The following is a 115,343-nucleotide window of genomic DNA, read 5'->3' as shown; positions in this document are numbered from 1 at the left end:
ATTATTCGTCACGATTCATGTAAACCCTTTCATTTTCTACATTTGTAATAAAACTGAAACGTTTTTTACGAAATTCGACGGGAGTTGTCGAAGTGAGGCGAAGATTCCTGTGAGCAAGTATAAATCTCCGAGAACGAGCATAAATCCCCGCGAACGAGCATAAATTCCTGCCAACGAGCATAAATCCCCACCAACGAGCATTAATCTCCGCATGCCAATCTCTACACCTTCATTCTGCACCCTACACAACAAAAAAAAGACTCTTTCTAGACATAAATGTCCAAAAAGAATCCTACTTCATCATCTACTTATCTATCTTTTCAATGTCTGGAAGCGCATCTGCTTGCGGAACACTTCTTTTATCATGTACGGAACGCCCAGCTGGTCGTTTGTACGCGTGATCCACTTTGCTTTTCTCTTCACTTCTTCAGGTGCGTTTGCCATTGCTACACCTAGACCTGCAAATTCAATCATATCCAAATCGTTATACGAATCCCCGATTGCTACCATCTCATTTGGAGCGATCCCTAGTTTCTCACCAAGGTACCTTAAGGCATTTCCTTTTGTTACTTTTTTAGCTGTGATCTCCAACTGACATTTGGCCGATGAAGAATACTCAAAGTCTGGCATATGTTCTTTTAGGTACTTCATTGCAGAGTCGCATTCTTTCTCATCAAAGAACTGTACATCCATCTTTGGTGGTGCCACTTCTTGTGAGAGAACGTAGTCTCCTAGATTTTCTGTAAAAGATACAGGGTAGAACAGCGGATCACCTGTGCTTAATGTTAATTTCGCAACGAGCTGACTTTTTTGCTTGAGTTGATTTCCTACGGAGAAGCGCTCATGGACGACGCGCATGTGGCATTCGTAATTTCCAAGCACTTCTACCAATCTATAAGTATCTTCTACCGATAACCTTTTCTCTTGAAGAGGTTCATCAAGAGATGAAGCAATAAATCCACCATTATGACTGATCAAATAACTGTCGATCTTTAACGCTTTTGCGATCTTTTGTGTAGATGGAAAACTCCTGCCCGAAGCGAGTGTGACATAGACCCCTTTTTTCTGCACATAATCAATGGCTTCTTTCGTTTCTTTATCGATACGGAAATTGCTTCGCAGTAGGGTTCCGTCGATGTCAATCGCTAGTAAACGGTATACCATGATGCGCTCCCCCATTTCGCGAAAATATAGTATAAGAACTCGTGTTAAGTTTATGACCTTGAAACATGCTTTAGAACGCGGACAGACCTAAGAAATATGAGGCAAAAGAAAAACCCCCTGCTACAAAAGTAACAGGGGGTTAGATCAGCACATTATTATTGCTGTTGTCCGTCTTCTTCAACCATTGGTCCGTAAAGCTCTTCCAGTGGCTTTGTGATCACTTTATTTAGATCATTGATGATCATGCTCATGCGTTGCTCCGCTGCCATAAGCTTTGAAATCGTTTCGTTCTGCTGTACATCAGCAAAAAGCTTTTGAGCTTCTTCAATCTCTTCAGGAGTCACTTCTTGGCCGTTCATTTGTTTTTGTTGAAGATTTACTTGAATATCACGGAATTTACCGAAAAGTTCTTTCGTTTCCGGATTGTTATTTACTTCATCATAGCTTTGTTTTAAAGCTGTAAAGTCCTCACTATTGCGCAATGCTTTTTCTAAGTCGTAAGCAACATCGTATACGTTTGACATTGGTAAAATACCTCCTATTGATTAACTACGGTACCCACTATAACAGACTCTACAAAAATAGTACAAGAATACCTTGAAATACCCCGATAATTCCACCTAACAAGGCTCCAAGCCATGTTATCATCTTAAGTTCGCTTTTTGCGATTGATATGATGATTTCCTCTAGAAGCTCTAGAGAAAAGGCCTCAACCTGTTCTTCCACAATTTTCGCAAGATGCATCTTTTCAAGCAGCATTTCTAATCGATCAACAAATAGATCTAGACCTGCAGATACTGCTTTTGGTGTAAGGTCATCCATTATCCAGCTCTCAACCGAACTCGCTAATGAAGAAACAGGTGTGTTTAAATACTCTTCGATAGGAAGTCTAGCTGTAATTTCTTTTGCTAAACCTGTCGTAAACTCAGGCAGTTTCAGCAGCCCTAGTGCCTCTTCCATTCTTTTTTCCATAAAGCTTCGGTATTCTTGCTGAAGAAGATTCAGTAAGGTATCACGTGTATTTTCATGTTTCATGAATTTGATCAGTTCTGGTTGTACTTTGTCTGCGATACTAACATTACCAAAAAACATAGATACCATATTAACGAGCATCCCTTTATCCATTAGAAAAGCATCAATGCCACTCGCAAGTGATTGCCGGCCTTCTTCACTTTCTAAATAAGTAACCCCTTTGTTCAAGAGCCAATCTACGACTTCTGGTAACTTTTCTTCCCCTGCAGCAACAAATTTTTCTGGCAGAACATCTTTCATTTCCTTACCATTTGATTCCTGAAGCATTCTATTCATTCGAGAACTCAGCCATGCTTCGGTTGTTGTTTGGATTCGGTTCTGAACATCATCCACACCGAAATCTTGTTTAAGCAGGTCACTGATTGTCATTTCACTCTTTAAGAATCGTTTCACTTCTACTTGAACGAGTTCAGTCATCTCTTTGCGAAATCCGTTATCGTTAATTTTCGCTTGTACACCTTCTGCGGTCAGAAGATGCTTGGTTACGGTCTCACCCAGCTGCACGGCAAGTTGTTTTCTACGCTTCGGTATGAGTCCCGGTGTAAATGGAACTCGATATTTACCAATGTATAATGTAGTAAACGGTCTAAATAACATTCGGATTGCAATGGAGTTTGTTAGACCACCAATAAACGCACCGACGATCGCCATGATAGAAATTGAAATCCATATATCCATATTTTTGTCTCCATTACTCTAGATTCTCTTTTCCTAGTAAATGTGAATTGCTAGCTATTTGGGCTTCCCTTTTGGAAGGATATCCACATAATAAAAACGATCTTCATTACTAAACATATCTTTTACCATTCGCGTCTCACCTAACGTATACGTAACAGGAAAGGAAAAGTTCGGTCCATCAAAAACAAACGTATGAAATTCTCCGTTCTCACCACATATATCATGTTTCTTCGGATAGTCTGCTATAAATTGCTCGTCTATAACACGGCCAGTAAAAGAGGAATCGATTTTTAATGTATCTGAGCAGCACACAACAGTCTTAAACCCTTCACTCAAAAACTCCTCAATAATTTGCTCAGAACTCTCACCCCATATTGGAAAAATTGGTGTGATTCCTGTACCTTCTAACATGTTTTCGCGATATTTTTTTACATCTTCTAAAAAAATATCCCCAAACATGATGTGCTGTATACCATCAGCTTTAATGCCGTCAACAGCTTGTTCCATTCTTTGTTGGTACATATCGTTCGAACAATCTTTAGGGATCCAAACCGCTCGTAGAGGTAAGCCAAGTGATTTTGCCTGCATTTCTAAAAGTTCATTTCGAACGCCATGCATGGTTGTCCGATTGTAGTCTTCTGTTAACGTTGTTAATAAGGAATCGATCTCCCATTCTGCCGACTTCTGCAGTCGATACAGAGCTAATATAGAATCTTTCCCTCCGCTAAATGAAACGACAATTTTCTTCTTCATCTAGGACCCTCCCTATATAACGATTTAGGAGGCAATACAAATTCATAGCCTTCTAGTTTTAATTCAGAAATCAGTTCATCTAAAATTTCTACGGTTTGCTTTAATTCATGAAGAAGAATCACAGAGCCATCCTCAGCATGATTCAAGATGTTATGAACAATGTGTAAGGGATTTTTTTTGTGTTCCCAATCCAGACCCGCCACTTCCCATAATAAAGGAATCACATTGAGCTTCTTTAGAACATCCAACGTATCTTCATTAAATTGTCCATAAGGCGGACGAAAATATTTCACTTCTTGACCTGTGAGAGATTCTAGCTGTTTCAAATTCGTAGAAATATCATGAAGCTGGTCATGATAAGATAGTCTCGTTAAAACACGATGGCGCAATGAATGCCCACCGATTATATGTCCTTCTTCAATCACACGTTTCCAAGGACGTTTTACATGCAACAACTTTGACTGCCAAAAGAACAGTGCTTTTACTCCATGTTTCTTTAGGATATCTAGCAGTTCAACCAAAACAGAAGATGGCCCATCATCAAATGTAAGAATCAATGATTTTAATTCTTTAGATGAACCCTGCTTGTCCCAATTTTTTTTATTCGTCCAAATCTCTTTATTTTCCCAGTCGTACACGACCGTTGCAGAAGTTACTCAAGGACACGTTTTCATGGTGTCTCCTCCTTCTTGGGAATCTGTTAGTTTAGTTAACCACTTAACATTGCTATAATAATAGCAAGCTTTTTCTTGAAAGGATATGAAAAAGGATGCTCGATAAGCTAAAGAAGCACTATAAGAATTCTATGACAACAGACCTCTCACAGCAGTCTGGCTATTACTGGTTCCTTTCAGATGACAGCGAACCGTTCGGTATCTCAAAACCTGCTATTTCAGAATCAGAACTAACATTACTTCGATCCATGTTTAACACATATGAAAATGATAATTCATCAAATGTTTTTTCAGCACAGCAGTTAAAATGGAGAGCACTTCTTTTTGACGAAAAAGCTACAACAGAAGAAGGCTTCTATCGATTTGTACACTTTTTTAGCAAGCAGCCGATCACGGATCATGCTTCATTTTCAGAAGCAGTAAATGGACTTTTTCCTGAGGATGCAGTTCTCCTTCTTAACAAAGATCTTAAGAGTGGCGTGATTATTGAAACATCAAAACAGGAATTTAGCGAGACACCTTATGAATCGTTAAAAGACATGCTCTCTACAGATTTTTATTTAGATATTTCTATCTATATCGGGTGCTATAACAATCAGCTTCGTCGCGCAAAAGAAACGTATACAAGAGAACAGCAACAATTTTTAGAGGTTCGAAATCGACTTATGCCTAAATCTGTTTATACAGTAGCTGATATCGTTCCTTATATCCTTCTTCAGTCCGCCAGTCCAATGGCCGATCAAACATTAACATCACTAGTAGAAGAATGGCGAGAAGAAGACGAGGAAACGCTAAAAAGCATCAAAGTATTTGTTGAATGCAACCTTAACGTTTCGTTAGCAGCGAAGCAATTATATATTCACCGAAACAGCCTTCAATATCGTGTGGAAAAGTTTTATGATAAAACCGGCATTGATGTTAAGCAATTGAAGAATGCACTCACCGTGTACTTGGCCATTCTTCTTATTGAACAAAAACTTCCTCGTTAACTTCAACCATCCTCTTTGTGCACATTGCATAAAGAGGCTTTTTTATTTTAGGCATGTCGTCCATTTACGATATAGGATATGAAAGCGTAAACTTAAAACATTAAGAAAACGTTTACATCGGAAGGGGATTATTAAAATGGCAGAAATTAAGTTAAATAACATCGTTAAACGATATGATAACAAAGTAACAGCGGTACATGACTTCAACCTTGATATCTCTGATAAGGAATTCATCGTATTCGTAGGTCCGTCCGGGTGTGGTAAATCAACAACTCTTCGTATGATCGCTGGTCTAGAAGAAATTTCTGAAGGTGATCTAATCATCGATGAGCGCGTTGTAAACGATGTAGCTCCAAAAGATCGTGACATCGCGATGGTTTTCCAAAACTATGCCCTGTATCCTCACATGAACGTTTATGACAACATGGCATTCGGTCTTAAACTAAGAAAGTTCAGCAAAGAAGAAATTGAAAAGCGTGTTAAAGAAGCAGCACGTATTCTTGGGCTTGAGCAATACTTGGATCGTAAACCAAAAGCACTTTCAGGTGGTCAGCGTCAGCGTGTTGCACTAGGACGTGCGATCGTTCGTGATGCAAAAGTATTCTTGATGGATGAGCCTTTATCCAACCTTGATGCAAAACTTCGTGTTCAGATGCGTGCTGAGATCACAAAGCTTCACCAACGTCTGCAAACGACTACAATCTACGTAACGCATGACCAAACAGAAGCGATGACGATGGCAACTCGTATCGTTGTTATGAAAGACGGACGCATCCAGCAAGTTGGTTCTCCGAAAGAAGTATACGATACGCCTGAGAACATCTTCGTTGGTGGGTTTATCGGAAGCCCAGCAATGAACTTCTTGAACGGTACGCTTGAAGACGGATTCTTCAAAGTCGGTGACACGAAGATTGCCGTTCCTGGTGGAAAGATGAAGATTCTTCAAGAAAAAGGCTACAACAACAAAGATGTTGTTCTAGGTATCCGTCCTGAAGATATTCATGACGAGCCTGTATTCTTAGAGTCTTCTTCAAACACGAAGATTGAAGCGAAGATCGACGTTGCTGAACTGATGGGTGCTGAAACGTTCTTATACTCTACAGTTAGCGGACAAGATTTTATCGCACGCGTAGATTCTCGTACAGACATTCGCAACGGTCAGGACATCTCCTTAGCGTTTGACATGAACAAAGCACATTTCTTTGATAAAGAAACGGAACTGCGTATTCGTTAATTCATATGTTTACAAAAGCTCTGCTTGATTAAGCAGAGCTTTTTGTTGTCCATTATACGACCATTAAGTACCAAAATTTGTATTATTATGTGATACATTAATATTTTTATATGATAACTCTTAATTTTTATATGATAAGACTCTAAAATTATGTGATCATGCCTCCTTTTTATGTGATACTGTGTACCCACAAAAAAATCCGCTGTTATTTTTTTCTTTATCGGGGAAAATGTTAAATGATTGACGAATTCGTCATTCGTTTATACAATAAATTCTATAAAAATTGTCGGGATTATCCTGACGAGGAGGACTTCATTTGAAAAACACACTTAAATTCCTGTCAGCTCTCGCTCTTTCTGTCATTCTGTTGTCAGCATGCGGAAATTCTGACGAGTCAAAATCAGGTTCTAACACTGATAAAAAAGTACTTACAATTGGTACTGAAGCTACATATCCACCTTTCTCATACCGTGATAAAAAGACAAATGAAATCACAGGCTATGATGTAGAAGTAGCTAAGGAAGTAGCTAAACGCCTTGAGATGGAGCCGAAATTTGTTGCAACAGAATGGAAGAACATGTTTACTTCTCTAGACTCCAAACGATTTGATCTTGTAGCGAATCAAGTAACGATTACAGATGAAAGAAAAGCTAAATATGATTTCTCTACTCCTTATACCGTTTCTGGCGGACAAGTTATCGTCAACAAAGACAACAAAGATATTAAAGGGATTGAAGATCTAAAAGGCAAAGTCGTAGGTACGACACAAGGAAGTAATTACGCTGCTGAAGCTGAAAAAGCTGGCGCAAAAACAAAGTTCTATAAAGGTGCTGCTCAAGTATTAACAGATCTTGATGTTAATCGCGTAGATGCAGCGATGAATGATCAGCTTTTTATCCTGACAGAATTAAAGAAAACAGATTATAACGTTAAAGCTGTTGGTGAGACTTTTAACGAAAACGAAATGGCATTCGCATTCCGAAAAGATGACAAAGATTTAATCAAAGACGTAAACAAAGCGCTTGAAGAAATGAAGAATGACGGTACACTGAAAAAGCTCTCCGAAAAATATTTTGGAGAAAATGTAAGTGAATAATTTATCAGAAATTCTGATCAACTCCCTCCCCTATTTATTGGAGGGAGCTGTTTTTACTATCGTTATAAGCCTTGTATCGATTTTCGGAGCGCTTATTTTCGGGTTGGTTGTTGCTTTATGCAGGATGTCATCGAATAAATTCTTGTCAGGGATCGCCAAGGGGTATATTTCTTTCTTTAGAGGGACGCCATTATTAATTCAATTATTGATTCTCTATAACGGTTTCACGTTTATTTATGTACCAGAAGGATGGCAGGCTGCGCTCGCTGGACTCATACTTCATTTTAGTGCCTACATTGCCGAATCCTATCGGGGAGCTATTCAGTCGATCGAAAAAGGACAATGGGAAGCCGCTTTTTCACTTGGGATGAACAGATATCTTACGTATAAAGAAGTAATTCTCCCGCAAGCATGGAGAATTTCGATTCCATCCGTTTGGAATTCATTGATCGATATCGTTAAAGCTTCTTCACTAGCATCAGTAATTACAGTACCAGAGCTTACTTTGATGGCAGATCAGATCAGCGCATCACAACTGATCGTATTACCTGTTCTATTAGAAGCTGCAGTCCTTTATTGGATTTTAACTTCTCTATTGGACGGTCTTCGAGTACTGCTTGAAAGAAGAATCAGAATCAGCCAATAATCCCTTCATGTCTCTTTTAGATATGAAGGTTTTTTCTATTCCCACTCACCTATAAAAAAAAGCACTTCTTGATGACAAGCATCACAATAAAATACATGTGGGCATTGGCTTTCTGCAAAATTACTCGGATAGCCATCCTCTAGCTTCAGTTCATCCACTTCCATGTAGGGACTGTAATCATCGAAAAAATCACTTACTCTTCCTTGATCTTGAACCGCTCTTCCGCATTCTGGACAGCGAACGTTTATCGTTTGAAAGTTATTACAGATCGGACACATCGCCATCATTATCAACTCCTATGATTTAAAAAGGGAGTGGATTCCTCCACCCCCGTTTTGTATCAGTTACGAGCTAAGTTAGCGATTACCGCCACTTAACTGTTGCTGACCCATTGCGACTAAACGTTTTGTCATTTCCCCACCAACCGAGCCATTCGCACGAGCAGTTGTATCTGGGCCAAGTGTAACACCGAACTCAGATGCGATCTCATATTTCATTTGATCAATTGCTTGCTGTGCTCCTGGGACAACCAATTTGTTTCTTCTTGCCATGTGTTTCACCCCCTTGTCCTTATTGTGTATCTCACCAGTTTCTCTATTCGCTCCTAACACTGGCAATATATAGCGTTCTTCCCACTACAAATCGGATGATGTATTCAAAAAAGTTGTCTAGTTGGTTTATACTGAATTATAGTAAGAAAAAAATCATGTGATGATTATGAAAAAGTTGGTGAAAGAAAATGTCAAATGAATATGCAGTAGAGATGTTCAGAAAAACCATACCTCTGTTTCAAGCATTAGGTGATCCAGTCAGACAAGACCTCGTTCTGCTTTTAGCGGAGACAGATAAAATGAATGTAACGGATATTGCCAGTCAATCTCCAATGTCACGGCCAACAGTCTCCCATCACTTAAAAATTTTACGAGAAGCTGGTATTGTGGGTACTGAGAAAAAAGGGAAAGAGATTTTTTATTTCTTAACGCTTGACCAAACCGTAGTTCAGCTTAAACAGCTCATTCACATTATTGAAGAGGAATGTATTCTGTGATTTTTTAGTATTCGCATGCAATGTTGCTCTTGTAAATAGTTGTTTTCCGTTCCAGGTTGCTCGCTTTCCGGGGGGTGTGCGGTGAGCCACCTTGCCGCTTTGCGCCATAAGATGTCTCACCTGTCACACTGATCCCCCAGGAGTCTCCCACCTCACACTACAATCAACCTTTCAAAGATGCCTTTTTGAAAACTAATAGCAACAAATTTTTAAGAACTTAACTGTGAATTTCTATTAAAAAAGACTTCTGAAAAAAACGATTCAGCCATGGTTGGCTGAATCGCTTTTTATTTTGGCTAACTTTTCTTTTTGTTATGACTTCATTGACAAGTTGATTGAAGTGGAAGTTGCGAGACTCCTGCGGGACGAGCGGTCAGCCTGAAAAGTGGAAGTGGCTCGTTCAGCCCCGACCAGCAAAAGATGAATGGGCTATGAAGGCGCACTTTGCCTTATTGACCGTTCAACTTTTGACCTCGAGGGGCTAGCCACTGCAACTAGACTGGTGGAGACTCCTAAGGGCGCAAAGCGCCAGGAGGCTCACCGTTCGCCCCGTGGAAAGCGAGCAACTGTAACGTAAATCAACTACTTCAAAAAACAACTCTGCAAAACGAAAACAGTTCTATTTTTTCCTAAGTTGTTTAATCCCTGAACGAATTAATTCCGCTCTTTGTTTGCTGTTTGAGAAATAGGCTCTGATCAATGTTCTTATTTTTGAGTACTTATTTTCGTACGGGTACCAATTTATTTCTCGTTGTTTGATTCCCGCATCCTTCATTACCGACATCTGACGGGTAAAAGTGAACAAGCCTTCGTCTCCATGATACCTGCCTACACCGCTGCTTTTTACTCCGCCAAATGGAAGATGAGGATTTGCTACTGAAACGAGTACATCATTAATCACCGCACTACCTGTTACAAGCTTTGATGTCACACGATTCGCTTTTTTAGCATCCCTTGTCCACACACTTGCGTTCAAGCCAAACTCAGTGCTGTTCGCTTTTCCGATCGCTTCTTCCTCTGTTGAGAAGGATATCACAGGAAGTACTGGTCCAAACGTTTCTTCTTTAACGATTTTCATATCTTCAGTAACATTCGTTAAGATCATTGGTTCCAAATACATGCTTTCTCCCCACTGATCTGGCTCTTTGCCAGTAAGCAGAAGAGCTCCTTTCTCTAATGCATCCACCACTTGATTTCTGATAATCTCTTTTTGGTGAGGAAAAGTTAAGGAACCTATATCTTCTCCTAATTTCAGTTTCTTCGTTTCTTCTACAAGCCTGTCGATGAATTCTCCATGAATGGCATGCTGCACATACACCCTTTCAATCGACATACAAACTTGTCCTGCATTCGTGAATGCCCCCCAAACTGCACCATTCACTGCTCTTATCATGTGAGCATCTTCAAATACAATCATTGGATCTTTTCCACCAAGCTCCAGGGTATAAGGAATAAATCGCTTGCTTGCTTCAACTCCTATCTTACGTCCTGTCTCAACAGATCCAGTGAAGAAAATGCCATCTGGCGTTCCAGAAACCAAAGCTTGTCCCAGCTCTTTTCCACCATGCGCAACTTGAAGAACATTTTTCGGGAGATTCACTTCCCTTGCAATTTTTTCAATCAACAGACCGATCGTAGGGGTGACTTCAGATGGTTTTAAAATAACAGAATTCCCCGCGATCAACGCCGATATTACCGGTGTCATCGATAGCTGAAAAGGATAGTTCCATGGTGAGATGACTACTACGGTTCCTAGAGGAAAATAATCTACATATGAAGATTTACCTATAAAAAGAATCGGTGTGGACACTTTTTTCCGCTTTAAAATTTTTGGTGCGCGCTTTTCAAAATGCGCGATGATATCAATTACAGGCATGAGATCTGCTGTTAGAGCTTCTGTCTTCACTTTTCCAGTCGCAGCACAAATTTCATCTACGATCTCATCCATGTTATCTAATAGGTGCTGCTTTATCTTTTTGATAAACGTTAATCGAGTTTCTAATGTACGTGTGGACCAATATTGAAAAGCTGCAGAAGCCTTTTCATACATTTCAGGAACGTGATTTTCTCCCGTTTCTAGCCACTGGTCGATGGTTTCACCTGTTGCAGGATGTTTTGCAATCATTACGTTTTTCATTCAAGCGTACCTCCTTTGTCAAAATTTTCATATTTCTTCCATCATACCTTTTATAATGAGTTAATGTTTATTTATTTTTATGGATATGGTATCATGTTGATGTTCTTAAACATATAAACATAATGGTAGAAAGGATGTTTTTTATGATAAATAATAAAATTGCACTCATTACAGGAGCATCAAGCGGAATTGGACTTGAATTTGCCAATCTCTTTGCGAAAGACGGCTATCATTTAGTGCTTACAGCTAGAAATGAGTCAAAGCTAAATGAGATTGCTGAACAGATGTCTAAAAAATACGGTATTTCAGTTACGGTAATTGCAAAAGACTTAAGCCGAACCGACGCTGCAGAAGAACTGACAGCAGAGATCATCGCAAAAGGTATTGAGATTGACGTTCTGATCAACAATGCAGGATTTGCGGCTTACGGACCTTTTAATGAGACATCATGGAAAGATGAAAAAGATATGATACAAGTAAACATAACGGCTCTTACAACACTGACAAAACAGCTTCTTCCCGGAATGATTAAGCGTAATAGAGGGAAAATCTTAAACGTGGCCTCAACTGCAGCTTTCCAACCTGGACCATTAATGGCTGTCTATTACGCAACAAAAGCATATGTACTTTCCTTCTCAGAAGCCATCAACTATGAATTACGCCATACCGATGTAAGTGTTACTGCTCTTTGTCCTGGTGCTACAGCTACAAACTTCGAAAAGCGTGCAAACCTTGAATCATCTCGCTTGTTTCAATCTGGTGCCATGAATGCGAGCGACGTTGCGCGGTCAGGCTACAACGCCCTGATGTCTAAAAATTCATTGTCGATTCCAGGATTTAAAAACAAGGCATTAGCTAACATCGTACGATTCTTACCTCGAAAAACGATTTTAAAAATCGTGCATTATGTACAAGACAAAAAATAAATGTAATAATTCTGAGAACAGCATTAAATGGCTGTTCTTTTTTTTATGAACCTTATCTAACATAAGACTTCGAATGTTCTTTTCAATTTATTGCTTGATAACACGATTTTCTTTGTGTAATATTACACTAAAAGAGAGTATTTGTGTTTCGTCCTGTTTTTATCTAAATATACATATACATGAATTGAGGTGGTAAAACATGAACAAAAAATGGATGAGAAAAGAAGGTCAAAAGTGGATCGCTGACAACATCATTTCCGAAGATCAGTTAGATTTAATTCTTGCAAGATACCCTGATTCTGAAGACAAGGGCAAAGTTACTGGTGTATTACCCATTCTAGCTAGTGTTTTAATCGGCATCGGAATTCTATCTTTCATAGCATCAAATTGGGGAGAAATCTCACCAATCGCTAGACTTTCCTTACTTATCGTGTTTATGCTCGGTTTTTACTATTCTGGTGAACGGTATTTGAAAGCCGGCCAGCGTTCATTAGGTACTTCTCTTAATCTTCTTGGAATCATTACATTTGGAGCAAGTATCATTCTTTTAGGTCAAACTTTCAACCTTAATGCCGTCGATGCCCGTTTATTCGTTTTCTGGAGCCTTCCTGCCATCTTTTATTTATTCAGAGATCGTCACAAGCTATATTTTTTCCTTATTGGGCTTTTAACAGTCGGAGGGCAACTTTACAGCATAAGTGAATTTCAAAGCTTTAGTTACCTTTTATGTATACTTTTTATCATAGCTGTAGGAGGCTTTGTTTTCTTGTATCCATCCACTCTAAAATCTTGGATTTTCACGATTGGACTCAGTACACAAGTTCTCATGTTTATTACGGTTAAAGATATAAATTTACTTTGGTTCTTCTTATTTGGATTCGCTTTATTTACAAGCAGTTTATGGGTTGAAAAGAGAGTATTTAAACAACCGTTTAATCGCCTAGGAACACTCATTGGATTTGGTTTTGCTTACGGATTATATTTCTTGCTTACAAATGAATTTTCTTCTGATTTTGAGCTGCCGAACCCTTATCTGTTCATCCCCGTACTGGTCGTTCTATTCGCTCTATCAGTCGTCCGAAAGCGTCAGGAGAATTTATACATGCATGCATGGGAACTCTTGATTTTCATGCCGTTCTTTTACCTTGTCAAAGTGACTGAGCCGTTAATAGTAGGCATTGTTTATTTAATCATCATGTTCGTTTATTCTGGCTTCAAACTTGCGGAAGGCTATCGTAACGAAAGTCGGTCGCAGATCAATTTTGGAATTGTACTCTTTCTGCTCGTTTGCTTAATGGGTTACTTTAATCTGGCATGGTCCTTTATGCCAAAGTCCATTTTCTTCTTATTAGGTGGAGTTCTTTTATTCATACTTAATGTGTTTCTCCAACGTAAGAAAAAGCAGATCTTAAAGAACGGAGGTCCGCATCATGATTAAAAAAAGAGGTTGGATGATCGCTGCCCTTCTGCAAGTATTATTTTTGATCTTTATTGCAGGAAGTTATTACAGCATCGATTATTTCGGAAAAGAGATCAAGATTAAGACCGTTCCCGTCGATCCAAGAGATCTTTTGTATGGTGATTATGTAACACTTCGTTATGATATCAGTACAGCTCCTCTCAAAAGCTATAAGGGTGATGCAGCTGAACTAGATCGCGGTAATCATAAGACCTATGTTGTTCTGCAGCCTAACAAAGAAGGGTACTATGTGGTTAAGAATGTTTATTCAGAAAAACCAGATGTAACGAAGAACCAGGTCGTGTTAACTGCTAAAGCTGAAAAAGTCTGGGGTCAAAACTCGTTCGATCAAATTCAGCTTACGTATGGATTTGAGAGATATTATGTTCAGGAGAACACAGGAAAAGAACTTGAACAGCAAGCGAAAGACATGGATGTGATCATCAGTGTTGCACCTTGGGGAGCTCATAAGATAGTAGAGCTGAACCCTTAAATGCTGAAAGACTCATAAAGAGCTGAAAATGCCCTTTATGAGTTTTTTTACGTTTATTGCTGGAAGGTGTTTGTCGAAAATCGGATAAATAGTTTTATCTGCGGAATTATAGAGGATTACCTCGTATAAAAATCCGTTTACCTCGTAATAAAATGAGATTACCTCGTAATGTGCGCCTCTGTCCTCCTCTTATGGACATATCATTCGAAAATGTCCTGTAGACACGCACTACAGCATTTCAACTAAAGCTTTCGTCAGCTAAAAAAACTCTTACATCCATTTTTTTATATCAAATTACTCATTATTCTCCGGTTTAAGTTTAAGGATTACGGGAAAATTGATAATGAGGTGAAAACAATGTCAGATACTAAAATTATCGAACTAAAAGATGTACTAAATGGGTGGGCTGGTAACCAGATTTCTATTCGTAAAGAAGAAGCAGGAGATCTAGATCAAATCAGAATCTCATTGGATAAAGCAACCTTTGAACAAAGAGACGTACATGATGACTATTTAGGTGATCACATATTGTTTTTACACGGTACAGCATATGCAGCAGAAGAAGGTTCACAAGTAGAGCTACCAACCATTACGTACGAGATACCGATCGATGGAATCAATGATATACGAACAGACGATAACATCGTTTCATTCGAAACCAATAGAGCACAATATGTAATCAATAAATAAAGAAGAGATCCCGCGGGATCTCTTCTTTATTCTTGTTGCATGCCTTTCGTAACATCTGTTAACGAATCGGCTGATACCGCGATCTGACCTACAGCATGACTCAGTTCTTCTATTACTTCAGCCATCACTTCTACTTCTTTTTCAAGCTTTCCGCTTCGATCCGTACTCTCATCCATCTTAGAAAGAATAGCTACAAAGAAATCTGATATTTCCGTAGCTTCACTGACACTATCGTTTATATAATGATGAATACTTTCGACAGATTGAGTGACAGCTTCTATTCTTTTGTGTGTATTTTTCACAAGTTCAGAAACACCTGAAACAGACGTCTTTGTTTGATCAGCTAATTTTCGAACTTCATGAGCGACAACAGAGAATCCTTTTCCAGCCTCTCCAGCTCGAGCAGCTTCTATCGCTGCGTTCAGGGATAGTAGGTTCGTCTGTTCCGCGATCGCTGTAACAATATCAACAACATCGTTTATCTTAACAGTTGCTTGTTCCAAGCTGATTAGTTCAGTTGTAATCTGTTCTGATTGGTCTTTTACTTTTAAGATCATTTGCTGATGATCATCTAGTTTGTTCTTACCTGCTAACGAATTATTAGATACTTGTATAGCAGATTCTGCTGTGCTCTTTGCAAAAACAACCACTTCATCAGCCTTTGATGTTAACTCTTCTAGGGCTGCACTCGTCTCTTCTGAGATACTCGCTAGTTCTTCCACAGAATCCCCGACTGATAATGCGATCTGTCTTTTTTGCTCTTCATGTTGTTCTCTTTGTTTGATTTGCTCTAATTCAAAAGCTTCTAAAACAATCTGTTGCTCAAAATTCAAAATCTTCGTCACTGCTTTAACAGCAAGCAGATACTCATTTTTATCCTCAATATGTTTGTCCAAAATAGATAAAAAAGACAGCAGCATATCCTGAAAAGAACAGATGTACCATTTCGGCTGCAGTCCGATCTTAAAGTGGATGTGGGCGATGACTTTTCTTTGTTCGATATACGCTGTATCAATAACACCGTCAAACATTTCTTGTATGTGCTTAATAAGGGTTACTTGAAGTTTATTTATAGAGCTGTGTTTTCGAATAATTTCCATCAAGCCAGGCACATGTTCAATATTTTTATAAAATTGGTTCACGATCTCTTCTATATTCTCAGAGATCAACGGTTTGATCGAGCGAATGATCGCTAAATCATCCACTGTTAATGAAATCATGTTCAATTGCTTCTGCCATTCACTGTTTGGAGATACTAAGATCTTCACATCTTCTTTTACGTTTTTAGTAGGATCAAGTAATGCTGTCGTACTCTTCTTTTTTGTTAGTATGCTTAAAATAGATGCCAATTTGATTTCCTTCTTCCTTTATAATCACTAACATTTCATCCAATATGATGCAATTACATGCGACTATACGCTCATTTTATAGATTCATATGTTTTATCGACTTCTTTAGGGGAATCTTTTACTAAACAAAAATATTTTTAAAAAATGAAAAGAGGAGTGATTCACATGTGGAAAAAGAGATGGGCCGCTGGAACATTGGCAGCAATGTTAACATTAGGTGGATTAACTGCTTGTGGAGACGGCGTTGATCAAGACAACGGTGTAGACGATGGAGAACAAAATGATGAGATGGATGAAAAAAATAAAGAAGAAGGTTAATAATGAACCTTCTAAAAATAACGAAAAAAAGGAGCCCCTAAGCGAGGCTCCTTTTTTCGTTTAACTTACGGCGCGTGTTTCTGTTTTTCCTTGTTGAAGCTGATACATCTGGAAGTAACGTCCCTTTTCTTTCATCAGTTCTTCATGACTGCCTCGTTCTACGATAACACCACGATCGAGAACTAGGATCTGATCGGCACTCTTAATCGTAGAAAGTCTGTGGGCAATAATGAAAGTCGTTCTTCCTCTTTTTAACACGTCTAATGCTTCTTGAATCACAGCTTCTGTTTCAGTATCAATACTTGCCGTTGCTTCATCAAGAATTAAAATAGCTGGATTGTACGCTAACGCTCTAGCAAATGAAATTAATTGTCTCTGACCGGATGATAGGGTGCTTCCTTTTTCAATAACCGGTTCATCCAATCCTTTAGGCAAGTTGTTGATAAACGGCATTGCCCCTACATCCGTCAGCGCTTTTTCAACTTGTTCGCGTGTGATCTCTGGATTATCTAAGCTCACGTTGGATGCAATCGTTCCGGTAAACAAGAATGGATCTTGCAACACGATCCCCATATGCTGTCGAAGCTCCTGCTTAGAAAGCTTCATGATGTCTTGACCATCAATCATGATTTTTCCTTGTTTAATGTCATAGAAACGGAACAGCAGATTCATGATTGAACTTTTCCCAGAACCCGTATGACCGACAAGCGCCACTGTCTCACCTTGATTTGCTTCGAAAGCGATATTCTTAAGAACAGGTTCACCTTCTACATAACTGAACGTAACATCTTGAAACTCAACATTTCCATTGTAACGTTCGATCTCTGTCTCCGTCACTTTCTGTCCTGGCTCATCCATCAGCACGAATACTCGCTCTGCAGATACAAGTGCCTGCTCAAGCTGTGCAAGCTGGTTGACCATACCTGTTACAGGGTGGAACATTCGGTTTAAATAATCTACAAACGCATACAGAACACCGATTGAAATGACAGATCCTACCCCAAGCGCCTGCCCTCCAAAGTGCCAGATGAATGCCATAAATGCAAGGTTCTTTAATAACAATACAAGGTTATGTCCGGTCATCGCGTTAAGACTTAAGAGTTTATTTTGAAAGGTGAAGTATTCTTTATTCATCGTTTCAAATTCTTCAGAAGTCTTATTTTGCCGCTTAAATGCTTGAATGATTGTCATACCGTTGATTGATTCGTTTATCATTCCGTTAATGTCGCTAAGCGTAGAACGAATCTTATGATTGTATTTTGACGCAAACTTTCGGTAAACAATGATCCAAACCACAAGGATAGGTACCAGGATCAAACAGATGGTTGCAAGCTTAGAATCAAGCAAGAACAACGCGATGAATATCCCTGTCAGATAGATGATCCCTGTAAAGAAGTTTGCTAATACGTTAATAAATAATTCTTTGATCGCTTCCGTATCATTCGTAATACGAGAAACGATTTTTCCAGCAGGCTGATTATCAAAATACGTAATCGCTACACGCTGAACGTGGGCGAATACATCTTGACGAATCTTCTTGATAACCAAATTAGAAGAGCGCTGCAGCATATAGCGCTGACCATATTGAAAGAATGATGCAAAAACGAGAAGGCCCAAGTAAATCATGGTCAGTTTCATGATTCCTCTGATCTCTGGCTTATAAAAAGCAAATGTTTCACTCGTACTTAGTTTATCTGCTGAATAGGTTTCTGATTTTCCTTTAAAAGAAATCGTCACCTCTCCGTTACTCGCTTTTCGTCCCCCATCAAAAGATATTTTGTTTGGTACAACGAAATAGTCTCGTTTCACTTGGATGACTCGTATCTCTTTTCCTTTATCTTCTCCAGGATCAAAATGATCGCTTCGCTTATACCAGTTTCCATCGTATTTCACTGCTTCTTTTTCTTTACTATCCACTTGATGCCATGGCCGCTCGATACCAAGAATATGATCATCGATCATCGTCTTTGCGATGAACGGTCCAGTTAGCTCCGCTCCAATGGCAACAGTAAGCATCAGAAGCCCGAGAATAAAATTCTTTTTATAGTGAAGTGCGTATTGAAACAGGCGTTTTCCAACGTTCATGGCTACACCGCCTTATTATCGTTTAAGTTTTGTTCGATCTGTTGACGTTCGTGCTGTTCTTTATACCATCCGTCTCTTGCTATTAAATCCTCATGTCTGCCCTCATCCACGATGGCCCCGTCATCAATTACGATAATCCAATCTGCATGTTCAACTGCCGACAGTCGGTGAGTTGTAATAAAAGTTGTTTTTCCAGCGCGTTCTTTTCGGATATTACCGATGATCGCTGTCTCCGTCTTCGCATCAACAGCTGAAAGAGCATCGTCTAGAATTAAAATCTCCGGATCTACACACAATGCTCGTGCAATAGACACACGCTGTTTCTGTCCTCCTGATAACGCGACACCTTTTTCACCAACAAGCGTATTCAATCCTTCAGGAAGGAACTGAACATCTTTTCTGAATGATGCCATCTCCATAACATGATTCAATTTATCTACACCCGCTGTGCTATTTCCGAACAGGATATTTTCCTCTACTGTTTTGGAGAAAAGAATAGCATCCTGCGGTACGTATCCAATCCATCCTTGCAGATCTTCAAGAGCGATATCCTCAATACCCACACCTGAGAACGAAATATTCCCTTTTCCAGCTGGATATTCTCTTAAAAGCTGTTTAAGAAGTGTTGTTTTCCCGCTGCCTGTTCGGCCAACAATACCAAGGGTCGCACCTTTTTCCACTTTAACGTTGATGTTCTTTAAGTTATCTGTCTCAGAAGAAGGATAACGGAATGTCACATCTTCAAATGCAATCGTCCCTGGATCTTCTAATGAAATAAGGTCTTCTCTATCCTTAACATCCGGCTCGTAGCTAAGCGTCTCATTCACACGATCAAGTGATGCACTTCCACGTTCCATAATATTAATAAGCTCACCGATCGCGATCATCGGCCAGATCAGCATACCTAAGTAAACGTTGAACGTAACAAGCTCTCCAAGTGTGATCGTCTTATGAAAGACCATGTATGCTCCGTAACCTAAACCGATCAAATAACTGATTCCCACTAAAACCTTGATCGTCGGTTCGAATAAGGCATCGATTCTTGATACAGCTAAGTTCTTTTCGAATACATCCTCCGTAACTTTATTGAAGCGCTCTACATCCTCTTCTTCTTGAACATAAGCACGAATAACACGTACTCCTTGAATGCTTTCTAGAACAGAATCGTTCATTTCTCCAAAAGCGTCTTGTGCAACGGTAAAACGCTGATGTACTTTTTTCCCGTATTTTTTAATAATAAAAGCGATAATCGGTAGTGGAATGAGTGCTGCAAACGTTAATTTCCAACTAATCATGAATCCCATCACGAACAGGATCGTCAGCATGAACAAACTAGAATCTACAAGAGTTAAGATTCCAAATCCTGCAGTCATCGAGATGGCTTTTAAGTCATTTGTCGCACGTGCCATCAGATCTCCTGTTCTATTTTTCTCAAAAAACGTAGGCGTCATCTTTAATAGGTGACGCATAAAACTTGAACGCATCGAGCGTTCGATGATAAAAGCGCCTCCAAAAAGCTGATACATCCAGATGTACATCGTAATGTACATAGAAACGAGAACAGCTACAAAGATTCCAAGAGTCCGCATCATGTCTTCTTTTGTGATCGTGCCCATATGAATGGAGTCAATAATGTTACCGATGAGTTTCGGTGGGATGATCTCGATGATCCCAACGCCAGTCAGCAACACTACTGCAATTGTGTATCGTATCCAATGTTTCTTAAAGAACCAAGCTAATTTTCCTAAAACTGAAAACATAATGTCTCTCCTCTCGATCTACCATTCTTTTAAACAGTTGTTTAACGAAGCTACCCAAAAAGTGTATGATCCTTGCGTTCTAGCCACACATTCAACAATTTACTCTTCATTTGTTTTCCTCCTCATAATTAGTGGATCTATTGCATCAAGAAGAGGGTTCTCTTCTATGCAAACAAAAATAAAAAAGCATACCATTCGAACTCGGTATGCTTTGAAATCATAAAAAAACACACGTCACGACTGGGGTGACCTGCGTACAAACTTGTATATAGAAAAGGCAGGTATGTAGAATAATAATTCTAATACATCTCTTCCGGCAGGCCATGGTATGAAATTGTAGAGTCTTCGTTGATTACAACTGTGACCGCAATTTGAGTAACAATCATTTCTTTCACCATGACACAACCATCCTTTCCATAATTTTGTAGTTTGTAACTTTGATAATATTATCACTATTCTAATAACTATGTCAATTGCTTTTAGATATGCTTAAAATTATTTAAATTGCTGTTAATTTGTGCTTTAGAAGGGTGTTAGACTTGATGTTTTAGCCCTCATTCCAGAAGTTGTAGCATTTAATCCACGAGTTTTTACCTTCAATCCACAAATTTGCGCACTCAATCCACGAGATTTTACTCTCAATCCATAAGTTACCCTCGAATCGACACCCTTCGACAAACTCCAAAAAAACCCGCCACTAAAAGTGACGGGCTTTCACACACATACAACTTATCCTAATTGACGCGTTAAGTTGGCCATTTCAATCGCAGACACAGCTGCTTCCCAGCCCTTGTTGCCTGCTTTCGTTCCAGCGCGTTCGATCGCTTGTTCGATCGAATCAACGGTTAACACGCCAAAGATTACAGGAACACCGCTCGTCATAGATGCTTGAGCGACTCCTTTTGCTGCTTCATTACATACGTAATCAAAGTGAGGCGTTGATCCGCGAATTACAGCTCCTAGCGTTATTACTGCATCATAATTACCGCTATCTGCCATCTTTTTCGCGATCAACGGAATTTCAAACGCTCCAGGAACCCAAGCGATGTCTACGTCGTCTTCAGAAATACCGTGTCTCTTGAAAGCGTCCTGTGCACCAGACACCAATTTATCAGAAATAAAATCATTAAAACGTCCTGCTACGATACCTACTTTTAATCCTGTACCAACTAAATGTCCTTCAAATAATTTTGCCATGACTATTCCTCCTGATTTTAGAAATGAAGCATATGCCCCAATTTGCTCTTTTTTGTTTTCAAATAATCTTCGTTGTTCTTGTTATGAGGCATCTGAAGCGCCAGACGGTCTGTCACTTCTAAGTCATAACCTTTTAATCCAGCAATCTTTCTTGGATTGTTCGTCAACAGTTTCATCTTACTGATGCCAAGGTCCTTTAAAATCTGAGCACCGATGCCATAGTCACGCAGATCGGGTGCGAACCCAAGCTGCTCATTGGCCTCAACCGTATCTAGACCTTCTTCTTGAAGTTTGTAAGCTTTCATCTTATTGATGAGTCCGATTCCTCGCCCTTCTTGTCTCATGTACAGCAGAACGCCACGACCTTCTTTTTCAATCTGGGAAAGTGCCGCGTGAAGCTGTAAGCCACAATCGCAGCGAGCAGAGCCGAACACATCGCCTGTTAAACATTCGGAATGAACACGGACTAAAACAGGCTCCCCGCTTGCAATATCACCTTTTACAAGTGCCACGTGTTCTTTCTCATCCAATACATTTGAAAAACCGATCGCTTTAAAATCACCGAACTCTGTAGGCAGATTAATCTCTACTTCACGCTTAACCATTTGCTCTGTTTTGTTTCGGTACGTAATGAGGTCTTTGATCGTGATCAGCTTCATATTGTGCTGTTTCGCAAGCTCAACAAGTTCAGGAACACGAGCCATCGTTCCATCTTCTTTCATGATTTCACAGATAACCCCTGCAGATTTGCTTCCTGCCATTTGGGCAAGATCGATGGCAGCTTCTGTATGTCCTGCTCTTCGCAACACACCTCCGTTTTTTCCGATCAACGGAAAAATATGACCAGGGCGCTTAAAATCTGTAGGCAAGGATTCTATATTTACTAGCTCACGTACTGTTGCCGCTCTTTCTTGAGCCGAAATCCCTGTTGTTGTGGAAATATGATCAACACTTATCGTAAAAGCTGTCCCATGTGAATCCGTGTTGGTAGTTACCATCGGTGAAAGGTCAAGCTTTCTTGCAATTTCTTCAGAGATCGGTGTACAGACTAACCCTCTGCCATGTGTCACCATAAAGTTGATCGTTTCAGGAGTGATCCCTTCTGCGAGTGCTACAAAATCACCCTCGTTTTCACGATCTTCATCATCGACTACGATCACAATCTTTCCTTCTTTAAGATCTGCAACTGCTTCTTCTATGGAGTGAAACATGAACTCTCCTCCTAAAATCCGTGCTCTTGTAAGAAATCAAGAGACAACTTCGACTTTTGTGTAGTTTCTTCTTTCGGCGACAACATATTGTGTACATATTTGGCGAGCATGTCGCATTCGATGTTCACGATGTCACCCGTTCCTTTCGATCCTAAAATCGTATGTTCTGCTGTATGAGGAATTAGTGAAACGGTAATCGTACTTTCGGTTACTTCAAATATAGTGAGACTTGTCCCATCTACACACACAGAGCCTTTCAACATAAAATAGCGCATGAGATGGTCTGGCAACGCTATCGTATAATAGATGGCATTTCTTTCTGGACGCTTTTCAATAATTGTTCCTGTCCCATCCACATGCCCGGAAACAAAATGTCCACCGAACCGGCCACCGGCAGCCATCGCTCGTTCAAGATTAACGAAATCACGGTTATTTAACAGTCTCAATGTGGAAGACCGAAACGTTTCAGGCATAACATCTACGGTGAACTCCCTATTACTGAAAGAAGTTACCGTTAAACAAACACCGTTTACCGCTATACTATCTCCAAGGTTTACATCTTTCAGTACTTCTTTTGCTGTAACGGTAAGTACGATCGTTTCATTCCCTTTGGAAATGGATTTTATTGTACCTTTTTCTTCGATAATGCCTGTAAACAAGAAGCTTTCCCTCCTCTCGTATGACGTTCGTATCATCGTAAATATACATAAGCAGGAGTCCTTTTTTCTTAATACAAATAACCCCGGAAACAAAGCTTCCGGGGTTTTAAATGTTAAGAATATAACGAAATAAACCTTTAGTTATACCTATTTTAAACACAGGTATTCTAAAAGTGTTCACGTTCCTTCTCCCATCCAGACTATACTGTCGGCTTCGGAATTGCACCGAATCCACCGTTTCTGCTAAAAGCAAAACCGGGTCACGGACTAAGAGGCTCTCGGCCTCATCACCGCCGGTTGGGAATTTCACCCGACCCCGAAGGACTTATTTACTTATGTTCATTATAAGTAAACATCGAACTGAATTCAAACGTGATCACTTTTATTGACCAATTATTAATTTTTCTTTCGGATAATGAATATGCTCTGTTACTACTTTCCCTCGAATGATGAATAAGAAGGATAAGACACCAATCCTACCGATGAACATCAAAAGCATTAGTATCAATTTCCCTATGGAACTCAACTCACTCGTTATGCCCGTCGAAAGCCCTGTTGTTCCGAACGCTGAACAAACTTCGAAGAATAAGTATTCAATCGGCATAGGGTCGGTAATCGCTAGGATGATTGTGGATGATGTACAGAGCGCCATCGCTACAATAATAACGATAAATGATTTTTGAATGTCTTCTGGATAGATCTCTCGCTTGAAGATCTTAATCGTGTTTCTTCCTTTTGCATAAAAGAGAATCGCTAATAGAGCTACGGCAAACGTTGTTGTTCTTATCCCTCCACCGACAGAGCTAGGTGAAGCACCAATAAACATCATGATCGATAAGAAAAGCATGGTCGGTACTGTTAGTTGTGAGATATCCATTGTTGATAAACCGCCACTTCGAGTGGTTACGGACTGAAACATCGAATAGAAAAACGTCTCATGCCAGTTCTTTCCTTCAAAGAAAGCGTTCATCTCAAGTAGATAAAAACCAATCGCACCTGTTATAACTAAAATAGCAAATGTAGTTGTTGTAACCTTTGTAAAAAGAGTGAACGTATAGCGCTCTAGATATTTGCGCTCTTTAATAAAGTTATTAATCTCAACTAAAACAGGAAACCCAATCGCTCCTGATGTAATTAATAACATCGTGACAATTTGAACGAGATAATCATGACGAAAAGGGATTAAGGAGCTTCCCGTAATATCAAAGCCAGCATTTGTCGTGGCTGTAACTGCCGCGAAAAAAGCATGGTACAATACTTCCATCTGTGTATCGTAATAAGACTGAAATAAGAAAAAGAACAAAATGGTTCCCACTACTTCGATTCCAATAATTAACGTTAAAATCTGTTTCATCAGCTGGACCAGTCCAGCAAGTGTAGATTGATTTTGATCTGTCATAATCAATTGGCGTTCTCTCATCCCAATACGCTTACCGATTAAAAGCCAAATAGCTGTACCGAGCGTCATAACGCCGATTCCACCAATCTGCACGATGATGGCAAGAAGGACGACGCCAACGTGATTAAACGTTTCTGAAATATTAACAGAAGTTAGACCTGTTACACTAACTGCACTCACCGCTGTAAACAGAGCATCGATAAATTTCAACTCTACTCCCTCGTTATGCCCGACTGGTAAGCTTAACAGAATAGTCGCTACTAGTACGGACAATAAATAGAAGATCACAATAAGTTGAACAGAGGTTAGGAATGTTTTTTTGTGTTGTGAAGTTGCTGTATTTTTAAACATATATTTTCACCTGTCGAAAGGATTTTTCTGTAACCTTCTGAAATCTTAACAATAGCATTTCCATTTAACAAGGTGAAATTGAACATTTGATAAAAAAAGACTGTTAATCTTCTAAGTTACATTCTTGATCAGCCATTCTTTTCTCAATATGCCTCATTAATTCAGCTGGATTATCTACTTTAATAACTACCCTTGTCACGCTCTTTTTAAATCCATATATGATATCTGACCTTACAGGTTTTTTCAGCAACAACTCAATATTCGGCTTTTCCGGAATAAAATCACTCACTCGCGCTTCAAACGTATACTTCATTTCAGCTGAACTCAACTCATCTGGTCCTTCATACGTTCTCCATTCTTGGATGTATTTAAACGGCAGATCAAGGCTTTTAATAAATCCTATATTCAATAGCAACGATTGCTCCGTAACAATCAAAGGGACTTTTTTAACGGCTTGCATCTGGCCGAAGAGAAAAAGAATAGAATAGATGTTTAAAAATAGTAAAATCAGAGAGACTGTATGGTTCCACTGGCTGAAGAAATAATGAAGGCCGACTGATTCGATGATCAGCGCGTGAATCAGCATGAGTTGGAGAGCTACATAACTCGTATTCTTATGGTAAGTAAATGTTTGTTCAGTCATCATAGGTGCTTTTCGCCAGGAAAAGAAAGCATAATAGAACATCGTTACTTCACTGACAAGAGAATCGATTAAACGACTTTGTGCAAAATGAACGTTAACAGCTTGTTTGATTTTCAATAAAAAAGGTTGTTCAACAGCTAATTCACTGTACGTTTTCTTTACTTTAGGAAACTTTCTGCACACGATAAACAATAGATAAAGCTCAATGGAGATAAAACCCGCTTCTAAAAGAAGAAGAGCTTTCGGGATAATTGATACAGATTTCAGCAGATCATCTGGAATGATAAATGAAGCGATAGCATAACTCACTAATGCGACAAGCAGTGTCAGCTTCCATGAGTATCTTTTACGAATAATAAAGTAATAGGTAAGTAGAGGAATTACAAGAAGAAAATCAAACATGGAGCCAATGAGCACAGAAGTAGGTACGGGTTGAAAATAAGTTGTCTGATAAAGAATGACATTGCTTCCAATGACCAATAAACTAAGAAATAGATAAGGTATCCACCTGATCGGCCTATTCATGGTTTCAATCATAAAATCCCTCCTCATTTCCATTATACAATAAATTCCATTATATTCTTCTTTTGCATGGCTTTGTCACAAAAGGTACAAAAAAAGGACCTATGCCTTAAACGGCGGATAGCCCTTTTTGGAGTGGATTCGTTTTTCTTTGACCGGAATAAAAACAAGCAGACATAAACAGAAAGCGACTAGTTCTAATGATAGGATATACCACGGATAAGGTCCTAAGAAATCCATAAGCGAAGCACTGGATGGTTTCTCTAGCAAAAACATATAATTCGCACCAATCGCTACATCTACAACGTATACAAGTACCGCATACACGTTCAGCCATAAAAAGGATTGAAAAAGAAGCTGCCAGCTAATGATATAAGACTTTATAATCGCATAGTAAAGAGCTGTCCAAACAATAAATGCATGCGCCAGAAAGTATTGAATGAAACGAAAATGCCAAGGTTCCTGAAACAGCTCTGGTGTCAATATTCCTTGTACAGCACCTGTTAATCCAAAAAGATAAACAAAAGCAAACAGTCTCCGATTATCTGTAATGATCAACAATATGCATAGCAGAATATTGAAACTGCATAACTGCAGAGGCAAGAAAAAATGAACATCCCATAAATCATTATAAACGGCCCATATATGATACGTACTCTCAGAGACGATAAGTCCTGTGATCAAGATCTTCTTCCATACGTGCATCTTCCTAATCCGAATACGGTAACCATACATGCCTATACTCACAAAGAAAATAAAAACTAATAATGAAACATGCTCCCACTGAAACATCCTAAAACCAGAAGTTCCTGCACTAAACCAATTCTCCATTAACCCCTCCACCTTCTACCTATTATTATTCAAAAGTCTTCTTGCACTTTCCTTTGTATCATTTTAAAAATTATTGCCTAGTGTAACAGTGTTATGTTACATTAAAAAACAAGGAGGTTAATCATGGAAAAACTAATCTCAAAAAAAGATCTATTAGAAGAAGCGAATATCTCATACGGCCAACTTTACAGATGGAAAAGAAAGAATTTGATTCCAGAAAACTGGTTCATTCGAAAATCTACCTTTACTGGACAAGAAACGTTCTTTCCTAAAGATGATATTTTGCTGCGCATCCAAAAGATAAAAACCTTAAAAGATGATTTATCACTCGATGAACTAGCTGATATGTTCTCCCCTTCCCCAACACTTACTTCATTATCGGCTGAAGAACTCACAAAACGTAACATCGTTTCACAAACAACAGTAGACATGTTCAACAATTTTCATGGCCCAAGCCAATCATTCTCTTTTAATCAGTTGTTAACGCTATATGTATTAAATTCATTGCTGCAAACGGGCGATGTAAATCTAGCAGAAGGCATAGACTTGCTAAAGCTCTTTCACGATCAGGAACAGACCGTTAAGAGTACTGATAGTGAATTGATCTTTATAAGAAAGATGGGCGTCTCCTTTTTTATTCTTACACCTGAACCAGCCAATCTTTTCTTAGAGTCTCAAGCTAAAAAAATCGCTCACTACAAATTAAGTCAGTGCATTGAAGAACTAAAACTAAAACTTTCTTAATACTTGAAGGAGGAATAGCAATGGAACGAACTCAGTTAAAAAGCATTAGCATTTCTGGATCAGGGACTTCATCTGGTGGCGAGTATGATCAAGTAAAGGTTAACGGATCTGCACATATACACGGTGATCTTATTTGTGAACAGTTCAAATGCAACGGAAGCGCCCATCTCGAAGGAAACATAACAACAGATACCGCCAAGATCAATGGATCCACACATTTCGAGGGCGATGTAGAAGTGAAGGAAATGACGATTAACGGCAGTACCGATATCGACGGTAATCTTCTATGTGATGAATTAAAGGTTCAAGGCTCTTCTACGATTAAAGGAAATGTTAAAGGTAAAGAGCTTATCGTACGTGGATCTGCCTCTATAGATGGAAATGTTTGTAGTGACGAAATAGATGTAAAAGGGCAAGTGAAAATAAAAGGAGATTGTGAGACTGAATCTTTTGAAGCTCGCGGCAATTTTAAAATTGATGGTCTCCTAAATGCAGGCACGATCGACGTGGAACTTCTTCGTCATTGTGAAGCAAAAGAAATAGGTGGCGAGAACATCACGGTTAAAAAGACTCGCGATGCATCTGGTTTTAAGAAACTAATCAAGTTTTTTATGAGCAACCACAATGACCAACTAACGGCAGAGGTGATCGAAGGAGACAACTTATACCTTGAACACACGCATGCCGAAGTAGTTCGAGGAAACACGATAGAAATAGGACCCGGCTGTGATATAAAAAGGATTGAATATAAAACAAGTTTAGAGATTGATCCCGATGCTAAAGTGGGAACACAGGAAAAAATTTAATCGTAATTCTCTCATTCAATTTGTGAAAGCTACCTTATTATGCGGTAGCTTTTTTTGCTTTGTTTTTATAATCTATCTCACCTTAAGATGGAACCCCTAAAATGTTTCCTTATTTTTATTTTCTTTTTTGACTTCATTGCCAAGTAGATTGGAGTGGAAGGTGTGAGACTCCTGCGGGACGAGTGGTCAGGTGAGACCCCTTATGGCGCAGAACGGCAAGGGGCTCACCGAACGCCCCGCGGAAAGCGAAGCACCTGAAACGGAAATCTACAGCTTCCATCCACCCTTCATGACTTTCATGGTAAATAATGTATAGATTCTTATCCTTCATCAAACATTATAGGATAAGGCAGGTGTTAACAATCATGGATACAACAAAAGTTGAAGTTCCTATTAACCAAGATCTTCAAGCAAATGATGAATATATGCGTAATCTCTATAAAAACTGTGATGACATCAAGATCAGGCACTTTCAATTTGGGTCAGATTATAAACAAGAAGCTCTTGTTGTTCATTGTGATTCTCTCGTCCAAGAAGAAAAGTCCAACCTGCTTCACCAGGTACTTAAGGATATGCCCGATTTTGAGGCAGCCCTCTCACTTGCTGTTTCGGTTCAACAGATAAAGGTCTTTTTTGAGAACAAGGGCGTCTCATCAAGGCCCGTTATGCTACTAAAAAACTACAATGAATTAAATGCCAACATCGTAAATGGTCATATTGTTTTGCTTTTTGACAAATGGGATTTAGCTCTGAGCTTTGATGCTTCTTCTGTAGAGAAGAGAAGTGTGGCAGAACCACAAAACGAGGTAGTCGTTGTTGGCCCTCGAGAAGGTACGATCGAAAATCTGCAAAAGAACCTTGGCTTGATTCGTTCAAGGTTAAAAACACCCGATCTTAAATTTATTTTTAAACAAACAGATAGCAAGTCTAACACTAAATTTGTTTATGGCTATTTAGATGGAACTGTGAAAAAGGAAATGCTTGAAGAGTTTGAATCAAGAATCAACAAAATTAAAAACGAAGAAATTCTAGAAACAACCTATATCGCTGAATTAATTGAGGAATCGTCCGTTACACCCTTCCCTCAATATCGATTTACCGAAAGACCAGATGTTGCCTCAGCTTCTTTGTTAGAAGGCAAGATCATCATCTTAATGGAAGGAACAGGAACTATCGTTATCTGTCCTGGATTGTTTAATGAATTTTTTCAATCCGCTTCAGATTATTATCAACGATCTGTTTTTTCGTCCATCATCAGGATGGTACGATTTGTTGGCTTTATTTTGAGCTTGGCTCTACCTAGCATTTATATCGCGTTGACTACTTTTCATTCTGAACTCATACCGACCGTTCTGTTGATTGCTCTTTTAGATACACGAGAAGGGATACCCTTTCCTGCAATCATAGAAGCTTTAATCATGCTGTTTTTTTTCGAACTCTTACAAGAAGCAGGAGTCCGGCTACCTAAACCTATTGGATCAACCGTAAGTATCGTTGGCGCTTTAATTATCGGAGAAGCTTCCATTAACGCTGGACTCGCCTCTCCGATCATGATCGTTGTTATTGGATTGACGGGAATCGCGTCCTTTTCTATCCCTTATTATGATTTTGGCTTTGCTGCACGTTTGTTGCGAATACCATTAATGTTTCTAGCGGCTATTATGGGAGGCTTCGGTCTGTTCCTTGGATTTATTCTTATCTTCCTGCATCTATCTAAATTACACGTTCTGAAGGAACCTTATCTTGGTACGTTCACTCTTAACAGCACGTCACTACTTAAAGACGGATTCTTTCGTTTGTCATTGAAAAAATTATTAAAGCACCGAAGTTCGGGAAAAGGTGTTTAGAGCGATTATCTTATAGAAGGATGGGATTTATATGCAAAAGTTAATTAAATACATCGTTGCCTCCTCCCTCCTTTTTTTATCAGGATGCTGGGATCATTCCGAGCTTACTGAATATGTTTTCGTGCAATCACTTGCCATTGACCAAAAAAAGGATGGCAGAATTAAACTGACCACTCAATTTTATAAGCCAGCTCCTAAGATTGCTTCAGTTGGAGGTGGCGGTGAATCATACTTTAATCTTGAAACAGATGCAAAGTCAGTTTTCGAGGCTATAAGAGATGTGACCATCCATTTGGGAAGAAAAGCAAACTGGGGACATGTTCGTTTTATTGTGATTAGTGAGAAAGTCGCCAAAAAATATTACCTCGGTTCTGTTTTAGATTTCTTTTACCGTGATCATGAACCGAGACTCTTAACAGGTGTTGCAGTAACTGAAGGAGTTGCGGCTGACTATTTAAAAGAAAAACCTCATGTTGAAAATACGGTGAGTGAACAATTAAACGAAGTCACTAAAACCGGTAGTAAGTTTAGTGCAAAAACCTATCCGGCTAATTTATTTACAATTGGAAAACAGCTTCATAGCGAGGTGGATACGGTGTATGCTCCATATCTTAGAAAGGAAAAAGAAAAAGAGAACAGTATCTTTGTAGATGGACTTTCTATCTTTCAAGGTGGAAAGCTGAAGACGATTATTACAAATAAAGAAACAAAGTCACTCATGCTTGCACTTAATGATTTTCAATATGGAATCATTGGTATTCCTTGTAAAGGAATTAAACTGCAAGAATCATTTGAGATCACAGAATCTCATACAAATACATCTTTTGAGATCAAAGAAGATGTCATACATTACTCCCTTAAACCAAAGCTTCAAGCTAGCATAGGGGAATTGGAATGTTCAAACATCGAAACAAAACAACAACTAGAAGTTCTTCATACAAAGTTAGAAAAACAAGTGAACAGTAACCTGATGGCATTATTAAAAGAATCTCAAAAAAAGAATCTTGATATTATCGGATTAGGAAACCATATCTATCGCAGTAATCCGAAAGAATGGCAGAAAATAAAAAATGAAAAGATACCTTATTACAAAGATGCCGTCTTTCATGTTAAATCGGAAGTTAACATCCTAAACACAGGCACTGATATAAGCAAACCTTTTCACAAAAAATAATAGGATGATGAGGAATCACTATGATTGAAAAACTCATTATAGGAAGCTTAGTCGTATTATTGTACTTCGACTACCAAACGTTAAAACAAGATAATAAGTCAAAAAAAATCTATTTAATGATTTCTATTCCCGCAGGATATATGCTCTACGCTTATCTGTCCGGGCGGAACCTTCCTAACTTAGATGAAGGATTTCAGATAATCGTCGGTCCTATTGCTGAAGCAATCACCTCATGGCTGCAATTAAAATAATAAGGAGTACCTTTATGCACACAGGAAAAATTAGTTATTGGCAGATGGCAGTGTTATTTCAAGTGTATATGACGGGTTCAGCACTTATTAATATCCAAGGCCCTATGTTGGCTGCTGCTCAAAACAGTGCCTGGATAGCCATGCTCCTGGCTAACTTAGTTGGTTTTGTCATCTTATATCTCGTATTAACTCTTCACAACGAATATCCTGATCAATGTTATGTGAACCAAGTTCGCCTAACACTCGGAAACGTGATGACCTATCTAATTATCATCCCGCTGTTCTTAGTCATGTTGTATATCACAGCAAACATTGTATATGGAATGGGACAATATTTTACGACCTCGATGATGAGAGAAACGCCGCTCTTCATCTTTCATCTGCTCATCTTAATCACTTCCAGTCTAACCGCAAAAGCTGGAATAGAAGTAATGGGTCGCATGTTTCACCTATTGATGTACATTCTGTTATTCATCTTTATCATCATGTTAATCCTGCCCTACAACACGTATGAGATTACCAATCTGCTTCCTTTAGCTCCCCAAGGCTTTAAGCCGATCTTACATGGTGTTTATGTCGGTTTTGGATTTCCTTACATGGATATACTATTCTTTGCCATGATTATATACTTGGTAAAGCAAAAGCCCGGGCAGTCCATAAATAAATGGCTTTATTTAGGTTTGCTCATCAATGGGATCGTGCTCACTTTAACCATTCTCTGTTCATTAATGGGGCTTGGACCTTTAGTATTTCTAAAGAAATTCCCGCTTCATGTTCTGGCTCAACTGATCAGCATTGGAGAGATTATTGAACGTATAGAAGCGATCTTTGGCATCGCACTAATTCTAGGAACATACATGAAGATCTCTTTATTGCTGTTTATACTTGATCAAGCTCTCTCCACGCTGTTTAAAGTAAAAGCTTCGCATTTTATCTATATTATCTCAGCCGTTGTACTCTTACTCTCTCTTACGATGTACAAAAATGAAATTGAACTAGGTGAATCAGGATCCTTCTTGCAGACCTCTGTGACATTTTTCTTTGGGTTCTTGCCCCTTTTACTTGTAGTCATAATAGCTAAGGTAAAGAGTAAAAAAACAGCTTAAAAAAAGAAGGCAAACCAGAGTGGCTGCCTTCTTTTTCACTTCTAAATTGTTCTTTTTTCAAGTGCTGTACTCCATGCAGTTAAAAGAACTGCACCAAACACCATTACTCCGCCGATCCACGGTGTGTGAATGATACCGATGGAGTCGACAATGAGACCTCCAACAAACGCCCCAATCGCAATACCTAGGTTAAATGCGGCGATATTGATAGCTGACGCAACATTTACTGCAGAAGGTACATATCTTTCAGCAAGTTTCACAACATAAACCTGTAGACCCGGAACGTTCATAAACGCTAAAAGTCCTAATAAGAAGATAGTAATCGTTCCAGCAATCTTGAAAGGTGCTGTAAATGTTAAGATCACTAAAATAACAGCTTGAATAACGAACATCCAAAACAAAGCTTTGATCGGATTTTTATCTGCCGCTTTGCCTCCTACCGTATTCCCAATCGCAACAGCAATACCGTAGCCTAACAAAATCCATGTGACTGCTTTAGGAGCGTAGCCTGTTACATCTTCTAAGATCGGTGCTAAATACGTGAATGCCACAAACGTTCCACCGTAACCAAGAGCTGTGATCGCAAAAGCTAATAATAATCGACCGTTTTTAATAATCTTGAGTTGATCTTTTATACTTGATGGTGGTGCTTCTTTCAAATTCTTCGGAACTAAGATGGCACTAGCGATGATGGCAACAACGCCTAGTAGTGCAACTGCCCAAAACGTAGCTCTCCATCCAAAGGTTTGACCGATAAATGTCCCAAGCGGAACACCTGTTACGGTTGCAACAGTAAGTCCTGTAAACATGAATGCGATCGCACTTGCACGTTTATGTTCAGGTACGAGATCCGCTGCGATCGTTGCACCTATAGAAAAGAATACACCGTGAGAAAATGCTGTGATGAATCGCGCGATCAGAAGCAGCGTAAAACTTGTTGAAACTGCTGCAACCATGTTGCCTAGGATAAAAACGACCATTAACAGTAGCAACAATGTCTTTCTGTTCATTTTATTCGTTAACGCTGTAAGAACCGGCGCACCGAATGCGACACCCATCGCATATCCAGAAATGAGTAAGCCTGCTAATGTGATCGAAATGTTAAGATCTGATGCTAATGAAGATAAAAGTCCTACAGGTACAAACTCAGTTGTACCAATACCAAATGCCGAAATGGCTAATGCTAATAATGCCGGAAAACCACCTTTTGACTTCGACGCGGTTTCCGTTTGAAATGCTGTTGAATTCATCTATAAATCCCTCCATTGATTTTAGTTGGTGAATGAACTAGTCATTCGGTTGACTTGATGTTATTATGAAATATACGCAAACTAAAAGTAAGTACGCACTTTAAAGTAATGTAGGTACTTTTAAGTAACAATTATGATATAGAGGTGATTTTGGGATGAAAAAATACAATATACCTGTTGAAGCTGCACTAGAAGTGATCGGTGGAAAGTGGAAAGTCGTCATCCTCTGCCATCTTATAAAAGATAAAAGAAGAACCGGCGAGTTGAAGCGGTTAATGCCAGGAATTACACAAAAGATGCTCACACAGCAACTTAGAGAACTCGAAGATGATGGGGTTATTCTCCGAGAAGTATACAATCAGGTTCCTCCACGAGTTGAATATTCTCTTACTGATTACGGTTGGTCGTTAAAAGGAATATTAGATTCACTCTGCGCATGGGGTGAGCAGCATATTGAGAAGACTTATCCGAATAAAGAAGATGTTTTAGTTCAGACAGAAGAACTAGTATAAATTTAGAGAAATGGCAGCCATCATCGGCTGTCGTTTTTAGTTTTAATTACAAAATAATATTCTTTAATAATTTTTAATACATTGTTAAAAGGAATGAACGTTCATTTAGGGGGACTTGTGATGAATTTGAGCCGTTTAACAGTTGAAGAAATGCTGGATATTATACAGAACGGTTTACCCATGACAAGCTCTCCAAAGAGGATGATTATCGTCGGTGCAGGTATGGCTGGACTTGTTGCAGCCACGCTTTTAAAGAACGCTGGACATGAGATCATCCTTCTAGAGTCTACCCACAGAGTTGGCGGGCGTATTTACACAGTCAGGTCACCTTTTACCCACGGTAACTATTTTGAAGCAGGTGCTATGCGTATCCCTGAGATGCATAAGCTTGTTTTGGCATACATCAAGAAATACAACCTTGCCATTAATGAATTTGTTAACAGCAATCCTCATGACCTTCTTTTAGTCAATGGCATTCGAACCACTTATGATGCTTATGAGAAAAATCCCGATATCTTAGGTTTTCCTGTCTTAGAAAATGAAAAAGGAAGAACAGCTGAAGAGCTGGTCGCTTACGCTTTACAGCCTATAGCAGATTTTATTGATAGTGATCCTGATAAAAACTGGCCGATCATCATTCAAAATTTTCAATCATACTCACTCGATAATTATTTGCGCAACAATCCTTTCGGAAGATCTTTATCTGCTGGTGCCATAGATAAAATTAAAGTTCTTCTATCATTAGAAGGTCTACCTGAACTCTCTCTTTTAGAGATGCTTCGTGACATTTTAATCATTTTCAAAAAACCTCCTCTTAAATACTTTGAAGTAACAGGTGGTTACGACCAGCTACCTCGTGCTTTTCTTAGAGATTTACGGCATCACATCTATTTTGGTCAAAAGCTAAAAAGACTCGCGCAGACAGATTCAACCGTTAAACTGTATACAGAAAGTCCGCAAACCTTAGATCGTTTTTCTTTTGAAGCTGACAAAGTATTACTTACTCTTCCGTTCTCGGTACTTAATTTTGTTGAATTCGAACCATATAATTCCCTCTCCTATCTTAAAAGGAAAGCTATCAGGGAACTTCATTATGTGCCCTCGATTAAGATTGGAATTGAATTTAAACATCGTTTCTGGGAAAAAAACGGTCTATCTGGAGGGAAAACTGTTACGGACCTCGCATCTCGCTTCACTCATTATCCGAGCCGTATCAGAGAAGACATCCCTTCAGGTGTCGTGATCGGAAGTTATACGTGGGAAGATGATACGTTTCCTTGGAGAAGCTCATCCAATGAAATGAAAATCAAAGAAACATTAAAATATATCTCGCAGTTTCATGGTGACTACATCTATCAGCATTTTGTTACAGGATTTAGCCATGATTGGTCCACAGATCCAAATGCAGGGGGATGCTTTACAATGTTTAAGCCATACCAGGAATTAGAGTTGTTTGAAGCGATTAAAGCTCCGGAGGGAAGACTGCACTTTGCCGGCGAACATACTACACTCAAGCACGGCTGGGTTGAAGGAGCTGTTGAGTCAGGCATCAGAGCTGCGATTGAGATGAATGAGTAATCTTACACACAAAAACGAGTCGATATCAGGATGACATCGACTCTCTTTTAAACATGTGTTTAATTTTTGGTTAAGTATCGCTCTACAATAATATGGCGATGGTGTATCTCATGACCGGCTATGATCATCATTAGAGCACGAGTGGTAACGGGATGCCCATTTGCCGTTCCTTTCCTTTCTAAAGCCTTCTTGCTCAAACTTTTAATAAGCTGGATTGTAGCCAAACGCACTGCAACAAAATTTTCTAGCAAATCTCTTATCGGGATTTCATCAAAGCCGGCTTCCTCTACATAAGCATTTTCGTCATATCCAGGAAGTGAGGTTGTTTCTCCTCGTGCGATGGATAGTAAACGATAGCTCATGATTCTCTCCGTATCTGTAATGTGGCCGATCACTTCTTTAATGCTCCACTTCCCTGTTGCATAGCGGTAAGAAAGCTGTTCATCATTTAAAATGCTTACGATTCCAACTGTTTCTTGCATCTGATTCGTTAGTACTTGAACGATATCCCCTTCAGGTACTAAGCTTACATACCCCTTATAGTAATCTGCGTACTCATATCCTTCTGTTACCTTCTCCATATCCTCAACCCTTTCCCTTATGTAAATCATATAATTGTATTTTTCTACTAATGCTCCGAAAAAACAAGAAATTCAATAAAAATGAAAGAAAAAAACTTATTTATACGCTTACATTCTGTTACTTCATTTTTACTATCCATGTTATAATCAAACGCGTTGACATCGGACCCCGACTTTCATGAGAGTTGAAAGTCAAAAAACAGTTTTCATCATAAAGAAAGAGGTGTGTTTCTGTTGGATCTAAATAAAATAAAACAGGAGTGGTTTGGGAACATTCACGGAGATGTCCTTGCCGGCCTTGTAGTCGGATTGGCTCTTATTCCAGAGGCGATCGCTTTCTCCATCATTGCAGGTGTAGACCCTATGGTAGGTTTATACGCCTCATTTTGTATTGCCGTTGTAATCGCCTTTCTAGGCGGAAGACCGGGAATGATTTCAGCCGCAACCGGAGCAATGGCTCTTGTCATGGTCACCCTTGTTGCAGACCATGGGCTGCAATACCTTTTAGCCGCAACCGTGCTTACAGGTGTAATCCAAATACTGATCGGAGTATTAAAGCTGGGGAAATATATGAAATTCATCCCACGTTCAGTGATGGTCGGATTTGTTAATGCACTAGCCATTCTAATATTTAGTGCCCAGCTCCCTCATTTTGTTGGAGAGTCATGGGTAATGTACGCGATGGTTGCAGGAGCTTTAGCGATTATTTACCTTTTCCCGAAAGTCACAAAAGCTGTGCCTTCTCCTCTGATCGCCATTATAGTGATCACCATCATAGCTGTTATGTCAGGTTCAACGGTACGAACGGTAGGCGACATGGGTGAATTAACTCAAGCTCTTCCGATGTTTTTAATACCTGATATTCCATTAACATTTGAGACATTACAGATTATTTTTCCATACTCGTTTGCTTTAGCTCTGGTTGGACTTTTAGAGTCTCTACTGACTGCTCAGATCATAGATGATATGACAGATACGGATAGCGATAAAAATAGAGAAGCAAAAGGACAAGGAATCGCGAATATTGTTACAGGATTCTTTGGAGGGATGGCAGGCTGTGCAATGATTGGTCAATCGGTTATCAACGTTAAATCTGGTGGCAGAGGGAGACTTTCTACATTTGTTGCTGGAGCATTCTTAATGATACTAATCATCCTGCTCAACGACCTGCTATCGATGATTCCAATGGCCGCGTTAGTTGGAGTTATGATCATGGTATCCATCGGAACTTTTGATTGGTCTTCTTTAACAAAGCTTCATAAAATGCCTAAGACTGATGCTGCTGTTATGATCGTGACCGTCGTTACAGTGGTGCTTACTCATGATCTTTCAAAAGGAGTTCTAGCCGGTGTTATCTTAAGTGCACTGTTCTTTGCCGCTAAAATTTCAAAAGTTGAGATATCTTCTAAGATTGATAACAATACCAAATTATATATTGTAAAAGGACAGTTATTCTTTGCATCTGTAACAGATTTTGTTTCACAGTTTGACTTTTCAGAACATGTAGAGCTTGTTACGATCGATTTGTCGCAATCTCATGTTTGGGATGATTCTGCGGTAGGTGCCATCGATAAAGTTATCTTAAAATATCGCCAGAACGGAACAGAAGTTCAAATAACTGGACTCAACGCATCTAGTCAATCACTGATAAAGAAACTTGCCGTACATGATAAAGCAGAGGCAAAAATGGCAGCACACTAAAAACTTGTTCTAAATAAGAAAAAACAAAAATCTTCAGGAGGGTACACTTCATGGTGTACCTTTATTGCCGCTCTTAATAGTTTGAATATTTTGAATAATTATTGATGAAAGCGTATACTAGCAGGTAGAACTGCCATTTAAACTTTGAAAGGACGCTGAGAACTTGATGATTAACGAAACAAAATATCGTCATAAAGCCTTTGATCAGCTCTTCCGTTCAGAAGGAGAGAAAAACGATAATAATCATTTGATCTTCAATTATGGCATTGCTCTTTTAGGAGGACTCGCTATCATTCTTACTAAATATTTCTAGAGAATCTTGAATTTTGTGTTCACCTAATCGATCTGACTTTTAAATCATTACCTAAATGATCAAGCAGAATAGTCTAACATACACGCTATCATTGAATTATTCCATATATATAAGAAGAGATATATGTCCGTCACATAGAAATCGGCATTTTTCTCTTAACCCTACTTAAACATAAGGATTGAACCATCTTCTGATGAGTTAGTTCGATGCTTTTTTTTCCATTGAGAGCAAAACACTACTTTCAATCGATTTATCTGGTATAAAATAAACATATTCACCGAAGTAACCGACAAAATACGTATGAACTATAAAAGGGGTATAAGTATGTTACAAAGTAAAAACTTAAAAGAAAAAGTTCTTTCTATCCTTGAAGATAAAATACAACTAATCAAAAAAGATGAAGGTGCTATCTATTTGGTAGGACCTATCAAACTTCCTGTTAACCTATATGGTGAAACCGTTGTTTTCAATTGGTACTGCTGGCTAGAAGGCTGTGAGCAGACTGAAAACTTTGAAGAAGTGATCGATAAGCTTTCCTCTGCCAACTTGGCAGAATATCAGCAATCCAGCGTTTTGGTTTATGGTGACTTTGCATACAATGAGGAAGCTCTTATTCGTATGCATTCGATTTGCCACACAGGTGATATTTTTGGCAGCAAGCGATGTGACTGCGGTTATCAGCTCAAGCAGTCGATGAAAATGATCGTAGAACATGGTACAGGTGCACTCTTTTATTTAGCAAACCATGAAGGCCGTGGTATCGGTCTATTTAGTAAAGCAATGGCTTATCTGCTTCAGGAAAATGGACAAGATACAGTAGAGGCTAATGAAAGCCTTGGATTTGTAGATGATTCTAGAAATTATGAAGATGCTATAGAAGTACTTAAAGCACTTCGTTCAAAGCCTGTTACACTTATTACCAACAATCCGAAAAAACTAGAAGCACTCCATCAGGCGGGTCTTTCTGTTACAGCACGAGCACCCATCTGGGGTGATGTATCTGAATACAACGAGAAGTATTTGCAAACCAAGATCAATCGATCTGGGCATTTAGATGAAGGGGTATTTACGAATGAGTAGTCATGAATTCTACATGCAGCTCGCCTTAAATAATGCTAAAGCAATGAAAGGACAAACAGACCCCAATCCGTTAGTAGGGTCTGTGATCGTAAACCACAACGAAATCGTCGGAGTAGGTACACATCTTAAGGCAGGAGAACCACACGCAGAAATCCATGCCATTCGTATGGCTGGGGATAAGGCGAAAGGTGGTACGATTTATGTTACACTAGAACCCTGCTCCCATCATGGGCGAACGGGACCGTGTGCTATGGCGATTGTAGAAGCAGGCATTAAAAAAGTGGTCATTGCCGCATTAGATCCGAACCCTCTTGTCTCTGGAAAAGGCGTGAAGATTTTAAAAGATGCTGGAATTGAAGTGGAGACTGGAGTGCTTCATGAAGAATCAGAAAGAATGAATGAAGTATTCAACAAGTTCATCGTCCAGAAGATCCCTTTTGTAACTCTAAAGTCAGGTATCACGCTTGATGGAAAAATTGCAAGCCATGCGAACAACAGCAAATGGATCACATCACCAGAATCACGTGAAGATGTGCATAAAATGAGAAATGAAAATCGAGCTATACTCGTAGGCGTTAATACGGTCATTCATGATGACCCTGAACTAACGACTAGAATTCCGAATGGTCGAAATCCGCTTCGAGTGATTATGGACTCGACACTTAAGATTCCTTTAGAATCTAAAGTTGTAAGAGACAATCAAGCTGAAACCTGGGTATTCACTACCGAAAATTATGACAAGCAAAAAAAGCTCAAACTTGAAGCTCACGGTGTAAAAGTGTTTATTGCTGGTGAATCACAAGTTAACCCGCTCGAAGTTTTAAAAACACTAGGAAGCAATTTAATCTCTTCCCTTTTGATTGAGGGCGGTGGTACGATCAACGCTTCATTCCTAGAAAACAAACTTGTTGATAAAGCGGTTTTCTACATCGCACCTAAGCTGATCGGTGGCCAGCATTCACCTTCCTTTTTTGGTGGGACTGGAATCGAAAAGATGTCTGATGCCATCGAACTGAAGAATCTTACGGTTACCCCAATCGGACCTGACTATAAATTCAGTAGTTATCCTAAATACGAATAAGAGGTATATATAATGAGATTTGGATTTGACATTGATGATACACTGATTAATCTTCGCCAACATGCTTTTCATATCTACAATAAAAAATTAAAACAAGATGTACCGATTGATGTCTTTGACACGATTGAAACTCTGGAGATTCACGAACCGTTCGGTCTCTCAAAACAGGAAGGCAATCAGATGTGGATCGATTCTATGGAAGAGATCTATTTTACGGATTGTCCTGCTTACCCGGATGCCATTGAAGTGTTACAAGAACTCGATAAAGAAGGTCACGAAATTTTCTACATTACTGCGAGACCTGCCAACCATTGTGAAGAAACTAAGAAATGGGTCGAGAATGCTGGATTTCCTGTGCAAGAAGGACGCTTCTTCTGTGGTATGAAAGATGAGGAGAAAATCCATACGATCAAAGATTTAAAGCTGGACTTTTACTTTGATGATAAGCCTAATGTCTTAAATACGCTAACAGAAGAACCTGTTCAGCTTTATGTTAGACATCAGAATTACAACAAAGATTTAGACATGCCCCGTTTAACGAATTGGTCTGAGTTAAAAGAAATCATCAAAAAACATACTGACAAAAAATAGCACGCAGCCCCTGCGTCTATTTTTTTTGGCTTATATTTGATATGTTAGACAAAATGGAGGTTTACCGTTATGCTGCTATTTCTATTGCTCTGTTTACTGACTGCAGGTTTTTTTATAGAAATCTTTCAAAAACACATTCTAAAAATAAAGGAACCTGATATTCGTTCACTTTGGGAAGAGCTAGACAAACAAGATTGGTACAACATTTTGATCAGCGATTCTGAATTAGCAGAATGGATCGAGCTCGACAAAAAAAATGGACTATTGAAAGATCCCTATTATGTTCGAAAAGTGCTAGACAAACCCGGGCACCGTGAAGGTTATATTCAATACATAAAATCAAAAATCGATTAAAGGAGGTCTGCCTATTTAGGTTATGCCTCTTTTTTTTTGCCTAAGCTTCCACTTCTTTTGACAGTTTTGATTTCGCATAAACCTTAACAGATTTTAGAATACTAACTCATATTCAAGGAGGTGGGAAAAGCATGAGAATACAACCTGGTGTAGCCCCTATACATATCTACTTTCTGCTCATCCTTTCTTCCGGTTTAGTTAACCATGTGCTGATTATCCCTGTTATTCTTTCAGCTTCTGGAAGAGACGCTTGGGTCAGTATCCTCATATCCATTGTTCCTTATCTATTATTCATTTTGCTTATTGGCTCTGTTTTAAAGAAGTTAGACAATCAAAATTTCACAGCATATGTAAAAGCGCGGCTCGGTCCGTTCCCCTTTTATCTGCTTACCGTTATTTTTATTCTTTACTTCTATTTGAATGCAATCATAACATTTCGGGACACAATCACTTGGACAAAAACAAACTATTTAGCTGATACGCCTATCATTGTTCTTGCCCTATTATTGGGAATTCTTTGTTTCTTTGGCACCTTTAAAGGACTTCAAGAGCTAGGGATCGTGTCTATGCTCCTTTTACCTTTGGTCGCAACATTAGGTATTTTTATTGCGGTTGGAAATCTTCAACATAAAGACTATTCAATGCTTCTTCCGATAGCTGAACATGGCTGGACTCCAATAGTGAAAGGCGGGACATATGTTCTATCGGGGTTAACCGAGCTAAGCACCCTCTTGTTCCTTGTACATTCAACAAAGAAGCAACTAAAGTGGCGTCACATCTTTCTTGTCGCCTTTGTCCTTATGGGTTTGATGCTCGGGCCAACGATGGCAGCCATCGCTGAGTTTGGTCCGTATGAAGCGAATAACCTGCGTTATCCAGCATTTGAACAATGGAAACTTTTAACCATTTCAAAAGAAATTACCCGTATGGACTTTTTGTCTATATTCCAATGGATTTCAGGGGCTTTTATCCGAATAAGCTTGCTCATGCTCTTAGTTTGGAATCTATTTGAAACAAGAAAACATAAGATTTGGATCATTGCTGCCATGTATGGCTCTGCAGTTGCATATACACTCGCACCGGTATCAAACATTACGATCTTTAACTTTTTATTTGATTACTTTTTTCCTGTACAACTATTTATCATTTTGCCTTTGATCTCTACGATCTGTATTGCCGTATTGCTGAAGAAATGAGGAGTCCATCATGAAATTTTTAAACAAAAGAGAAAAAGATTCTTCAAAAACAGATGAACTTTTATCTTGGTTTAATGAAAACCACGATATCATCATAAAAAAAGACATATGTAATGAATCGATAGACACTTCTCTCATCGTCATGTTCTGTAAAGGTGTAACAGATATCTATCTACTCGAAGAAAGCCTGCTTCCCTTTTTAGAAAGTGTCCTAAGCCGTAATGAACCTCTGAATCGTAACACACTTGGCGCACGGTATGTAGTTCACGAGATGGTGATTGATGCTGAACACAAACAAAAAATTGAGCATGCTATTTTTTCAGGTCAAGTGCTCATCATGATCGCTGGCACAAAAACGCTCTTCACTGTAAACCTTGCGAAAACACCCAATCGTTCACCAGAAGAATCCAATACTGAAATCTCGATCAGAGGTGCACGAGATGGATTTATTGAAGACTTAGAGACGAATTTTGCGCTCATTCGAAAACGCCTTAAAACGTCGTCCTTGCACAGTAAATCCTTTACGATTGGGAGAAGAACTCAAACGTCTGTTTCCTTACTTTATATAAATGATATTATTGATCCTGATCTACTTAAACGTGTGGAGCAAAGAATCTCAAAAATCGATATCGATGCCTTAGTTTCAAGCAGTGAACTAGAGGAAGAATTGTCTGATAGCATGTTCTCTCTCTTACCCTTGCTTCATAACACAGGAAGACCAGACCTAGCCGTTCAATCCCTTATCCAAGGAAGATTTATTATTATTGTAGATGGTTCACCAACAGTTCTGATTGGTCCAGCTTCCCTTGGAATCACCTTAAAATCACCAGAAGATGCTCATGCCAGTTTTTATATGGTTTCGTTCGAACGATTGCTGCGTTTCACGGGTCTGTTTACCACGATAACTTTACCAGGATTATGGGTTGCTTTAACTACATTTCATCAAGATCAGCTTCCCTACCCGTTGCTCGCTACATTGACCCTTTCCCGAACAGGGCTTCCTCTCTCTTTACCATTGGAAATGTTTATTATGGTCACCTTATTTGAACTTTTTAAAGAAGCTGGAGCAAGATTACCAAGAGCCGTAGGTCAGACCGTCGCCGTTTTAGGTGGATTAATCGTAGGGGACGCTGCTATTCGCGCGGGGCTCACCTCTCCTACAACACTCGTAATCGTTGCGATTACCATGATTGCAAGCTATACCTTTGTAAACCAATCTCTAAGCGGTAATCTGTTATACTTAAGAATTTTCACTTTAGTCATGTGTGGCATGTTCGGTCTATTTGGTTTTTTTATAGCAATGTTAAGTTTGTTCTTAATGCTGAGTTCTCTCCGTTCCTTTGATTATCCATACTTGGCTTCATTTGCTACACCGAACGTAGCGGATACATTCAAAACGATTTTAAAAGCTCCATTCCCACTCAATAAAAAACGTTCAGCATCTATGTTTCCAAAAGACAAAACACGTCAAGGTGATGACAATGAAAAATAAGAAGATCTTGATTGTACTATCAATTATGACTCTTCTACTTACAGGATGTTGGGGCGCGACTGGAATTGGAGACCAGCTTTATATTGAGGGGCTAGGGATTGACTATAAAGATGGTAAATTTATTGTCTACACAGAATCTGCAGTTTTTTCTTCTATTGCAAAACAAGAAGGCGGCGGTGGACAGAGTGGTGAGCAGCCAGTTTTAGTGGGTAAAGAAGAAGGTAACAGTATTACGATGGCTTTCAGAAAATTAGAGAAAACTTCTCAATATCCTCTTTATTACGGTCATGTACAGTTCATCCTGCTGAGCGAAAGAGTTATCAAGGAGAAGCTGAATGTAGTCATTTCTCACCTAGGTCATGATCCGCTTATAAGACAAACATCTTGGATTTTTGGAACATCAGAAGACCTTGATGATGTATTGATCACAAAAGCGCCATTTAAACAAGCACCCTTATATAAAGTCATGTTTCATCCAGAAAACATGCTGGTTCGAAACCATTCTGTAAATCCAATAAGTATGCAGATGCTTTTCAGAGATGGAAACGAACCTTTCGGATCAACCATTATTCCTAACATCAAAATGACTAAGGGTAAATGGAACGAAGATAAGGACAGCCCCCATTTTCCAAACGTTAGCGGTGGGTTTGTCGTCCAGAAGATGAAGCCAAAAGGAAAACTTACACATACAGAGTTACTCGGGTTAGAATGGGTAACGAAACGAAAGAAAGAGAATAAGATGGAAATCCCTCTAGGAAATACGGTAGTTGAGTTAGAAGTAAAAGGATACAAAGTACGCCTGAAAAAACCAGTTAAAAATGAGCTGAAATACACCTTAGAGGTTAAGGCAAAAGCAACCATTGATGAGAATCTAAATGTGGATCCTAAACGAGAACTTGAGAAGCAGCTCGCAGAAAAGATAAAAAAAGATATTAAAGAAACGTATGCTCATGGTCTTTCCATTGATAGTGATCTTTACAATTTAACTCGTTCAACTTATCGAAGGTCTCCCTCACTCGTAAAAAAGTATGCATTGCAAAGTGACTCTTTAGATTCAGTAAAAGTATCTGTTCAAATTGTCCATTCTGGCAGTCAAAAGTATAAAAAGTAAACTAGCATGCAAAAAGCGTGCTAGTTTTTTTGTTTGATGCTTTCGATCGCTTGTTTGACGTTCGCGAACGTTTTTATAGAAGAGAAATCAATACCTTCTGATACGGCACTTATAGCTAGCTCTGGACGTAAACCTGTTACTGAAACATCGATACCGAGTAATCCAAGAACACGGTACACATTGAAGATATGCCCTGCTACCTCTGAATCCATGACAACAATTCCTGAGAAGTCCATAATCAAACATTCTACTTGAAGTTCAGGAATTTTCGGGAGGACTGCGTTCATCAGGTGTTCGGTACGGTCAGCATCGATGGTTCCGATTAAAGGTAATACAGCCACTCCATTCTCAATAGGAACGACTGGGGTAGAAAGTTCCCGAAGCTCAGATCTTGTTTTCTCTAAGATTTCTTGTGATTTCCGCTCAAATGCCAACACGGTTTCATTAATACTCACATCCAGCATGTGATGAACCCGCTTTAAGATTAATACAACATCAGCTGTTGAAAGTTCGTGGTCTAAACTAATCTTCAGAATGAAATCTGCAAACACCATTCGAGTATCTGGATAACGTATTAATATTTCTGAAATACGATGATGTTTAGCTGCCGATCTCTCTCCGTTCTGCCTGCTCCAATTCAACAGCTCCTCAGGTATAGATCCTTCATCGCAATCGAACGAATCACTTAGAAATGTTAAGAATTCCACGTACATCTGTCTAGCTTGTTCAATATCTTCCCTATTTACTTGAAACCCGAATTTGGAAATAATATCATCAACGATTTTATTAGCCAAGTATTCAGCGTTTTCATTTAAGTAATGAGCAACCGTTAATGTAGATCTCACTTTTTTTCACTCCATCTCACCATTTAGTATCGATTTATTGCTTCTTCAATAATTGTAACATTAAAAAAACAGGAAGTGCCTAAACTGTGAAATTATTAAAACAAGAATGTTAGGAAGAATTATTAAAATTTTGTAAAGCTTATTTAAAGAGGGTTGATAGGGCAAGATAATCATGTTACCTTAATATCGAAAACCGATATTGGATTTCGATATCAATGAAAATGTAAGGGGTGAATTCCTCCTTGGAAGAGAAAATCTTACGTAAATTATTTCTTGGATTTATTCAGATACACATTTTGCACCACGCACTTGAACACCCGATCTATGGCGTGTGGATGCTTGAAGAGCTAAAAGAACATGGATACAACATCAGCACTGGTACACTATACCCCATTCTTCATTCTATGGAAGCAGATGGTCTATTAATCAAGGAAGAGAAAAAGGTGGATGGAAAGATCAGAAAGTATTACACTGCAACAGAAAAAGGACAGATTGTCTTAACTGAAGCAAGAACAAAAGCTTATGAACTGTTTAAAGAAATAAAAGAGTAAGAGGTGAGCATAAATGACACAAAATAAAAGCCGACTACAAACACTCTTGGAAATACTTTTCGTATCAACAAGGCTTGGTCTCACTTCTTTTGGTGGACCAATTGCACACCTAGGCTATTTTCATGAAGAGTACGTAAGAAAGCGCAAATGGATGGATGAAAAAAGCTATGCAGACCTTGTAGCTCTCTGTCAGTTTCTCCCTGGTCCTGCTAGTAGCCAAGTGGGAATCGGAATCGGTGTTATGCGTGGAGGCGTATTAGGAGGGATAGTATCCTTTATCGGTTTTACCTTCCCTTCCGTTTTCGCGCTTATTGTTTTTGCACTTATCCTTCAGGGGTTAAATGTTTCTGATCTAAGCTGGATTCACGGATTAAAGCTCGTAGCTGTTGCAGTTGTAGCACACGCTATTCTAGGGATGGCTGAAAAGCTAACGCCTGACTTAAAAAGAAAAACCATCGCATTGCTGGCTTTAATCGGAACGCTATTGTGGCAGACTGCATTCTCTCAGGTGGGTGTCATCCTATTAGCAGGCTTATTAGGATTCTTATTATACAGGGACCAAACAGATAACGATGAAATAAAACATGAATTTCCTATCTCAAAAAAGTTTGCTGTAATCTGTTTGAGTTTATTCTTTGCGTTACTTTTACTGTTGCCGCTCTTAAGAGATGTGACTTCTAACAGCTGGATCGCGATCTTTGACAGCTTCTATCGTTCCGGATCACTTGTATTCGGAGGCGGACATGTGGTTCTTCCGTTACTTGAGCGAGAATTCGTACCATCCGGCTGGATTAGTGAAGAAGCATTTTTGGCGGGTTATGGAGCAGCACAAGCCGTCCCTGGTCCTCTGTTCACGTTTGCAGCCTATATTGGTGCAGTGACGAATGGATGGCAAGGTGGATTACTTGCCACCGTCGCAATCTTCTTACCTGCTTTTCTGTTAATCTTAGGCACTCTTCCCTTTTGGAACATGCTTAGACAGAATGCTAAGATCAAAGGTGCTTTAATGGGAGTAAACGCTGCTGTGGTTGGGATTTTAATTTCCGCCTTCTATCAGCCTATTTGGACAAGTACGATTATAAAACCAATCGACTTTGCGTTTGCAGCTGTATTGTTCAGTATGTTGGTTTATTGGAAGCTTCCTCCATGGATGGTCGTTGTAACCGGTGCAATTGGTGGTTTGTTAATGTCATTCCTATAAAGATATTTTAAACGCTTGTTTAAAAATGAAACTGTGAAACTGTCTGGGTTCCCAATGAGCTCAGCAGTTTCTTTTTTTCTAATATTAATTCTCTTCACAACTTCTACATAATTGTCCCTTATGCTTGTCATATGTTCATAAACTTCTCATGAAGATGAATACTATCACTAGACAATAAAGGAGGATTTATTAATGTTAAAAATTAAGCTGTTTGTCATGCTAGTGCTTTCATTCTCACTCGTTCTTTCAGCATGTGGAAAAGATGAGACTACAAAAAAGAGTGAAGATAATCAAGATCACGCAGATCACGGAGAAATGAATCATTCTGGTTCGGGTGAAGTTCCTGAAGGACTTAAGAGTGCAGAAAACCCGACATATAAAGTTGGAAGTAAAGCAGTTATGAATGCAGATCATATGAAAGGTATGGACGGCGCAGAAGCTACAATCACAGGTGCATATGATACGACCGTATACACCGTAAGTTACACACCCACAACTGGAGGAAAAAAAGTAAAGAATCACAAGTGGGTCATACACGAAGAGATCAAGAACGAAGGAGATCAACCTCTAACTCCTGGAAAAGAAGTTATTCTTGAGGCCGATCATATGAAAGGAATGAAAGGTGCAAAAGCTACAATTGATTCTGCAGAACAAACTACCGTCTATATGGTCGACTATACACCTACAACGGGTGGAGAACGCATTAAAAACCACAAATGGGTGACAGAAAGCGAATTATCTAAGGTGAAATAATTTATTTATAGGCCCTAAGTTTCGATTTATAGGCCCTAAAAAAATTTTATAGACCCTTAATCTGCAGTTATAGGCCCGAAATCTCCATTTATAGTCCTTCAAATAGATTTATAGGCTTTTCGACAAACGCACACACGAATATTGAAAAAGCCGGCGTCCAAAATCACGCCGGCTTCCTTATCTGAAAAATTTCATTTTCACCTCAGTACCTTGCTTGTACTCCTCATTTATCCAAATCTGTCCATCGTGAGCTTCAACGATTCTTTTTACAATCGTCAAACCGATTCCGCTGCCACCATATTCTCTGTTCCTTGATTTTTCTCCTCGATAGAAGCGTTCAAACACGTGTTTACTCTCTTCTTCTGGAATACCGATTCCTGTATCTCGTATGGATATCAATACTGATTTGGTATCAACATGGGTCACAACCGTAACTTCTCCCCCTCTAGGTGTATACCTTAACGCATTGCTGAACAGGTTCATAAACACTTGAGACATTCGTTTGGCATCCATATTTATTTCAATATCACTATCCAATTCACTTCGAAGTAATATTCCGTTCTGTACAAATGCTCCTGATACGGCATTCACACTTTTTATGAGGATATGGTTTAATTGTTGTGGTTTCTTATTTAGTGAGAACTCAGGTGCTTCCATGGCTGTTAAATATTCAAGATCTTGCACGATCGTAATCAGTCGATCGATTTCACCTGTTAATGACTGTATACGGGCTGTAGTGGGCTCGAAAACTCCATCTTCAAAAGCCTCTAAATGACTTTTAATCGTCGCTAAAGGTGTTCTGAGCTCATGAGCAATATCTGAAGTCATATTTTTACGGTAAGTTTCCTGTAACTGTAGTTTAGAGGCAAGCTGATTTAGCGAGTTACCCAGGTCATTGAGCTCATCATCTCCAAGTGACTTCACTCTGACTTGAAGCTCTCCCTTAGCCATCTTTTCTGCCGCTTTTCTCATCTCTACCATAGGTCTTGATAAGTTCTTAGCCACAAAATAACTAATGATACAAACTAACAGAATAGCACCGAGCGATGTCCAAAGAACTGAACTTAACAGCGCCTTTTCAAAGTGATGCGTTAAAGGCTCTATACTATTAAATTCCGGTACATCTTTTTGAAACATCGTAAAATGGAAATGGACTTCGTACATCATGATAAGACCCGCAATAACGAGAATGGATGACGCAGCCAATATAAAAATGAGTGTCAGTCTTGCATGCAGACCTTTAAACATGGCTGCCTCCAGTAAACTTATATCCTACCCCAAACACTGTAACGATATAGCGTGGCTTCTTAGGATCAGTCTCAAGTTTAGACCTTAAATTTTTTACGTGTTGATCGATGGTCCTGGTGTCACCTTCATAATCGAATCCTAAAATCTTCTCCACTAATTCCTCTCTCGAAAAAACACGATTTGGATGTCTGCCAAATGTCAGCAATAGTTTATATTCATTCGGTGTAAGGTTGACAAGATCCCCATGTATATATACTTCTTGTTTGCGAGCATCGACTTTAAGTTCTCCTTTGTTATATGTAATCTGCTCAGCCAATAAGCCCTCATCACCTGTTCGGCGCAATATCGTTTTAACCCGTAGAACAAGTTCGCGGGGACTAAAAGGTTTCACCATATAATCGTCAGCACCGAGCGATAATCCGTTGATGCGATCTTCCTCACTCACCTTTGCAGTCAACATTAATATAGGTAATGTATGTGTTTGCCTAATTCTCTGACAGAGTACTTCCCCACTCATATCAGGCAACATGAGGTCAAGAATTACAAAATCTACAGAGTGATTGATTAGATAATTGATAGCTTCGTTAGCAGTAAGAGCTTCTAAAGTGTGATACCCTTCCTTTTTCAAGTAAGAAGAAACAACCTCCAACAGCTTTGGTTCATCCTCCACGATCAAAATGGTTTTCACGATTACGCCTCCAAAAGTTAGGTTACTTGTATTATAACGAAGAATTTATAGGTAAATAAAAAATGAACTGCTATAGAACGCTAGCAGTTCACTTTATTTTTTAAGATAGCTTTGCTTGTCGGCTTACTCTACAAACCAGCCTCATCAATCCTCTATGTGCTACAGGAAACAACGTGAAAAAAACGTCCATCGTTCTACGCATCGGCATAGGGCATATGATAGGCTTATTTTTATGTATACCGTCTAATGTGATTTTTGCTAGTTTTTCTGGAGTCATCATCTTTTGTTTTTGAAATTGTTTCATGATCACATCTTTATTTATCTGAATAGCCTTTGCTTTCTCAAAAATGGGTGTGTCCACAAACGTTGGGCAAAGTGTGCTCACCTTAATGCCGAATTCTTCTGCCTCATAATGAAGGGAAGTTGTTAATCCAACTACTGCATGTTTCGTCGTTCCGTAAGCTGCAGAGACAGGTGAAGGTCCAAGCCCTGCTGCTGAAGCCGTGTTTACAATATGACCAAATCCTTGTTGTTTCATTAATCGATAACCGATGTTTGTTCCATGGATGACTCCCCAAAGGTTTATATCCATTACTTTTCTCCAGTCATCTAGCGTTGTATCAAACAATTCTCCATACATGGCGATGCCAGCATTGTTAAAAAGATAGTCTAACCTTCCAAACTCCCAAAATACCTCCTTGAATGCATTCTCTACACTTTCTGAATCAGTTACGTTTAAATATTGAAATCTTGCATTTATAGACTCTCTGTTTAACTCCTCTTCAACTTGTCTGCCTAATTCATTATTTATGTCCATGATGATAACAAAAACATGTTGTGCGACGAGCTCCTTACAAAGTGCATGACCGATTCCTGATGCTCCACCCGTTACAATTGCAACCTTTCGTTTATCCATCAGATCAACCGCCTCTATTTTATTCTCTTTAATCCATGTTTACTGTATGGCATTTTTATTGGTAGATTGATGTTGATCAATCATTTTGGCATATTCTTCTGCAACAATCTGAGCCCCTATACTATTTAAATGAATACCATCTAGTGTCAGGTGCAATCCACGTTTCTTTGACAACTTATCAATCCTTGAAGGTTTTTTATAAAAAAGGACATCTTTCATAACTCTTAATACTTTTGTGCTGATGTAATCGGAACTATTTACTGTAGAAAGGTGTTGTTCAAAAACGGAATGTAGATTTAGTGTAGTCGCATTTCCATATTTGTTCGTGATGGATGTGATGAGGGTATTTAATTGTTTGATTTCTTTGTTTGGAACATTATTCAAGTTCTCGCCGACTATTGCTGGGGTGACAGTGATTACACTTTTTGAGGAAGATGAAACGCATTCTAATATTTTTTGATAGTAATCTCTAAACTCTTCATGGTCTTTTGCAACAGGCTGTGCTTGCATACTGAGTAGTTTTGAATAAACGTCATTAACTCCAATCCAAAGGAAAACAAGATCAAAGTTTTCCAATTTCGTTTTAGCTAGGCGGCTATGCAAACTTTTTACAGACTCTCCCGGTTTTCCAAGGTTCACAAACGTCATGTGGGGATACTGTTCTTGTAAAAGGTGAAAAAAAGAAACACCAGGTCGTCCTTCTGTCAGACTGTCACCGATCAATCCGATTCTCATAACATTTCCTCCTTAATTTTGAATGGACTCTAAAAACATGCTAACAGCTTTTTTAAAAAGTGGCTCTAAGCTACGAGTATCTTGAGTGTTGGTAAGTTGACATAGTCCACCAAGCCATGTGCCGATCAATACCGTCCATTCTTCCACATTGCCTTTCTTAAATTCTCCTTCTTCTATCCCCTGAACAAGAATTGCACGATATGCACCCATTGGAATGACGGCTAATTCATATAACTGCTTGAGTGATTCTGTACTTGATTCAGGATTAGAAGCAAGCTCTTGTCCCCCTTTTAATAACGGAGTTTGGTAATTATAAAGAACATGCATGGCCATTCCGTAAAGTTTCTCAGATGCACTAGAATATTCATTTTCTTTGTTCATCCACTTGATAAACCACTCCTTCATCGTTTGTTGAGCCAATAACACAAACAGCTTTTCTTTATTCTCAAAATGATAATAGATGTGTCCTTTACTGTAACCAGAAGCTTTAGAGATATCAGATACTGATGTTTGTGAGTAACCTTTTTGTGAAAAGAGTAACCATGCTTTTTCCATGATTTCTTGTTTTGCTGTTTCACTGTTGTATCTTCTTTTATTCAATGATCTATTTCCTTTCTTGAATTGAACGACCGTTCTAATTATATTATACATTTTCTTACAGAAATTAGAATGCATTCAAGAAGTTATTCACTATATTGTAAAATTTAACAAAACACCCCGTCAGGAGTGTTTTAAACAGTTGTTTAATAATCAAACATTCTACAAGTAACCTTCTATTTCTCTTTTACATATTACATGTATAAGGAGGAGATTACTTTTGCTTTCATATGATGGATATCGTACGGTTTATCATGGTACTACATTATTTGCCGCTAAGCTCATCCAACAAAACGGTATCTGGATAGAAGCACAAAGATTGAGAACTGATTTTGGTCAAGGCTTTTACGTAACCTTCAGCAGATCACAGGCAAAATCATGGTCTTATTTTAGAGCGAAGAACAAGCAACTTTCTCCCCGTATACTAGACCTATTAAATCTCTCTGAGTCAGACTATTTAAACCACCCTGATACGAGAATCCCAGCTTATTTGGTCTTTTCATTAGATTTACACACCTTGCACAGATTACAAGGTATGATTTTTCCTTTACCACACGATGAGAAGTGGTCATTCAATAAGGATGCTTGGAAGGAATTTGTAAAAAATTCTCGTAAAGGAATCAAACATGACTATGACTTTGTATACGGTCCTGTTTGGAGTGGACACTTTAACAGCACAGGTGAAATAAAAGCATCTCCATTTAAAGAACAACTTTCGTTTCATAATGAGAAGGCTCTCCATTGTTTATCAAGTCCTATGATTATCAAACTTCCACCAAAAAAGTGGATTTCTAGTCCGGAACATACAAATCACGATCAAGATGTGTTCCTATCTGATATCGCCAAAAACCTTATGAAAATAAGTACAATGAAAGAAAAACAAGCACTTCAGTTCATTCACAAGTATTTGATGGCTCACTCATTCTCAAACATTCATACCCATGAAACAGCACTCTACTGGGCATTCGCTATCTTCTATCAATCCAAAAGGATATGGATTGATGAATACGAACGCTGTCTCGATTCCATCATTCAACTTTAATAGAGCTCTTTCTCAGAAATTCTTTATATCTAGTTTCATCTATAAAATGGTTAGAGATAAAGAGCTTTAATCCATATTGATTATCATATCCCTCAAAAAAGGACACCTCATCTTTTATCGCTAAAAAGGTTTTCGGAATATACCGATGTGTACGATTGATAACATATCGAGGTATAGACCTTCCTGTTTTCCTAGCCCTGATCGCTTCTCTCTCGATTGCGACATGAACAGGCACATCGACAATATAAACGTTCACTTCATATCTTCTATTTAGTAATCTGTTCACAAGGGAAACATATTTACCTGTTTTGGCCATCGTCCCCTCTAACAGGAACGACCTTTCTGATTCAATCATTCGGTTTACTAATTTTTCTGAGATATCCACTGACTCTTTATGCACAAGTGTGGCCGCTGAGCTAGGAAATGTTTTTTGAAATGCTTGATATTCAGGGATAAGCTTCTTAATTTCGTCCGGATCTATTGTGATCAACTTTCTCTTTTTCTTTTTTAAATTTTGTTTAACGATTGTTTGACACAAAGATGTTTTGCCTGAAGCACTTCCTCCCCCAACTAAGATGGCAACAGGAGGTTGAAAGCTATCCATTTTTGATTGTTTAATAAGTGTAGCCATAATTTTTTGATGCAGCGCTTCCCGTTCTTTCGTATACATATTATTCTCATTTGTAAAGGTCACTTTCGTTTCCTTTATTCGCAAACCTATTCCCCTTGAAGAATTCGATATCATTGAAAACAGCCTACTCCACATCATTTTCACCTCCAAAAAAAGAATCCCCTATCACTAGGAGATTCTTCAAAACGTCCAATTATGTTTTTTAAGAGTAAAGTTAGCTATTTCGTCTGCGCTTTCGTACATAAAGAATGACAACAGATACAAAGAGTAACGCCAAAACAGCATAGATGATTTTGGAGTAAACATCCATATATCCTACAATTACTTCCCATGACGCTCCAAAATACGCACCCAAATTAACGAGAGCAATGTTCCAGATCAGTGTTCCGAATGTTGTAAGAACAAGGAATAAACCGAAATTCATATTGGACATACCCGCTGGAATGGAGATTAGGCTTCGGATCAACGGAATGAAACGGCAAAAGAATACCGTCCATGGGCCATATTTATCAAACCATGCATCTGCCTTATGAATATCCTTTTTCGTTAATCGAAGGATATGCCCCCACCTATCAATAATCTTTTCCATTCGTTCAACATCAAGCTGCAATCCTACACCATAAAGAATCACCGCTCCCAGAACAGAACCCACTGTTGCCGCTAAAATGACTCCTACTATATTTAAATCTGAAGAGTTCGTCATGAACCCTCCGAAGGTTAGGATGATTTCTGATGGAATCGGAGGAAATACATTTTCTAATGCGATTAACAGTAGAATCCCCCAATATCCAAATTCGTTCATAATATTGATTAACCAATTCTCCATAACTAACTCCTTTGTCTCTGTACCTAGAGCATCCACTGCTATTTATAAAAAAGACGTGCAAAGCTTGCACGTCTCTTTTTGATTAAGCTAAAGACTCTTGGTCCTTCACTTTCATTACCTCAAGCGATTTAACATGATACCCATCAATTTCTAAGATCTTGAAACGATAGTTCTCTACTGAAACTTCATCGCCCATGTTGACCTCCATCTTTTCAGATAGAATCCACCCACCGATCGTATCAACATCTTCATCATTAATATTGAGGCCAAAAAGGTCGTTTACTTCTGAGATCAATACTTTCCCGTCAAGGATTGTTCTATTTTCATCAACCTTCTTAATATCTGGAACTTCATCATCGTCAAATTCATCTCGAATTTCGCCTACGATTTCTTCAAGGATATCTTCAACGGTTACAAGTCCCGATGTGCCACCATATTCATCGATCAAGATCGCCATATGAACACGTTCTTTCTGCATTTTTAACAATAGATCGTGAATAGGCATCGTTTCAAAAACCTGTATAACAGGTCTTACATACTCTTCGAGTGAAGCATCTGGATTCTTTCCGTTAACGAAGTCTGTTAATACTTGCTTCATGTTTACCATACCAACAACACTGTCTTTATCTCCATCTACGATTGGATATCGAGTATAGTTCTCTTCTGTTACAACAGCAATACTTTCTTTTACTGTTTCAGATTTATCTAGTGTTACCATATCAACGCGAGGTACCATGATTTCTTTGGCGGTACGGTCGTCGAATTGGAAGATATTATTCACATATTTAAACTCTGACTGGTTGATCTCACCACTTTTATAGCTCTCTGAAAGGATGAGCCTCAACTCTTCCTCCGAGTGAGCAAGTTCATGTTCAGATGCAGGCTTCAAACCAAACCATCCTGTAAAAATTCGCGCAGATCCGTTCAATGTTTTAATAAACGGATACATGATCTTATAAAAGAACATGATTGGTTTTGCGATCCTTAACGTAACAGCTTCCGCCTTTTGAATAGCGAGAGTTTTTGGTGCCAGCTCTCCAATAACTACGTGTAAGAACGTAATTAAAGCAAAGGCGATAATAAACGATAAGATACTTGAAACAGACTCAGACAGCTCAAACTCTACAAAAAGAGGATGCAGCAAGTGCTCTACCGTCGGCTCTCCTAGCCACCCTAATCCTAATGCTGTAATGGTTATACCAAGCTGACAGGCTGAAAGGTATTCGTCGAGGTTTCCGACAACCTTTCTAGCAGCTACCGCTTTAATATTTCCTTCTGCAACGAGTTGATCCAGTCTTGTTGTACGAATCTTTACAATCGCGAATTCGGTAGCTACAAAAAAAGCAGTCAACGCGATTAAAATAGCTACCATAATTAAGTTAATAATCTCCAAATGTTCTCCTTATGGTTACATCAACCACAAGGAATACACCTCCCAGGTTTGTATAAATAGTTTCGATCGTTAACACGAAAAATATCTCTCAACTATTATTTACCCGAAAAGTAAAAGTAATGAATGCGCTAAAGTCATACCTTGAGGAGAAACTTTATTTAAGAGCAGCTCTCTTTGTTTATCGTTTAAGCTCTCCATGATCGGCTTGATCTCTTTGATTTCTGCCTCAAGATGTTTCATGATCTCTGCGATCTGGTCCACGTACTTCTCGACCTGTTCATTTTCAGTACTTTTCAATTTGACTAGTTCAATCACAGACTTGATTTCATGCAAGGGCATGTTCAGCTTCTTATAATGCTCGATCAACCCTAAGACATGAATCGTCTCTTCGTCATATAATCGATAATTCGAATCCGTTCGAAGAGGCTGGAGTAAACCAATCTGGGAATAATAGTCGATGGTTCTTTTAGATACATTTGTTACCTCTGCTAGTTCACCAATACGATACGCCTTCCCAATATCCTCACCTCTTCCTCTTAATAATTACATACAATGTACAATAGACAAAACCATACAGTCAACTGGACAGTTTTACATGTCACGAAACGTTCAAAAAGAAAGGCTGTTTTCGTAAACTATGTTGCTTATGGAAGTTGATTTCCGTTCCAGATTGCTCGCTTTCCGCGGGACAGGCGGTGAGCCACATTCGTACGTTTCACTCTTAAGTGTCTCACCTGTCAAAATGCAATGGCGAGGTCAGGATTCAAATGGTTTAGAATGGAGATTGATTGTTAGGCCTGAACGAGCTACTTCAACTTGTATGTTCTTATTCATAAAAAAACATCCCTAAAATAGGAATGTTTTTTAGCAGTATATGTGGATTGATTTTTGTTAATTTATCCGCAACATTTGTTTCGATCTTTACTATTCTCCGTTTCACAACATACTGTTTCTTCTCTATCACTTACTTCAACAATTTGAACGCTGCAGCAGTTAGCTTCTTTTTCATTTTTGTTTCCGAAGAAAATTTTTATGAAACTCATTAATCTCACCTCCTTTCAAGCTTTGTGAAAGATCTTAAACAAGATAGAAAATAAAACCAGAGATTGTTGACATAGTAATTACAGATAGGACAAACATAATGACGAGTTCTTTCTTGAAAATGGACTTTAAGAGAACAACCTCTGGAAGGCTCGCACCAGCTGATGAGATCATGAGTGCCATCACAGGGCCAAGCGCCATTCCTTTTGCGATCAGAACCTGTGAGATCGGAATCATGCTCGATAGCCTGATGTATAAAGGGATCCCTACAACAGCCGCAATTGGGACGATCCACCAGTTATCGCTGCCAAACGTACTTGCAATCCAATTTGTTGGTACCAATCCATGAATTACAGCTCCTATAGCTGCTCCGAGTATAAGATAAGGATAAACACTCCTCATCAAATTCATTGTTTCGCGAAGAGCCACTTTAATATCAAACTTTTTCGTTTCTGCTTGATACCCTGACATCACGACGTTCTTTACTGATTTCTCAAATCCAAAAGCTTCAAGTGCAAAACCGGTGATGACAGAAAATACCGCTGTGATGACGATGTAGATCATCGTTACTTTCCATCCTAATACCACTCCCATGATAGTGATGATCGTCGGATCAAGTAAGGGTGAGGAAAAAAGAAATATCATCACTATGGAAAAAGGCATTTTCTTTTTTAACATGTTCACAACAACTGGTATGGTAGAGCAAGAACAAAAAGGTGTTACAAAAGCAAAGAGTAATGCGAATAGTGCACCTATTCCTTTGTTCTTGCCTCCTAAATACTGCTCAACTTTTTCATAAGGGATATAAGCTTGTAGTAAATTGATAACAAACGAGATTACTACGAACAAAATCGTCAGTTCTAGGGCTATACTAAAAAAACTTTGAAAGGTATCCATCCACATACTTTCTCTCTCCTTTTTTATCAAGCGCAGCAAACTTGATTTGATAGTGTTGTTTTCCTCTTTACAAAGGGAGATCTAATAAAAGTGTTTGATTTTATTTGTTTTGGTCTGCCATTTTCTTTCGCAAACTGTTCCACTTCTCTTTTCTTCAATTCAAGCATCTTTTCAAGATAATAAATGTTCATAAAAGTCATCCTCTCTTTATATCAAAAATAATTGATATACACATCAAAAAAAAATGATGTTTTATGTAAAAATGAAGTACTACAAGCGCAGTACGTCATTTAACAACATGAAGGTAAAAACACACAGCATAATTGATCTGATAATATTCCTTTTAGCTCACTTACATTCAAAGAATAATAGTTCCAGGTACCTTGTTTTTCCTTTTTAATTAAGTCCGCTTCTAAAAGAATTTTCAGATGATATGATAACTTAGATTGCGGCATGTCAATAATCGGCGTGAGATCACAAACACATACACTTTCTTTAACTGCTAGGATATTGATAATTTGCAATCGTTGCTGATCAGCCAGCGCTTTAAACTTTTGTTCATATTTTTCTAAATCTTGATTTGATGCAGTAGTTATGTTGTTTAGTAGAGGTATTTCTTTTTTCATTCGTATCCATCCTAACATCAAAATTATTTGATTTAATCTTATTATATCCTTAATTTACTATTTAGCAACTATTAAATCAAAAAAAATTGTTTTTTATATTCCAACGTCTTTACTTCTACGTTCTAGCAAGATGACGTCACGCCACACTCCGTTCATCTCACCAATCTTTTCTCTTGTACCCACTTCTTTAAATTCCCATTTTTTATGTAGAGCTATACTCGACTGGTTTTCAGGAAAAATCCCTGCTTGTAATGTCCAAATGCCATTTTTCTCACTATCTTCAATGAGGATTTTCATAAGAGAGCTTCCAAACCCCTTTCCTTGGTAATCAGAATCTACATAAACGCTTACTTCAGCAACTCCAGCATATACACACCTGCTTGACACAGCACTTAAGGCAGCCCACCCTGATACTCGATCGCTAGAACGAACAACGAAACGACAACATGATAAATGACTGTTATTCCATTCATTCCATGAAGGAGCTTCCTGCTGAAAGGTAGCATTACCTGTAGCGATGCCTTTTAAATAGATGTTTCTTACATGTGTCCAATCATTGGTATGCATATTATCTATAAAGTAAGAACTGCACATACTATTTCAACTTCCTTTCAAACTATTTGTATTAAAAATAGCAAAAAACAAACTTGTTTGCTGAGTTTATATTTTCTTGTACAGAAAAAAAGCACACTTTTTTAAGTGTACTTTCCTCGTTAACATTAAACACTTGTTTAATCTATAGATACTTCCGGTGCACCGTCTTCCCATCATACGTAAACAAAACAGGCTTCTGTTCAATTCTCGTCTCCATATGAACAGGACGGCCCCATAAATAATGAAGATGCGGCAATACTTTTTCGAGATATTTCACATCCAGCTCCATATCTTCAAAGCTATGATTGAGGTAGAGCTCTCCGTTCTTCATATAATCGGCGTCGTTGACCGTGATATATGGAAATCCTCCGTTTACCCTCATCCCTACAAGCTGATCACGTACTTCTTCCCACTGCTTATCAACCACCTTGTACTCCTTGCCTTGTTTTTGAAACAGATACATGTCTTCCCGCTGAGCGAGATCTTTCGTTAAATAATTGCGGATAAAAGACATATCTGACTCCAGTTCGCGGACTTCGAACATTTTCTCACGTCCTGAACCAGGTTTTACTCCTTGTCTGAGTAGTTCTTCGCTTGGGCTGTTGTAGCGTTCTTCGATGTCTTTGAAAATCTGCAAGCCCAGATAATATGGATTAATTGATGTCTTGGACGGTTGAACGACACCAGCGTTCAGTTTTGCGAATTCTATTGTCTCATGAGAGGTCAAATCCATCTCTTGCAGAATTTTTGCGTGCCAATAGCTAGCCCAGCCTTCGTTCATGATTTTCGTTTCCAGCTGTGGCCAGAAATAGAGCATTTCTTCTCGCATCATTGATAAAATATCGCGCTGCCATTCTTCGAGCTCGCGGCTATATTGTTCAATAAATAACAAAATGTCCTTTTCGGGCTGCGGTGGAAACGATTTTTTCTTTTTCAGCACTGGTTTTGGACCTTTTTTGTCGTCTAACTTCCATAAATCATCGTAAGGCGTTTCCTTCTTAGGCGTAAGATCTTCTTCGTCTTCAAATACGTAATTTAATTTATTTCGCACAAGTGATGGATCGATGTGTTCTTGTATGGCAAGAACAGCATCTAAGAACTGTTCGACCTCTTTTTTACCGTATAGATGTTCATATTGACCTACTCGTTCAGCTGTTGCCGTCATGCATTCAACCATGTCTCTTCTCGTATTTGAAAAGCGAACATTGTTTTTGAAGAAATCACAATGTGCAAGAACATGGGCAATGATTAATTTATTCTGGATCAACGAATTCGTATCAAGTAAGAACGCGTAACACGGATCCGAGTTAATAACGAGCTCATAGATTTTACTCAATCCTAGATCATACTGAAGCTTCATTTTGTGGAACTGTTTCCCGAAACTCCAATGTGAGAAACGGGTTGGCATTCCGTACGCACCAAATGTATAAATAATATCGGCAGGACATATCTCATACCGCATTGGGTAAAAATCAAGGCCAAAGTGGTCAGCAATCTCGGTAATTTCAGTTATTGCTTTTTCTAGCTCCTTATTTTGCAAGTCCCAGTTCATATTTTCCCCCTCCTGCTATTTCCTTACTTTTAACTGTATGAAACAAAACAGGCATTCATGAGAAAACAAGTGAAATATTGGACGGGTTTCATAAACTTCTTTTATTCAAAGTAAAAAGGTGAATCCATTTTAACGGATCCACCTTGTTTTCACCTTGCATCATAAATATCTAACATGCAGGACCATCCAGAACAATCTTGTGGAGTTCGGAGATTATTAATCCATAATGTTTCAGGAGCTTCTAAACCTTCTTTTACCATTACTTTTGCACTTTGGCCATTCGTACGAATCCAAGTTAATCCTTCACCGGGTAATGTTTTGGGATAAACATCAGCTTCCCCACGAGCTGGATTCGTTAATCTCTTTGCACTTCCGTCTTTTATTTTCACACTAACCAAGAAAGGCTTTGCCCTTTTTTCCTGGGGTACCCCATAGCCCCACTCTATCTGACGGCTCACGATGATTTTTTCATCATTCAACCAAGTAAAATCGCCGTCCGCATAACCGGTATAACTTAGATTTATTTCTTTACCGCTCTTAGGATTCCATACCGTCAATCGTTTATTTTCAGATGTCAGCCTTCCGATCCCTTTTATGTAGCCGAGCTGTTTCGTATTCGGCGACCAGTGGAACCAGTTCGGCTGATCCAACATATTTCCAATGATACGAGTTCTGGAGCCGTCTAAAGAAACAACCATTAAAGTGTTGCTGTTTGCTGACATGGATGCTGTTGGACATGCAATGAACGCAAACCACTGATCATCCATCCCCCACTTGAATTCGGTTGTACCTATAGCAAAGAACGTATCACTCATCTTAGGCAGCGTAGTAATGTTCTGTACTTTATTCAAATCTCCGTTTGCATTTTCAGGAACGTAAAAAAGTCGAACTGGACTCCAGCCATCAGGCTCTAGATTAGCAGAAGAGGAAACAACAAACCCTCTCCCGTCAGGTGTCCAACTGAAGTTGCCTGTGCCTAGGATGACATTTTGAAAGGATGAAGCAGGTCTTGTTAAGTCGATCACATTGAGCACACCACCACTTTTCCATGCAAGCTTGGATTCTGTAGGAGACCATCTCGTCAAACTCACATCGCCATCGAATACTTTTCTTTTTAAGCGCGTTACACGGTTATAAACCCAAAGCTCTTTTCCGTTATGCGCTATATAACTGATGTAGGTTCCGTTGCTTGAGAACTTTGGATGAGTAAGATGAAAACCTTCAACAAGTTTTCTTTCTAATTCACCTTCTTTAAGCCATAGATCGTCATTTCTTATAAATGCTGCTCTTCTATCAGAAGCTTCTGCAAAGTTTGTGTGGCTTATTACTATACTAATTAAGATCAATCCAAAAATAAAAAGACGTTTCACATGATCACCTCATTAGTAACATGAGCGAAATGAAGAAAATCATACTAAAAAAGCTCAGGAACTATGAAGTTCCTGAGCTTGGTATAACTTTATTCTCCTGTTTCAGCAAAGCGCTTGATGCGTGCTGCGATCTCGTCACGAACGCGTTGGAATTCACTCCACTCTTTTCCTGCTGGATCATCGAATCCCCAATGTTCACGTGTTTTGTGAGGTGGTGTTGCTGGACATACATCGTTTGCATGACCACATAACGTTACGACTAAGTCTGCTTTTTCTAGAATGTCTTTGTCGATCACATCTGATGTCTGATTCGTAATGTCAATATCCACTTCTTTCATCGCTTTGATCGCGTTTGGATTCACACCATGTGCTTCGATGCCAGCTGAGTATACGTCATATTTATCACCAAGGTAGTGGTGTCCAAATCCTTCTGCCATCTGAGAACGACAAGAATTACCTGTGCAAAGGAAATAGATGATTGGTTTAGCCATTATTGTAAAACCTCCTGTAGTAAAGAACTTCTTTCGGAACCATCATAATATAAGTATATCCTTATATCAATATTTATTTATATATTCTTTGACATTTTATATAAACATATGGTTATATACTAATGAGGTGAAGTCAATTATGGAACTTGATCAGTTAACGGAATGTTATAAAGCAATGGCAGATAAAACACGATTGAATATATTAGCTTTACTCCGTCATGAAGAATTATGTGTATGTGAGTTAGTTGATATCTTAAAAATGACACAGCCTAGTATTTCACAGCATCTAAGAAAATTAAAGCAAGCTAAACTCGTGAAAGAACGACGTAACAGTCAATGGATCTTCTACTCCATTGATGGGGAAATCTATCCATTCATTAAAGCAAGTTTAGATTCACTGCCTGATATGTCAGCTAAGATTGAAGAGTTAAAAGCTTCAGGTGGAAAAGTTTGTTGCTAACTTAGAATTACATAAATTGGGGGGATTTTTATGAACAGCATGGCGTTAATGGCCTTCGCTGTATTTTTAGTGACGATTATTTTTGTTATCTCGCAGCCACGCGGACTTTCCATCGGTTGGTCTGCTACCGCTGGAGCCATCATCGCACTTCTTCTTGGCGTGGTTTCACTCGCTGATGTGTGGACGGTTACCGGGATTGTTTGGAATGCTACATTAGCGTTTGTTGCAATCATCCTCATATCGATTATTTTAGATGAGATCGGTTTCTTCGAATGGTCCGCCTTACATATGGCGCGACTTGCTGGTGGTAACGGTAAAAAAATGTTTGCCTATGTTATCCTGCTTGGAGCTGCAGTTTCCGCATTTTTTGCGAATGATGGCGCAGCATTAATTCTGACTCCTATCGTACTTGCTCAAGTTCGGGCATTGAAATTAAAAGAAGCCATGATATTACCGTTTATTATGGCAAGTGGATTTATTGCAGATACTACATCATTACCGCTTGTCGTCTCAAACTTAGTAAATATCGTGTCTGCAGATTTCTTTAACATCGGATTCGTTGAATACGCAAGCCGCATGATCGTGCCGAACTTCTTTTCACTGTTCGCTAGTATGCTTGTTTTGTTCCTTTTTTTCAGAAAAGATATACCGAAGAACTATGATCTCTCTCAGCTCAAGCAACCGAAAGAAGCTATTCGAGATGAGAAGATGTTCAAGCTTTCATGGATCATACTAGCTGTTCTATTAATCGGGTACTTAACGAGTGAATTCATTGGTGTGCCTGTCTCATTCATTGCAGGAGCTGCAGCTCTTTTCTTTATCATCGTTGCTCGTAATAGTCCTGCTATTCAAACAAAAAAAGTAATCAAAGATGCACCATGGACTGTTGTTGTTTTTTCAATAGGAATGTATGTAGTCGTTTACGGTCTTCGTAATGCAGGACTTACAGATATGCTCGGCAGCTGGATTCAAGTGATCGCTGATCAAGGGTTGTTCGCTGCTACAATCGGAATGGGTTTCTTGGCAGCTATATTATCCTCTGTTATGAACAACATGCCAACGGTTATGATCGATGCACTAGCTATACAGGGCACGGAAACATCAGGAGTTATTCGTGAAGCATTGATCTACGCGAATGTCATTGGTTCTGACTTAGGACCAAAGATCACTCCGATCGGTTCACTTGCCACTCTATTATGGCTGCACGTTTTATCGAAAAAAGGTGTAAAGATCACATGGGGCTATTATTTCAAAGTCGGAATCATTTTGACTGTCCCAACACTTTTCATAACGCTTACCGGCCTTTACTTATGGTTGTTGTTACTATCTTAAAAAGAAGGAGAGATCATAATGATTCAACGCATGCATGTCGCAGTCAATTGTTCAGACTTAGAAAAATCTCTAGAGTTCTATACAAGCTTTTTCGGCACGGAACCGACAAAAGTAAAAGGTAACTACGCGAAATTTGAGCTTGATCAACCCGCTCTTCACTTTTCATTGAATGAACGTCCCTTTTCAAAAGACGGAGTCCTAAATCATCTCGGTTTCCAGGTTAATAACACGGAAGATGTTCTAGCTATGGGAGAAAGACTTAGAAAATCAGGATTGCTGTTAATCGACGAGATGGATACAACTTGCTGTTACGCCGTTCAAGATAAAGTGTGGGTATATGATCCCGACGGCAACGCTTGGGAGATTTTCTATACGAAGGAAGACTCTGAATTCGAATCCGCCGGTGATGCACGAGATCTATCTTTATGCTGTGCACCCCCTCAGCAACCTCAACCGATCACACTAGGTTTCACAAAAAAATAAACAAAAAATCCCTCTGCACAATTTTAGGTGCGAGGGATTTTTTTTTATGATCAAATGGTAGATATCGCAACAATCTCTTCAATACGAATAATGATTTGATCCCAATAGTTATGGCTATCGCTCATGACACATAGCGTAATATAATCTCTTTCAACTGCTCTAAGTCTGCCTTCGTAAGAATGATTTGTTGTATCCACCACAACCTGCCTCTCCAAAAGACACTTTGCTTCTCTTCTGAAGTTCTTCAACACCAATCACCTTCCCTATTTTGCACTGCAAGCAAGGGGCTTTCTATACTATTACATGCACAAAATAGAAAAGAGACACGGACAAACACCCTGTGCAGATGACTATTCTTGTACAACCAAGCATATTATGTAGAAATAATCTTAGACAGGAATGAATGCCATGTTTGAACGGACGATAGCGATTTTCTTAGGAAGCGTGTTACTTGGCATAGGCATTAATGGTTTCATCGTTCCCTTTCATCTTCTCGACGGAGGAATGATCGGCATTAGTCTTCTCGTAAAATATGTGTGGGGTTATAAAATCGGTCTTACAATCATTATCCTGAGCATTCCTATCTATTTAATAGCTTGGAAACTAGAGCGTCTATATTTCATAAACAGCATTCATGGCTTACTCGTATCGTCATTGATTATTGATTTGTTATCTCCTCTAAGAGGTGTGTTTTCAGTTTCTGTTATGGAAGGTTCTGTGATCGGAGGGCTGTTCATCGGAACAGGGATCGGTTGGATGCTGCGTCATGAAACGAGTACAGGTGGGACAGACCTGATCGCTCTTTTCCTTTCCAGATGGTTTTCCATTAATGTTGGGATGGTTATCTTCTTGATCGATGCTGCAGTAATCATCGCTGGCCTGTATGTAATGGGAGAAGGTATTCTCTTCTACTCGCTCGTAACGATCCTTTCCGTTGGGTTCGCAACAATGACGATGACACTGATCCGGTCGATCAATTTCTATAGAAGCATATAAGTTAATTTTCCTTGCAAACCCTTTCTTCTACAAACCTACCAAACAAAAAAGAAGCCCTTCATCAGGCTTCTTTTTATGAGACCGTTCTATCCATACAAGAGATTAAACGCTGCTCTATTTCTTGCGCTTTTTGTTCAAGTGTTTCGTCGTTTAGCAGCTTAACAAATTCAGTGGGCTTTGGCATGCCGATCTTCGTTTTGTTTTCATCTGTGTAGAGAACCATCTTACAAGGCAGAAAGTATCCCATCAATTTGTTTTGTGACAGTACCTCTTTTGCCTCCTTAGGATTACAAACTTCAAATATTAGGAAATCATCTGTAAAGTCTAATCCTTTTTCCTGAAGCTTTTCTTTAACATCAAACTGCCATAATACACCGAACTTGTCTTCTTGTAACTGTCTCTCTAATTTTAGTGCAGCTTCATTCATTGACATTACAGTTTCAACAGTATAGTGGAACATAAGCATACCTTCTTTCTAAGATAGTGGGAGTTCAATCCAAAAGCAATGATCGTATCCATCAGTATCTAGCCCGATTCTTCCATTTAGCATCAAGATGATTTCATGTGCAATCGATAAGCCCAATCCAGATCCTCTCGTCTTCAACGTTCTTGATGAATCTGAACGATAGAACCTGTGGAACACCCTCTCGGAATAATCAGGATCAATGTACCGCCCGTTGTTAAGCATGTTGATACGGTATATGTTTCCTATTTGCTCACCAGTTATCATTACCCTGCCACCTACATCATAAAAACATACATTTTCCAACAGGATGGACATTACTTGTTTTAGGGCATCTTCGCTTGCATAGATATTCCCTTCAATAATGTTTGATTCAACGGCAATGCTTTTTTCTTTGAATGTAAATTCGAAGCTATCAATCGTTTCTCTTATTATACTTTTTACAGGTACCGTTCCAAATGTTTGGTGAAAGTTTGTCCAACCATCTAACTGATTAATCTGTTCTGCCATACGAGTCATCCGTCTTGTTTCTTCTAGTAATAATCCATAAAGAGCAGGCGTCGGTTGAATGATTCCGGCTTGAAACCCCTCTAAATAGCCCGTTAAATTTGTAAGAGGCGTCCTTAATTCATGAGAGATATCTTTTAACATCTCATCTCTTTTTTTATCATTATTTTTTAGTGCTTGAGCCATATTATTGAATGCCTCTGACAACTTGCCTAACTCGTCATTGCTTGCGACTTTTAGAGGTTTTGGATATCTTCCTTTCTTGATTAAAGCAGCATACTCAGTTAGTTGCTTTAAAGGCTGTATCAAACGTTTTAATAAAAACAGATGCAAAAGGAAAACGAGAAAAAAAGCAATAACGCTGATCTGTAAAAAGCAAACGTGTAATTCACGATTTAATTCGAGTCCATTCATTCCATAATCATTCACAAGCAAACAAGCGTAATCTGTTATAGTAGATCCTGACCAGAAAACTACTATGCAAAGAGCCAATGCGTTTACAAGTGCGAGTTTAAAGAATAGACTCATTTGATCGGATTTATAACGCCTCAAATTTGTACCCCATTCCTCTTACTGTCCGTATAAAAGTTTTGCCTGACTTTTTTCGTAATTTCTCTCGTAAATTTGCGATATGAACATCAATCGTCCGATCAACAACAACTTTCTCCTGTAATGGATAAAGTTCATCCAAAAGCTGTTCTCGTGTTAAAACTTGGTTTGAGTGACGCATAAACATAGATAAAAGGAGAAATTCGTTTGGTGTTAAAGAAAGCTTGCTTCCGTCATAACTAGCCTCGCGTTTAAAGGGTTTTAGAGTAAGACCGTTATAGGAAATCTTGTTACATCGATGCGCCGTTCTTCTCAAGACAGCTTCAACTCTCGCAACAAGTTCTGCGGGGCTGAATGGCTTGGTCACATAATCGTCTGCCCCCGCTTTAAGTCCGCTAATCCGATCAGCTTCAGCTGTTTTAGCTGTGACCATAATAATAGGAATTTCACTTTTCTGTTCTTTCCTAATCCATTGGGTTAATTCTTCTCCACTTACAGAAGGCAGCATTAAATCAACGACTAAAAAGCAAGGATCCACTTTTAGAAATGTGTCCATTGCTTCCTTCCCATCACTCGCCTCATAAGTTTCATAACCAGAGTTTTCAAGGTAAACCTTTATGAGGTTGCGGATATTGTGATCATCCTCTACAATCATGATTGATTTCCCTTTTAATTCCATATCGAAAACACCCTCTATTTTAAACGTGTAACCATATCAGATAAAAATTCCTCGTTCATGGGGCCGACAATTCTTTTCTGGATCACGCCTTTTGTATCTATCATATAGGTTGTTGGAATGGAGAACCCCTCAAACGTTACACCGATATCTCCTGATTCATCAAGTGGAATAGGAAATGTTAATCCATAATCATCCACAAATGTTTTGATTTTTGATTGGTCTCTTTCCATCGTTGTTAAATTTACAGCTAATATTTCAACGTTCTCCTCGTCCTTGTTCTTTTCATAGTACGTTTGCATGTGTGGCATTTCTGCCTTACATGGAGGGCACCAGCTTGCCCATAAGTTCAGCACAACTTTTTTCCCTTTATAATCAGAGAGCTTGACCTCTTTCCCATCAAGCGTATTTAGAGTAAGTTCAGGAGCCAGATCTCCTTCTTTTACACCTGTTTCACCTGATGGAACGTTTGATTGCACCTCTTCATCAGTTGGTTCCGAAGTTTTGCTTTTTTGTTCTGTTTTCAATGCTTCTGCTTCTTTTTTATCTTCTTTTAATTGTAGATCATAAAATGTGTAACCGGCCAAAGCTAAAATAACGATAATAGCAAACATATTCTTCTTAAACATGTGTATTCTCCTCCCTTACGGTGCCCATGACCAGCTTGATAACCATGAACTAATTATCTGCATCTTTCCGGTAAATAACAGAGTTCCCATCCCTACTAAAATCGCACCATTGATTTTTGAAAGCTTAGGTAACAATCTGCTGATCGATTTAACCGTCTTAAATGAATATGTAAGTGTAAATGAAATGATCAAGAATGGAATACCCAGACCAATTGAGTAGACCCAGAGCATCAACATTCCAGAATATACGGTTTCCGTAGAGCCTGCCATCAATAGAATTGATGATAACGCCAATCCAACACATGGCGTCCATCCAGAACCAAATGCTAAGCCGATTAAGAAAGAGCTAAACCAATTCGCACTCCGCTTTGAAGCTGATTGAAAACTTTTTGTCTTCATTAAAAAGTTCAGTTGCAGCCAACCTAACATCTGCAATCCAAAAATGATAATCAGTAATCCGCTTACTCTTTCAACCGTTTCTCGATATTGAGTAAACAACTGTCCGATCCAACTTGCAGATGCTCCCATAAGAACAAAGATTACGCTGAACCCAAGAATGAAAAAAACCGAACGAATCATAACAGTCTGCTTATCAACTAGCACTTTTCCTCCATTAATCGTCCCACCCGTCAGATGTGCTGTATAAGCTGGAATCAACGGAAAAATACACGGAGAAAAAAATGATAGTACCCCGGCCGTTAAGGCAAAAATCACCGTTACATTCTCCATTTCATCACCTCCTGAAACCATTTTGAACCACGTTTATTAAGATTTGATAAAGACAAAAGATAAATCATGACACAAATAATAAAACCCATGATATATAGTGTAGAAGAATAACCATATAAAATTGCGACAATAACTGCTAAAAAACTATACATAGCACCCACAATCAACAAATTCCCTCTCGTGTATAGCTGCCACCCTAACGATGCAAGAAATAAAAACAAAAGCACTTCCGCTCCATTACTACTGAGACCTACCACATTTTTCCACATAAAATACAAGCCACTTCCCGTCATCCACATGAGAACGATTTGAGAGAAAAAAGGTGAGATAAGTTCAGGTTGTTTTAAAATCTTTCTAGTGCTATAGCCAACAAAAAATACACACGCTAAAAGAATCCCCTTTGTACCTCCCGAAAAATATAAAAGTGTAAACGGATGTTTAAAGGATTCTAAAGGTTGAAAAAGGATGGGACTAAATTTCCAAATCCATATAGAATGAAATATTCCAGAGAACAGCCATTCAAAAGCTGCTTTATCTTTTTCACTCTGCATTATATAGTTAATCATTCGTAGAACGAGTAACGCACTTCCTAAAGTTAAAAAGAAAGAAACCGTTCCTATAGAAACAGGCATACTGCCAACTTGAATCATCTCCATGACGCCATCACCTCTAAGTGCATTACACACTTCGAACATTAAGATTACATAAAGATATAGAAAAAAATCCGTCTAGCAAGCGACGGATTTACTTTTCTATCCTAAAATATCTAACCAGATCTTAATCGACGTAGCGATAATAAGTGCTGCTAAGATAAATTGAAGAATTTTTGTATTTACTTTTTTACCTAACAGCGCTCCAAGTGGAGACGCGATCAGGCTTGCAACTACCATGATTACCGCCGGCCATAGTAAAACTTGACCTGTCGTAATCTTACCAACAGTAGCACCGATTGATGAAATGAACGTAATGGCAAGTGATGTAGCAATCGTCATTCGCGTTGGTATCTTTAGGACGACTAACATGATCGGTACAAGAATAAATGCACCTGCTGCCCCAACTATCCCTGCTGCAATACCTACAATAAATGCTAGAACTGCAGCAAGCCATTTATTAAACTTAACTTGATCTAACGGAATGTCATCGATCCCTTTTTTAGGAATCAACATCATGATAGCAGCCAATGTAGCTAATACAGCATAAACAATATTAATTTGCCCTTCAGACATGGCTTCTGAACCAAATCCGCCAATGAAACTTCCTACTAGGATGGCACTACCCATATATATGATCAATGTCTTGTTCAGATAACCGCCTTTACGATAAGCCCAAACGCCACCTATCGTTGCAAAGAATACTTGAACCGCACTGATCCCTGATACCTCATGAGCAGAATATGCTGTGAAGCCGAGCATCGCTGGAATATAGAGAAGCATTGGATACTTGATGATGGAGCCGCCGATACCTACCATTCCGGATATAAAAGAACCTATAAAGCCTATTAGAAAGATTGTAATTATGAATCCTAATTCCATGACTTCACCTCCCTAAAACTAATGTTTCTTAAATAAATAAGTTGATCTTAGACTCATCTGCATCAGCTAGGTATGAAGCAACACCAGCATAATCAAGTCCATCGATAAGCTCCTCTTTCGTAATACCCATGACATCCATTGACATTGTACAAGCCACCATCTTAACATCTAAGTCTTGAGCCATTTCAATTAATTCTTTCAGCGTTACGATGTTTTTCTTCTTCATCGTATATTTCATCATCTTCGCGCCTAAACCACCGTAGTTCATTTTAGAAATACCTAATTTTTCGGGTCCTTGTGGCATCATTTTTGCAAACATCTTATCCATGAATGTTTTCTTCACATTCACGTATTCTTCTTTTCTTAAGATGTTTAATCCCCAGAATGTGAAAAACATCGTTACTTGTTTCCCCATTGCTGCTGCTCCTGTAGCGATAATAAAACTTGCCATCGCTTTATCAAGGTCACCACTAAATACGACCATTGTTGATTTATCTTGTGTTTGTTCCATTATTGAACGCTCCTTCTGAACCAGATACCCATATAGGTATCTGGTTTCTCAAATTTTTTTATTACCCTTTTTGAATATAAAACTTAAATACGCCGTCTTCTTCTTTATGCTCTAAAAGTTCATGACCTGAAGATTTAGACCATGCAGATAGGTCATTAACTGCTCCCTTATCTGTTGCTAAAACTTCTAAAATGTCTCCACTTGCAAGTGTATCCATCGCTTTCTTTGTTTTCACGATTGGCATTGGGCAAGATAATCCTTTTGTGTCTAAAGTTTGAGTTACGTTCATTTGTAAAACCTCCAGAAATTTTTTTATTTTTTATTCAGTGATTGCACAACGGTTTGGACCAATTTCCATCTCACGCTGTTCATCGTTTGTAGGGTCGATTTTCCCCATGTTCGTTTGACGAATTTCTTGATAGGCGTTTGGCTGAGGCGGCAAGTTTTCCGTTACAGCTCTTCGAAACTCATTTTCATTCTTAATCTTTAATCCATCGTTCTTTTCAAAAAGTTCTCCAAGTGGAGCTGAAACCGCACCTTTTTCATCTAGCTCACTGATCTTTCCAAAGTGAGCAGGTAACACAACTAGCTCTTTAGAAAGGTTGTTGTATTTGTTATATAGTGAATCACGCAAATCACTAACCCAGTCCTCTGCTTTACCGGCAAGATCTGGACGTCCGATTGAATCAACAAACAGAATATCTCCAGAAAGCAAGAATTGTCCATCAACAATCATAGAAGTACTTCCAATCGTATGGCCCGGAGTATACAATGGTTGAATCTCAATCTTCGTGTTTCCGATCGTAATATCGTTTCCTTCTTCTAATGCTGAGAATGAGAATGTTACTTCTTCAGCATCTTTTGGTGGTAACCAGTAAGTTGCACCAGTCTTTTCTGCAAGTTTGCGTCCCCCTGAAATATGGTCAGCATGAAGATGTGTATCGATCATGTGCTTGATTTCAAGGTTGTTTTCCTTTGCAAAATCTTCATACGCTTCAATCGTACGAGCAGAGTCAATAATAGTCGCTTCTCCATTTGATTCTACAAGGTAAGAAAGACATCCCTTGCCGATACGGTTGAATTGATAGATCGAACCTCCATCTTTCAAATCCCCAAGCTTTACTGGCATTAAGTACTCACTCCAAGACTTCATACCCCCTTCGAGATAATAAACGTCTTTAATGCCTGCTTCATCCAACATCTCTGCTACCATGACAGAAGATCCTTCTTTTGCACAGACAACGAGAACTTCTTCTTTCGGAAGATGTTCTAAAACATCTTCTACACCATCAATCAGATCAAAATAAGGGCGGTTAATGGATTTGATTCCTTTCCCTTCAATTCTCCAATCTTTATAATCCCCTTCATTACGAACATCCAGAATAAACATGCTTCCTTCAACAACTCGTTTTGCCACTTCTTTAGCTGATAATGCTTTTATCATTTCGAAAATACCTCCCTAGGTATATTTAAAATTAAAATTTTTTATTCTGTTGGCCCATTCCATTCAACCATACCAGGTAATACGTTCTTAACACGTTGGAACCCATTCTCAGCAAGCATTTGTGCTGCCATATCACTTCTTGATCCTGTACGGCAAATAACATGGATCTCTTTATTTTTATCAAGTGTGTCTAATTTGCTTTCGAGTTCTCCCAAAGGAATCGATACTGCCCCAGGTATACGTTTGAACTCATACTCTGCGGGCTCTCTAACATCTAGAAGAAGCATATCTTCTTTATTTTCAGCCAAGACTTTTTCTAATTCATCGTTCTGAATTGTATGCTCGAACTTTGCAGCTTCTTTAACTTCACCAGGATTTGATTTTCTTAAATAGTGCTTAAGAACATCCCCTTCTTCTTTTGTGCCTAAATATTGATTTCCGGTGTTTCTTGCCCAGCCTTGAATATCAGCCAATGAGCCTTTATCTGTCGCCTGAACTTCAATAACTTGACCTGCCTCGAGCTGATCCATCGCTTTCTTCGTACGAACGATCGGTAGTGGACATGATAATCCTTTGCAATCTAATACTTGATCAACTTTAATACTCATTTTGAAACCTCCACTTATTTAATAGTTGTTTTACCTTTCCAAGAAAGCATTCCGCCTGTCATGTTAATCACATTAATATTATGTGAAGCTAAAATCGCACACGCTTTTTCGCTCCTTTTTCCAGACCGGCAAACCATGACATACTCTTTATCACGATCGAGCTCATTAATTCGGTCAGAAATTTCTCCGAGTGGAATATGTTTAGCTGTCGGAATCATCCCTTGAGCGACTTCGTCATTCTCACGTACATCAATAATGTTTAGATTGTTTCCGTCGTTTAATGAACGCTCTACTTCATTTGGCTCAATTGTTCTAAGCAACACTTGAGGAATCTCCTTTCAAATTATATTTCATCACATTATACTTATACCCGTATAGGTATATTAAATGCTAAAAATTTTTTAACAAGCTCCTAAACTGCTTCTAACTGTTAAATGCTTCATAAAGAAAATCTCGTTCAAATCAATGACCGCCTCTTTCACAAATAGTTCGATGGCAGGATCCATTGAAACATCAATATTACTTACATTAATTATTATATCTTTATCACGTGGCCCATCCAGGGCGATTTCAACACGAGGTCCGCCTCAGCCAAAACCAGCCATAAAGATTCTTACTTGATAGGGTGCAGCAGATTTCTTTTGAATGTAACGTATAGCTTTTTCAGTAATAATCAAGTCTGTTCCCTCCAACTCCGTATACCCATAGGGGTATACTAATTGATAAAAGGAAATCTGTCAACAGTCTTAACTACTGACAGATATTAACGACTTTTTACGAGAAGCTGCACAGCCTCTTTTACAATATCGGAATTCATTTCTTCTCCGTTTGCCATTTGTTCGCGTAAACACTGTTCAAGGTTGGTGCCTACGATTAATCCAATCGAACGGTCAATCGCTGTTCGTGATGCGGATAATTGAGTGATAACAGATTTACAATCTTGTTCTTCTTCTAGCATACGCAATACCCCACGTATTTGCCCCTCAATTCTTTTTAAACGATTCTTCATTTCTTGTGTATATTCCATTTCAGCACCTCCTTCTAAAAATACCTATAGGGGTATATTACAACTGTTTGTTGTTTATGTCAACTCTTTAAAAAAATGGGCTGCAAGGTAAGTTCCTCGCAGCCTCATATTTTTATTGTGCCACTTTTTGCATTCTTTCATGAACCAGATCCATTACGGATTGTTTGAGGTTCACTAATGCTTCATCAGCATTCTTGTGTGAATCTGCTGTAACACCAAAATAAAACTTCACTTTCGGTTCTGTACCTGATGGTCTTACGCAGAACCAAGAACCATCTTCTAATTGATATTTAAGTACATTTGATTTTGGAAGATGGATGTCACTCTTTTCATCTTTAACTACATTGTAATAAACACTTGCTTTGTAGTCTTCAGAAACCATTAATTTTTGTCCGTTCACTTCAAGCGGCATTTCAGCTCTAAAGCCTGCTAATAAGTTTTCGATCTGTTCTGCTCCAGACTTACCTTTTAATGTTAGGGACTCGAGACCTTCCTTATAAAAACCGTGCTTTTTGTAAACATCATCTAAAGCATCAAACAGTGTCTTTCCTTGTTTCTTGTAATAAGCAGCCATTTCAGCACCCATTAAACAAGCCTGAACTGCGTCCTTGTCACGCACAAAATCTCCGATCAAAGAACCGTAGCTTTCTTCATAACCGAAAATGAAAGTATGCTTCCCGCTTTTTTCGTATTCCTTAATCTTTTCGCCGATGAACTTAAAACCTGTAAGGGTATCTTCACACGTTAGCCCATAAGACTCTGCGATTACTCGACCAAGCTCTGAAGTTACGATCGTTTTGAAGATGATCCCTTTTGAACATAAGCTGCCTTTCTCTTCACGTTGGGAAAGAATATATTCAATCATTAGTGCACCAGTCTGGTTACCTGTAAGAATTTCGTATTCACCTTTACTGTTCTTAGCTGCGATTCCTACTCGGTCCGCATCAGGATCAGTCGCCATTAATAGATCGGCATCAACTTCTTGTCCATAGTTGATCGCTAATTCAAATGCTGCATGTTCTTCCGGATTTGGGGACTTCACCGTTGAAAAATTAGCATCAGGCAGTTCTTGTTCTTTTACAACCGTAACATTCGTAAATCCTAGCTGTTGAAGTCCTTCTTTCACAGGAATATTCGCTGTTCCGTGAAGAGGAGTGAAAACGATGCTTAAGTCATGCATTTCTTTGATTACTTCGCGGTTTAAACTAATCTTTATTAGTTGATCCATGTAGGCTTTGTCGATTTCCTCACCAACAATCTGAATCAACCCTTCACTTTTAAGTTCCTCTTCAGATCTCACATTGATAGATAGTTCATCTTCAACGGCATTTACTTTTCCGATCACTTCATCAGCTTCTTTTGGCGGAAGCTGGCCGCCATCTGGACCATATACCTTGTATCCGTTGTATTCTGGTGGATTATGGCTTGCTGTAACAACGATTCCACTATAAGCTTTCAGGTATCTCACCGCAAAAGATAACTCAGGTGTAGGCCTTAAGCTTTCGAATACGTAAGCTTGAATACCCTGAGATGCTAATGTTTTCGCTGCTTCCATCGCGAATTCAGGTGATTGATGACGAGAATCGTACGCAATCGCAACACCGCGCTTTTTCGCCTTCTCACCTTGCTCTTCAATAAAGTGAGCCAAGCCTAAAGAAGCTTTCCGTACCGTGTACGTGTTCATTCTATTTGTACCAGGTCCTATTTCTCCACGCATACCACCTGTGCCAAATTCTAAATTTTTATAAAAGCAGTCTTCAAGTGCTGTCCTGTTTTCCTTGATTTCCTCTAATGCAGCCTTTAATGGTTGTTCGAGCTCTTCGTTCCCTACCCATTTCTCATATGTTGTCTCCCAGGACATAGTACTGCCTCCTTATGTTATATAGATGAATGTTAATTGTTTTTTGTTAGTTTCGATATGAATCGAGTTATTCCTGCCATATCTATTAAATACGGCCTTTATTATACCGCTTTCAGCACAAAAAATAAAATCATGCTAAAAAGCGCTCTCACACATTGACAAGGTTCGTTATATTTCCCGAGAAATAGAAAAAAAGCGGCAAGCTATCTATCGCTTACCGCCCTTCTTATTGTTATTTGCTTTTATCTTTTTGAACAACACTATATAGATCTAGCCTTCTATCTCTAAGAAGGTTTACACTTCCTGTCTTACGTTGTCTTCTTAAAATCTCTAAATCCACATCACCTACAACGACTGTCTCGATATTCGGGTGACATTCCCCAACAATTCCGTCTCTTGGGAACGAAAAATCAGATGGTGTAAAGATACCAGATTGAGCATATTGAATATCCATGTTCTCTACTTGTGATAAGTTTCCAACCGTTCCTGCGATCGCTGTATAGATCTCATTTTCAATCGCACGCGCCTGCGAACAATATCGAACGCGCAGATATCCTTGACGATCTTCTGTACAGAAAGGCGTGAAGATGATCTTCGCCCCTTGATCGGTTACGATACGTGAAAGTTCAGGGAATTCGATATCATAGCAGATGAGTATCGCAACTTTTCCGCAATCTGTATCAAATACTTGTACTTTATCACCAGCTGTAATTCCCCACCATTTCCGTTCGTTCGGTGTGATATGAATTTTATATTGCTTATCAATCGTTCCATCTCTTCGGAATAAATATGCCACGTTGTAGATATCTCCGTCTTCTTCAACAAAGTGAGAGCCACCTATGATGTTCACATTGTAACGAACTGCAAGATTCGTAAAGAGTTCGATGTATTGCTCTGTGAATTCTGTTAGTTTACGGATGGCTAAGCTTGGACTCTTCTCCTCACAGAACGACAAAAGCTGAGTAGTAAGAAGCTCTGGGAACACAGCGAAATCTGATCCTTGATCAGAGGCAACATCTGTATAATATTCTACCTGTGTCGCAAAATCTTCAAATGAACTTATGGTTTTCATCATATATTGAATCGTCGTGATTCGAACAGGCTCACTTGTTTTAAAATACTTTTTCGTTTTATTAGGAATATAATCAACATTGTTCCATTCCATTAGTGTCGCATAGGCATATGATTGTTTATCATCAGGCAGATAGCTCTTGTTTAAACGCATCACAGTAAAACCGTTCATCAATTGAAAGGTCAAGACAGGATCATAAATATTGTGCTGAATGACTTCTCTAACATATTCTCGAGGCGTCATTTCCTTTGAATGCTTATGGTAGTTTGGAATTCTACCGCCTAGAATAATACTTTTTAAATTCTTTTGCTCAGCAAGTTCTTTACGTGCTTCATATAGACGAGCACCGATCTTCATTCGTCGGTATTCTGGGTGGACCATCACTTCGATACCATACAAGTTAAAACCTTCTGGATCATGGTTCGTAATGTAGCCTTTATCTGTGATCTCATCCCACGTATGCTTATCATCATACTCATCAAAATTAACCCTTAAGCTTGAGCAGCTTCCAACGATCTTTCCTTCATACGTTACACAAAATTGACCTTCCGGAAAGATGCGAAGATGACTTTCTAGCTGCTCTCGTTCCCAAGGTTCCATGTTTCCTGGAAAACAGATTTGTTGAAGTTCTAAGATTTCCTCAATATCTTCAAACTCAATGTTGCGTAGTTCTATTTTTTTCTCGAATTTTGAAACATCAATCTCACTCATGTTATCCACTCCTCTAACTAACTTCCATAGCTTGCTTCCAATTCTTCATCCGTTCTTGAAGGCTGCCAGTGAAGAATTCTATCTCATTTCCATCCAGATCGTTAAAACTGACTGTGTTTCCCCCGCCTCTTTGTATCGGTCCTCTCGTGATTTCAACATTTTGTTCACGCAGCAACTGAACCGCTTTAGGAAAATGTTCTTCAGAAACTGTAAATGCAAAGTGATCAACACCTACTTGATTTTTATCCATAGGTTTTGCATCTTTTATTTCTATCAGACAAAGCCACACTCCCCCGGCATCTAAGTATACATCTGTATTCCCTTTATGAACGATTTTAGCACCTAGTATGTTCATATAAAATGTTTTGGAACTTTCTATGTTTGAAACTCTAATCGTAATATGATTGATGCCTTGTATCTTAACCATATTGGTTTTTTTACCTTTTTTTCTCTGCCTGCTTAATAAGTGATACGAGATTCAACTCTGCTAAGGTTTCCATTTGATGATCAACATCGCCAAATGTCATATGTTTTGTAACAGGGTTGGGGATTGCCACACAATAAAGTCCTGCTTTTTTAGCAGCCACTGATCCGTTTACAGAGTCTTCAAACGCGATCGCTTCATGAGGTTTTACGTTTAAAGCTTTTACAGCTTCAAGATATAGCGCGGGATCTGGTTTTACTTTTTTAACATCATCTGCTGTTTTGATCACTTCAAAATGGTGCTTCAAACCTATTCTATCTAAATGTTCTTCTACCCATTCTCGCGAAGAACTTGATGCAAGACCAACCTTTAATCCGAGTTCTTTTGCAGCTTCAAGGTAATCAAGAATTCCAGGAAGTTCCCGTTGTTCCGATATTAAGGCAAGTGCACGCTCTGTCTTTTTTGCTCGCAGCACTTCATGATCAAGCTTTTGATCAATCTGTCTCTCTAAATATTCGTAAGGATTAAAATCAGAATGGGTACCAATACATTCTCCCCAAACTTCGAGCGGCAGATCGCTTCCATGTTCCTTATACAACTCTTGAAAAGCGTTGTAATGCTGCGTTTCTGTATCCAAAATTGTTCCATCAAAATCAAACACCAATGCCTTGATCACGGTTAACCAACCCCATCTTAAGCGTTTTATACTATTTTCTTGTATTTTTCTAAAAGACGCAAGAAAACCGATTATTAATGAAGAACATTCGTTCTAAACATGATTTTCTTTCCATTGCTTGTGGCGATAATGGCTCCGAGCTGATCGGTCCGATAGACGGTCATCTTACGGTTATCTAAACGATACATCACTTCTTTCGATGGGAACTGATAAGGATTATTCCTACCGACCGAAATCACAGCCGTTTTCGCTTTGACTTTTTTCAAAAATTCCATCGTCGTCCCCGTATTGGCTCCATGGTGACCTAATTTAATAACATCCGCCTTCACCCCACCACGCTTCAATATCTCCTTTTCTTCCTCAGCACCTGCATCTGCCATAAGAAGAAAATTCTTTTTGCCATGCTTGATTTTAATCACTGCCGAGTAATCATTGATGTGTTTATAATACGAACCCTTAGGGGCCAGCATTTCAACCTTTACAGAAAAGCCCATTTTAAAATTAACACCTGCTTTTGCGCGATCAACAGGAATTTGTTTTTCGTTGATCACACGAAAAAGATCATGATAATATTTTGTGTCGTATGGAAGATTCGGCATGTATAGAACACTCACGGGGAACGCTCGTATCACATCATCTAACGAACCAATATGGTCATGATGAGGATGAGTAGCTACAACGATATCCAGGTGGGTAACGCCTTCTTTTTCTAGATAAGAGATGATCTTTTCACCGTCATGTTCATCTCCACCATCAATAAGCATCGTTTGTCCGTTTGGTGCTTTTATAAGAATACAGTCGGCCTGACCAACGTCTAAAAAGTGGATCGTCAACGGATCAAACCAGTCCGCTCGAGCTTTATGAGGAACAATAGTTAACAGCAGCATTAAGCTCAAACAGAAAACGGCAAACTTGTTAATGGTTTTCAAATCTCACACCCCTTTACATCCATTTTTTCGTCCATAATGCGTAACCTTAGTTATATGTAATTATGTTGGATTCAACAACAAAACCCGCCATCCAATACATGGATGCGGGGCGTTTTGTTTTTTAAAGAATATTCGTTTTCTAAAAGCTCATTGCTAATAATATATTGCATGGAATTCTATCTATAATGTTCTTTTCTAAAAGAATGTTGCTATCGAATTTTTTTCTTCATCGACAAGTTGACGGGAGTGTAAGATGCGAGACTCCTGCGGGACAAGCGGTCAGGTGAGACCCTTAAAGGCACAAAGTGGCAAGGGGCTCACCGCCTGCCCCGCGGAAAGCGAGCATCTGAAACGGAGGTCAACCACTTTCAAGGACACCTAAGATTAAAACTGGCTTAAATGTTCACTTCATTCTTCTTAAAAAAGCTCTTCATAGCATGATAAACATCTGCTTTTTCTTTCAAGATATAATGACTAAACTTCGGATTATCCATATTCTTATACACACTCATCAAAGTAGAATGCCGATTATACGCGTTCACTTCACCATAACCAAACATATTAGAGTGCTCCATAATTTGTTGAACGAGTTTCACACATCTTGCATTATCACTCGTAAGGTTATCTCCATCGGAGAAATGGAATGGATAAATGTTATAACGGCTGGAGGAGTACTTCGTCTCGATCAACTCAAGCGCTTTGCGGTAAGCAGACGAACAGATCGTTCCACCACTTTCACCTTTGTTAAAGAAGTCTTCCTCTGACACGACTTTTGCCTCCGTGTGATGCGCGATAAATTCGATCTCTACTTTTTCATACTTCGATCGCAAGAAGCGTGTCATCCAGAAAAAGAAACTTCTAGCCATATACTTCTCCCAGATCCCCATCGAACCTGAAGTATCCATCATAGCGAGGACGACGGCTTTGGATTCAGGTTTGACGACTTCGTTCCATGTTTTGAAGCGAAGATCATCATTATGGATAGGAGCAACACTTGGTTTTCCGATCAAAGCATTTCGTTTGAACGCTGTTAGAATTGTTCTTTTTTTATCCACGTTCCCCATGAGCCCTTTTTTACGAACATCATTAAATTCGATCTTTTCCATTACGATCTGGTCTTGTTCTTTTTGTTTGAGGTTAGGCAGTTCTAGTTCTTTAAACAGCATCTCTTCTAGTTCAATGATTGAAACTTCAGCTTCTGCATAATCGACACCTGGTTTGTCGCCTGCAGGTCCTTTGCCTTTTCCGGCCCCGCTCTGTCCGGCACGTCCATCTCTAGCTACTACATCCCCCACCTGACTATCTCCATCACCTTGGCCTACGTGCTTGTTTTTGTCGTAGTTGTATCGGATTTTGTATTCATCCATAGAACGGATTGGAATTTTAATCACATCACGTCCGTTGGATAAAATGATATTCTCTTCACTTATCAAATCCGGCAAGTTGTTTTTAATGGCTTCCTGCACTTTTTCCATATGCCTTTGATGATCTTGATAACCTTTTCGGTGGAGGGACCAGTTTTCCTGAGACACAACAAAATTGTTCTTTTCCGGCTCGCTCATCGTTTTCCCCCTCCAGAGCAGCAAGAGTCAATGCTGCTTGTTCTTGATCAACCCGGGGCATAACTTGCTTGTAACAATCCGCTATTATCAGAAAAAAAGGGTTGGTTACACTATCATATGCACGTACTTCTTAGAATTGCTAAACTTTCATAATAAAAAAGCCCTCTTTTCTAAAAAAGAAAAGAAGGCTTTGTTTTGTATTTATTTATCATATTCTTCTTTATCATGCTGCTGCGGATCTGGCGTCTTCCCACTTTTACGAACTTCATCGTTAGTGGAGACGTGTTCCATCACTTTTCCGTGTTCTTTCATTTCTTCAAAGTTAGATACCATTGAGCTGTTTTTTCGTTTAGGTTCATTATTTTGTTTTGTCATAGGGATTCACCTCTTACAGAATTTTTCCCCATTTATTCCTTTTTAAAACCATTAAAAACTTTCATTTCATCCATCGGCCAATAACGGATGTTAGCCTCGCCAACGATATCAGTCATCTCAACAAAACCGATATGGCGGCTATCGATGCTGTGAAGTCTGTTGTCACCAAGTACGAAGATCTTCCCTTTTGGTACTGTATCATGCCCTGTAATCTCTTCTAACGTAAAGTTGCCAGTCAGTGTCCGATTACCAGCAAAGCGTTTGAATTCCTTTAAATAAGGTTCTTCCACTGGTTTGTTATTGATATATAACTTGTCATCTCGGTATGCAATATGATCACCCGGTAGACCAATCACGCGCTTGATATAATCTTCTTTTGGATTTGCCTTAAAAACAATCAGATCAAATCGCTCTGGCTGACTGATCTCATACCCAATCTTATTAACGATCAGTCGATTGCCATTTTGGATCGTAGGCATCATGGACTCACCATAAACCACGTATTGCTCAATCAAAAACTTTTTTATAATAATTGCTAGAATAAGTGCAACACCAATTGCTTTTATCCAATCCGTTAATCCGTTTCTTTCTTTTTTAGTCGAGCTCATCGGGCTCACTTCCTTTAGTTAGCTTATTAGTATCAATTTACCATTTTTAAGTAAGTAAATACAAGTTCAATTATTTTTAACATAAATATGATTGTAAATTCTACTCTGTAATTTGTTTAGTTTCCCCTAAATTTCTGTAAAAAAACACACCCTGACAGTATCAATCGTGTCCTGGGTGTGTTTCGATATTTTATCGGTTCAACAAACTTCCTACGTATCTTAGTAGTTCGTTGGCACTAGTCGTATTATAGCCGTGTTCATCCACTAGACGTGCGATGACCTCATTAATCTTTTTCAGTTGTGACTCATCAGGGGTTTTGGATGATGTAGTGATCTTTACAACATCTTTAAGATCCGCGAATAATTTCTTTTGAATCGCTTCTCTTAACCGCTCATGAGAATTATAGTCAAATTTCTTTCCTTTTCTTGCATAAGCAGAGATTCTAATTAGAATTTCTTCTCGGAATGCTTTTTTCGCATTCTCAGAGATTCCAATTTGTTCTTCGATCGATCTCATCAACTTCTCATCTGGACTCATCTCTTCACCAGTAAGCGGATCACGTAATTTATTTTTATTGCAATACGCCTCAACATTATCCAGATAATTGTCCATAAGCGTTTTCGCAGACTCTTCGTACGAGTAAACGAACGCTTTTTGAACTTCTTTCTTCGCAATATCATCGTACTCTTTACGAGCTGCCGAGATAAAGTTAATAAACCTCTCTTTATCTTCCTTTGATATGGATGCATGATGATCAAGCCCGTCTTTTAATGAACGCAGAACATCTAACGCGTTGATAGAAGGTGTTTCTTTGCGAATAATAGCTGATGATATTCGGTTGATAACATAACGCGGATCGATACCAGACATACCTTCATCAGCAAACTCTTTCTGCAGTTCCTCAAGGTCAACATGATTGAATCCTTCTACGATCTCACCATCGTACAACCGCATCTTCTTCAATAGATCCATTCCTTGTTTCTTTGAATCCTTCAATCTTGTTAACACAGAGAATGTTGCTGCCACTCTTAATGCGTGCGGTGCAATATGAACATGAGACATATCACTCTCTGAGATCATCTTGGCGTAAATTTTTTCTTCTTCTGAAACTTTTAAGTTATACGGAACGCCCATCACGATAATCCTTGAATGCAGGGCTTCGTTTTTCTTATTCGCGATAAAAGACCGGTACTCCGATTCATTCGTATGCGCGACAATTAATTCGTCTGCTGAGATAAGTGCAAATCTTCCCGCTTTAAAGTTTCCTTCTTGCGTAAGAGAAAGGAGATGCCACAAGAACTTCTCATCACACTTCAGCATTTCCTGAAACTCCATCATTCCTCGGTTAGCCTTATTCAGCTCTCCATCAAAGCGATAGGCACGCGGATCTGATTCAGATCCGTACTCTGCAATCGTGGAGAAGTCGATGCTTCCCGTTAAGTCAGCGATATCTTGTGACTTAGGGTCAGATGGACTGAACGTACCAATCCCTGTTCGCTTATCTTCTGAGAAGAAGACACGCTCTACCATAACATCTTCAATGCGACTGTCATATTCGTGTTCAAGCCTCATCGTATTAAGAGGAGATAAACTACCCTCTACTCGAATGCCGTAGTCATTAAAAAACTCTTTTCTTAAGTTCTGTGGAATAAGATGTAACGGATCTTCATGCATCGGACAGCCTTTGATTGCATAGACCGCTCCTGCAGGTGTTTTTGTGTATTGCTCTAAACCTCTTTTGAGCATTGTAACTAAAGTGGATTTACCACCGGATACTGGTCCCATCAACAATAAGATACGTTTACGAACATCAAGGCGTTTAGCAGCAGGATGAAAATACTCTTCAACAAGTCGTTCGATTGATTCTTCTAATCCAAAAATCTGATCGCTGAAAAAATGATACACCTTTTGACCATTTTTTTCTGAAATGCCAGCATCTTTGATCATGTTGTATACTCTTGAATGCGCAGACTGGGCAACAAATGGCCGATCTCGTAAAATATCAAGGTATTCAGCGAAGGTACCTTCCCAGGCTAAACGCTGTTCTTCTTCACGATGCAGTTGGATTCTCGATAAAATATCCATGAGTACCTCCTTGATTGTATTGGCTCCATCAAGTGTTAATCTACTCTATGCGGGGATGTCCGTAATCATTCTGTTTGAATAGTGATTTTTATTTAAAAAAGTTGGAATTCCCATTCGCACAATCATGGTAAAATATGTTTATCCTTATGTTTTGAAACGGAGAAAACGGTATGAATCAAAAGCTTGGCCTTATATCAGTGCTCTTACTGCTCGGTATCGTGTTCTTTTCATTTATGGGTTTAAGAACGGAACACGAAAACTATATTCCTTTTCAAAAAGCAATTTCTTCCCTTGCTCAAGTGGAGAATATGAAATTAGATGAAAACAGTCGCCTACTTGATCAAAATGGTAATCTTCTTTATGAGTTCAAGAATAATGAGAGCCGTATTTATCTGGATTACAACAGAATCCCTGAACCTGTGCGCCAAGTTTTCATCGCTACAGAGGACCAAGGATTTATACAGCATCATGGGATCGATGGAAAAGCGATCGCCCGGGCTTTTATTACAAATTCATCAGCAGGATCTGTTCAGCAAGGCGGCAGTACGATCACACAGCAGTTGTCACGTAATCTATTTCTAACACACGAACGTACATATGACCGAAAACTAAAAGAGTTACTAATCTCATATCAAATCGAGCAACAATTATCAAAAGAAAGAATCTTAGAACTATACATCAACTCGATCTATTTTCAAAATGGTGTGTATGGCATTGAAAAAGCTAGTCGATATTACTTCAGCAAACCGGTCGGTGAGCTTTCGTTAGCTGAAACAGCACTTCTAGCGGCTATTCCAAACAATCCAAAGCTGTACGATCCGCTAACTAACTTTGAGAACACGATAAAACGCCAAAAGTGGATTTTATTGAAGATGAAAGAGCAAGGATACATCAACGAAGCTACTTATGAAGCATCACTTAGTCAACACATTCAATTAAAGGTTTCACAGCCTGTCATTCCCTATCCTGAAATTGTGGGTTATGTAAAAGAAGAACTTTTGAGCTTACTAGCTACCTCTCCTGCTAATAAAGGGCTGACAACAAAAGAGCTTCTGGTAAAGCGAGATCAGCTATTAAAAAGCGGTGTAGTTGTTGAAACTTCATTAGATCCTCTGCTGCAAAAAGAAGCAGTGCGTGCTGTGAATAACCGGTTGCCCTATAACGACATAGAAGGATCTGTCGTTGTTGTGGATCATGTTTCAAAACAGATCGTTTCAATAGTTGGCGGAAAGAATGTTGGTCTAGAAGAATTCAACCGTGCTTATCAAGCGAAAAGACAGCCGGGTTCTTCAATAAAGCCGCTTCTCGTCTATGCTCCTTATGTTGATGTGTACGGTGCAAAATCACAATCGCTCATTTCTGCAGCACGTATGTGTGAAGATAACTATTGCCCTAACAATTATGGAGGAGCTTCTTACGGAACAGTCTCCTTAAAAAAAGCAATAGCGAGTTCCATTAACACCGCGGCTGTTAGAGTACTAAGTAAAACAGGCGTGAATAAGGCGTTTTCTTATTTGCAGCCCTTCGGATTTTCTTCTGTAACGCGAGAAGATCATCAGCTGGCAAGTGCGCTCGGCGGATTCTCAAAAGGCTTTTCGCCTCTTGAACTAACCAGTGCGTATACTGCATTTAGTTCTGGTGGAACATTTGTAAAACCTAGGTTGATAACTTCAGTAAAAGATAAGAATGGTAAGCTGTTATATGCTTGGAAAGAGAAGCCCGTTTCAGTATGGAGTGAGAAAACAAATAGCGTAATGCGCGAGATGCTTGAAGCCGGAACGATTTCAGGAACTGCAAGAGATGCTCGTTTTGCGGGGTCCTCGTACATTGGCGGTAAGACTGGAACAACAAACGATGTGCGGGATCTTTGGTTTATCGGACTGACGGATCGTTATACGGCAGGTGTTTGGGTAGGACGTGATAAACCGAGCAGTCTTCGTTCTATTGAGAGTGCGTCTCCCGAAGTCATGATTTGGCGAGATATTATGAAAAAAGCACATCAAAATTGAGAAAAAATCCTGTCACTACAATAGTGGCAGGGTTTTTAGCTGGTACTTGTATAAAGTGATTTTTAAAGAAATCTAGCGTAATTCCGCGAAATATCATATTTATCCCGCGGGATTTTGAGATAATCCCGCGAATTATTGAAAGAATACCGCGAGTTTTTATGATATTCCCGCGAGTCTACAATTTTCGAACCGGATAAACAGCTACGTAATCGCCGCCACAAACGCATTATACAAACGCATCACCGTATACACAACAAGCAGGCCGAAACCTGTCCAAAAGAATAAGTGCAGAAATACCATTCCCATGATACCTATGGTTGATAACCTCGAGCTAATCCGCAATAAGAATTGAAAAAAGTACAAAAGAGATGAAACAATGAACACAACACCTATCAGCAACACGGAATGGTTCAGCGCGATCGCAAGCATACCACCAACAAAAAAGTACCAGCTTCCGCCTTTTCCTTGCTGAAGCAGTGTCCCTTCCGTATCTTTTGAAAAAAAGAACAGACTGAGGTGCGTTAACGTGTCAGACAGCAGCTTAAGAGCAGCAAATATCATAAAAAACAGCAAAAACAAACAAAAGCCGATTGATAGGTGAATCACATGATCTTCAAATAATTCTTGCATTCCTTGATACACACCAAAGTATGTAAGCTTATCGATGAATAGTCTTTCAAAGTAAATGGCAAACCCCGAACTGAACAGAATAATAGAAAACAAGGGAAGATACCCTGTCATATATACGTTTTTCTTCATTTATGCTTGCACGAATCCCCTCGAATTGTTAAATTTCAGCAGAAATACATTCCCATGAAAACCGTTTTCATTTATAATGAGGAAAGATACTGGAAAGAATAATACTACTTTCAAAGGAGGAGTTCAAATGGATTTTATCCTCATCCTACTCGTGATGCTCGCCTTCCTGACTGCCATCTTTACAGCAGGCTATAACGATCGTCCTGGAAAAAACTAATCCATATACATATGGAAGTAAAAACGTCCTTTTTCAATAAGGACGTTTTTTTATTTTTGCTTATTCTATTTCAACTCTCCAAAACTTTGTTGTCGCAGTGCTTCATAGATTAAAATCGCTGCCGTATTCGATAAGTTCAATGAACGAATGTGTTCATTCATCGGGATACGCAGACATCTCTCCATGTTCGCATCAATCACTTCACGCGGAAGTCCCTTCGTTTCTTTTCCAAAAACAAAGAAAACATCCTTCTCTGAATCAGAGTAATCGAAATTCGAGTAAGTCTGTTCACCGAATTTGGTGATATAGTAAAACTCCCCGTCTGGGTATTCATTATAAAAAGCATCCAAGGAATCATGATGAGACAATTTTACATGCTCCCAATAATCAAGGCCAGCACGCTTTAAGTATTTGTCTTCTAAAGAAAACCCAAGTGGATGAATGAGATGCAGATGTGCACCAGTTCCTGCACACGTACGTGCGATGTTTCCTGTGTTTGCAGGAATTAACGGTTCGAATAAAACAACATGTATAGCCAAAAAGCTCACCTCAAAAACAATATTCCAACAAGTCCTTATTATAGCACTTTTTTTGGAATATCACTCTCTGAAGGCAAGCTTCTTCTTAAAGAATATGAAAAAATTTATATTGAATGCGCTTTGTGTACGCAGTAGAATCTTCATAACCCCAATATCTCATTCTGCTGTTTGTGGTATGTGCATTAACAAGCGGTTCTCCTGAAGGATCCTTTGCGACCACAATCGTCGTGTGTTGATAATGTCCATCTCCATCAAAGTCATAGCAGATCACATCTCCCGGTAATAGGAGGTGTGCGGCGGATTTCTCTTGCGCCTGCAGACTTGATTTAGAGCCGCTCAAATACCATCTCATCGCATTGGCTACTGACCAGCTATAGCTCCAAGAGTTATTTCTCATCCACCAGCCCTTCGATTTAATAGATTGAGAAGTCATTGGTATGCCACCTGCATGAAGACTTTGAGAAATATAGTTCGTGCAATCATTCTCAAAAGATTTATAAGCAGGATTAAACGTATTCCACCATCTCTCTGCATAGCGTACAGCAGCAAGCCGATCATACCCGCCCTTCGTCGGTGCGATCGATTCGTTCTCCCGCTCGATCTTCGGAAGTTCTCTATAGTTTCCTTCCACATTCACAGGTTCATCGCTCTTCATATCACCATCTTGAAACGTAGCACGTCGCTCTTGAGAGATCTCTTCCACATAGAAATCAAACCCGTGTTTGATCAAGAAGCTGTAATGGACCAGATAATCCACCTGAACTTTATCCTCAGACTCAGTCGTTCGTAAGACGCTTCCGTTCGTTTGATTGTTTACGATAAACGCATTTCTATCGGTATACATTTGTTTTTTTCGAATGAAGCTCTCTTGTTCTTCTCGTAGAAAGTAACCTCTTCCGTCTGCATCTGCATGTATCATCCATTGAGATTGATTTTGGATATAAGCTTTAAGTGTTTCCATCCACATCAGACATCCCTCCTGCTTCTACTAACATATGAGTGAGATATCAAAAAAAAGAACCCATTAAGGGCTCTCTAGGATGTCTTCTTGCAGCTATTCTGTTCGATCGATAACAATATTTCTTTTTTATCTAATCCCCCACCATAGCCTACAAGTGCTCCATTACTTCCAATCACTCGGTGACATGGAATAAAAATAGGTACGGGATTTTGGTTGTTCGCGCTGCCTACAGCTCGAACGGCCTTAGGTGCTCCAATGCCTTGAGCCACTTCCTTATACGAACAAGTTCCGCCATAAGGAATACTCGTAAGCTGGTTCCATACCTTTTTTTGAAAAGCGGTACCAAATAAATCATAGTTCACGCTAAACTCATGCAGGTTACCTGCAAAGTAAGCGTGCAGTTGTTGAACGGCATCATCCAATCGTTCAGGAGAGTGTATAAGTTCTCCCTTAATAAAATGTTTCGCCATCCATGAACGTAAAGTTGGAAGGTTATCCTCCATTGAACCAAAATCGAGACGGCAGATTCCGTTCTCCGTTGCAATGATTGTTAACGGTCCGATTACGCTTTCCATTTCTTCGTAATAGAGTAACGTTTTAATCTGACACATAATTATCCCTTCTTTTCATTACTTGACCTTACTATATCGGACACTTCAAACATATGCGATTACGAAATTTCTTGATTTCGGACCATTTTCAGTCCCTTTTCAATCTCTAACGTGACCAAATCGTCTTTTTCACGCTCTTTTGCAGATAATAGTTCCAATTCCGTATCTTTCCCGCCAATCTTACCAATGGCCCATGCTGCAGTTCCTCTTATTACGGGGCGTGGGTCATGATGGAGTAACGTTAATAAATCCGGAATAGCTGTTTCATCTTTAAAATGAGCTAAAGCGATAATCGCATTTCGTTGAATAGGCTTCTTTCCTCTCCAACTGCCTGAAATGTAACCGAATTTTTCTTTAAACTCTCTATTGCTTATCGACAACAACGGCTTTAAAAGAGGCTTCACAATCTCTGGATCAGGCTCCATTTCCATATGGTGATGAAAATCTTTCCCCTTATTTTCAGGGCATACGGTCTGACACGTATCACACCCATATAAACGGTTACCGAGCTTATCTCTATATTGATCAGGCAGAAATCCTTTCGTTTGCGTTAAAAAGGCGATACACTTAGACGAATCAAGCTGTCCTCCCTGTACAAGAGCATTAGTCGGACATGCATCGACACATTTGTTGCACGAACCGCACTGATCTTCCATTGGTGTGTCTGCTGGAAACGCAATGTTTGTAATCATTTCGCCGAGATACATATAAGAACCAAACTCGGGTGACATGATCGCACAGTTCTTCGCACTCCATCCGATCCCGGCTCTTTCAGCAACAGCCCGATCAGATAGTTCACCTGTGTCTACCATTGATTTCACAGCGGCACCTGGAACTTTTTCTATAATAAAAGCTTCCAGTAATGAGAGCTTTTCTCTTAATATATGGTGGTAGTCTTTACCCCATGATGCTCTGCAAAAAATTCCTCTGCGCTCTCCTCGAACACTTCTTGGAGCATCTTTCATCTTGGAGGGATATGCAAGAGCGATCGATATGATACTGGAAGCACCGGACAGTAGCCGATCAGGCTCTGTACGCTTTTCTATATCACTTTCTTCGAATCCTGATTGATAGTTAAGGTCTTGTTGTAATCGGAGACGTTCTTTGAGCTCGGCAAATACATCAGCATGTGCAAAACCAATTTTGTCGATTCCGATTTCTTTACTATATGCAACGATCTCTTCCTTCAACTGGGCACTTGTCACACATATCCCTCCTTTACATTTATTTTCCACAATTATGATAAACTACAATTACTTAAATCAGAAACGGGGTTACATAATGATCACAATTAATCCTAAACTAAACGAACTTGTCCCAAACTTTAAAATAGGCACAATTACATACCATGATATCGCGATTAGCGAATCACCGCAAATGATTAAGGGCAGGTTCCAGCTATTTACAGAATCTCTGCGACTTGAAGAAAAAAATGCTGCCGATTACCCTGGTGTCGCAGAATATCGCAAAGTGTTCAAATCATTAGGAATTAATCCTTCCCGATATCGTCCCGCTTCAGAAGCTTTGCTGCGACGGGTGTTAAGCGGCAAAGACCTACCTCCGATCAACTCTGGCGTCGATGTAAACAACTTCTTCTCTATTCGATTTGCTATTCCAATCGGTCTTTACAACCTAGATAAGATTGAAGGCGATGTGGAGATTCTTATTGGTAGCGCTGAAGATACATATGAAGGATTAAACGGGCGTGAGATGAATATGGAAGGCAAGCTACTGTCTAAAGACGAGGTTGGTGCCTTTGGCAGCCCAATCGTTGATTCTAAGCGCACGATGGTGGATGAGAGTATTAAGAATGCGCTGCATATCGTGTACCTGCAGCCATCTATGGATAAGAGTGAGGCTCATGAGCTGTTAGAATCTATGGCAAAGATGTTCACACAAGTGAACGGCGGAAGTGCTGAGATCAGCATCCTGTAACGGACGTTTTAGGGCGAGGGGCTCAAGTTGTTATCTTTTGGGCTGTTGAATGTAGTCCATTCGAGTTGTAATTTGTTGACTCGCCGATATACGATGAAAACTCGCCGTAATAAAGGAAAAACTCGCTGGATTATCATTAAATCTCGCCGTATTATTTCTCAAACTCGCCGTATTCCTTGTTCGCATCATCAAATACAAAAAAAATGCAGGGCTTCATTGGATCAACGAAGCCCTGCATTAAAACCTACAACTAACTTGTTCTATATATAAGCAGCTTATAGGACATTTATGACAAGTTCTTTGAACATTTTTTACAATTTTGCTATCAAACTTCATATTTTACTCTACTAACGTATATTTCACGGACAATGTTGCTTCAATCTCGTCACCTTCATCCAATTCAAATACGTATTCAGGAAGGAAAAGGTCATCCCCTCTTCCTAATATGATATTGACTTTACTGCCTCCGTTTACAAAGTAATTTCCAAATCCGTTCACAGGCTCTACTTTATATCTTCCTGGAGCAATATCTTTACCCGCTATAAATACGCCGGCCACTAATGTTCGCGGCTCCTTCTTCTTAATTAGAATTCCTTTATTTAATGTATCAAGCGCACTTTGTTTATTTGCGATCTCCCCGCTAAGCTTTTTCAATTCATCTTTCTTTGCATTTACTTGAGTACCTAACTCATCCACTTCTTTTTGAATCGCTTCTTTTTGGCCGACCATCTCAGTAACTTCATCATAACGTATTTGAAGTCCATCCAAATCTGCTTGTTTTCTGCTTTCCTCTTCCTCCATCGCTTCCAAGTTTTCTTCTATACTTTCTAACTCATTCTGCAATTCTTTCATCTCGTTGTCTATTTCCTCTGCCACAACCTTTTTATCTTTAAGAAGTACAGAAGCTTTGTTGTAACCTATTGCATGTGCGGAAAAAGCGCTAATCGCTACTAATGCCAGCGCCATTAAGCTTAAGTAAAACCACTTTCTCTTAAACATCGATAAACCCCACTTCATTAAAACTCCCCCTTAAGATGAGATATGTACGCCTTTTGAACTATTTTATTTTCCTAAAAAAACAATATGCTTTTTCACCAAAATAAAAACCCCTTTAAAAAGGGGTATATTATCCTATCTATAAATATCGAAATAATACAAGGATAGAAAATACAAAAAGTATGATCATGACTATTAACAAGCGAAAAGATTCAAAAAGCCTAATCATCAGCCCATTAATCATGTGCATGTAGTGAAAAATATCAGCCGTTATAAAGAGGATTGAAACGAAGGAGACGGTAATTAAAATCAGACAGACTGTGGCACGCCGGTCCCTATACATCAGAGAAATAACCTCCTTTACACCTACATATTCAGTGTACAAGAAGAAGATTCAAAAAAAGTTCCCGGCTAAGTGTGCCAGGAACCTTTTATAACACTATGAAATTATTATCAGCCAGCTAAATCTAGATTCTTCGGTACACTTTTTGTTTTTGAAAACATATAGACTGCGATCGACAATAAACTAAAACTTAATAAATAGATGAACAATACACCCATATTTGAAAAAGCAGAACTTGTGCTATCTAATGAGATCAATGCTTTAAATCCTGCTATTGAATACGTGAACGGCAAGAATTCACTTAATGCACGCAGGTTCTCTGGCAGCATATCGATCGGCAAGTTAGCACCCGTCGTTGAAAGCTGTAAGATCACTAAAGCGAACGCAATGAAACGTCCGATGTTTCCTAACGACGCAAACAATAATACAATTCCTGTGAATACTAAACTTACAAAAACCGCAAAAGCTATAAAGCCAAGTGGGTTTCCAGTCTTCACATTTAAGACAAGTAAAACGACCGTGGAAAGAAGTAATGCCTGCACAACAGCAAGTGCACCTAGGTTCATGAATTTAGCACCGAACCAAGAGAACGCTGAAATTCCTTCTGGCTTCTTAAAGTTGATGAACATAGACATGATTAAGATACCCACAAACAACGCTAGTGAAAGGACATAAGGAGCTGTTGAATCACGATAGAGTGGATATTTATTAACCGTTTCACTCTTCAACTCAACAGGGGAAGAAAACATGCTCAAATTCTTATCATTGGCCGCTTTAATCGCTCCTGTTTTCTCAGCACCATCCTTAAGGCCTGATGATAGCTCGTTACTTCCATCATTTAATTTCCCTGCACCATCATTTAATTTTGTAACACCTTCCGTTAAGTCGCCCCAGCCCTTTTCAACTGTTGCATTTCCATCACTAACTTGTGACATACCAGCGTTAATCTTTGTCGCACCTGAAGTCAGATCACGCCATCCTTTTTCAACAGAAGAGTTACCAGCTGATACTTGAGTTGCGCCATCATTAAGCTGTGATGCTCCATTCGTAAGAGATGTCCAACCTGTGTTCACCGATTGGTTTCCTGCGGCAATTTGCGAAGTTCCTGCGTGCAGCTCTCCTACTTTACCTACCATCGTGTTCCAGCCACTCTCAATAGACGCGGTCCCTTGTTGAAGCAGAGGTACCTTTTGACTTAGTGTCGCAACACCGTTATCCACTGATGTTTGGCCAGCCACTAGCTGATTTACCCCATCAGCCACAGATTTCGGATTAGGTACTGTATTTGCGGTGAAAGCTCCTGCGATTTTTGCCGCTCCTTGACTTAGTGCCTGGAGCTTTTGTGTTTTTGCAGGATCAGTAGCAGCTTTCGTAATAGCTTGGCTCTTACCATAGATTGTCATGAAAGCTGGATCGTTTGCAAGCCCAGGATTTTGCTCTAAGTAGGCCTTTAGATCACTTGATAATCCTTGCAGACCCGCACCTAGATTTGCAGATTCTTCTGCCACTTGAGTAACGCCTTGTGAGATCTGTTGTGTTCCAGGAGCAATTTCATTCTTTATCGCACTTTGAACACCTTTTAGTCCCGTTAAGATCCCCGTTGTTCCTGCTTTTAATTGAGGTATGTTCTCCCCGAGCTGTTTTGCTCCCGCTGCAAGATCTTTTACCCCTGATTGTTTATCTTTTAAATTTTGTAATAAAAGTCCTGTTCCTTCATTGGCTGCAGCTGAACCTGCCGCGAGCTTCGAAATGTCACCCGACTTAGATTGAAGGGACGAAAGCAATTCCTTCGTACCATCACTTAGTTGCGATGAACCGTTTGCCAGTTTACTAATATCCGGTTGTTTTGCTGAAAGAGAGCTTGCCATTTGTCCGACACCATTTTGCAATTCTTTTGCACCACTCGCCAGCTTCGAAATATCAGCCGCTTTATTTGTAAGCGATTGCAAAAGTGTATTTGTTCCATCACGAAGATCAGTCATCCCCGTATTTAATTTTGCAGATCCATCTGCAGCTGATTGAAATCCTTCAGATACATCACCGAGACTGGCAAACATATTGTTCGCATACTTCTCTGTAATTTTATCTCCTAGTTTTTCTCTTAGCTTTTCAGTAGCACTTCTTGTCACTTGTGCTGCCATGAAGTTTAATCCTTCGTTTTGAATATACGTAAGTTGAAGTTTCTCTGGATTATCGCTTAAAACGGTTGTTACTCTTTGTGAGAAATCCTCAGGAATCTCGATAACCATGTAATATTCCAGACTATCAAGGCCTTCTTGAGCCTCGTCAGCACTTACAAATTCCCAACCGAGATCTTTTCCTTTCTTTAAATCTGCGACTAGATCTTTTCCTACATTGATCGGTTCATCGTCCGATAATGCACCCTTGTCCTTGTTGACTACAGCAACAGGCAAGTTCGACAAGTTGTCATACGGTCCCCATTTTGGTGATAGAAGTATACCACCATAGACGACAGGTACGAGCAACGCAGCAATGACTGAAATCAGCAGACCCTTTTTACCTGCCAACTTCGCCATTTCTGCCATAAACAAACGAAAAGCGTTCATCCCTTTACCCCCGTTCTCCCCAAAAATAAATACATTCTGTAAAAATGAACAGGTATTCACTTCTACTAGAATGTATTATTCGGAAGAGACAGGAATAAATCCTTCTTATTTATCAGAAAATTGTAAAATATTAAATAATAATAAGGTAGTAAGTCCTGTTATAATATAAGATTGGATTTTGAATTGTTGATTACGTTTTTACCAATGGCTCCAATAGTCCCATCTCTAAACAGGCGCTGATTGATAACTTCTTTTCCTTTGATTGAAATTTTAATGTAATAAATTCTCCGCTGATCTCAGTAATTTCTCCTGTTCCAAACACACGATGAGTAACCGCTAGACCAACATGTAATTCTTCTTTCTTACTAATGCTATTCGGATTGTAAGGAACTCCATTTATCTTCTTTACATTCTTTTTTACTACTGGTTCAGATTTCATCATTCTTGTCGGATCTAATATGTTTTTTACATCCGTAACAAACACAGACTCCTCAACTTTTTTCCCATCGCGATAAGGATACGTAACTAAGGTTAATTGTTTCTTGGCACGAGTCATTCCTACATAAAATAAACGAGCTGCTTCTTCTAACAATAGATGGTCCGTGCGATCTTCTTTAGATGGTATGATTCCATCTACTACATCAATCATATACACCTTCTCAAATTCGAGCCCTTTCGCACTATGAAAGGTAGAAAGTGTTATGGCTTCATGCCCCTTCTTCTTTTTAGCTGTCTTCAAAACAACTTCAAGATGCTTTAATCGTTCCGCAAAATCCTGAAGGCTCTCAAGATCTGTTGCAATCTCTTCTAGTGTATTTAAGATACCCACTAAATAATCCATTCGAAAACCAAGGCTCTTACTGATCTTTTCTATGGCCTTATCGTATCCTAAACCATCTCTGATCACCCGTATAGCTTGAAGAGGCTTCATATCTTTCATTTCTTTGAACGTCTCTTTACTAGTCTTCAGAAGTTTAACTTGATACTCCTGTAATTTCACATGTTTCAACAGATTATCAAACACAGACTCGTTATTGTTCAATCGTCTTAAAGCTTGCATCTGTTGTTTCGTAATATACCCGTTGAATTTCAAATGAATTTTTTCTAGAATGTCTGGCCTCTTGTCCGTAAAGGCCATACGCATAAAATTCAATATATCTTGAACTACCCAATGTGAAAAGAAACGATTATCAGCATCTTTCATATAAAAAGGAATTCCAGCACGATCAAAATCATTCATCAAACCAATGGATGACGAATTATTGCGATATAAGATGGCAATTTCTTTTAGATGAACGGTGTCATCCAGTTCATGGACCAAGTATTTTGATTGTTCCTTAAAATTCACGAGATGTTTTACTTCGATCGGTTGATGCGAAGGATTTTGAGTGAACATATTTTTTTCATATCTATTTTTGTTTCTTTTAATAAACGAATTAGCAACTTTAACAACTTCCTCAGATGAGCGATAGTTCTGCTCCATAAACATAATAGAAGCATCACTGTACTTTTCCTTATATTTAAGTAAATAGGAAGGCTCAGCACCTCTCCAGCTATAGATCGATTGGTCATCATCGGCCACAACACACAAATTTCGATGAGTAGAAACCATTTTTTCTATAATAGAATGCTGCACAAGCGACGTATCCTGGCTTTCATCGGTTAAGAAATAGTCGTAGCGGTTTTGATAATGACTTAGCACCTTCTTATCCTTTTCTAATATGTCGTTACTCATCGTGAGCATATCATCAAAGTCTAACAATACATGATGCGAATCAGAACGCTTGAGTTCTTCATATTGTTTAAATATCTCTTCAGCCTGCGGAACATCACAAGAAACCTCTGCCCAGCGTTCGTTAGGTATCATCTTGTTTTTAATGTAACTGATATAAGTGGTCAGCTCATCCATTTGATCCTCGGTTATGTTCTCCCCTACAACAGACTTAAATAAATGCCTCAGCATAAGTTTTTTATTGTATTGAAAGTTACCTGCCGATCCTGCTCTTTCATCTGAATCGTGATCACCTTCTATAATTGTAAAAGGGATTCCTAATTTTCTATAATGATTCCTGACTACCTCAAAAGCAAAGCTATGAATCGTCGAAAAGTCGACAGAAGGAAGTTCAGGATAAAATCTTGTGAAACGCTCTTTCATATCATTAGCTGACGCCTTACTGAATGTAACGGCCTTTATCCGAGAAGGATGAATCCCTTTTTCCATAATCAAATAACCGATTCTCATAATGACTGTGGTTGTTTTCCCAGATCCAGGTGAAGCAAGTAATAGAAGGGGTCCTTCTGTCTTTATAACAGCATTCTTTTGAACATCATTTAAAGTGATGCCTAGATCATTTTTCATTTTAGTGAAGAAATCTCCCATTAATCAGTACCCTTTCGTTATCTAAATATGATTATGCTTAATTGAAGTATAAAGTTTAAAAGCAAATAAAAAAACTCCCCACAAAGGTGAGAAGTCTTAAGTTTAAGTTAAGTAAAATGGTACCGGTGGTCGGGGTCGAACCGACACTCCAGAAGGAACACGATTTTGAGTCGTGCTTACGATATAAATACCGCTACCCTAGCGTGTAGAGAGCGAGATATCAACGCTTGTCCAACTTACGGTTTCAGCCTTCGTATTATCACCACGTACGATTCCCGAAAAACAGCGTTTTCGTTATTATACCGTTGTCACCTTTTTTACGCAACAGTATGTTAGTTAGCGGACAGTTTTATCGACGAGTTTCTATTATATTAAAAGAAAAAAAACAATCCCTATTAGAGATTGTTTTTAACCAATTAATTGCGCTAAATTTAAGTTCGCCTTAATTCTATTACGATATTCTTTTTTTTCAGGTGTATCTTTTAGACGATAGCAACTTGTCATTGTATTAAATAATTTAGACATCTCTGCTGATATGTCATATTTTTCGTAATCTACATCAACGTTCATACCTCTAAAATAACGATTATATAGTTTACTTATGAAATTTTCCGATTGTCGATTATCTTTTTTTAATCTTTCCAAAGCTTTCGCAAATTCATATTTATATATAATTAAATCTTTATCAGTCTTAATTTTTTCTTCGAATTTAACCGCAAATTCATTATCGCTATATACATAGAACATAAATACATTTCTAACACGCCTATTCTGTTTAGACAAATCAACCAATTTTTCAAAAGATAAATTATTATAGCCAGATAAATGCTTAGTCCATTCAATTGCAATCGTATGAAATTCAGACTGTTCCATTCTTCTCACTCCTAATAATTTATATAATCATTATAACACTATTTGTTCTTTTTTAAACTCATCTCTAAGTCTTAATAACATATCAAGATCAGGCAAAAAGCCTAAACCACCTAAGTAATTAGGGAGATATTCATCATACCTTTTTCTTACGATTTCAATATCTGCTTCGTCAAGTATATTCGTATGTATAAGATCACGCTCATCTTCTGGACGTGAGGAAAATATCTTAGATAAAGCTAAATCTTCTTTAGAAGTCACAGATACTTCAATATTCTCAAAAGGAGCATTTATAGGTACAGCTCGTGAAATCACTTCTTTTAAGTAAGGATATTGTATAATCGCGTTGTTAGGAACTACGCTGTGATTCTTTAAAATTTCTTTTATGTTCCCTTTGTTTAAGTCTATATTACCTAAAAGAATAATGTCAATATCACTCGTCATCCTAGAGTTATTATACAACAATAATGCAGTCCCACCAAAGATAATGAACCCGAGTTTTTCTTGTACAACCTCATTACTTTCACCAATTTCATAATCTAAGCTTATTAATCTATCTAATACATCTTCGATCGTTTCTAATATTCCCATGTTACTCATAAAAAGGATCCCCTTGTAAAACATATAGGTGATTATTTAAAATATTCCTCATATCACAATATGTTCTATATTTAGTTAAATTTTAACATCACCTTTTTATTATAACAATAGAAATTTCACAGTAAAAGACCCGGTCGATGACCGAGCCTAGAATTTATTTCCTTTATTACGGTAATCATTACTTGCTTGCGTAGCTTGAAACTGGTCTACTGCTGGCCATGTTGCCCGGGCTACCTCGTAAGAGTCGATAAACAACGGAATCTCTACCGGTTGTTTTGCGTTAGACGCAGCGTTAATAATTCTGGTAATGTCTTCCGCTGATAGTCCGTTATTTTCGCTTCTCACGTTAGGTACGTCTAACATACGGAAAAGACTCGATTGTTGCGCTTCAGTTAAAACCATTTCATTACGTAATAAACGGACATCGATTTCGTGATGTGACGGCGGTAACGACAATGCCGGGGATCCACCGCTATGGAATTTCGGTAATGGACCGCCCTGATGCCTGCTAGTATCCACACCGATACTACGAGCTGCCCGTTCAGATTGCGTAATCAGACGCTTGATTTCCGTTATGTTTACCGTTTTGTTAATCGACTTTGATAACACGTCATTTAAACGTTGTGCTAACGCAATTCCATCGGCTACCCTCGAGTTAACACCGGACTGAGCGCCAGTTATTCGGTTAACAGCGTCCTTTGCAGCGTTTAATTTACCTATTTCACGGTCGATTGTCGCGATTGCTTCTCGGTACTCCGAATTATTCTTGTCTTTTGCGCTAGTCGATTCGTCCAATTTACGCTTTTGTTCCATCAACTTAGCGATTTCGTTGTCAACTAAACGAATACCGTTGCCTTTTTTGTTGTTGATTCCGACTTGTTGTAACTCGATGTTAACGAGCTTTTGGTTAATCGTATCTAACTTTTTAATTTCTTTATCAGATTCAGCCAAACTTTCACGCTGTTTCTCAATTTTCCCTTGTTCTTTAGCAATACGCTCCTTGGATAACTGCAGGTCATCTTTTGCGTTTAATACGATGGTTTGCTGAAGGTCGATTTCCTTCTGAGCATAGAGATTCTTATTCGCTTTCATATCCGCTAAAATCGTTTCTTGTTCTGCAAGGAAAACTTCCTGTGTCTTACGAGTCTCGACTAACTCTTTTTGTCTTTCTATCGCTCTATTCATTCGATTCAGCGCGGATTCACGATCGCTCATTAAATCGTTTAACTTCGCTTCAGCTTTAATTTTCTGTTCGTTAAGTTCCGTCCGCATCCCGTTAAGCTGTTCATCAGACAATTTTTTTGCAGCATCTGCATTTTTAAGAAGTATATTACCCTGATCTGTTAATACCTTGTTTGAATCCGGCACTTTCTTAATAATGTCGTCGTTAGCTTTCACGAGGTTCTGCATTTCTTGTGCTGACAAACCGGACTTCTCGCTTAGTTTCGCTTGCTCGTCTTTTAAACGTGTAATAGCCGCAGGATCGGCGGTTTGATTAAGTTCCGTAGTAATATCCAGGAAACGTTGCATCTCATCACTAGATAATCGGTTTTTAGCCGACAACGTTTCAAACGCGGTAATTGATTCATTCAACGCGTCGTTATTCTGTTTCATTGCGTTATAGTTTTCGAGTGACACCTCGGTATGTCTTTCATGTGCGTCTGAAGCCGCAACTGCTATACCCGCAAGCGCCGATAAGCCTAATATGATATACCCCGCCGGTCCGAGTGCTAACGATAAAGCACGTAAAGACATACCGAGTTTTACCGCTGTTGTTGCGAGTAGTGCGACTCCGGCCGCCGCTCCTGTAGCACGAAGTCCTGACGATAATAGTGCCGGATCCATTTCGTTTAAGACACCGAGTACATCCGTCCCGAATTCGGTTAACTGGCGGAATGTAGGCAACATTTCATTTCCTACAGCGATACCTAATCCTTCCGCCGCTGACTGGAATTCTTTGAAACTACCCATTAACGTATCCATCTGAACTTTTGCAACTCGTTCCGCTACGCCCCCGGAATTCTCAAGTTCTTTCGTAAAGTCCTGAATCGTACTTTGACCGTTTTCTAAAAGAACAAGTAAACCGGACGCTGCTTCCGTACCTACTAATTGGGCGGCAGTTGACGTCTTTTGTGCGTCCGTCATTCCGTCCATCTTGGACGCAATATGTCCGATAAGTTCCGGTAAAGGCTTCATCTTTCCGTCTGCGGTGGTAACTTCAATACCTAGTCGTTCAATCGCTTTTGCTCCGGCCCCGACCGGATTCGCAAGTGCAAGCATCGCCGCACGTAAAGCTGTACCTGCTTCGCTTCCCTTAATTCCCGCGTTTGATAGTAAACCGATACTGGACGCTTTTTCTTCGAGGCTAATTCCCAACGTTTTCGCAACTGGTGCAACGTATTTCATAGCTTCACCTAGGTCCGGGATACTACTATTCGATTGGTTGGCAGTTTGGGCCAATACATCTACGACACGAGCCGCTTCAGCCGCTTCTAAACCGAATCCAGAAAGTACCGATCCTGTTATTTCGGCTGCAGTCGCCATATTTACTTGAGCTGCGGCCGCAAGGTTTAAAACACCTGGCATAGAATCGATAATTTGATTCGTATCAAATCCTGCAGTCGCTAAATTGTACATTGCGTCAGATGCTTCGGAGGCACTGAACTGTGTCGTCCGGCCAAGCTCCTCGGCAGTTTTTGTTAGAGATTGAAACTCCTCTTCAGATGCGTTCGTTACAGCTTTTACTTTCGCTATAGATTGTTCAAAATTAGCTGCGACGGCTACGGACGCCCCAAGACCGGCAACGACCGCCGACCCCATAGCTAAAGCTCCGATTTGAATTCCGGTCATAGATTTTTTTGTGTCTACCGCTGCCCTCGACATTCCGGCCATATCACGCTTAATTTGCGCTTGTTTTATTGACCATTCACGCGTATCTATACTCATGCGGGCCTTAATTTCCCCAATTGTGCTCACATTTTCACTCCCCTAATAAAGAAGACGCCCTCTAATGGGACGCCTGGTTGTTTTGTATTGCTGTTAATAATTCGGGTATCTGATCAAGGTAATTCGTAAACTTACCAAAAGTCTGAATAACTAAAATCGTTTCCTCTAAATATTTCTCAAAACCGATCTCTTGAATATGTTCCTTTAGCTTATTGTTCGCCGCGATTTCAACAAGATTCGTAAAAATTCCGAAGGCATACCCTAATTCATATGAAGAGTTATTTTCCATTTGCGGCACCCGCCTTTTCACGTTTGTTTTTACGGTCGTTTACTTCGTTCTCATTAACGATTTCACCGCTTAACAACCACTCTTCGTACCAAAACGGTACTTTCTTTTCGGAAAACACTCTTCTGATTTCGTCTTCCATCGGTAAGATCGGTGCGTGATTACCTTGACTATTACCCTTCATTGCATCAACTTCCGGTAGTCGCAAACCGTTCATGTTTTCTTTTGAACTATCAATGTGATTACGAGACAATCCTTTGAATTCACCTACAACATTATTAGTTTGCGTCTTAATTTCCTCGGCTTCTAATAACTTTTGGATATACAAACCTCTTAATGACTTAACTTCATCAAGTTTCTGCTGCAGTTGTGAACTTTGTTTACTAACGAATTCCTCCGTTTCTTTATGAGCTTCGTCACGGAACTTAGCTAGACGGTCCGGTTTATGCTGCTCTAACGCGTACAGTTTCACATTTAGCTCTGAAATACGATCCTCGATCGGTCCGATCTTGTTACGTAACTCACTTACTTTCAAATCGCTATTATCGCTTGCATTACCTAACGCTTCGTTTTTAATTTCTACGTTAATTTGATTAATCAGGTCTAACTTTTGCTCTAGTAAACTTTTTAACTCATCGTTTAGTTTTACAGACTCCATAACCACCTCATTTATGGCTACCTGGAATGCGTTTAATTTTTTCATCGATTAGTTCCCCCAATTTGTATTAATGTTTTGGTATGCAGTTTGATATCGTGCTTCTTCCGCAAGTTCCGGATCTACGAAATCAGCTGGTTTATGTTCGATGTTCTCCTCAATAGCGAAAAACTCTTCCGGTTTGTTAAGGTAAAACCCGACTTCGTTCCCGAACGCATCGTTAGCCGCCTGTTCTGCGATAAATCCTCCGAACATACCACCGTTTAGATACGCTTCAGCCATTTCTTTAACCTCACGCGCCTCTTTTACTTCATCTGAAGCGAAATCGTTCTGTAACGACTGATACTGATCGAATAATCGCGCTTTAAATACCGGAGCTTGTGGTCCGGCTGCAGATACGATAGAGCCGATGATTTCCGTAAAGTCCTGCGAAACTAACTCAGCGTAATAAGAATCCGTTACTTTTTCCGAAATGAACTCTTTTAAGCGCTTTTCCGCCTGGTCCGGACGGTTTGAAAGTAAAATCTCCATCTTTACGTTACGGAAATTACGTGTAAAAGCGTCGATTTCGTCCTGGGCCGGCTTTTTCAACTTCGCTTTTAACGCTTTCTCAGCAACTTTAATCGCTTTTATTAAGTTAGCATCGTGCTGTTGCTTACGATTTAAAAGTTTCGCTAAAAAATCCGCACCCTTTTTTCCCTTCACTTCTTTTTCTTTTGCGATTCTACCGTCACGTGTTAAATGCTTATCTCCTCGAATCGCAGAAACCATATTCCGCATTTCTACTTGTTCTGAACGCAAAAAAGCAGTAGATCCATTACGAATTCCTACCGCAAGATTTAGATATTCTTTTGCTGACTTTTTCATTTAATACTCTCCTTTTTAAATCATACTCATTTCTTTAACTTCCATTAAGAACTTGTAGTTCACTGGCATAACAAACACCTCCATACGCTTTTAAAAGCGCAGTTTTAAGGGTTTGAATACAAACACCTTACACCTTCCATTTTTGCATAAATGAAACGCCCGTAACCCGCAGTACAATAGTCTTTTGATTAACCTAAATGCGTACGTTTATGCGTGTTTACATAGCGTCGTTCTTGTTGGCGTTTTTTCTCTTTTGTTTTACGGACCTCACCGCGACATTCACCGCAATATTTTTGCCGGTTAGATGTTCGTTCGATTGGTCGGCTACACTCTTCGCATAAATCCGTAGATTTCTTTTCGGTCGGAATATTAAAAAGGTCACGATATTCCGATTCGAGTTTATGGTCGCCTGGTAACACCGCCTTAATAAAGTACGGACACACATTACCGATGCCTTCCGATTCGTAAAAAAGGATACATCGGTTACCGCAGGTTACGTAACAGCCTTCGTTGCCGGTGAAATTGGCACATTCGGCTTTTGCCAGTCTTTTCGCTTTCGATTTTACCGAATCTAACTTACGTTGATTCATTTCCTATTCCTCCGATTATTCTTTAACTTTATAACGTTCGTGAATTTCTAGTAACTCCGCTAATGTTTCGGGAGTTAACATGAATTCAATAATTAACCGTCGTTTAATTGCCTCAGTAAGTCGCCGTTTATCGCGTTCAATCCGATTAACCTGCGCAACTGAAATTCCGAGCAACTTACCGTAATAAGCTTGTGGTAAGCGATGAACCTCGCGGATTTTCCGAAAGACATCCGGTGTTATGTCCACCAACAACACCTCCTTTAATCTGGTAAAATCTATTACCATTAAGATAAATAAAATAGACGCCCCAAACCGTTCTGAAACGATTTGAAACGTCTTATAATCCTCTGCCACCAAGCCAAAGGAACGCCCTTTTAAAGATACTTATAACGGAATTACGCCTGTTAGATGAAGATGACCGTCTTAAACGGAAGGCTACCGTTATTTGCTTCTTCTCATATATACCTTTTTGTCGCCATTTAAAATTCATCTTTTGAATTACCGTGATAGTTAACAACTTTTTTAGAAGTTTTTCGATTACCCATTCCATACAATTCATTTTTTGCCTCAATATAGTTCATAAGACTTACTCCAGAAGGCCTTTCAAACTTCCATCCGACCTTAATCATTGCGTATTCTTGTACCCAAAATGGGTGATCCAGCCACCATAAGTAGTAATCCATAAGTGTCTCTTTCTTCTCCTTCTTCTCGGGATTCAGAAGAAATTCATTTGCCCTTTGTTCTCTTTTTTGTAAAGTTTTAATACTAGTTTTACATCCATCAGAACAAGTTTTCCTTGTATTTCTTAAACTATTATCTTTCCACCAATATCCACAATAATCGCACCTTTTTACTCGATTATCTTGATTATCATGAAGTTCACCTTTTAAAAGCTGCGTAGTTACTTTTAAAGCATCATTCCTATTCATATTTTTAATAAAATGCTTTGCAAATTCGATAGCACCTAAACCTGGTTCATTGTAAGACACTCGGTCCTCCATTCTTAGCACGGTAGCCAGTCTTATTTGTTTTCTCTTCTTCGAATAATCCTTCTATTTATTCTTTTCTTACGCGTGAATGTATTTATAAGAGATACGTAACGTGTCCTTTTGAAAAAAGGGCGCGTAATCTTTTGTTGGTATGTTTAACTTGGTATATTTACGTTGGTATGTTTAGGTATACCTTAGAGGTAACAATGGAAACACTCCTCTAATGCCCTTTTCGAGATGTACCTCTAATGCTCGTTTCGTTAATAAATCGCTAAATTCGGTGTAACCTTTCTACCGTCTTCATCTACCAAATAACCGTCTTCACTTACACACGGACAAAAAGAGGGAAAGTACCATTTACCGTTCCATACCGTTTTCTGCCGAACCAGTCCGTTAGTTTCCAAAATGTCTACCAACGATTTAATCCGTTTCTCAGCGATCCCCAGGTCCCCTGCTATTTTGTCACGCGAAGGAAAACTCGCACCGAATCGTTCACTTTGCGTACCATCTGCTCTCGTGTGAACACCGTCTACATACGAAAGTAAATAAAAATACAGCGTTACAATGTCCCGGATCTGTGGACGTCTTTGTTTTCTTACGTGTTTCTCGTTGAATTCACGAATTATTCGTGGAAACACTTTTCGCATAAGATCGAGATTATACATTTCGTAATTATGGCCAGTTAATAACGCCTCCTTGTCGTTAGGTAATTGTTTGTACTGCTTTAACTCGTTCATCCGAACCCTCTCCTTTTAGTTTTTATATCAACGTAGTTCAATGACCACGAAAATACCTTATACTTTTCTATATCTCTGAAACTCGAAAGTCGCGCACCTTGAAAAGTACTCTTCCTTACATCAACCGTTTGTAACTCTAAACAAGCGCACACGAGAACCGACGCATGAGAACTTAAAATAGCGCAAGCCATTCATGTAATACCTTGCAGTTGTAAGGATTTCCGCGCTTTATTTAGCGTACTTATCACGTAATTTGATACAAAAAAATTTTTTCGACAAAAAAAACACCGCATCTCCTCGTTATAAATCGTCTGAGGCGTAAGAGATACGATGGCTTACCGGTATAGTTCGTTATAAATCGTCTGTAGGCGCAAGCTATACCGGTAAAGGTCGGCGAACCGTGCCCATTTGTTACGTATTACATAAAACCACCCCCTTTCCGAATTTGAACCCGCTTGGAAATCCCATTCAGCGAAGCCAACCGTTAAGTTTGCCGACTTAACTTCTCGCTAGGCTGCCATGTCCTGTTTTAAGTCCGGTACTCATACGCCCTTGCCCGATGTTTTGAGCGTACGAATTATTCACGGACGCAGGTTACCGTTTACTTAACCGATCTGATCGTAATTAATAAAGACCCCGCTAGAAACGCAATACATACGAATTGTAAGCTGAAATTGACGGTAAACATCCTATATCACCGATAAGTTAATTTCTTCGTCATTATGGGTTAGCTCACATAAGAACTCGAAGGCCGTTTTGTTCTTGAATTTAACCATTAACTCTACGATTTTAGGAACAAGGTCCATGCCGGTATACTCACCGATAACCATCGAACCTGCTGACTGGCGATAAACAGTCGCACACTCCGTTTTAGTTACGTGGACCATCATAATCCATTTGTTATCCTTAAAAACCGCGTACTCTTCAGCGATTAAGTAACCGCTGTGACTTTCGTATTCATTAGCGCCCATATTGTAGAGAATTTCGATACCTTTCATCTACTTCGCCTCCAATAAATTAAAATTAATTTGCGTATCAATTCGGTCGTACATCACGTTTGTTAATAGCGACCAACCATCGATATTCTGCAGCTTACGCGCAAAGTTAACGGCTTTCTTTTTCGTTAGTTCTTTACGAAAATTCTCAGCGATGATAATACCGGATGACTTAGCGATCACTACGCCTTCTCTTGGTTCCGATTCGATTTTCGTAAGAAATACGGTACCGCCTAACGTTTGCCACATCGCATAACTACCGACTTTCAAACCGTCCGCTTCGTCATAACCGTCTTCCTTACCGAGATCAAATACGATGAATACACGATGTGCACATAAAGGACCGTTTACTAGTTCGAACATATTTACAACCTCCTTGACCACATAACGTAGTCACTTGATTAATCTTAGTATATTACCGACTACATATTTTAGTCAACTACTTTTTGTAGTCAAAGAACGAAATTTTAATTATAATTGAATCAGGAGGTGAAGTTACTTGAAAATAGTGAAGTCTAACTTAAAGAAATTATTGGATGACAGAGGAATTTCAATAAGGAGATTTTCTGAAGACACCGGGCTACAATTTGAGACATTAAGAAGAATGTATAACGACGATACAAAGCAATATAACAAGCTAATGATCGCAAAAGTTTGTGAGGAATTAGAGGTAGAAATATCAGAATTACTAGTTCTAGAAAATACAAAAGCGCCTCCGAAATAAGGAGCGCTTCTTTTTGTATATTCTATTCTTGATATATAGCTATAGGCATTATTTCTATAGCAGGACCTTTTAATTCAAATGAATTTTCATTAATCTCACCAACATCAAATGAAATATCTTCATTTTTAAAGTTTGGAATAAATGTCATTAACTGTTCCTTTTTCATTCTTAATTTACCTGGAAGTAGTTTAATTAAATCTATTTTCTCATGAGGTTTATAAATTCTTCTTATCTTACCCATTACTGTAAAATCACCCTCAAGTTCATACCTATCTTCCAAGAAGTATTCTGTCTCAAGTGATGTAAAGAACTTAAAATCCCCTTCAATATACGGATTAACTATCATTGTAACTTTTTTAAGGTTTAATAATTTAGTTGCTAATTCTAAATTTGCATTTTCCTCTGCAGTTGCAGCAAACTCAAAATGTCCTTTAAATTGTTCAGTAAAATCCATTACACTTGATAATAATAGTTCAGCAGGCGATTGTTTAAATTCCCCGTCCACTTCAACAAATTCTCCAACTTCTAACTGTTTCCATATATCGTCATCAAAACCGGATAGTTTTTGGATTTTGTTTGCTTCATTTAGAATAGTATACAGATCTACGAATAAAGATGGTGTAGATTTCACAACATTCCCTTCTTTTTCCTTCCTACCGACTCCTTGACTTTGATACTTAGCAATAATTTTTCCTAAATTTGCTTCAATTCCTTTATCTTTTGAATTCTCCTGTTCTGTGACTAATGTATATTGTGTCATTAAATCACTCACCAACATACTTAAAAAACGCTCGGTTTTTATTTTATTGCACCAGTAAATATCAGGTAAGAACAATGTAACCATCTCCTCTTTACTTTTTAATAATAAATTCTACAAAATTTTACAAAAACCTTTAAATGGATATTTTTTCCTTAATTTATATTTTCTAAAGTTACATATGTACCTGCATTTTTATCGTTACGAGGTCATACGCTGAGTGCATAGGGCGTCGCACAGAACCAGCGTAAACCTTAACTAAAACGATATAAGTAACAAAAAAGACCATCCATATTCGGAGGGTCTTCGCTATTTCCCATATAAATCACGCGGATTTATTACGTTTGTTTTCTTGTAACGTTTGTCTGGCGAAATCCATTAACGTGGCCAAGCCGATAAGTAACGATCCTGCAAACAGCGAGACTAAAATCGTAAAAATACCGATTAACACTTTTAACGGATGATCTTCGCCATATTCACTATTCGTTAAACTTCCGGTTGTTGGATCAACTCCTAGACTTACGCATACCCATAACCCAAACATCGTTCCTAGTATAGCTATTGACCAACCGACTTTACTGATCCAATCTTCCACATTACGCACCCCTATTCATAATTACTAAAATTTACCACACGGTATAATTCGTTGATAATATTCTTAAACCTCCGTGAGTTTAAAAAATTGTAGCGAAATTTTTTTAGAGGCGATGACTTACCGTAAAACATTTGTTTGGGTAAAACGTTACAAATGTAACATCAAAGTATTTTTTCATCGCGCGGGTCTCACATCCAGCAAGCGTAGGGGAAAATAGGTACCCCATGGGGGTGTGTACCCCTCCCGTTCCAAAAACGATTATAAATGAAACGATATTTCAAACGAACTATTATCAACGGTTAACCCAATCAATAACGTTTCAATAAATAGTTTCTAATCAACGTTGCATTAACCTTACCTTTTTGATACGATAAAAGAAAACGGAGTTGATACGAATGAAGATCGGTTATGCTCGAGTCAGTACACAAGACCAGAACCTAGACGTACAACTAGACGCACTACATAAGGCCGGATGTGAACGTATCTATACGGAGAAGGCTAGCGGTAAGCGTGACGATAGACCGGAGCTAACACGTTGTCTTGACTCTTTGCGTAAGGGTGATACGTTAGTTATCTATAAACTCGATAGACTCGGCCGTTCCACATTTAAGCTACTCGAACTAACGAAGGGCTTCGAGGATGCCGGCATAGACCTCGTATCTATACGGGATGGCATCGACACTACAACGCCGGTAGGACGTTTCTTCTTTCGTACTATGGCATCTATTGCCGAATTAGAACGGGACATTATCGTGGAACGTACTCAAGCCGGTTTACAAGCCGCTAGATCCCGTGGACGTGTAGGAGGACGACCACCAGTACCGAAGAAGGACGTAGAACGTGCGATTAAACTCTACGAATCAAACGAATACACTGTCGCTGAAATAACTGAATTAACCGGTGTTACTAAAGCTACGTTATACCGATCGCTGAAGGCTGCCGAATAGGGCGGTCTTTTTTCGTGCTTTCGAAAGTTTTCAGGCGGTCATCCTTCCGAGCCGTGCAGTAAGTGTTCTAACCCCCGTGAGTTTTCGAATGGCTTCCGCTCCAGGCGTCTCGTGTTGGTGAAATACTTCATATAAGTAACGTAGTGTTACACTCGTAACGAATCGCTAATCCCTTGCGGCTCTAAGCGTTAACCGTTTATGACCAGGTACTAATACGATGTTACACACTACATCTCATCGAAAAGTTTTCGGTAGGCTGTCCGTTTGGACCTCGCTGTTGGTGAAATGTCCGATAGAGTCCAGTGAAATCTATACGGTTATCCCGTTAAAAACATAGGCGTATCAACAGTTCCAATCGAAATTTCCCGTTAGACTCGCATCGGACACTCGGTGCTGTTTAAATGCAAGGTTTTGCACTACGTAAACCACCCGATAAATGGCGGTGCTAAAGTCTTTACGACGTATTTACGCTATTGTGCAGCGGACTACTTTTCGTTATTTTTCCTTTTATTGTTACGTTCCTTTTCCAGCATTTCAATTATGTACGGAATCAATACTTTTACTGCGTTTTCAAGTGCTTGTTTTGACGGTTTTTTACGATCCATTCTTCTTATCCGATACGTTGTTATTCATTTTCTTTTTCTTAGCGATACGGATTAATCCAAGCATTATAGAATCGATAGCTTTCCGTATGGCATCCGATGACGGTCCGTTTGTTTTACGCATCGTTAACACCTCCTAATAAGAAGGTTAACCAACGTTTTTACGTGTTAATCTCGCTAGATAATCGTTAGTTTCACGTGTTGTTGCGTCTATTCCAAATTCCATGTCGTATAGCTCATCGTAATACATTTCGTCCAATTTAGCGTTTACTACTCCGTAAAAGTATCCGATTGGTTTCTTACGTATAGCTCCCGACTTCAACTTACCGATCGTTTGCTTAAATGCCGTTATAGCCACGTTTAATAAAGCGCTAGTGTCATACGCCTTTTGATTCGCTATTAATGTCATGCGCCAGTAGTCTTCTATTGTCTTAGCATTGTCCCAAAAACAGCGCACAACTTTAATAAACGGTTGTGGAACCGATTCACTTACGTATGTATGATTTAAGTCGTGCTTACGTATTACTTTAGTTTTAGATATTAAGGTTTCTTCTAGTTCAAAACCCTTATCGTCCTTACTCTCGCTTGGAGTTTCTGACTCAACACGCCTGGACATTTCCGACTGGTCAATCGATTTAATCACGCAGATATCGTATCCTCTACCACCCTGTTTTCTTAACGTAGGTATTCGATTAATCACGTTAAGATCATCGAGTAACTTTAACGCCCTTCTTACCGTTTTCTCCGACTTATCGATCGCTTTAGCCAACGTAGCAACCTTCAGCCATGAAACGCCCAATACTACGCAACTGTATCGTGATAGAGTTTTAAGTATGGTAACAGCCGTTTTGGTCAATGATGACGCATTTAAATAGAGATGCTGCCGAACAGCTTCGTTTAAGTCTGCGAGCGTGTTAAAGGATTGGTACTCGCGGTAGTTTTCAAACGTCCATTCCAAAGAAGATCCCTCCGAATATGACGAAAGAAAAAGCGATATCCCCCTTCTTTAAATCACTTGAAACCTTAATTGATTCCATGTAAAATAAAGACAAGTTCTTTATATGTTGGAGGAGGTCGGTGTTTCCCGCACCGGCTTTTTCTATGTCTATTTTTTATTTAAGGTTTGTTAACGGTGAAAAGCTTTTATGCTTGTCCCTTACTTCCGTGCTATAAAGATTCACATAGGTGCGAACCATCTCCATTGTGGTATGACCGAGTATTTGCTGAAGCTCGAATATACCAGCTCCGTTTTGAACGCTTAATTTAGCGAATGTGTGGCGTAAAGTGTGACACGAACATCTAACGTTATCTATAGATGCTTCACGACCATAAAACGTAATTCTCGCCTGTAACTGGCGCTTAGTTAACGGTGTATTGTCTATCGTTATGAAAAGCGCATCTGTCTCGATAACTCCCCGTATTGCGATGTACTTCTTAAACTGATCTTTCATCCTCGCCTGGAACGGTACTAATCGCTCTCGATGTCCTTTTGCATTTCGTATTAATAACTGAGAATCATCCCACCGTATATCTCCTAGCGATAATCCAACGAGTTCATTTGCACGTATCCCTGTTTCGAGTAAAAGCATCATTATCGTTAAATCACGTACTCCAATGAACGTCTTCAAATTCGGTTGGCGAAATAGTTTCCTTATTTGATCGTTAGACAACGTAGCTATAATCGTTTTACGGTCTTTGAGTAACTTTATTTCCTTTATCGGATTGTTTGGTATATAACGTTCTTTGTGAAGGTAATTGAAGAAAGCACGAATCGCCCTTAACCTCGTATTAATCGAAACGGTCTTCGCTTGTTGCCGGTCCTTCATATAGCGAATAACGTTCTCTTTTACGTGTTCAGGCGTTATCTTTGCCGGCTGCGTATCGATATCTTGCGATTCGAGCAATCGCCGAAAAGTCGTCAATTCGTTGCGGTAATACTTGATTGTGTGGTCACGCAGATTACGGATCTCTCCGTCATCGATAAATAACTCGAGTAATTCGTCAAACTCGTATTTGTCTGATCGGATAGTTCCTCGTAACTGCGATAATTCTTTCGTGGATAATTCGTTACGACGTCTCGCCATAAATTCGCCTCCAAACGGATTGGACGCATCACCGCGCACGATTTAACGCACACGATTTTTTCGGGGAAATCAGACGCAATGAACAACGAAAAACGGCCCCTACCGAAGTAGAGACCGTTGATATCATCGTATTTAATAATCGTAAAATGGTACCGGTGGTCGGGGTCGAACCGACACTCCAGAAGGAACACGATTTTGAGTCGTGCGCGTCTGCCAATTCCGCCACACCGGCATTTGAATCTTTTTGAATTGGAATTTATGGAGGCGGCACCCGGATTCGAACCGGGGGATAAGGGTTTTGCAGACCCGTGCCTTACCACTTGGCTATGCCGCCAGAAAATAAAAATGGAGCGGAAGACGGGATTCGAACCCGCGACCCCAACCTTGGCAAGGTTGTATTCTACCACTGAACTACTTCCGCAA

Annotated in this window: 123 protein-coding genes, 3 tRNA genes and 1 riboswitch; of the genes, 39 read left to right on the top strand and 87 right to left on the bottom strand. The window is 39.1% G+C overall.

What is annotated here, in order from left to right:
• Positions 1–312 precede the first annotated feature (312 nt).
• The 5 genes from H9648_RS15665 to H9648_RS15645 all read right to left on the bottom strand — a co-directional run bounded on the left by H9648_RS15665 (position 313) and on the right by H9648_RS15645 (position 4,184).
• Positions 313–1,164 (bottom strand): Cof-type HAD-IIB family hydrolase, encoded by an 852-nt coding sequence (locus H9648_RS15665; RefSeq protein WP_191754747.1) that lies wholly within the window; start codon positions 1,162–1,164, stop codon positions 313–315.
• 155 nt (positions 1,165–1,319) lie between these two features.
• A complete protein-coding gene (locus tag H9648_RS15660) occupies positions 1,320–1,688 on the bottom strand; it encodes a YlbF/YmcA family competence regulator (protein WP_137790553.1) in 369 nt (122 codons plus the stop codon).
• 49 nt (positions 1,689–1,737) lie between these two features.
• Positions 1,738–2,874 (bottom strand): DUF445 domain-containing protein, encoded by a 1,137-nt coding sequence (locus H9648_RS15655; RefSeq protein ID WP_191754745.1) that lies wholly within the window; start codon positions 2,872–2,874, stop codon positions 1,738–1,740.
• A 54-nt stretch (positions 2,875–2,928) separates the two neighbouring features.
• Positions 2,929–3,627: a Dph6-related ATP pyrophosphatase gene (locus H9648_RS15650; protein WP_191754744.1), complete on the bottom strand. Its 699-nt coding sequence runs from the start codon at positions 3,625–3,627 to the stop codon at positions 2,929–2,931.
• A complete protein-coding gene (locus H9648_RS15645; protein WP_191754742.1) occupies positions 3,624–4,184 on the bottom strand; it encodes a polysaccharide deacetylase family protein in 561 nt (186 codons plus the stop codon). Before H9648_RS15645 ends, H9648_RS15650 begins: the two co-directional genes overlap by 4 nt.
• A gap of 212 nt (positions 4,185–4,396) precedes the next feature.
• On the opposite strand from H9648_RS15645, the gene H9648_RS15640 reads away from it, so the two are divergent.
• The 4 genes from H9648_RS15640 to H9648_RS15625 all read left to right on the top strand — a co-directional run bounded on the left by H9648_RS15640 (position 4,397) and on the right by H9648_RS15625 (position 8,266).
• Complete coding sequence (locus tag H9648_RS15640) at positions 4,397–5,290, top strand: PucR family transcriptional regulator (RefSeq protein WP_191754740.1); 894 nt, start codon at positions 4,397–4,399, stop codon at positions 5,288–5,290.
• A gap of 136 nt (positions 5,291–5,426) precedes the next feature.
• Positions 5,427–6,524 carry an ABC transporter ATP-binding protein gene (locus H9648_RS15635; RefSeq protein ID WP_191754738.1) on the top strand — a complete coding sequence of 366 codons (1,098 nt, stop codon included), beginning with the start codon at positions 5,427–5,429 and terminating at the stop codon, positions 6,522–6,524.
• Positions 6,525–6,840: 316 nt separating this feature from the next.
• A complete protein-coding gene (locus H9648_RS15630) occupies positions 6,841–7,620 on the top strand; it encodes a transporter substrate-binding domain-containing protein (protein ID WP_191754736.1) in 780 nt (259 codons plus the stop codon).
• Positions 7,613–8,266: an amino acid ABC transporter permease gene (locus H9648_RS15625; protein WP_191754735.1), complete on the top strand. Its 654-nt coding sequence runs from the start codon at positions 7,613–7,615 to the stop codon at positions 8,264–8,266. Before H9648_RS15630 ends, H9648_RS15625 begins: the two co-directional genes overlap by 8 nt.
• A 35-nt stretch (positions 8,267–8,301) precedes the next feature.
• Here H9648_RS15625 and H9648_RS15620 read toward each other — a convergent pair whose 3' ends face one another.
• Positions 8,302–8,553, bottom strand: coding sequence for a hypothetical protein (locus tag H9648_RS15620; protein ID WP_225218929.1), 252 nt, complete (start codon positions 8,551–8,553; stop codon positions 8,302–8,304).
• Positions 8,554–8,622: 69 nt separating this feature from the next.
• On the bottom strand, positions 8,623–8,817 hold the full coding sequence (locus tag H9648_RS15615; RefSeq protein WP_066239924.1) for an alpha/beta-type small acid-soluble spore protein: 195 nt from the start codon (positions 8,815–8,817) through the stop codon (positions 8,623–8,625).
• A 188-nt stretch (positions 8,818–9,005) separates the two neighbouring features.
• On the opposite strand from H9648_RS15615, the gene H9648_RS15610 reads away from it, so the two are divergent.
• Positions 9,006–9,314: an ArsR/SmtB family transcription factor gene (locus tag H9648_RS15610; RefSeq protein ID WP_066391336.1), complete on the top strand. Its 309-nt coding sequence runs from the start codon at positions 9,006–9,008 to the stop codon at positions 9,312–9,314.
• Between the two features lie 619 nt (positions 9,315–9,933).
• Here H9648_RS15610 and H9648_RS15605 read toward each other — a convergent pair.
• Positions 9,934–11,451: an aldehyde dehydrogenase family protein gene (locus H9648_RS15605; RefSeq protein WP_191754733.1), complete on the bottom strand. Its 1,518-nt coding sequence runs from the start codon at positions 11,449–11,451 to the stop codon at positions 9,934–9,936.
• Between the two features lie 143 nt (positions 11,452–11,594).
• Between H9648_RS15605 and H9648_RS15600 the strand changes: the two genes are divergently transcribed.
• The 4 genes from H9648_RS15600 to ymzB all read left to right on the top strand — a co-directional run bounded on the left by H9648_RS15600 (position 11,595) and on the right by ymzB (position 15,019).
• Positions 11,595–12,377 carry an SDR family NAD(P)-dependent oxidoreductase gene (locus tag H9648_RS15600; RefSeq protein ID WP_225218928.1) on the top strand — a complete coding sequence of 261 codons (783 nt, stop codon included), beginning with the start codon at positions 11,595–11,597 and terminating at the stop codon, positions 12,375–12,377.
• A gap of 199 nt (positions 12,378–12,576) precedes the next feature.
• Positions 12,577–13,815, top strand: coding sequence for a DUF2157 domain-containing protein (locus H9648_RS15595; RefSeq protein ID WP_191754729.1), 1,239 nt, complete (start codon positions 12,577–12,579; stop codon positions 13,813–13,815).
• Positions 13,808–14,329, top strand: a complete 522-nt coding sequence (locus H9648_RS15590; protein ID WP_191754727.1) for a GDYXXLXY domain-containing protein — start codon at positions 13,808–13,810, stop codon at positions 14,327–14,329. Before H9648_RS15595 ends, H9648_RS15590 begins: the two co-directional genes overlap by 8 nt.
• A gap of 357 nt (positions 14,330–14,686) precedes the next feature.
• Positions 14,687–15,019, top strand: a complete 333-nt coding sequence (ymzB, locus tag H9648_RS15585) for a protein YmzB (RefSeq protein ID WP_191754726.1) — start codon at positions 14,687–14,689, stop codon at positions 15,017–15,019.
• A 26-nt stretch (positions 15,020–15,045) separates the two neighbouring features.
• Here ymzB and H9648_RS15580 read toward each other — a convergent pair whose 3' ends face one another.
• Positions 15,046–16,368, bottom strand: coding sequence for a globin-coupled sensor protein (locus tag H9648_RS15580; RefSeq protein ID WP_191754724.1), 1,323 nt, complete (start codon positions 16,366–16,368; stop codon positions 15,046–15,048).
• Between the two features lie 165 nt (positions 16,369–16,533).
• Between H9648_RS15580 and H9648_RS15575 the strand changes: the two genes are divergently transcribed.
• On the top strand, positions 16,534–16,686 hold the full coding sequence (locus H9648_RS15575; protein ID WP_165389501.1) for a hypothetical protein: 153 nt from the start codon (positions 16,534–16,536) through the stop codon (positions 16,684–16,686).
• A gap of 60 nt (positions 16,687–16,746) precedes the next feature.
• On the opposite strand, the gene H9648_RS15570 is transcribed toward H9648_RS15575, so the two are convergent.
• From H9648_RS15570 to H9648_RS15535, 8 genes are all read right to left on the bottom strand, one after another.
• A complete protein-coding gene (locus tag H9648_RS15570; RefSeq protein WP_191754722.1) occupies positions 16,747–18,771 on the bottom strand; it encodes an ABC transporter ATP-binding protein in 2,025 nt (674 codons plus the stop codon).
• A gap of 2 nt (positions 18,772–18,773) precedes the next feature.
• A complete protein-coding gene (locus tag H9648_RS15565; RefSeq protein ID WP_191754720.1) occupies positions 18,774–20,531 on the bottom strand; it encodes an ABC transporter ATP-binding protein in 1,758 nt (585 codons plus the stop codon).
• Positions 20,532–21,260: 729 nt separating this feature from the next.
• On the bottom strand, positions 21,261–21,728 hold the full coding sequence (ribH, locus tag H9648_RS15560) for a 6,7-dimethyl-8-ribityllumazine synthase (protein WP_066239884.1): 468 nt from the start codon (positions 21,726–21,728) through the stop codon (positions 21,261–21,263).
• A gap of 17 nt (positions 21,729–21,745) precedes the next feature.
• Positions 21,746–22,939, bottom strand: a complete 1,194-nt coding sequence (locus H9648_RS15555) for a bifunctional 3,4-dihydroxy-2-butanone-4-phosphate synthase/GTP cyclohydrolase II (protein ID WP_191754718.1) — start codon at positions 22,937–22,939, stop codon at positions 21,746–21,748.
• An 11-nt stretch (positions 22,940–22,950) separates the two neighbouring features.
• The gene (gene ribE, locus H9648_RS15550; RefSeq protein ID WP_191754717.1) at positions 22,951–23,598 is read right to left on the bottom strand and encodes a riboflavin synthase; all 648 of its coding nucleotides are present in this window, start codon (positions 23,596–23,598) and stop codon (positions 22,951–22,953) included.
• A 179-nt stretch (positions 23,599–23,777) separates the two neighbouring features.
• A riboswitch (FMN riboswitch) is annotated at positions 23,778–23,926 on the bottom strand.
• A 54-nt stretch (positions 23,927–23,980) separates the two neighbouring features.
• Positions 23,981–25,348: a TrkH family potassium uptake protein gene (locus H9648_RS15545; protein ID WP_191754715.1), complete on the bottom strand. Its 1,368-nt coding sequence runs from the start codon at positions 25,346–25,348 to the stop codon at positions 23,981–23,983.
• A gap of 103 nt (positions 25,349–25,451) precedes the next feature.
• A complete protein-coding gene (locus H9648_RS15540; RefSeq protein WP_191754713.1) occupies positions 25,452–26,528 on the bottom strand; it encodes a hypothetical protein in 1,077 nt (358 codons plus the stop codon).
• 87 nt (positions 26,529–26,615) lie between these two features.
• Positions 26,616–27,344, bottom strand: a complete 729-nt coding sequence (locus H9648_RS15535; RefSeq protein ID WP_191754711.1) for a YwaF family protein — start codon at positions 27,342–27,344, stop codon at positions 26,616–26,618.
• A 123-nt stretch (positions 27,345–27,467) separates the two neighbouring features.
• Between H9648_RS15535 and H9648_RS15530 the strand changes: the two genes are divergently transcribed.
• The 6 genes from H9648_RS15530 to H9648_RS15505 all read left to right on the top strand — a co-directional run bounded on the left by H9648_RS15530 (position 27,468) and on the right by H9648_RS15505 (position 33,272).
• The gene (locus tag H9648_RS15530) at positions 27,468–28,088 is read left to right on the top strand and encodes a YhbD family protein (protein WP_225218927.1); all 621 of its coding nucleotides are present in this window, start codon (positions 27,468–27,470) and stop codon (positions 28,086–28,088) included.
• 20 nt (positions 28,089–28,108) lie between these two features.
• Positions 28,109–28,894, top strand: coding sequence for a polymer-forming cytoskeletal protein (locus H9648_RS15525; protein ID WP_191754709.1), 786 nt, complete (start codon positions 28,109–28,111; stop codon positions 28,892–28,894).
• 365 nt (positions 28,895–29,259) lie between these two features.
• A complete protein-coding gene (locus H9648_RS15520) occupies positions 29,260–30,741 on the top strand; it encodes a spore germination protein (protein ID WP_191754708.1) in 1,482 nt (493 codons plus the stop codon).
• A 31-nt stretch (positions 30,742–30,772) separates the two neighbouring features.
• Complete coding sequence (locus tag H9648_RS15515; protein ID WP_191754707.1) at positions 30,773–31,915, top strand: Ger(x)C family spore germination protein; 1,143 nt, start codon at positions 30,773–30,775, stop codon at positions 31,913–31,915.
• Between the two features lie 20 nt (positions 31,916–31,935).
• Positions 31,936–32,166 (top strand): hypothetical protein, encoded by a 231-nt coding sequence (locus H9648_RS15510; RefSeq protein ID WP_191754706.1) that lies wholly within the window; start codon positions 31,936–31,938, stop codon positions 32,164–32,166.
• 14 nt (positions 32,167–32,180) lie between these two features.
• The gene (locus H9648_RS15505; RefSeq protein ID WP_191754705.1) at positions 32,181–33,272 is read left to right on the top strand and encodes a GerAB/ArcD/ProY family transporter; all 1,092 of its coding nucleotides are present in this window, start codon (positions 32,181–32,183) and stop codon (positions 33,270–33,272) included.
• Between the two features lie 41 nt (positions 33,273–33,313).
• Here the strand turns inward: H9648_RS15505 and H9648_RS15500 are convergent, their stop codons facing one another.
• On the bottom strand, positions 33,314–34,522 hold the full coding sequence (locus H9648_RS15500) for an MFS transporter (RefSeq protein ID WP_191754704.1): 1,209 nt from the start codon (positions 34,520–34,522) through the stop codon (positions 33,314–33,316).
• Between the two features lie 155 nt (positions 34,523–34,677).
• On the opposite strand from H9648_RS15500, the gene H9648_RS15495 reads away from it, so the two are divergent.
• Together H9648_RS15495 and H9648_RS15490 are read left to right on the top strand one after the other, a co-directional pair.
• Positions 34,678–35,034, top strand: coding sequence for a winged helix-turn-helix transcriptional regulator (locus tag H9648_RS15495; protein ID WP_191754703.1), 357 nt, complete (start codon positions 34,678–34,680; stop codon positions 35,032–35,034).
• A 120-nt stretch (positions 35,035–35,154) separates the two neighbouring features.
• Positions 35,155–36,612 (top strand): flavin monoamine oxidase family protein, encoded by a 1,458-nt coding sequence (locus H9648_RS15490; protein ID WP_191754701.1) that lies wholly within the window; start codon positions 35,155–35,157, stop codon positions 36,610–36,612.
• A gap of 59 nt (positions 36,613–36,671) precedes the next feature.
• Here the strand turns inward: H9648_RS15490 and H9648_RS15485 are convergent, their stop codons facing one another.
• The gene (locus H9648_RS15485) at positions 36,672–37,193 is read right to left on the bottom strand and encodes a DinB family protein (protein ID WP_191754699.1); all 522 of its coding nucleotides are present in this window, start codon (positions 37,191–37,193) and stop codon (positions 36,672–36,674) included.
• A 234-nt stretch (positions 37,194–37,427) separates the two neighbouring features.
• Between H9648_RS15485 and H9648_RS15480 the strand changes: the two genes are divergently transcribed.
• The 9 genes from H9648_RS15480 to H9648_RS15440 all read left to right on the top strand — a co-directional run bounded on the left by H9648_RS15480 (position 37,428) and on the right by H9648_RS15440 (position 46,112).
• Positions 37,428–38,894 (top strand): SulP family inorganic anion transporter, encoded by a 1,467-nt coding sequence (locus H9648_RS15480; protein WP_191754698.1) that lies wholly within the window; start codon positions 37,428–37,430, stop codon positions 38,892–38,894.
• 163 nt (positions 38,895–39,057) lie between these two features.
• Positions 39,058–39,207, top strand: coding sequence for a hypothetical protein (locus H9648_RS15475; RefSeq protein ID WP_191754696.1), 150 nt, complete (start codon positions 39,058–39,060; stop codon positions 39,205–39,207).
• Between the two features lie 324 nt (positions 39,208–39,531).
• Positions 39,532–40,287, top strand: a complete 756-nt coding sequence (locus tag H9648_RS15470; protein WP_191754694.1) for a GTP cyclohydrolase II — start codon at positions 39,532–39,534, stop codon at positions 40,285–40,287.
• Positions 40,280–41,368, top strand: a complete 1,089-nt coding sequence (gene ribD, locus H9648_RS15465; RefSeq protein WP_191754692.1) for a bifunctional diaminohydroxyphosphoribosylaminopyrimidine deaminase/5-amino-6-(5-phosphoribosylamino)uracil reductase RibD — start codon at positions 40,280–40,282, stop codon at positions 41,366–41,368. Before H9648_RS15470 ends, ribD begins: the two co-directional genes overlap by 8 nt.
• A 12-nt stretch (positions 41,369–41,380) precedes the next feature.
• A complete protein-coding gene (locus tag H9648_RS15460; protein WP_191754690.1) occupies positions 41,381–41,959 on the top strand; it encodes a 5' nucleotidase, NT5C type in 579 nt (192 codons plus the stop codon).
• A 69-nt stretch (positions 41,960–42,028) separates the two neighbouring features.
• Complete coding sequence (locus tag H9648_RS15455; protein ID WP_191754688.1) at positions 42,029–42,313, top strand: hypothetical protein; 285 nt, start codon at positions 42,029–42,031, stop codon at positions 42,311–42,313.
• A gap of 131 nt (positions 42,314–42,444) precedes the next feature.
• The gene (locus tag H9648_RS15450; RefSeq protein ID WP_191754686.1) at positions 42,445–43,509 is read left to right on the top strand and encodes a GerAB/ArcD/ProY family transporter; all 1,065 of its coding nucleotides are present in this window, start codon (positions 42,445–42,447) and stop codon (positions 43,507–43,509) included.
• Positions 43,510–43,519: 10 nt separating this feature from the next.
• Entirely contained in the window at positions 43,520–45,001 is a 1,482-nt protein-coding gene (locus H9648_RS15445; RefSeq protein ID WP_191754685.1) for a spore germination protein, read from the top strand.
• Positions 44,991–46,112: a Ger(x)C family spore germination protein gene (locus H9648_RS15440; RefSeq protein WP_191754684.1), complete on the top strand. Its 1,122-nt coding sequence runs from the start codon at positions 44,991–44,993 to the stop codon at positions 46,110–46,112. Before H9648_RS15445 ends, H9648_RS15440 begins: the two co-directional genes overlap by 11 nt.
• Positions 46,113–46,132: 20 nt before the next feature.
• Here H9648_RS15440 and H9648_RS15435 read toward each other — a convergent pair whose 3' ends face one another.
• Positions 46,133–46,957, bottom strand: coding sequence for an STAS domain-containing protein (locus H9648_RS15435; RefSeq protein WP_191754683.1), 825 nt, complete (start codon positions 46,955–46,957; stop codon positions 46,133–46,135).
• Positions 46,958–47,199: 242 nt separating this feature from the next.
• Here H9648_RS15435 and H9648_RS15430 point away from each other — a divergent pair, with 242 nt between their 5' ends.
• From H9648_RS15430 to H9648_RS15420, 3 genes are all read left to right on the top strand, one after another.
• On the top strand, positions 47,200–47,508 hold the full coding sequence (locus H9648_RS15430; RefSeq protein ID WP_191754682.1) for a PadR family transcriptional regulator: 309 nt from the start codon (positions 47,200–47,202) through the stop codon (positions 47,506–47,508).
• 13 nt (positions 47,509–47,521) lie between these two features.
• Positions 47,522–48,709, top strand: a complete 1,188-nt coding sequence (locus H9648_RS15425) for a chromate transporter (RefSeq protein ID WP_191754681.1) — start codon at positions 47,522–47,524, stop codon at positions 48,707–48,709.
• Between the two features lie 192 nt (positions 48,710–48,901).
• Complete coding sequence (locus tag H9648_RS15420; RefSeq protein WP_191754680.1) at positions 48,902–49,462, top strand: YdhK family protein; 561 nt, start codon at positions 48,902–48,904, stop codon at positions 49,460–49,462.
• 177 nt (positions 49,463–49,639) lie between these two features.
• On the opposite strand, the gene H9648_RS15415 is transcribed toward H9648_RS15420, so the two are convergent.
• The 5 genes from H9648_RS15415 to H9648_RS15395 all read right to left on the bottom strand — a co-directional run bounded on the left by H9648_RS15415 (position 49,640) and on the right by H9648_RS15395 (position 53,649).
• Positions 49,640–50,710: a HAMP domain-containing sensor histidine kinase gene (locus H9648_RS15415; RefSeq protein WP_191754679.1), complete on the bottom strand. Its 1,071-nt coding sequence runs from the start codon at positions 50,708–50,710 to the stop codon at positions 49,640–49,642.
• Entirely contained in the window at positions 50,703–51,398 is a 696-nt protein-coding gene (locus tag H9648_RS15410) for a response regulator transcription factor (RefSeq protein WP_191754678.1), read from the bottom strand. Before H9648_RS15410 ends, H9648_RS15415 begins: the two co-directional genes overlap by 8 nt.
• 100 nt (positions 51,399–51,498) lie before the next feature.
• Positions 51,499–52,314, bottom strand: coding sequence for an SDR family NAD(P)-dependent oxidoreductase (locus H9648_RS15405; RefSeq protein ID WP_191754677.1), 816 nt, complete (start codon positions 52,312–52,314; stop codon positions 51,499–51,501).
• A gap of 39 nt (positions 52,315–52,353) precedes the next feature.
• Positions 52,354–53,049 (bottom strand): GDSL-type esterase/lipase family protein, encoded by a 696-nt coding sequence (locus H9648_RS15400; protein ID WP_191754676.1) that lies wholly within the window; start codon positions 53,047–53,049, stop codon positions 52,354–52,356.
• Between the two features lie 12 nt (positions 53,050–53,061).
• Positions 53,062–53,649 carry a TetR/AcrR family transcriptional regulator gene (locus tag H9648_RS15395; RefSeq protein ID WP_191754675.1) on the bottom strand — a complete coding sequence of 196 codons (588 nt, stop codon included), beginning with the start codon at positions 53,647–53,649 and terminating at the stop codon, positions 53,062–53,064.
• 217 nt (positions 53,650–53,866) lie between these two features.
• Here H9648_RS15395 and H9648_RS15390 point away from each other — a divergent pair, with 217 nt between their 5' ends.
• Complete coding sequence (locus H9648_RS15390; protein ID WP_191754674.1) at positions 53,867–54,688, top strand: DUF3990 domain-containing protein; 822 nt, start codon at positions 53,867–53,869, stop codon at positions 54,686–54,688.
• Here H9648_RS15390 and H9648_RS15385 read toward each other — a convergent pair.
• The 11 genes from H9648_RS15385 to arsC form a co-directional block, all read right to left on the bottom strand.
• Entirely contained in the window at positions 54,675–55,403 is a 729-nt protein-coding gene (locus tag H9648_RS15385; RefSeq protein WP_191754673.1) for a zeta toxin family protein, read from the bottom strand. The genes H9648_RS15390 and H9648_RS15385 overlap by 14 nt on opposite strands.
• Positions 55,404–55,533: 130 nt before the next feature.
• Positions 55,534–56,145 (bottom strand): DedA family protein, encoded by a 612-nt coding sequence (locus tag H9648_RS15380; RefSeq protein ID WP_191754672.1) that lies wholly within the window; start codon positions 56,143–56,145, stop codon positions 55,534–55,536.
• Between the two features lie 82 nt (positions 56,146–56,227).
• Positions 56,228–57,538 carry a hemolysin family protein gene (locus tag H9648_RS15375; RefSeq protein WP_191754671.1) on the bottom strand — a complete coding sequence of 437 codons (1,311 nt, stop codon included), beginning with the start codon at positions 57,536–57,538 and terminating at the stop codon, positions 56,228–56,230.
• Positions 57,539–57,637: 99 nt separating this feature from the next.
• Positions 57,638–58,039 carry a MerR family transcriptional regulator gene (locus tag H9648_RS15370; protein WP_318243547.1) on the bottom strand — a complete coding sequence of 134 codons (402 nt, stop codon included), beginning with the start codon at positions 58,037–58,039 and terminating at the stop codon, positions 57,638–57,640.
• Positions 58,040–58,434: 395 nt separating this feature from the next.
• A complete protein-coding gene (locus tag H9648_RS15365; protein WP_191754670.1) occupies positions 58,435–58,581 on the bottom strand; it encodes a hypothetical protein in 147 nt (48 codons plus the stop codon).
• 34 nt (positions 58,582–58,615) lie between these two features.
• Positions 58,616–59,482 (bottom strand): permease, encoded by an 867-nt coding sequence (locus H9648_RS15360; RefSeq protein ID WP_191754669.1) that lies wholly within the window; start codon positions 59,480–59,482, stop codon positions 58,616–58,618.
• Between the two features lie 284 nt (positions 59,483–59,766).
• The gene (locus H9648_RS15355; protein ID WP_191754668.1) at positions 59,767–60,102 is read right to left on the bottom strand and encodes an ArsR/SmtB family transcription factor; all 336 of its coding nucleotides are present in this window, start codon (positions 60,100–60,102) and stop codon (positions 59,767–59,769) included.
• Positions 60,103–60,195: 93 nt separating this feature from the next.
• Positions 60,196–60,696, bottom strand: a complete 501-nt coding sequence (locus H9648_RS15350) for a GNAT family N-acetyltransferase (RefSeq protein ID WP_191754667.1) — start codon at positions 60,694–60,696, stop codon at positions 60,196–60,198.
• Between the two features lie 142 nt (positions 60,697–60,838).
• Positions 60,839–62,248: a SpoVR family protein gene (locus tag H9648_RS15345; RefSeq protein ID WP_191754666.1), complete on the bottom strand. Its 1,410-nt coding sequence runs from the start codon at positions 62,246–62,248 to the stop codon at positions 60,839–60,841.
• A gap of 149 nt (positions 62,249–62,397) precedes the next feature.
• Positions 62,398–63,618 (bottom strand): TolB family protein, encoded by a 1,221-nt coding sequence (locus H9648_RS15340; protein WP_191754665.1) that lies wholly within the window; start codon positions 63,616–63,618, stop codon positions 62,398–62,400.
• 89 nt (positions 63,619–63,707) lie between these two features.
• A complete protein-coding gene (arsC, locus tag H9648_RS15335; protein WP_144703067.1) occupies positions 63,708–64,109 on the bottom strand; it encodes an arsenate reductase (thioredoxin) in 402 nt (133 codons plus the stop codon).
• Positions 64,110–64,248: 139 nt separating this feature from the next.
• Between arsC and H9648_RS15330 the strand changes: the two genes are divergently transcribed.
• Genes H9648_RS15330 through H9648_RS15320 form a run of 3 tightly spaced genes read left to right on the top strand, consistent with a single transcriptional unit; the run spans position 64,249 to position 66,384 of the window.
• The gene (locus H9648_RS15330) at positions 64,249–64,569 is read left to right on the top strand and encodes an ArsR/SmtB family transcription factor (RefSeq protein WP_191754664.1); all 321 of its coding nucleotides are present in this window, start codon (positions 64,249–64,251) and stop codon (positions 64,567–64,569) included.
• 39 nt (positions 64,570–64,608) lie between these two features.
• Positions 64,609–65,901: an arsenic transporter gene (locus H9648_RS15325; protein WP_404825761.1), complete on the top strand. Its 1,293-nt coding sequence runs from the start codon at positions 64,609–64,611 to the stop codon at positions 65,899–65,901.
• A gap of 18 nt (positions 65,902–65,919) precedes the next feature.
• Positions 65,920–66,384, top strand: a complete 465-nt coding sequence (locus H9648_RS15320; RefSeq protein ID WP_191754662.1) for an ArsI/CadI family heavy metal resistance metalloenzyme — start codon at positions 65,920–65,922, stop codon at positions 66,382–66,384.
• A gap of 50 nt (positions 66,385–66,434) precedes the next feature.
• Here the strand turns inward: H9648_RS15320 and H9648_RS15315 are convergent, their stop codons facing one another.
• The gene (locus H9648_RS15315) at positions 66,435–66,635 is read right to left on the bottom strand and encodes a DUF2642 domain-containing protein (protein ID WP_318243542.1); all 201 of its coding nucleotides are present in this window, start codon (positions 66,633–66,635) and stop codon (positions 66,435–66,437) included.
• 157 nt (positions 66,636–66,792) lie between these two features.
• Between H9648_RS15315 and H9648_RS15310 the strand changes: the two genes are divergently transcribed.
• On the top strand, positions 66,793–67,380 hold the full coding sequence (locus H9648_RS15310; RefSeq protein ID WP_191754660.1) for a YitT family protein: 588 nt from the start codon (positions 66,793–66,795) through the stop codon (positions 67,378–67,380).
• A gap of 73 nt (positions 67,381–67,453) precedes the next feature.
• Here the strand turns inward: H9648_RS15310 and H9648_RS15305 are convergent, their stop codons facing one another.
• The 22 genes from H9648_RS15305 to H9648_RS15200 all read right to left on the bottom strand — a co-directional run bounded on the left by H9648_RS15305 (position 67,454) and on the right by H9648_RS15200 (position 86,359).
• Positions 67,454–67,840: a DUF302 domain-containing protein gene (locus tag H9648_RS15305; protein ID WP_191754659.1), complete on the bottom strand. Its 387-nt coding sequence runs from the start codon at positions 67,838–67,840 to the stop codon at positions 67,454–67,456.
• 15 nt (positions 67,841–67,855) lie between these two features.
• Positions 67,856–68,902 carry a sensor histidine kinase gene (locus tag H9648_RS15300; RefSeq protein ID WP_191754658.1) on the bottom strand — a complete coding sequence of 349 codons (1,047 nt, stop codon included), beginning with the start codon at positions 68,900–68,902 and terminating at the stop codon, positions 67,856–67,858.
• A complete protein-coding gene (locus tag H9648_RS15295; protein WP_191754657.1) occupies positions 68,889–69,578 on the bottom strand; it encodes a response regulator transcription factor in 690 nt (229 codons plus the stop codon). The genes H9648_RS15300 and H9648_RS15295 overlap by 14 nt, the downstream gene beginning before the upstream one ends.
• Before the next feature lie 14 nt (positions 69,579–69,592).
• The gene (locus H9648_RS15290) at positions 69,593–70,204 is read right to left on the bottom strand and encodes a TlpA disulfide reductase family protein (RefSeq protein WP_225218926.1); all 612 of its coding nucleotides are present in this window, start codon (positions 70,202–70,204) and stop codon (positions 69,593–69,595) included.
• A gap of 15 nt (positions 70,205–70,219) precedes the next feature.
• The gene (locus H9648_RS15285; protein ID WP_191754656.1) at positions 70,220–70,933 is read right to left on the bottom strand and encodes a cytochrome c biogenesis CcdA family protein; all 714 of its coding nucleotides are present in this window, start codon (positions 70,931–70,933) and stop codon (positions 70,220–70,222) included.
• The gene (locus H9648_RS15280; protein ID WP_191754655.1) at positions 70,921–71,589 is read right to left on the bottom strand and encodes a hypothetical protein; all 669 of its coding nucleotides are present in this window, start codon (positions 71,587–71,589) and stop codon (positions 70,921–70,923) included. Before H9648_RS15280 ends, H9648_RS15285 begins: the two co-directional genes overlap by 13 nt.
• 96 nt (positions 71,590–71,685) lie before the next feature.
• Positions 71,686–72,465: a sulfite exporter TauE/SafE family protein gene (locus H9648_RS15275; RefSeq protein WP_191754654.1), complete on the bottom strand. Its 780-nt coding sequence runs from the start codon at positions 72,463–72,465 to the stop codon at positions 71,686–71,688.
• Positions 72,466–72,493: 28 nt separating this feature from the next.
• Complete coding sequence (locus H9648_RS15270) at positions 72,494–72,976, bottom strand: DsrE/DsrF/DrsH-like family protein (RefSeq protein WP_137790616.1); 483 nt, start codon at positions 72,974–72,976, stop codon at positions 72,494–72,496.
• A gap of 61 nt (positions 72,977–73,037) precedes the next feature.
• Positions 73,038–73,265: a sulfurtransferase TusA family protein gene (locus H9648_RS15265; protein ID WP_153236556.1), complete on the bottom strand. Its 228-nt coding sequence runs from the start codon at positions 73,263–73,265 to the stop codon at positions 73,038–73,040.
• Between the two features lie 30 nt (positions 73,266–73,295).
• Positions 73,296–74,420: an MBL fold metallo-hydrolase gene (locus H9648_RS15260; RefSeq protein WP_191754653.1), complete on the bottom strand. Its 1,125-nt coding sequence runs from the start codon at positions 74,418–74,420 to the stop codon at positions 73,296–73,298.
• A gap of 41 nt (positions 74,421–74,461) precedes the next feature.
• Positions 74,462–75,028: a sulfurtransferase TusA family protein gene (locus H9648_RS15255; protein WP_191754652.1), complete on the bottom strand. Its 567-nt coding sequence runs from the start codon at positions 75,026–75,028 to the stop codon at positions 74,462–74,464.
• 14 nt (positions 75,029–75,042) lie between these two features.
• Positions 75,043–75,351 carry a rhodanese-like domain-containing protein gene (locus tag H9648_RS15250; RefSeq protein WP_191754651.1) on the bottom strand — a complete coding sequence of 103 codons (309 nt, stop codon included), beginning with the start codon at positions 75,349–75,351 and terminating at the stop codon, positions 75,043–75,045.
• A 440-nt stretch (positions 75,352–75,791) separates the two neighbouring features.
• On the bottom strand, positions 75,792–76,055 hold the full coding sequence (locus H9648_RS15245) for a metal-sensitive transcriptional regulator (RefSeq protein WP_144703088.1): 264 nt from the start codon (positions 76,053–76,055) through the stop codon (positions 75,792–75,794).
• A gap of 112 nt (positions 76,056–76,167) precedes the next feature.
• Positions 76,168–77,916 carry a phospho-sugar mutase gene (locus H9648_RS15240; RefSeq protein WP_191754650.1) on the bottom strand — a complete coding sequence of 583 codons (1,749 nt, stop codon included), beginning with the start codon at positions 77,914–77,916 and terminating at the stop codon, positions 76,168–76,170.
• A 232-nt stretch (positions 77,917–78,148) separates the two neighbouring features.
• A complete protein-coding gene (locus tag H9648_RS15235) occupies positions 78,149–79,699 on the bottom strand; it encodes a bifunctional GNAT family N-acetyltransferase/carbon-nitrogen hydrolase family protein (protein ID WP_191754649.1) in 1,551 nt (516 codons plus the stop codon).
• A 13-nt stretch (positions 79,700–79,712) separates the two neighbouring features.
• Entirely contained in the window at positions 79,713–80,126 is a 414-nt protein-coding gene (locus tag H9648_RS15230) for a VOC family protein (RefSeq protein WP_191754648.1), read from the bottom strand.
• Between the two features lie 10 nt (positions 80,127–80,136).
• Positions 80,137–80,799, bottom strand: a complete 663-nt coding sequence (locus tag H9648_RS15225; RefSeq protein WP_191754647.1) for an HAD family hydrolase — start codon at positions 80,797–80,799, stop codon at positions 80,137–80,139.
• 74 nt (positions 80,800–80,873) lie between these two features.
• A complete protein-coding gene (locus H9648_RS15220) occupies positions 80,874–81,728 on the bottom strand; it encodes a ComEC/Rec2 family competence protein (protein WP_191754646.1) in 855 nt (284 codons plus the stop codon).
• Positions 81,729–82,123: 395 nt separating this feature from the next.
• The gene (yhbH, locus tag H9648_RS15215; protein ID WP_137790625.1) at positions 82,124–83,290 is read right to left on the bottom strand and encodes a sporulation protein YhbH; all 1,167 of its coding nucleotides are present in this window, start codon (positions 83,288–83,290) and stop codon (positions 82,124–82,126) included.
• 201 nt (positions 83,291–83,491) lie between these two features.
• The gene (locus H9648_RS15210; protein WP_191754645.1) at positions 83,492–83,665 is read right to left on the bottom strand and encodes a hypothetical protein; all 174 of its coding nucleotides are present in this window, start codon (positions 83,663–83,665) and stop codon (positions 83,492–83,494) included.
• Positions 83,666–83,697: 32 nt separating this feature from the next.
• A complete protein-coding gene (lepB, locus tag H9648_RS15205; protein WP_144703107.1) occupies positions 83,698–84,273 on the bottom strand; it encodes a signal peptidase I in 576 nt (191 codons plus the stop codon).
• 190 nt (positions 84,274–84,463) lie between these two features.
• Positions 84,464–86,359 (bottom strand): PrkA family serine protein kinase, encoded by a 1,896-nt coding sequence (locus tag H9648_RS15200; RefSeq protein WP_191754644.1) that lies wholly within the window; start codon positions 86,357–86,359, stop codon positions 84,464–84,466.
• 170 nt (positions 86,360–86,529) lie between these two features.
• Between H9648_RS15200 and H9648_RS15195 the strand changes: the two genes are divergently transcribed.
• Positions 86,530–88,368: a transglycosylase domain-containing protein gene (locus H9648_RS15195; protein WP_191754643.1), complete on the top strand. Its 1,839-nt coding sequence runs from the start codon at positions 86,530–86,532 to the stop codon at positions 88,366–88,368.
• Between the two features lie 201 nt (positions 88,369–88,569).
• Here H9648_RS15195 and H9648_RS15190 read toward each other — a convergent pair whose 3' ends face one another.
• From H9648_RS15190 to queG, 5 genes are all read right to left on the bottom strand, one after another.
• Positions 88,570–89,127 (bottom strand): DUF5366 family protein, encoded by a 558-nt coding sequence (locus H9648_RS15190; protein WP_191754642.1) that lies wholly within the window; start codon positions 89,125–89,127, stop codon positions 88,570–88,572.
• A 282-nt stretch (positions 89,128–89,409) separates the two neighbouring features.
• Complete coding sequence (gene trmL, locus H9648_RS15185) at positions 89,410–89,883, bottom strand: tRNA (uridine(34)/cytosine(34)/5-carboxymethylaminomethyluridine(34)-2'-O)-methyltransferase TrmL (RefSeq protein ID WP_066391226.1); 474 nt, start codon at positions 89,881–89,883, stop codon at positions 89,410–89,412.
• 85 nt (positions 89,884–89,968) lie between these two features.
• Positions 89,969–90,850 (bottom strand): amidase domain-containing protein, encoded by an 882-nt coding sequence (locus H9648_RS15180; RefSeq protein ID WP_191754641.1) that lies wholly within the window; start codon positions 90,848–90,850, stop codon positions 89,969–89,971.
• 68 nt (positions 90,851–90,918) lie between these two features.
• Entirely contained in the window at positions 90,919–91,455 is a 537-nt protein-coding gene (locus H9648_RS15175) for a methylated-DNA--[protein]-cysteine S-methyltransferase (RefSeq protein WP_191754640.1), read from the bottom strand.
• Between the two features lie 59 nt (positions 91,456–91,514).
• Positions 91,515–92,660, bottom strand: coding sequence for a tRNA epoxyqueuosine(34) reductase QueG (gene queG / locus H9648_RS15170; RefSeq protein ID WP_191754639.1), 1,146 nt, complete (start codon positions 92,658–92,660; stop codon positions 91,515–91,517).
• A gap of 76 nt (positions 92,661–92,736) precedes the next feature.
• Here queG and H9648_RS15165 point away from each other — a divergent pair, with 76 nt between their 5' ends.
• Positions 92,737–93,390: a B3/B4 domain-containing protein gene (locus H9648_RS15165; RefSeq protein ID WP_225218925.1), complete on the top strand. Its 654-nt coding sequence runs from the start codon at positions 92,737–92,739 to the stop codon at positions 93,388–93,390.
• A 339-nt stretch (positions 93,391–93,729) separates the two neighbouring features.
• On the opposite strand, the gene H9648_RS15160 is transcribed toward H9648_RS15165, so the two are convergent.
• The 15 genes from H9648_RS15160 to H9648_RS15090 form a co-directional block, all read right to left on the bottom strand.
• Complete coding sequence (locus tag H9648_RS15160; protein ID WP_191754638.1) at positions 93,730–94,407, bottom strand: coiled-coil domain-containing protein; 678 nt, start codon at positions 94,405–94,407, stop codon at positions 93,730–93,732.
• 432 nt (positions 94,408–94,839) lie between these two features.
• Positions 94,840–97,296 (bottom strand): YhgE/Pip domain-containing protein, encoded by a 2,457-nt coding sequence (locus H9648_RS15155; protein WP_191754637.1) that lies wholly within the window; start codon positions 97,294–97,296, stop codon positions 94,840–94,842.
• A 190-nt stretch (positions 97,297–97,486) separates the two neighbouring features.
• Positions 97,487–99,655: an ATP-dependent helicase gene (locus tag H9648_RS15150; protein ID WP_225218924.1), complete on the bottom strand. Its 2,169-nt coding sequence runs from the start codon at positions 99,653–99,655 to the stop codon at positions 97,487–97,489.
• A gap of 429 nt (positions 99,656–100,084) precedes the next feature.
• Positions 100,085–100,549 (bottom strand): hypothetical protein, encoded by a 465-nt coding sequence (locus H9648_RS15145; protein WP_191754635.1) that lies wholly within the window; start codon positions 100,547–100,549, stop codon positions 100,085–100,087.
• A gap of 30 nt (positions 100,550–100,579) precedes the next feature.
• A complete protein-coding gene (locus H9648_RS15140; protein WP_191754634.1) occupies positions 100,580–101,146 on the bottom strand; it encodes a nucleotidyl transferase AbiEii/AbiGii toxin family protein in 567 nt (188 codons plus the stop codon).
• 147 nt (positions 101,147–101,293) lie between these two features.
• The gene (locus H9648_RS15135; RefSeq protein ID WP_191754633.1) at positions 101,294–104,092 is read right to left on the bottom strand and encodes a phage tail tape measure protein; all 2,799 of its coding nucleotides are present in this window, start codon (positions 104,090–104,092) and stop codon (positions 101,294–101,296) included.
• A 61-nt stretch (positions 104,093–104,153) separates the two neighbouring features.
• Positions 104,154–104,381 (bottom strand): hypothetical protein, encoded by a 228-nt coding sequence (locus H9648_RS15130; RefSeq protein WP_191754632.1) that lies wholly within the window; start codon positions 104,379–104,381, stop codon positions 104,154–104,156.
• Positions 104,371–105,081: a hypothetical protein gene (locus tag H9648_RS15125; RefSeq protein WP_191754631.1), complete on the bottom strand. Its 711-nt coding sequence runs from the start codon at positions 105,079–105,081 to the stop codon at positions 104,371–104,373. The genes H9648_RS15130 and H9648_RS15125 overlap by 11 nt, the downstream gene beginning before the upstream one ends.
• Before the next feature lie 3 nt (positions 105,082–105,084).
• A complete protein-coding gene (locus H9648_RS15120; RefSeq protein ID WP_191754630.1) occupies positions 105,085–105,900 on the bottom strand; it encodes a hypothetical protein in 816 nt (271 codons plus the stop codon).
• Between the two features lie 188 nt (positions 105,901–106,088).
• Complete coding sequence (locus tag H9648_RS15115) at positions 106,089–106,490, bottom strand: cysteine-rich VLP protein (RefSeq protein WP_191754629.1); 402 nt, start codon at positions 106,488–106,490, stop codon at positions 106,089–106,091.
• Between the two features lie 15 nt (positions 106,491–106,505).
• Entirely contained in the window at positions 106,506–106,736 is a 231-nt protein-coding gene (locus H9648_RS15110) for a helix-turn-helix domain-containing protein (RefSeq protein ID WP_191754628.1), read from the bottom strand.
• A gap of 233 nt (positions 106,737–106,969) precedes the next feature.
• A complete protein-coding gene (locus H9648_RS15105) occupies positions 106,970–107,479 on the bottom strand; it encodes a hypothetical protein (RefSeq protein ID WP_191754627.1) in 510 nt (169 codons plus the stop codon).
• Positions 107,480–107,739: 260 nt separating this feature from the next.
• The gene (locus H9648_RS15100; RefSeq protein ID WP_191754626.1) at positions 107,740–108,216 is read right to left on the bottom strand and encodes a helix-turn-helix domain-containing protein; all 477 of its coding nucleotides are present in this window, start codon (positions 108,214–108,216) and stop codon (positions 107,740–107,742) included.
• A 689-nt stretch (positions 108,217–108,905) separates the two neighbouring features.
• A complete protein-coding gene (locus H9648_RS15095; protein WP_191754625.1) occupies positions 108,906–109,214 on the bottom strand; it encodes a hypothetical protein in 309 nt (102 codons plus the stop codon).
• On the bottom strand, positions 109,215–109,574 hold the full coding sequence (locus H9648_RS15090; protein WP_191754624.1) for a hypothetical protein: 360 nt from the start codon (positions 109,572–109,574) through the stop codon (positions 109,215–109,217).
• Positions 109,575–109,719: 145 nt separating this feature from the next.
• Here H9648_RS15090 and H9648_RS15085 point away from each other — a divergent pair, with 145 nt between their 5' ends.
• The gene (locus H9648_RS15085) at positions 109,720–109,935 is read left to right on the top strand and encodes a helix-turn-helix domain-containing protein (RefSeq protein ID WP_318243546.1); all 216 of its coding nucleotides are present in this window, start codon (positions 109,720–109,722) and stop codon (positions 109,933–109,935) included.
• 22 nt (positions 109,936–109,957) lie between these two features.
• Here H9648_RS15085 and H9648_RS15080 read toward each other — a convergent pair whose 3' ends face one another.
• Together H9648_RS15080 and H9648_RS15075 are read right to left on the bottom strand one after the other, a co-directional pair.
• Positions 109,958–110,770 carry a DUF6414 family protein gene (locus H9648_RS15080; protein ID WP_191754622.1) on the bottom strand — a complete coding sequence of 271 codons (813 nt, stop codon included), beginning with the start codon at positions 110,768–110,770 and terminating at the stop codon, positions 109,958–109,960.
• Positions 110,771–111,017: 247 nt separating this feature from the next.
• Complete coding sequence (locus H9648_RS15075) at positions 111,018–111,287, bottom strand: hypothetical protein (RefSeq protein ID WP_191754621.1); 270 nt, start codon at positions 111,285–111,287, stop codon at positions 111,018–111,020.
• A 395-nt stretch (positions 111,288–111,682) separates the two neighbouring features.
• Between H9648_RS15075 and H9648_RS15070 the strand changes: the two genes are divergently transcribed.
• Positions 111,683–112,234 carry a recombinase family protein gene (locus tag H9648_RS15070; protein ID WP_191754620.1) on the top strand — a complete coding sequence of 184 codons (552 nt, stop codon included), beginning with the start codon at positions 111,683–111,685 and terminating at the stop codon, positions 112,232–112,234.
• A gap of 594 nt (positions 112,235–112,828) precedes the next feature.
• Here the strand turns inward: H9648_RS15070 and H9648_RS20900 are convergent.
• The 6 genes from H9648_RS20900 to H9648_RS15045 form a co-directional block, all read right to left on the bottom strand.
• Positions 112,829–112,960 (bottom strand): hypothetical protein, encoded by a 132-nt coding sequence (locus H9648_RS20900; protein WP_263600343.1) that lies wholly within the window; start codon positions 112,958–112,960, stop codon positions 112,829–112,831.
• 24 nt (positions 112,961–112,984) lie between these two features.
• Positions 112,985–113,794 (bottom strand): hypothetical protein, encoded by an 810-nt coding sequence (locus tag H9648_RS15065; RefSeq protein ID WP_191754619.1) that lies wholly within the window; start codon positions 113,792–113,794, stop codon positions 112,985–112,987.
• Positions 113,795–113,948: 154 nt separating this feature from the next.
• On the bottom strand, positions 113,949–114,920 hold the full coding sequence (locus H9648_RS15060; protein ID WP_191754618.1) for a tyrosine-type recombinase/integrase: 972 nt from the start codon (positions 114,918–114,920) through the stop codon (positions 113,949–113,951).
• A gap of 147 nt (positions 114,921–115,067) precedes the next feature.
• Positions 115,068–115,152 (bottom strand) — tRNA-Leu (locus H9648_RS15055).
• 27 nt (positions 115,153–115,179) lie between these two features.
• Positions 115,180–115,254, bottom strand: a tRNA-Cys gene (locus H9648_RS15050).
• 12 nt (positions 115,255–115,266) lie between these two features.
• Positions 115,267–115,341 (bottom strand) — tRNA-Gly (locus tag H9648_RS15045).
• Positions 115,342–115,343: the final 2 nt, after the last annotated feature.

Source organism: Fictibacillus norfolkensis (genome assembly GCF_014836645.1).
Classification (GTDB): domain Bacteria; phylum Bacillota; class Bacilli; order Bacillales; family Fictibacillaceae; genus Fictibacillus; species Fictibacillus norfolkensis.
The sequence above is the reverse complement of the archived record's forward strand: the minus strand, read 5'-3'. Positions and strand labels throughout refer to the sequence as shown.

Bases quoted from the DNA above. Each gene is read 5' to 3' on its own strand.
- H9648_RS15525 (WP_191754709.1), top strand. From the start codon at position 28,109: ATGGAACGAACTCAGTTAAAAAGCATTAGCATTTCTGGATCAGGGACT.
- H9648_RS15555 (WP_191754718.1), bottom strand. From the start codon at position 22,939: ATGTTTCACTCCATAGAAGAAGCAGTTGCAGATCTTAAAGAAGGAAAG.
- H9648_RS15650 (WP_191754744.1), bottom strand. From the start codon at position 3,627: ATGAAGAAGAAAATTGTCGTTTCATTTAGCGGAGGGAAAGATTCTATA.
- H9648_RS15260 (WP_191754653.1), bottom strand. From the start codon at position 74,420: ATGATAAAAGCATTATCAGCTAAAGAAGTGGCAAAACGAGTTGTTGAA.
- H9648_RS15140 (WP_191754634.1), bottom strand. From the start codon at position 101,146: ATGAGTAACATGGGAATATTAGAAACGATCGAAGATGTATTAGATAGA.
- H9648_RS15665 (WP_191754747.1), bottom strand. From the start codon at position 1,164: ATGGTATACCGTTTACTAGCGATTGACATCGACGGAACCCTACTGCGA.
- H9648_RS15175 (WP_191754640.1), bottom strand. From the start codon at position 91,455: ATGTGTCAGATTAAAACGTTACTCTATTACGAAGAAATGGAAAGCGTA.
- H9648_RS15570 (WP_191754722.1), bottom strand. From the start codon at position 18,771: ATGAACGTTGGAAAACGCCTGTTTCAATACGCACTTCACTATAAAAAG.
- H9648_RS15160 (WP_191754638.1), bottom strand. From the start codon at position 94,407: ATGAAGTGGGGTTTATCGATGTTTAAGAGAAAGTGGTTTTACTTAAGC.
- lepB (WP_144703107.1), bottom strand. From the start codon at position 84,273: ATGAGCTCGACTAAAAAAGAAAGAAACGGATTAACGGATTGGATAAAA.
- H9648_RS15640 (WP_191754740.1), top strand. From the start codon at position 4,397: ATGCTCGATAAGCTAAAGAAGCACTATAAGAATTCTATGACAACAGAC.
- H9648_RS15505 (WP_191754705.1), top strand. From the start codon at position 32,181: ATGCACACAGGAAAAATTAGTTATTGGCAGATGGCAGTGTTATTTCAA.
- H9648_RS15090 (WP_191754624.1), bottom strand. From the start codon at position 109,574: ATGTTCGAACTAGTAAACGGTCCTTTATGTGCACATCGTGTATTCATC.
- H9648_RS15285 (WP_191754656.1), bottom strand. From the start codon at position 70,933: ATGGAGAATGTAACGGTGATTTTTGCCTTAACGGCCGGGGTACTATCA.
- H9648_RS15450 (WP_191754686.1), top strand. From the start codon at position 42,445: ATGAGAATACAACCTGGTGTAGCCCCTATACATATCTACTTTCTGCTC.
- H9648_RS15600 (WP_225218928.1), top strand. From the start codon at position 11,595: ATGATAAATAATAAAATTGCACTCATTACAGGAGCATCAAGCGGAATT.
- H9648_RS15235 (WP_191754649.1), bottom strand. From the start codon at position 79,699: ATGAGTGAGATTGATGTTTCAAAATTCGAGAAAAAAATAGAACTACGC.
- H9648_RS15620 (WP_225218929.1), bottom strand. From the start codon at position 8,553: ATGATGGCGATGTGTCCGATCTGTAATAACTTTCAAACGATAAACGTT.
- H9648_RS15275 (WP_191754654.1), bottom strand. From the start codon at position 72,465: ATGGAATTAGGATTCATAATTACAATCTTTCTAATAGGCTTTATAGGT.
- ribD (WP_191754692.1), top strand. From the start codon at position 40,280: ATGAGTAGTCATGAATTCTACATGCAGCTCGCCTTAAATAATGCTAAA.
- H9648_RS15610 (WP_066391336.1), top strand. From the start codon at position 9,006: ATGTCAAATGAATATGCAGTAGAGATGTTCAGAAAAACCATACCTCTG.
- H9648_RS15420 (WP_191754680.1), top strand. From the start codon at position 48,902: ATGTTAAAAATTAAGCTGTTTGTCATGCTAGTGCTTTCATTCTCACTC.
- H9648_RS15470 (WP_191754694.1), top strand. From the start codon at position 39,532: ATGTTACAAAGTAAAAACTTAAAAGAAAAAGTTCTTTCTATCCTTGAA.
- H9648_RS15165 (WP_225218925.1), top strand. From the start codon at position 92,737: ATGATCACAATTAATCCTAAACTAAACGAACTTGTCCCAAACTTTAAA.
- H9648_RS15310 (WP_191754660.1), top strand. From the start codon at position 66,793: ATGTTTGAACGGACGATAGCGATTTTCTTAGGAAGCGTGTTACTTGGC.
- H9648_RS15405 (WP_191754677.1), bottom strand. From the start codon at position 52,314: ATGGATAAACGAAAGGTTGCAATTGTAACGGGTGGAGCATCAGGAATC.
- H9648_RS15270 (WP_137790616.1), bottom strand. From the start codon at position 72,976: ATGGAACAAACACAAGATAAATCAACAATGGTCGTATTTAGTGGTGAC.
- H9648_RS15100 (WP_191754626.1), bottom strand. From the start codon at position 108,216: ATGAACGAGTTAAAGCAGTACAAACAATTACCTAACGACAAGGAGGCG.
- H9648_RS15425 (WP_191754681.1), top strand. From the start codon at position 47,522: ATGACACAAAATAAAAGCCGACTACAAACACTCTTGGAAATACTTTTC.
- H9648_RS15490 (WP_191754701.1), top strand. From the start codon at position 35,155: ATGAATTTGAGCCGTTTAACAGTTGAAGAAATGCTGGATATTATACAG.
- H9648_RS15200 (WP_191754644.1), bottom strand. From the start codon at position 86,359: ATGGATATTTTATCGAGAATCCAACTGCATCGTGAAGAAGAACAGCGT.
- H9648_RS15195 (WP_191754643.1), top strand. From the start codon at position 86,530: ATGAATCAAAAGCTTGGCCTTATATCAGTGCTCTTACTGCTCGGTATC.
- H9648_RS15660 (WP_137790553.1), bottom strand. From the start codon at position 1,688: ATGTCAAACGTATACGATGTTGCTTACGACTTAGAAAAAGCATTGCGC.
- H9648_RS15295 (WP_191754657.1), bottom strand. From the start codon at position 69,578: ATGGAATTAAAAGGGAAATCAATCATGATTGTAGAGGATGATCACAAT.
- H9648_RS15445 (WP_191754685.1), top strand. From the start codon at position 43,520: ATGAAATTTTTAAACAAAAGAGAAAAAGATTCTTCAAAAACAGATGAA.
- H9648_RS15345 (WP_191754666.1), bottom strand. From the start codon at position 62,248: ATGAACTGGGACTTGCAAAATAAGGAGCTAGAAAAAGCAATAACTGAA.
- H9648_RS15125 (WP_191754631.1), bottom strand. From the start codon at position 105,081: ATGAAAAAATTAAACGCATTCCAGGTAGCCATAAATGAGGTGGTTATG.
- H9648_RS15330 (WP_191754664.1), top strand. From the start codon at position 64,249: ATGGAACTTGATCAGTTAACGGAATGTTATAAAGCAATGGCAGATAAA.
- H9648_RS15500 (WP_191754704.1), bottom strand. From the start codon at position 34,522: ATGAATTCAACAGCATTTCAAACGGAAACCGCGTCGAAGTCAAAAGGT.
- H9648_RS15155 (WP_191754637.1), bottom strand. From the start codon at position 97,296: ATGAACGCTTTTCGTTTGTTTATGGCAGAAATGGCGAAGTTGGCAGGT.
- H9648_RS15535 (WP_191754711.1), bottom strand. From the start codon at position 27,344: ATGGAGAATTGGTTTAGTGCAGGAACTTCTGGTTTTAGGATGTTTCAG.
- H9648_RS15530 (WP_225218927.1), top strand. From the start codon at position 27,468: ATGGAAAAACTAATCTCAAAAAAAGATCTATTAGAAGAAGCGAATATC.
- H9648_RS15230 (WP_191754648.1), bottom strand. From the start codon at position 80,126: ATGGTTAAGATACAAGGCATCAATCATATTACGATTAGAGTTTCAAAC.
- H9648_RS15485 (WP_191754699.1), bottom strand. From the start codon at position 37,193: ATGGAGAAGGTAACAGAAGGATATGAGTACGCAGATTACTATAAGGGG.
- yhbH (WP_137790625.1), bottom strand. From the start codon at position 83,290: ATGAGCGAGCCGGAAAAGAACAATTTTGTTGTGTCTCAGGAAAACTGG.
- H9648_RS15655 (WP_191754745.1), bottom strand. From the start codon at position 2,874: ATGGATATATGGATTTCAATTTCTATCATGGCGATCGTCGGTGCGTTT.
- H9648_RS15520 (WP_191754708.1), top strand. From the start codon at position 29,260: ATGGATACAACAAAAGTTGAAGTTCCTATTAACCAAGATCTTCAAGCA.
- H9648_RS15280 (WP_191754655.1), bottom strand. From the start codon at position 71,589: ATGGAGATGATTCAAGTTGGCAGTATGCCTGTTTCTATAGGAACGGTT.
- ymzB (WP_191754726.1), top strand. From the start codon at position 14,687: ATGTCAGATACTAAAATTATCGAACTAAAAGATGTACTAAATGGGTGG.
- H9648_RS15575 (WP_165389501.1), top strand. From the start codon at position 16,534: ATGTGGAAAAAGAGATGGGCCGCTGGAACATTGGCAGCAATGTTAACA.
- H9648_RS15460 (WP_191754690.1), top strand. From the start codon at position 41,381: ATGAGATTTGGATTTGACATTGATGATACACTGATTAATCTTCGCCAA.
- H9648_RS20900 (WP_263600343.1), bottom strand. From the start codon at position 112,960: ATGCGTAAAACAAACGGACCGTCATCGGATGCCATACGGAAAGCTATC.
- H9648_RS15565 (WP_191754720.1), bottom strand. From the start codon at position 20,531: ATGTTTTCAGTTTTAGGAAAATTAGCTTGGTTCTTTAAGAAACATTGG.
- H9648_RS15190 (WP_191754642.1), bottom strand. From the start codon at position 89,127: ATGAAGAAAAACGTATATATGACAGGGTATCTTCCCTTGTTTTCTATT.
- H9648_RS15320 (WP_191754662.1), top strand. From the start codon at position 65,920: ATGATTCAACGCATGCATGTCGCAGTCAATTGTTCAGACTTAGAAAAA.
- H9648_RS15325 (WP_404825761.1), top strand. From the start codon at position 64,609: ATGGCGTTAATGGCCTTCGCTGTATTTTTAGTGACGATTATTTTTGTT.
- H9648_RS15380 (WP_191754672.1), bottom strand. From the start codon at position 56,145: ATGGAGAATTGGTTAATCAATATTATGAACGAATTTGGATATTGGGGG.
- H9648_RS15590 (WP_191754727.1), top strand. From the start codon at position 13,808: ATGATTAAAAAAAGAGGTTGGATGATCGCTGCCCTTCTGCAAGTATTA.
- H9648_RS15415 (WP_191754679.1), bottom strand. From the start codon at position 50,710: ATGTTTAAAGGTCTGCATGCAAGACTGACACTCATTTTTATATTGGCT.
- H9648_RS15635 (WP_191754738.1), top strand. From the start codon at position 5,427: ATGGCAGAAATTAAGTTAAATAACATCGTTAAACGATATGATAACAAA.
- H9648_RS15355 (WP_191754668.1), bottom strand. From the start codon at position 60,102: ATGAAAAAAGAAATACCTCTACTAAACAACATAACTACTGCATCAAAT.
- H9648_RS15265 (WP_153236556.1), bottom strand. From the start codon at position 73,265: ATGAACGTAACTCAAACTTTAGACACAAAAGGATTATCTTGCCCAATG.
- H9648_RS15515 (WP_191754707.1), top strand. From the start codon at position 30,773: ATGCAAAAGTTAATTAAATACATCGTTGCCTCCTCCCTCCTTTTTTTA.
- H9648_RS15540 (WP_191754713.1), bottom strand. From the start codon at position 26,528: ATGATTGAAACCATGAATAGGCCGATCAGGTGGATACCTTATCTATTT.
- H9648_RS15360 (WP_191754669.1), bottom strand. From the start codon at position 59,482: ATGTGGATGGATACCTTTCAAAGTTTTTTTAGTATAGCCCTAGAACTG.
- arsC (WP_144703067.1), bottom strand. From the start codon at position 64,109: ATGGCTAAACCAATCATCTATTTCCTTTGCACAGGTAATTCTTGTCGT.
- H9648_RS15605 (WP_191754733.1), bottom strand. From the start codon at position 11,451: ATGAAAAACGTAATGATTGCAAAACATCCTGCAACAGGTGAAACCATC.
- H9648_RS15180 (WP_191754641.1), bottom strand. From the start codon at position 90,850: ATGTGGATGGAAACACTTAAAGCTTATATCCAAAATCAATCTCAATGG.
- H9648_RS15545 (WP_191754715.1), bottom strand. From the start codon at position 25,348: ATGTTTAAAAATACAGCAACTTCACAACACAAAAAAACATTCCTAACC.
- H9648_RS15240 (WP_191754650.1), bottom strand. From the start codon at position 77,916: ATGTCCTGGGAGACAACATATGAGAAATGGGTAGGGAACGAAGAGCTC.
- H9648_RS15210 (WP_191754645.1), bottom strand. From the start codon at position 83,665: ATGACAAAACAAAATAATGAACCTAAACGAAAAAACAGCTCAATGGTA.
- H9648_RS15365 (WP_191754670.1), bottom strand. From the start codon at position 58,581: ATGAGTTTCATAAAAATTTTCTTCGGAAACAAAAATGAAAAAGAAGCT.
- H9648_RS15440 (WP_191754684.1), top strand. From the start codon at position 44,991: ATGAAAAATAAGAAGATCTTGATTGTACTATCAATTATGACTCTTCTA.
- H9648_RS15305 (WP_191754659.1), bottom strand. From the start codon at position 67,840: ATGTTCCACTATACTGTTGAAACTGTAATGTCAATGAATGAAGCTGCA.
- H9648_RS15130 (WP_191754632.1), bottom strand. From the start codon at position 104,381: ATGGAAAATAACTCTTCATATGAATTAGGGTATGCCTTCGGAATTTTT.
- H9648_RS15255 (WP_191754652.1), bottom strand. From the start codon at position 75,028: ATGAGTATTAAAGTTGATCAAGTATTAGATTGCAAAGGATTATCATGT.
- H9648_RS15115 (WP_191754629.1), bottom strand. From the start codon at position 106,490: ATGAATCAACGTAAGTTAGATTCGGTAAAATCGAAAGCGAAAAGACTG.
- H9648_RS15145 (WP_191754635.1), bottom strand. From the start codon at position 100,549: ATGGAACAGTCTGAATTTCATACGATTGCAATTGAATGGACTAAGCAT.
- H9648_RS15400 (WP_191754676.1), bottom strand. From the start codon at position 53,049: ATGAGAATCGGATTGATCGGTGACAGTCTGACAGAAGGACGACCTGGT.
- H9648_RS15150 (WP_225218924.1), bottom strand. From the start codon at position 99,655: ATGAAAAATGATCTAGGCATCACTTTAAATGATGTTCAAAAGAATGCT.
- H9648_RS15595 (WP_191754729.1), top strand. From the start codon at position 12,577: ATGAACAAAAAATGGATGAGAAAAGAAGGTCAAAAGTGGATCGCTGAC.
- H9648_RS15495 (WP_191754703.1), top strand. From the start codon at position 34,678: ATGAAAAAATACAATATACCTGTTGAAGCTGCACTAGAAGTGATCGGT.
- H9648_RS15290 (WP_225218926.1), bottom strand. From the start codon at position 70,204: ATGTTTAAGAAGAATATGTTTGCTATTATCGTTATTTTAGCTTTGGCC.
- H9648_RS15455 (WP_191754688.1), top strand. From the start codon at position 42,029: ATGCTGCTATTTCTATTGCTCTGTTTACTGACTGCAGGTTTTTTTATA.
- ribH (WP_066239884.1), bottom strand. From the start codon at position 21,728: ATGGCAAAATTATTTGAAGGACATTTAGTTGGTACAGGATTAAAAGTA.
- H9648_RS15070 (WP_191754620.1), top strand. From the start codon at position 111,683: ATGAAGATCGGTTATGCTCGAGTCAGTACACAAGACCAGAACCTAGAC.
- H9648_RS15120 (WP_191754630.1), bottom strand. From the start codon at position 105,900: ATGAAAAAGTCAGCAAAAGAATATCTAAATCTTGCGGTAGGAATTCGT.
- H9648_RS15095 (WP_191754625.1), bottom strand. From the start codon at position 109,214: ATGAAAGGTATCGAAATTCTCTACAATATGGGCGCTAATGAATACGAA.
- H9648_RS15060 (WP_191754618.1), bottom strand. From the start codon at position 114,920: ATGGCGAGACGTCGTAACGAATTATCCACGAAAGAATTATCGCAGTTA.
- H9648_RS15135 (WP_191754633.1), bottom strand. From the start codon at position 104,092: ATGAGTATAGATACGCGTGAATGGTCAATAAAACAAGCGCAAATTAAG.
- H9648_RS15350 (WP_191754667.1), bottom strand. From the start codon at position 60,696: ATGTGCAGTTCTTACTTTATAGATAATATGCATACCAATGATTGGACA.
- H9648_RS15510 (WP_191754706.1), top strand. From the start codon at position 31,936: ATGATTGAAAAACTCATTATAGGAAGCTTAGTCGTATTATTGTACTTC.
- H9648_RS15245 (WP_144703088.1), bottom strand. From the start codon at position 76,055: ATGGAATATACACAAGAAATGAAGAATCGTTTAAAAAGAATTGAGGGG.
- H9648_RS15615 (WP_066239924.1), bottom strand. From the start codon at position 8,817: ATGGCAAGAAGAAACAAATTGGTTGTCCCAGGAGCACAGCAAGCAATT.